Annotated in this window: 120 protein-coding genes (2 of these 120 running past the window's edge); 63 read left to right on the forward strand and 57 right to left on the reverse strand. The window is 64.7% G+C overall.

Annotated elements, in window-relative coordinates; translation table 11 throughout:
- The 4 genes in view from WA237_RS13165 to WA237_RS13180 are tightly spaced (at most 36 nt apart) and all read left to right on the forward strand, a layout consistent with a single transcriptional unit that may run on beyond the window.
- On the forward strand, positions 1–79 hold the 3' end of the coding sequence (locus WA237_RS13165) for a PTS sugar transporter subunit IIA (RefSeq protein ID WP_009814721.1). Its footprint begins 323 nt before the window's first position; 79 of the gene's 402 nt are visible here — the last part of the coding sequence; its start codon lies beyond the left edge, outside the window; the stop codon is at positions 77–79.
- Positions 79–363 (forward strand): HPr family phosphocarrier protein, encoded by a 285-nt coding sequence (locus WA237_RS13170; protein WP_009814722.1) that lies wholly within the window; start codon positions 79–81, stop codon positions 361–363. Before WA237_RS13165 ends, WA237_RS13170 begins: the two co-directional genes overlap by 1 nt.
- Before the next feature lie 36 nt (positions 364–399).
- Complete coding sequence (locus WA237_RS13175) at positions 400–1,302, forward strand: lysophospholipid acyltransferase family protein (RefSeq protein WP_083780931.1); 903 nt, start codon at positions 400–402, stop codon at positions 1,300–1,302.
- Between the two features lie 16 nt (positions 1,303–1,318).
- Positions 1,319–1,690 (forward strand): RidA family protein, encoded by a 372-nt coding sequence (locus WA237_RS13180; protein ID WP_336098185.1) that lies wholly within the window; start codon positions 1,319–1,321, stop codon positions 1,688–1,690.
- A 20-nt stretch (positions 1,691–1,710) separates the two neighbouring features.
- On the opposite strand, the gene WA237_RS13185 is transcribed toward WA237_RS13180, so the two are convergent.
- The 9 genes from WA237_RS13185 to WA237_RS13225 form a co-directional block, all read right to left on the reverse strand.
- A complete protein-coding gene (locus WA237_RS13185; RefSeq protein ID WP_336098188.1) occupies positions 1,711–2,157 on the reverse strand; it encodes an SH3 domain-containing protein in 447 nt (148 codons plus the stop codon).
- An 11-nt stretch (positions 2,158–2,168) separates the two neighbouring features.
- Positions 2,169–2,924 (reverse strand): hypothetical protein, encoded by a 756-nt coding sequence (locus tag WA237_RS13190; protein WP_336098191.1) that lies wholly within the window; start codon positions 2,922–2,924, stop codon positions 2,169–2,171.
- Between the two features lie 127 nt (positions 2,925–3,051).
- A complete protein-coding gene (locus WA237_RS13195) occupies positions 3,052–4,044 on the reverse strand; it encodes an ABC transporter substrate-binding protein (protein ID WP_336098194.1) in 993 nt (330 codons plus the stop codon).
- Positions 4,045–4,103: 59 nt separating this feature from the next.
- The gene (locus WA237_RS13200) at positions 4,104–4,946 is read right to left on the reverse strand and encodes an ABC transporter permease (RefSeq protein ID WP_009814728.1); all 843 of its coding nucleotides are present in this window, start codon (positions 4,944–4,946) and stop codon (positions 4,104–4,106) included.
- Complete coding sequence (locus tag WA237_RS13205; RefSeq protein WP_336098195.1) at positions 4,943–5,821, reverse strand: ABC transporter permease; 879 nt, start codon at positions 5,819–5,821, stop codon at positions 4,943–4,945. Before WA237_RS13205 ends, WA237_RS13200 begins: the two co-directional genes overlap by 4 nt.
- 48 nt (positions 5,822–5,869) lie before the next feature.
- Complete coding sequence (locus WA237_RS13210) at positions 5,870–6,649, reverse strand: ABC transporter ATP-binding protein (RefSeq protein WP_336098197.1); 780 nt, start codon at positions 6,647–6,649, stop codon at positions 5,870–5,872.
- Positions 6,646–7,068, reverse strand: coding sequence for a VOC family protein (locus WA237_RS13215; protein ID WP_336098198.1), 423 nt, complete (start codon positions 7,066–7,068; stop codon positions 6,646–6,648). The genes WA237_RS13210 and WA237_RS13215 overlap by 4 nt, the downstream gene beginning before the upstream one ends.
- A 4-nt stretch (positions 7,069–7,072) precedes the next feature.
- Positions 7,073–8,536, reverse strand: coding sequence for a dihydropyrimidinase (hydA, locus tag WA237_RS13220; protein WP_009814732.1), 1,464 nt, complete (start codon positions 8,534–8,536; stop codon positions 7,073–7,075).
- A gap of 119 nt (positions 8,537–8,655) precedes the next feature.
- Complete coding sequence (locus tag WA237_RS13225) at positions 8,656–9,906, reverse strand: Zn-dependent hydrolase (RefSeq protein WP_336098199.1); 1,251 nt, start codon at positions 9,904–9,906, stop codon at positions 8,656–8,658.
- 168 nt (positions 9,907–10,074) lie between these two features.
- Between WA237_RS13225 and WA237_RS13230 the strand changes: the two genes are divergently transcribed.
- Together WA237_RS13230 and WA237_RS13235 are read left to right on the forward strand one after the other, a co-directional pair.
- Entirely contained in the window at positions 10,075–10,710 is a 636-nt protein-coding gene (locus WA237_RS13230) for a TetR family transcriptional regulator C-terminal domain-containing protein (protein WP_336098200.1), read from the forward strand.
- Positions 10,711–10,832: 122 nt separating this feature from the next.
- The gene (locus WA237_RS13235; RefSeq protein WP_336098201.1) at positions 10,833–11,360 is read left to right on the forward strand and encodes a hypothetical protein; all 528 of its coding nucleotides are present in this window, start codon (positions 10,833–10,835) and stop codon (positions 11,358–11,360) included.
- 76 nt (positions 11,361–11,436) lie between these two features.
- Here the strand turns inward: WA237_RS13235 and preA are convergent, their stop codons facing one another.
- Positions 11,437–12,741 (reverse strand): NAD-dependent dihydropyrimidine dehydrogenase subunit PreA, encoded by a 1,305-nt coding sequence (gene preA / locus WA237_RS13240; RefSeq protein ID WP_216016460.1) that lies wholly within the window; start codon positions 12,739–12,741, stop codon positions 11,437–11,439.
- A gap of 1 nt (position 12,742) precedes the next feature.
- Positions 12,743–14,077 carry an NAD(P)-dependent oxidoreductase gene (locus WA237_RS13245; protein WP_336098202.1) on the reverse strand — a complete coding sequence of 445 codons (1,335 nt, stop codon included), beginning with the start codon at positions 14,075–14,077 and terminating at the stop codon, positions 12,743–12,745.
- 221 nt (positions 14,078–14,298) lie between these two features.
- On the opposite strand from WA237_RS13245, the gene WA237_RS13250 reads away from it, so the two are divergent.
- The gene (locus WA237_RS13250) at positions 14,299–14,763 is read left to right on the forward strand and encodes a translation initiation factor 2 (protein ID WP_336098204.1); all 465 of its coding nucleotides are present in this window, start codon (positions 14,299–14,301) and stop codon (positions 14,761–14,763) included.
- Positions 14,764–14,802: 39 nt separating this feature from the next.
- Here the strand turns inward: WA237_RS13250 and WA237_RS13255 are convergent, their stop codons facing one another.
- From WA237_RS13255 to WA237_RS13265, 3 genes are all read right to left on the reverse strand, one after another.
- Positions 14,803–15,567: a FadR/GntR family transcriptional regulator gene (locus WA237_RS13255; protein ID WP_336098205.1), complete on the reverse strand. Its 765-nt coding sequence runs from the start codon at positions 15,565–15,567 to the stop codon at positions 14,803–14,805.
- 65 nt (positions 15,568–15,632) lie between these two features.
- A complete protein-coding gene (locus WA237_RS13260; protein WP_336098206.1) occupies positions 15,633–16,001 on the reverse strand; it encodes a Lin0512 family protein in 369 nt (122 codons plus the stop codon).
- Positions 15,998–16,357: a Lin0512 family protein gene (locus WA237_RS13265; RefSeq protein WP_336098208.1), complete on the reverse strand. Its 360-nt coding sequence runs from the start codon at positions 16,355–16,357 to the stop codon at positions 15,998–16,000. Before WA237_RS13265 ends, WA237_RS13260 begins: the two co-directional genes overlap by 4 nt.
- 133 nt (positions 16,358–16,490) lie before the next feature.
- Between WA237_RS13265 and WA237_RS13270 the strand changes: the two genes are divergently transcribed.
- The gene (locus WA237_RS13270) at positions 16,491–16,862 is read left to right on the forward strand and encodes a hypothetical protein (RefSeq protein WP_336098209.1); all 372 of its coding nucleotides are present in this window, start codon (positions 16,491–16,493) and stop codon (positions 16,860–16,862) included.
- Here WA237_RS13270 and WA237_RS13275 read toward each other — a convergent pair.
- Both WA237_RS13275 and WA237_RS13280 read right to left on the reverse strand, forming a co-directional pair.
- Positions 16,847–17,284 (reverse strand): GFA family protein, encoded by a 438-nt coding sequence (locus tag WA237_RS13275; RefSeq protein WP_336098210.1) that lies wholly within the window; start codon positions 17,282–17,284, stop codon positions 16,847–16,849. The genes WA237_RS13270 and WA237_RS13275 overlap by 16 nt on opposite strands.
- Complete coding sequence (locus WA237_RS13280) at positions 17,281–17,760, reverse strand: GNAT family N-acetyltransferase (RefSeq protein ID WP_336098212.1); 480 nt, start codon at positions 17,758–17,760, stop codon at positions 17,281–17,283. The genes WA237_RS13275 and WA237_RS13280 overlap by 4 nt, the downstream gene beginning before the upstream one ends.
- Before the next feature lie 246 nt (positions 17,761–18,006).
- On the opposite strand from WA237_RS13280, the gene smc reads away from it, so the two are divergent.
- A complete protein-coding gene (gene smc, locus WA237_RS13285) occupies positions 18,007–21,462 on the forward strand; it encodes a chromosome segregation protein SMC (RefSeq protein ID WP_336098214.1) in 3,456 nt (1,151 codons plus the stop codon).
- 140 nt (positions 21,463–21,602) lie between these two features.
- Here smc and WA237_RS13290 read toward each other — a convergent pair whose 3' ends face one another.
- The 4 genes from WA237_RS13290 to WA237_RS13305 all read right to left on the reverse strand — a co-directional run bounded on the left by WA237_RS13290 (position 21,603) and on the right by WA237_RS13305 (position 26,395).
- The gene (locus tag WA237_RS13290; RefSeq protein WP_336098215.1) at positions 21,603–23,180 is read right to left on the reverse strand and encodes a THUMP domain-containing class I SAM-dependent RNA methyltransferase; all 1,578 of its coding nucleotides are present in this window, start codon (positions 23,178–23,180) and stop codon (positions 21,603–21,605) included.
- 4 nt (positions 23,181–23,184) lie between these two features.
- Entirely contained in the window at positions 23,185–24,357 is a 1,173-nt protein-coding gene (locus WA237_RS13295) for a lytic murein transglycosylase (RefSeq protein WP_336098217.1), read from the reverse strand.
- A 77-nt stretch (positions 24,358–24,434) separates the two neighbouring features.
- Positions 24,435–25,349 carry an adenosylcobinamide-phosphate synthase CbiB gene (gene cbiB, locus WA237_RS13300; RefSeq protein ID WP_336098218.1) on the reverse strand — a complete coding sequence of 305 codons (915 nt, stop codon included), beginning with the start codon at positions 25,347–25,349 and terminating at the stop codon, positions 24,435–24,437.
- On the reverse strand, positions 25,346–26,395 hold the full coding sequence (locus WA237_RS13305) for a threonine-phosphate decarboxylase (RefSeq protein WP_336098220.1): 1,050 nt from the start codon (positions 26,393–26,395) through the stop codon (positions 25,346–25,348). The genes cbiB and WA237_RS13305 overlap by 4 nt, the downstream gene beginning before the upstream one ends.
- A gap of 138 nt (positions 26,396–26,533) precedes the next feature.
- On the opposite strand from WA237_RS13305, the gene WA237_RS13310 reads away from it, so the two are divergent.
- Entirely contained in the window at positions 26,534–26,899 is a 366-nt protein-coding gene (locus tag WA237_RS13310) for a response regulator (protein WP_336098222.1), read from the forward strand.
- Between the two features lie 14 nt (positions 26,900–26,913).
- On the opposite strand, the gene WA237_RS13315 is transcribed toward WA237_RS13310, so the two are convergent.
- Positions 26,914–27,906 (reverse strand): glutathione S-transferase family protein, encoded by a 993-nt coding sequence (locus tag WA237_RS13315; protein WP_336098223.1) that lies wholly within the window; start codon positions 27,904–27,906, stop codon positions 26,914–26,916.
- Positions 27,907–28,133: 227 nt separating this feature from the next.
- Here WA237_RS13315 and WA237_RS13320 point away from each other — a divergent pair, with 227 nt between their 5' ends.
- Entirely contained in the window at positions 28,134–28,484 is a 351-nt protein-coding gene (locus WA237_RS13320; protein WP_009814751.1) for a hypothetical protein, read from the forward strand.
- Positions 28,485–28,688: 204 nt separating this feature from the next.
- Here the strand turns inward: WA237_RS13320 and WA237_RS13325 are convergent, their stop codons facing one another.
- Both WA237_RS13325 and WA237_RS13330 read right to left on the reverse strand, forming a co-directional pair.
- Positions 28,689–29,246, reverse strand: coding sequence for a L,D-transpeptidase family protein (locus WA237_RS13325; RefSeq protein WP_009814752.1), 558 nt, complete (start codon positions 29,244–29,246; stop codon positions 28,689–28,691).
- 4 nt (positions 29,247–29,250) lie between these two features.
- Positions 29,251–30,423, reverse strand: coding sequence for a MalY/PatB family protein (locus WA237_RS13330; protein WP_336098225.1), 1,173 nt, complete (start codon positions 30,421–30,423; stop codon positions 29,251–29,253).
- A 110-nt stretch (positions 30,424–30,533) separates the two neighbouring features.
- On the opposite strand from WA237_RS13330, the gene def (WA237_RS13335) reads away from it, so the two are divergent.
- Genes def (WA237_RS13335) through WA237_RS13350 form a run of 4 tightly spaced genes read left to right on the forward strand, consistent with a single transcriptional unit; the run spans position 30,534 to position 32,735 of the window.
- Positions 30,534–31,052 carry a peptide deformylase gene (gene def, locus WA237_RS13335; protein WP_216016477.1) on the forward strand — a complete coding sequence of 173 codons (519 nt, stop codon included), beginning with the start codon at positions 30,534–30,536 and terminating at the stop codon, positions 31,050–31,052.
- Positions 31,053–31,055: 3 nt separating this feature from the next.
- Positions 31,056–31,553, forward strand: a complete 498-nt coding sequence (gene def / locus WA237_RS13340) for a peptide deformylase (protein WP_336098229.1) — start codon at positions 31,056–31,058, stop codon at positions 31,551–31,553.
- Positions 31,553–32,461 (forward strand): methionyl-tRNA formyltransferase, encoded by a 909-nt coding sequence (fmt, locus tag WA237_RS13345; protein WP_336098230.1) that lies wholly within the window; start codon positions 31,553–31,555, stop codon positions 32,459–32,461. The genes def (WA237_RS13340) and fmt overlap by 1 nt, the downstream gene beginning before the upstream one ends.
- A gap of 25 nt (positions 32,462–32,486) precedes the next feature.
- Entirely contained in the window at positions 32,487–32,735 is a 249-nt protein-coding gene (locus WA237_RS13350) for a hypothetical protein (RefSeq protein ID WP_040618090.1), read from the forward strand.
- 45 nt (positions 32,736–32,780) lie between these two features.
- Here WA237_RS13350 and WA237_RS13355 read toward each other — a convergent pair whose 3' ends face one another.
- The 6 genes from WA237_RS13355 to WA237_RS13380 all read right to left on the reverse strand — a co-directional run bounded on the left by WA237_RS13355 (position 32,781) and on the right by WA237_RS13380 (position 36,772).
- Positions 32,781–33,404: a trimeric intracellular cation channel family protein gene (locus WA237_RS13355; RefSeq protein ID WP_216016480.1), complete on the reverse strand. Its 624-nt coding sequence runs from the start codon at positions 33,402–33,404 to the stop codon at positions 32,781–32,783.
- Positions 33,401–33,865: a ribonuclease HI gene (gene rnhA, locus WA237_RS13360; protein ID WP_336098232.1), complete on the reverse strand. Its 465-nt coding sequence runs from the start codon at positions 33,863–33,865 to the stop codon at positions 33,401–33,403. The genes WA237_RS13355 and rnhA overlap by 4 nt, the downstream gene beginning before the upstream one ends.
- Positions 33,858–34,457, reverse strand: a complete 600-nt coding sequence (locus WA237_RS13365) for a class I SAM-dependent methyltransferase (protein ID WP_336098235.1) — start codon at positions 34,455–34,457, stop codon at positions 33,858–33,860. Before WA237_RS13365 ends, rnhA begins: the two co-directional genes overlap by 8 nt.
- On the reverse strand, positions 34,450–35,064 hold the full coding sequence (locus WA237_RS13370; RefSeq protein ID WP_336098236.1) for a class I SAM-dependent DNA methyltransferase: 615 nt from the start codon (positions 35,062–35,064) through the stop codon (positions 34,450–34,452). The genes WA237_RS13365 and WA237_RS13370 overlap by 8 nt, the downstream gene beginning before the upstream one ends.
- On the reverse strand, positions 35,061–36,011 hold the full coding sequence (gene ispH / locus WA237_RS13375; RefSeq protein ID WP_009814762.1) for a 4-hydroxy-3-methylbut-2-enyl diphosphate reductase: 951 nt from the start codon (positions 36,009–36,011) through the stop codon (positions 35,061–35,063). Before ispH ends, WA237_RS13370 begins: the two co-directional genes overlap by 4 nt.
- Before the next feature lie 185 nt (positions 36,012–36,196).
- Positions 36,197–36,772: a LabA-like NYN domain-containing protein gene (locus WA237_RS13380; RefSeq protein WP_216016485.1), complete on the reverse strand. Its 576-nt coding sequence runs from the start codon at positions 36,770–36,772 to the stop codon at positions 36,197–36,199.
- A gap of 239 nt (positions 36,773–37,011) precedes the next feature.
- On the opposite strand from WA237_RS13380, the gene folK reads away from it, so the two are divergent.
- The 12 genes from folK (at position 37,012) to recO (ending at position 46,758) form a co-directional block, all read left to right on the forward strand.
- Entirely contained in the window at positions 37,012–37,554 is a 543-nt protein-coding gene (gene folK / locus WA237_RS13385; protein WP_442970266.1) for a 2-amino-4-hydroxy-6-hydroxymethyldihydropteridine diphosphokinase, read from the forward strand.
- A 73-nt stretch (positions 37,555–37,627) separates the two neighbouring features.
- Positions 37,628–37,981: a DNA-directed RNA polymerase subunit omega gene (rpoZ, locus tag WA237_RS13390; protein ID WP_009814765.1), complete on the forward strand. Its 354-nt coding sequence runs from the start codon at positions 37,628–37,630 to the stop codon at positions 37,979–37,981.
- Positions 37,982–38,014: 33 nt separating this feature from the next.
- A complete protein-coding gene (locus WA237_RS13395; protein WP_336098238.1) occupies positions 38,015–40,186 on the forward strand; it encodes a RelA/SpoT family protein in 2,172 nt (723 codons plus the stop codon).
- 10 nt (positions 40,187–40,196) lie between these two features.
- Complete coding sequence (locus tag WA237_RS13400) at positions 40,197–40,865, forward strand: DUF2062 domain-containing protein (RefSeq protein ID WP_336098239.1); 669 nt, start codon at positions 40,197–40,199, stop codon at positions 40,863–40,865.
- Positions 40,866–40,972: 107 nt separating this feature from the next.
- Complete coding sequence (locus tag WA237_RS13405; RefSeq protein ID WP_336098240.1) at positions 40,973–41,722, forward strand: pyridoxine 5'-phosphate synthase; 750 nt, start codon at positions 40,973–40,975, stop codon at positions 41,720–41,722.
- 4 nt (positions 41,723–41,726) lie between these two features.
- On the forward strand, positions 41,727–42,494 hold the full coding sequence (locus WA237_RS13410) for a hypothetical protein (protein WP_336098241.1): 768 nt from the start codon (positions 41,727–41,729) through the stop codon (positions 42,492–42,494).
- A complete protein-coding gene (acpS, locus tag WA237_RS13415) occupies positions 42,491–42,922 on the forward strand; it encodes a holo-ACP synthase (protein WP_009814769.1) in 432 nt (143 codons plus the stop codon). Before WA237_RS13410 ends, acpS begins: the two co-directional genes overlap by 4 nt.
- A gap of 55 nt (positions 42,923–42,977) precedes the next feature.
- Positions 42,978–43,826 (forward strand): signal peptidase I, encoded by an 849-nt coding sequence (gene lepB / locus WA237_RS13420; protein ID WP_009814770.1) that lies wholly within the window; start codon positions 42,978–42,980, stop codon positions 43,824–43,826.
- Entirely contained in the window at positions 43,823–44,506 is a 684-nt protein-coding gene (gene rnc / locus WA237_RS13425; protein WP_009814771.1) for a ribonuclease III, read from the forward strand. The genes lepB and rnc overlap by 4 nt, the downstream gene beginning before the upstream one ends.
- 105 nt (positions 44,507–44,611) lie before the next feature.
- On the forward strand, positions 44,612–45,517 hold the full coding sequence (gene era / locus WA237_RS13430; RefSeq protein WP_216016492.1) for a GTPase Era: 906 nt from the start codon (positions 44,612–44,614) through the stop codon (positions 45,515–45,517).
- Entirely contained in the window at positions 45,517–45,849 is a 333-nt protein-coding gene (locus WA237_RS13435) for a DUF1491 family protein (protein ID WP_009814773.1), read from the forward strand. The genes era and WA237_RS13435 overlap by 1 nt, the downstream gene beginning before the upstream one ends.
- A 138-nt stretch (positions 45,850–45,987) precedes the next feature.
- Positions 45,988–46,758 (forward strand): DNA repair protein RecO, encoded by a 771-nt coding sequence (gene recO, locus WA237_RS13440; RefSeq protein WP_336098438.1) that lies wholly within the window; start codon positions 45,988–45,990, stop codon positions 46,756–46,758.
- Here recO and WA237_RS13445 read toward each other — a convergent pair.
- Positions 46,721–47,251, reverse strand: coding sequence for a TetR family transcriptional regulator (locus WA237_RS13445; RefSeq protein WP_336098243.1), 531 nt, complete (start codon positions 47,249–47,251; stop codon positions 46,721–46,723). The two genes, recO and WA237_RS13445, sit on opposite strands and share 38 nt — an antisense overlap.
- A gap of 66 nt (positions 47,252–47,317) precedes the next feature.
- Complete coding sequence (locus WA237_RS13450) at positions 47,318–48,001, reverse strand: DUF1045 domain-containing protein (protein WP_336098244.1); 684 nt, start codon at positions 47,999–48,001, stop codon at positions 47,318–47,320.
- Positions 48,002–48,109: 108 nt separating this feature from the next.
- On the opposite strand from WA237_RS13450, the gene WA237_RS13455 reads away from it, so the two are divergent.
- The 3 genes from WA237_RS13455 to WA237_RS13465 all read left to right on the forward strand — a co-directional run bounded on the left by WA237_RS13455 (position 48,110) and on the right by WA237_RS13465 (position 50,492).
- The gene (locus WA237_RS13455; protein ID WP_336098245.1) at positions 48,110–48,805 is read left to right on the forward strand and encodes a fumarylacetoacetate hydrolase family protein; all 696 of its coding nucleotides are present in this window, start codon (positions 48,110–48,112) and stop codon (positions 48,803–48,805) included.
- Positions 48,806–49,021: 216 nt separating this feature from the next.
- Positions 49,022–49,471: a ribose 5-phosphate isomerase B gene (gene rpiB / locus WA237_RS13460; protein WP_216016497.1), complete on the forward strand. Its 450-nt coding sequence runs from the start codon at positions 49,022–49,024 to the stop codon at positions 49,469–49,471.
- Between the two features lie 289 nt (positions 49,472–49,760).
- Positions 49,761–50,492 (forward strand): class I SAM-dependent methyltransferase, encoded by a 732-nt coding sequence (locus tag WA237_RS13465; protein ID WP_336098246.1) that lies wholly within the window; start codon positions 49,761–49,763, stop codon positions 50,490–50,492.
- A gap of 369 nt (positions 50,493–50,861) precedes the next feature.
- Here the strand turns inward: WA237_RS13465 and WA237_RS13470 are convergent, their stop codons facing one another.
- Positions 50,862–52,550 (reverse strand): acyl-CoA dehydrogenase family protein, encoded by a 1,689-nt coding sequence (locus WA237_RS13470; protein ID WP_336098247.1) that lies wholly within the window; start codon positions 52,548–52,550, stop codon positions 50,862–50,864.
- A 156-nt stretch (positions 52,551–52,706) separates the two neighbouring features.
- Between WA237_RS13470 and WA237_RS13475 the strand changes: the two genes are divergently transcribed.
- A complete protein-coding gene (locus WA237_RS13475; protein ID WP_336098248.1) occupies positions 52,707–53,477 on the forward strand; it encodes a sulfite exporter TauE/SafE family protein in 771 nt (256 codons plus the stop codon).
- On the opposite strand, the gene WA237_RS13480 is transcribed toward WA237_RS13475, so the two are convergent.
- On the reverse strand, positions 53,470–53,601 hold the full coding sequence (locus WA237_RS13480) for a hypothetical protein (protein WP_336098250.1): 132 nt from the start codon (positions 53,599–53,601) through the stop codon (positions 53,470–53,472). The genes WA237_RS13475 and WA237_RS13480 overlap by 8 nt on opposite strands.
- Before the next feature lie 98 nt (positions 53,602–53,699).
- Here WA237_RS13480 and ihfB point away from each other — a divergent pair, with 98 nt between their 5' ends.
- From ihfB to WA237_RS13500, 4 genes are all read left to right on the forward strand, one after another.
- Positions 53,700–53,984 carry an integration host factor subunit beta gene (ihfB, locus tag WA237_RS13485; RefSeq protein WP_009814784.1) on the forward strand — a complete coding sequence of 95 codons (285 nt, stop codon included), beginning with the start codon at positions 53,700–53,702 and terminating at the stop codon, positions 53,982–53,984.
- Entirely contained in the window at positions 53,985–54,335 is a 351-nt protein-coding gene (locus WA237_RS13490; RefSeq protein ID WP_336098252.1) for a lipopolysaccharide assembly protein LapA domain-containing protein, read from the forward strand.
- 62 nt (positions 54,336–54,397) lie between these two features.
- Positions 54,398–55,042, forward strand: a complete 645-nt coding sequence (locus WA237_RS13495; protein ID WP_336098254.1) for a phosphoribosylanthranilate isomerase — start codon at positions 54,398–54,400, stop codon at positions 55,040–55,042.
- Positions 55,039–55,485: a GNAT family N-acetyltransferase gene (locus WA237_RS13500; protein ID WP_336098255.1), complete on the forward strand. Its 447-nt coding sequence runs from the start codon at positions 55,039–55,041 to the stop codon at positions 55,483–55,485. Before WA237_RS13495 ends, WA237_RS13500 begins: the two co-directional genes overlap by 4 nt.
- 15 nt (positions 55,486–55,500) lie before the next feature.
- On the opposite strand, the gene WA237_RS13505 is transcribed toward WA237_RS13500, so the two are convergent.
- On the reverse strand, positions 55,501–55,956 hold the full coding sequence (locus WA237_RS13505; protein WP_009814788.1) for an Lrp/AsnC family transcriptional regulator: 456 nt from the start codon (positions 55,954–55,956) through the stop codon (positions 55,501–55,503).
- 147 nt (positions 55,957–56,103) lie between these two features.
- Between WA237_RS13505 and WA237_RS13510 the strand changes: the two genes are divergently transcribed.
- From WA237_RS13510 to trpB, 3 genes are all read left to right on the forward strand, one after another.
- Positions 56,104–56,538 (forward strand): universal stress protein, encoded by a 435-nt coding sequence (locus WA237_RS13510; protein ID WP_040618091.1) that lies wholly within the window; start codon positions 56,104–56,106, stop codon positions 56,536–56,538.
- Positions 56,539–56,557: 19 nt separating this feature from the next.
- Entirely contained in the window at positions 56,558–58,096 is a 1,539-nt protein-coding gene (locus WA237_RS13515; protein WP_336098257.1) for an alanine/glycine:cation symporter family protein, read from the forward strand.
- Positions 58,097–58,408: 312 nt separating this feature from the next.
- On the forward strand, positions 58,409–59,638 hold the full coding sequence (gene trpB, locus WA237_RS13520; RefSeq protein ID WP_336098258.1) for a tryptophan synthase subunit beta: 1,230 nt from the start codon (positions 58,409–58,411) through the stop codon (positions 59,636–59,638).
- Between the two features lie 98 nt (positions 59,639–59,736).
- Here the strand turns inward: trpB and WA237_RS13525 are convergent, their stop codons facing one another.
- Complete coding sequence (locus tag WA237_RS13525) at positions 59,737–60,153, reverse strand: hypothetical protein (RefSeq protein WP_009814792.1); 417 nt, start codon at positions 60,151–60,153, stop codon at positions 59,737–59,739.
- Between the two features lie 190 nt (positions 60,154–60,343).
- Between WA237_RS13525 and WA237_RS13530 the strand changes: the two genes are divergently transcribed.
- Positions 60,344–61,000 carry a hypothetical protein gene (locus tag WA237_RS13530; protein ID WP_336098259.1) on the forward strand — a complete coding sequence of 219 codons (657 nt, stop codon included), beginning with the start codon at positions 60,344–60,346 and terminating at the stop codon, positions 60,998–61,000.
- An 87-nt stretch (positions 61,001–61,087) separates the two neighbouring features.
- Here the strand turns inward: WA237_RS13530 and WA237_RS13535 are convergent, their stop codons facing one another.
- Together WA237_RS13535 and WA237_RS13540 are read right to left on the reverse strand one after the other, a co-directional pair.
- Entirely contained in the window at positions 61,088–62,119 is a 1,032-nt protein-coding gene (locus WA237_RS13535) for a succinylglutamate desuccinylase/aspartoacylase family protein (protein WP_009814794.1), read from the reverse strand.
- Positions 62,120–62,213: 94 nt separating this feature from the next.
- Positions 62,214–63,257: a Glu/Leu/Phe/Val family dehydrogenase gene (locus tag WA237_RS13540; RefSeq protein WP_336098262.1), complete on the reverse strand. Its 1,044-nt coding sequence runs from the start codon at positions 63,255–63,257 to the stop codon at positions 62,214–62,216.
- Between the two features lie 129 nt (positions 63,258–63,386).
- Here WA237_RS13540 and WA237_RS13545 point away from each other — a divergent pair, with 129 nt between their 5' ends.
- The 3 genes from WA237_RS13545 (at position 63,387) to WA237_RS13555 (ending at position 66,465) form a co-directional block, all read left to right on the forward strand.
- Positions 63,387–63,842, forward strand: a complete 456-nt coding sequence (locus WA237_RS13545) for an Lrp/AsnC family transcriptional regulator (protein ID WP_216016614.1) — start codon at positions 63,387–63,389, stop codon at positions 63,840–63,842.
- 168 nt (positions 63,843–64,010) lie between these two features.
- A complete protein-coding gene (lepA, locus tag WA237_RS13550) occupies positions 64,011–65,810 on the forward strand; it encodes a translation elongation factor 4 (protein ID WP_009814797.1) in 1,800 nt (599 codons plus the stop codon).
- 22 nt (positions 65,811–65,832) lie between these two features.
- Positions 65,833–66,465, forward strand: coding sequence for a hypothetical protein (locus WA237_RS13555; protein ID WP_336098265.1), 633 nt, complete (start codon positions 65,833–65,835; stop codon positions 66,463–66,465).
- 235 nt (positions 66,466–66,700) lie between these two features.
- Here the strand turns inward: WA237_RS13555 and WA237_RS13560 are convergent, their stop codons facing one another.
- Positions 66,701–67,408 carry a lysozyme inhibitor LprI family protein gene (locus tag WA237_RS13560; RefSeq protein ID WP_336098266.1) on the reverse strand — a complete coding sequence of 236 codons (708 nt, stop codon included), beginning with the start codon at positions 67,406–67,408 and terminating at the stop codon, positions 66,701–66,703.
- A 211-nt stretch (positions 67,409–67,619) separates the two neighbouring features.
- On the opposite strand from WA237_RS13560, the gene WA237_RS13565 reads away from it, so the two are divergent.
- Positions 67,620–67,901, forward strand: a complete 282-nt coding sequence (locus WA237_RS13565) for a hypothetical protein (protein ID WP_246557782.1) — start codon at positions 67,620–67,622, stop codon at positions 67,899–67,901.
- A gap of 139 nt (positions 67,902–68,040) precedes the next feature.
- On the opposite strand, the gene WA237_RS13570 is transcribed toward WA237_RS13565, so the two are convergent.
- Positions 68,041–68,247 carry a cold-shock protein gene (locus tag WA237_RS13570; protein WP_009814800.1) on the reverse strand — a complete coding sequence of 69 codons (207 nt, stop codon included), beginning with the start codon at positions 68,245–68,247 and terminating at the stop codon, positions 68,041–68,043.
- A gap of 182 nt (positions 68,248–68,429) precedes the next feature.
- Here WA237_RS13570 and WA237_RS13575 point away from each other — a divergent pair, with 182 nt between their 5' ends.
- Positions 68,430–68,765, forward strand: coding sequence for an arsenate reductase family protein (locus tag WA237_RS13575; RefSeq protein WP_336098267.1), 336 nt, complete (start codon positions 68,430–68,432; stop codon positions 68,763–68,765).
- Between the two features lie 38 nt (positions 68,766–68,803).
- The gene (locus WA237_RS13580; protein WP_040618095.1) at positions 68,804–69,172 is read left to right on the forward strand and encodes a hypothetical protein; all 369 of its coding nucleotides are present in this window, start codon (positions 68,804–68,806) and stop codon (positions 69,170–69,172) included.
- A 20-nt stretch (positions 69,173–69,192) separates the two neighbouring features.
- Here the strand turns inward: WA237_RS13580 and WA237_RS13585 are convergent, their stop codons facing one another.
- The 5 genes from WA237_RS13585 to thrS all read right to left on the reverse strand — a co-directional run bounded on the left by WA237_RS13585 (position 69,193) and on the right by thrS (position 73,928).
- A complete protein-coding gene (locus WA237_RS13585) occupies positions 69,193–69,744 on the reverse strand; it encodes a DoxX family membrane protein (RefSeq protein ID WP_336098270.1) in 552 nt (183 codons plus the stop codon).
- Positions 69,741–70,514 (reverse strand): HvfC/BufC N-terminal domain-containing protein, encoded by a 774-nt coding sequence (locus tag WA237_RS13590; RefSeq protein WP_336098271.1) that lies wholly within the window; start codon positions 70,512–70,514, stop codon positions 69,741–69,743. Before WA237_RS13590 ends, WA237_RS13585 begins: the two co-directional genes overlap by 4 nt.
- Positions 70,511–71,368 carry an MNIO family bufferin maturase gene (gene bufB / locus WA237_RS13595; protein ID WP_336098273.1) on the reverse strand — a complete coding sequence of 286 codons (858 nt, stop codon included), beginning with the start codon at positions 71,366–71,368 and terminating at the stop codon, positions 70,511–70,513. Before bufB ends, WA237_RS13590 begins: the two co-directional genes overlap by 4 nt.
- Before the next feature lie 62 nt (positions 71,369–71,430).
- Positions 71,431–71,736 carry a BufA1 family periplasmic bufferin-type metallophore gene (locus WA237_RS13600; protein WP_040618096.1) on the reverse strand — a complete coding sequence of 102 codons (306 nt, stop codon included), beginning with the start codon at positions 71,734–71,736 and terminating at the stop codon, positions 71,431–71,433.
- 245 nt (positions 71,737–71,981) lie between these two features.
- On the reverse strand, positions 71,982–73,928 hold the full coding sequence (gene thrS, locus WA237_RS13605) for a threonine--tRNA ligase (protein WP_336098276.1): 1,947 nt from the start codon (positions 73,926–73,928) through the stop codon (positions 71,982–71,984).
- Between the two features lie 167 nt (positions 73,929–74,095).
- On the opposite strand from thrS, the gene WA237_RS13610 reads away from it, so the two are divergent.
- The 6 genes from WA237_RS13610 to WA237_RS13635 all read left to right on the forward strand — a co-directional run bounded on the left by WA237_RS13610 (position 74,096) and on the right by WA237_RS13635 (position 78,955).
- A complete protein-coding gene (locus WA237_RS13610) occupies positions 74,096–75,379 on the forward strand; it encodes an MFS transporter (RefSeq protein ID WP_336098279.1) in 1,284 nt (427 codons plus the stop codon).
- Positions 75,372–76,127, forward strand: a complete 756-nt coding sequence (locus tag WA237_RS13615; RefSeq protein ID WP_336098280.1) for an alpha/beta hydrolase — start codon at positions 75,372–75,374, stop codon at positions 76,125–76,127. The genes WA237_RS13610 and WA237_RS13615 overlap by 8 nt, the downstream gene beginning before the upstream one ends.
- Entirely contained in the window at positions 76,124–77,098 is a 975-nt protein-coding gene (locus WA237_RS13620; protein ID WP_336098281.1) for an alpha/beta hydrolase, read from the forward strand. Before WA237_RS13615 ends, WA237_RS13620 begins: the two co-directional genes overlap by 4 nt.
- Positions 77,098–77,526, forward strand: a complete 429-nt coding sequence (locus tag WA237_RS13625; RefSeq protein WP_336098439.1) for a VOC family protein — start codon at positions 77,098–77,100, stop codon at positions 77,524–77,526. The genes WA237_RS13620 and WA237_RS13625 overlap by 1 nt, the downstream gene beginning before the upstream one ends.
- Positions 77,527–77,540: 14 nt before the next feature.
- On the forward strand, positions 77,541–78,149 hold the full coding sequence (locus tag WA237_RS13630; protein WP_336098441.1) for a hypothetical protein: 609 nt from the start codon (positions 77,541–77,543) through the stop codon (positions 78,147–78,149).
- 74 nt (positions 78,150–78,223) lie between these two features.
- Complete coding sequence (locus WA237_RS13635; RefSeq protein WP_336098283.1) at positions 78,224–78,955, forward strand: alpha/beta fold hydrolase; 732 nt, start codon at positions 78,224–78,226, stop codon at positions 78,953–78,955.
- A gap of 39 nt (positions 78,956–78,994) precedes the next feature.
- Here the strand turns inward: WA237_RS13635 and phaZ are convergent, their stop codons facing one another.
- Entirely contained in the window at positions 78,995–80,290 is a 1,296-nt protein-coding gene (gene phaZ / locus WA237_RS13640; RefSeq protein ID WP_040618098.1) for a polyhydroxyalkanoate depolymerase, read from the reverse strand.
- A 103-nt stretch (positions 80,291–80,393) separates the two neighbouring features.
- Here phaZ and WA237_RS13645 point away from each other — a divergent pair, with 103 nt between their 5' ends.
- The 4 genes from WA237_RS13645 to WA237_RS13660 all read left to right on the forward strand — a co-directional run bounded on the left by WA237_RS13645 (position 80,394) and on the right by WA237_RS13660 (position 84,515).
- Positions 80,394–82,205 (forward strand): PHA/PHB synthase family protein, encoded by a 1,812-nt coding sequence (locus tag WA237_RS13645; protein ID WP_336098285.1) that lies wholly within the window; start codon positions 80,394–80,396, stop codon positions 82,203–82,205.
- A gap of 144 nt (positions 82,206–82,349) precedes the next feature.
- Complete coding sequence (locus WA237_RS13650; RefSeq protein ID WP_040618099.1) at positions 82,350–82,799, forward strand: phasin family protein; 450 nt, start codon at positions 82,350–82,352, stop codon at positions 82,797–82,799.
- Positions 82,800–82,931: 132 nt separating this feature from the next.
- Positions 82,932–83,543: a polyhydroxyalkanoate synthesis repressor PhaR gene (gene phaR, locus WA237_RS13655; protein WP_009814817.1), complete on the forward strand. Its 612-nt coding sequence runs from the start codon at positions 82,932–82,934 to the stop codon at positions 83,541–83,543.
- A 6-nt stretch (positions 83,544–83,549) separates the two neighbouring features.
- Positions 83,550–84,515, forward strand: coding sequence for a LysR family transcriptional regulator (locus WA237_RS13660; RefSeq protein WP_216016520.1), 966 nt, complete (start codon positions 83,550–83,552; stop codon positions 84,513–84,515).
- Here WA237_RS13660 and WA237_RS13665 read toward each other — a convergent pair whose 3' ends face one another.
- The 11 genes from WA237_RS13665 to WA237_RS13715 all read right to left on the reverse strand — a co-directional run bounded on the left by WA237_RS13665 (position 84,516) and on the right by WA237_RS13715 (position 96,851).
- Positions 84,516–85,724, reverse strand: coding sequence for a DegT/DnrJ/EryC1/StrS family aminotransferase (locus WA237_RS13665; RefSeq protein WP_336098289.1), 1,209 nt, complete (start codon positions 85,722–85,724; stop codon positions 84,516–84,518).
- Between the two features lie 169 nt (positions 85,725–85,893).
- Complete coding sequence (locus tag WA237_RS13670; protein ID WP_336098291.1) at positions 85,894–87,162, reverse strand: aspartate aminotransferase family protein; 1,269 nt, start codon at positions 87,160–87,162, stop codon at positions 85,894–85,896.
- Positions 87,163–87,173: 11 nt separating this feature from the next.
- A complete protein-coding gene (locus WA237_RS13675; RefSeq protein ID WP_336098293.1) occupies positions 87,174–88,277 on the reverse strand; it encodes a mandelate racemase/muconate lactonizing enzyme family protein in 1,104 nt (367 codons plus the stop codon).
- An 87-nt stretch (positions 88,278–88,364) separates the two neighbouring features.
- On the reverse strand, positions 88,365–89,471 hold the full coding sequence (locus WA237_RS13680; RefSeq protein WP_336098295.1) for a mandelate racemase/muconate lactonizing enzyme family protein: 1,107 nt from the start codon (positions 89,469–89,471) through the stop codon (positions 88,365–88,367).
- Positions 89,472–89,488: 17 nt separating this feature from the next.
- A complete protein-coding gene (locus WA237_RS13685; RefSeq protein WP_336098297.1) occupies positions 89,489–90,598 on the reverse strand; it encodes a mandelate racemase/muconate lactonizing enzyme family protein in 1,110 nt (369 codons plus the stop codon).
- A 42-nt stretch (positions 90,599–90,640) separates the two neighbouring features.
- The gene (locus WA237_RS13690) at positions 90,641–90,934 is read right to left on the reverse strand and encodes a cupin domain-containing protein (protein ID WP_336098299.1); all 294 of its coding nucleotides are present in this window, start codon (positions 90,932–90,934) and stop codon (positions 90,641–90,643) included.
- The gene (locus WA237_RS13695; protein WP_216016527.1) at positions 90,931–92,061 is read right to left on the reverse strand and encodes a mandelate racemase/muconate lactonizing enzyme family protein; all 1,131 of its coding nucleotides are present in this window, start codon (positions 92,059–92,061) and stop codon (positions 90,931–90,933) included. The genes WA237_RS13690 and WA237_RS13695 overlap by 4 nt, the downstream gene beginning before the upstream one ends.
- Positions 92,058–92,648: a dimethylsulfonioproprionate lyase family protein gene (locus WA237_RS13700; protein ID WP_336098302.1), complete on the reverse strand. Its 591-nt coding sequence runs from the start codon at positions 92,646–92,648 to the stop codon at positions 92,058–92,060. The genes WA237_RS13695 and WA237_RS13700 overlap by 4 nt, the downstream gene beginning before the upstream one ends.
- On the reverse strand, positions 92,645–93,253 hold the full coding sequence (locus tag WA237_RS13705; protein WP_336098304.1) for a dimethylsulfonioproprionate lyase family protein: 609 nt from the start codon (positions 93,251–93,253) through the stop codon (positions 92,645–92,647). The genes WA237_RS13700 and WA237_RS13705 overlap by 4 nt, the downstream gene beginning before the upstream one ends.
- Entirely contained in the window at positions 93,253–94,338 is a 1,086-nt protein-coding gene (locus WA237_RS13710; RefSeq protein WP_336098305.1) for an alcohol dehydrogenase family protein, read from the reverse strand. Before WA237_RS13710 ends, WA237_RS13705 begins: the two co-directional genes overlap by 1 nt.
- Positions 94,339–94,397: 59 nt before the next feature.
- Positions 94,398–96,851 (reverse strand): FAD-dependent oxidoreductase, encoded by a 2,454-nt coding sequence (locus WA237_RS13715; RefSeq protein ID WP_336098307.1) that lies wholly within the window; start codon positions 96,849–96,851, stop codon positions 94,398–94,400.
- A gap of 71 nt (positions 96,852–96,922) precedes the next feature.
- On the opposite strand from WA237_RS13715, the gene WA237_RS13720 reads away from it, so the two are divergent.
- Positions 96,923–97,810 (forward strand): MurR/RpiR family transcriptional regulator, encoded by an 888-nt coding sequence (locus WA237_RS13720; protein WP_336098308.1) that lies wholly within the window; start codon positions 96,923–96,925, stop codon positions 97,808–97,810.
- Positions 97,807–98,895 carry an aromatic ring-hydroxylating oxygenase subunit alpha gene (locus WA237_RS13725; protein WP_336098309.1) on the forward strand — a complete coding sequence of 363 codons (1,089 nt, stop codon included), beginning with the start codon at positions 97,807–97,809 and terminating at the stop codon, positions 98,893–98,895. The genes WA237_RS13720 and WA237_RS13725 overlap by 4 nt, the downstream gene beginning before the upstream one ends.
- A 75-nt stretch (positions 98,896–98,970) precedes the next feature.
- On the opposite strand, the gene WA237_RS13730 is transcribed toward WA237_RS13725, so the two are convergent.
- Positions 98,971–101,235 carry a DEAD/DEAH box helicase gene (locus tag WA237_RS13730; RefSeq protein WP_336098310.1) on the reverse strand — a complete coding sequence of 755 codons (2,265 nt, stop codon included), beginning with the start codon at positions 101,233–101,235 and terminating at the stop codon, positions 98,971–98,973.
- Positions 101,236–101,592: 357 nt separating this feature from the next.
- Here WA237_RS13730 and gmd point away from each other — a divergent pair, with 357 nt between their 5' ends.
- From gmd to WA237_RS13760, 6 genes are all read left to right on the forward strand, one after another.
- Complete coding sequence (gene gmd / locus WA237_RS13735) at positions 101,593–102,711, forward strand: GDP-mannose 4,6-dehydratase (protein WP_336098311.1); 1,119 nt, start codon at positions 101,593–101,595, stop codon at positions 102,709–102,711.
- 4 nt (positions 102,712–102,715) lie between these two features.
- A complete protein-coding gene (locus WA237_RS13740) occupies positions 102,716–103,645 on the forward strand; it encodes a GDP-L-fucose synthase family protein (RefSeq protein WP_336098313.1) in 930 nt (309 codons plus the stop codon).
- On the forward strand, positions 103,642–104,808 hold the full coding sequence (locus tag WA237_RS13745; RefSeq protein ID WP_336098315.1) for a DegT/DnrJ/EryC1/StrS family aminotransferase: 1,167 nt from the start codon (positions 103,642–103,644) through the stop codon (positions 104,806–104,808). Before WA237_RS13740 ends, WA237_RS13745 begins: the two co-directional genes overlap by 4 nt.
- A gap of 13 nt (positions 104,809–104,821) precedes the next feature.
- Positions 104,822–106,264, forward strand: coding sequence for a mannose-1-phosphate guanylyltransferase/mannose-6-phosphate isomerase (locus WA237_RS13750; RefSeq protein WP_336098317.1), 1,443 nt, complete (start codon positions 104,822–104,824; stop codon positions 106,262–106,264).
- A gap of 9 nt (positions 106,265–106,273) precedes the next feature.
- Complete coding sequence (locus tag WA237_RS13755; protein WP_009814837.1) at positions 106,274–106,933, forward strand: helix-turn-helix domain-containing protein; 660 nt, start codon at positions 106,274–106,276, stop codon at positions 106,931–106,933.
- Between the two features lie 81 nt (positions 106,934–107,014).
- Positions 107,015–108,023 carry the 5' portion of an aminotransferase class III-fold pyridoxal phosphate-dependent enzyme gene (locus WA237_RS13760; RefSeq protein WP_336098318.1) on the forward strand. The gene runs 293 nt beyond the window's last position, so only the first 1,009 of its 1,302 coding nucleotides appear in the window; its start codon is at positions 107,015–107,017; its stop codon lies off the right edge, out of view.

A 108,023-nucleotide genomic window follows, 5' to 3' on the forward strand; every position in this document is an offset into this window, starting at 1 on the left:
CGACGCGGTTGCCCATGCGCTGAATGCCGGGCGCAAGTATATCGACAGCCAAAATATTTCGGCAGAACAGGACCTTTGATGACAGACCAGCAGAGTGTGACGCGATCGCTCGAGATCGTGAATGAAAAGGGATTGCATGCGCGGGCTTCGGCGCGGCTGGTCGAGGTGGTCGAAGGGTTTGACGCCACGGCAGAAGTGTCCAAGGATGGCCAATCCGCCAGCGGCGACAGCATCATGGGTCTTTTGATGTTGGCAGCCTCGCGCGGAACCACTATTGACGTGCAAACCCGTGGCGCGGATGCCGAGGCGCTCGCCGATGCCATTGAAAAGCTTGTCGCTGAGCGCTTTGGCGAAGACATGTAAAGGATACGTCCGGGACCTGCGGGCGTAGAGGTGACGATGGGACAGAAACCGGTGACGGAAGACCCCAGTGACAGGGTGCAGGGCGATGCTGCCGCGCCGGTCAACTTTACCAAATATGACCGCCGTAGCCTTACCTATGCCAACAGTTTCGACAGCCCGCTGACGGCGACGGTGATCCGCACGCTCGAATGGTTCACCGGCAAGCTCAGCATCATCCGCATGATCCGCGCCTTTGAAAAGCGCGGCGCGCCCACCGGTCAGCCGTTCTGGCGGGCGGCCTTGGGCACGATGGGGATCGACCTTCTGACGCCGCAGGAAGAGATCGACAATATCCCGCTCGAAGGGCCTGTCGTGGTGGTGGCGAACCATCCGCATGGTCTGGTTGACGGGATGATCCTGGCCGATCTCATCGGGCGGCGGCGCACGGATTACAAGATCCTGACGCGGGCGCTTTTGACCGGGATCGACGAGGTGGCCGCCTCTTACATGATTTCCGTGCCCTTTCCGCATGAGCCCGACGCGCAGCGCAAATCGGTCGAGATGCGCGCCAAGGCGATGGCCCATCTCAAGGAGGGCGGCGTGATCAGCGTCTTTCCCTCGGGCGTGGTGGCCTCGTCCGACAGTCTCTTTGGGCCGGTGATCGAGCGCGAATGGAATGTCTTCACCGCGCAGATGATCCGCCGCTCGGGCGCCACGGTGGTGCCGATCTATTTCCCCGGTGAAAATTCGCGCTGGTATCAGATGGCGAACCGGATTTCCGCCACGCTGCGTCAGAGCCTCTTGCTCCACGAGGTGGTCAAAAGCTGCAACAAGCCGCAAAAGCCGGTGGTCGGTGCGCCGATCAGCGCCGAGAAGATGCAGCTTCTGGAGAAAGATCCGCGCGGGTTCATGACCTGGCTGCGCGCGCATACCCTGGCGCTGGGCGAAGCGTCTGACTAATCCTCTGGAGAGAGACATGGATATCAAACGGATTGAAACCGGCCCGCGCATGAGCCAGGCCGTGGTGCATGGCAACACGATTTACCTCGCAGGTCAGGTGGGCAAAGTGGGCGACAGCGTTGCCGATCAGACCCGCACCTGCCTGGAGCAGGTTGAGACGCTGCTGAAGGGGCTCAATTCCGACCCGACGCGCATCCTGCAGACCACGATCTGGCTCGCCGATATGGCTGATTTCGCCGAGATGAATGAAGTCTGGGACGCCTGGGTTCCGCAGGGCAATACCCCGGCCCGCGCCTGTGGTGAGGCCAAGCTCGCCCATCCCGGGCTGCTGGTGGAATTCATCGTGATTGCCGCCGTGAACTCCGACCGTCCCGGTCAGGACAAGTAAGCGTTTTCGCGACCGTTGGATCAGCAGGCGATCCAGCGGTCGCGATACCATGAGACCCAGCCGACAGAGCCATTGCTGACCCGCACGAGGTGCCAATTGCCCTCTTGTGGGCCGAGCATTTCAAGCCGCGTGCCCGAGGGCAGTTTATAGAGCCTGCGGCCGCGTTTCGTCGTGGGTTCGGTGCGCAGGGCAAGCCAGGCGTCGGGCGGGCGCACATCATAAACCACACAGACCTGCGCGGCGGGGGTTGGTTGGGGTTGCGTCTGCTCGGAGGCCTGAGGCAGCGGGCTGGGCGGTGCCTCTGGCGTGCCGATGTTGATCCGCGAGGGCAGGGGCGTTTTGGCGGTCACCGCATCTTCGCAAAGGCCGAGACCCGGATAGCAATCATCGGATTGGGCGAGGGCCGGGGTGGCGGTGAGGCCCAAGTTTAGGGTCAGGGCGAGCGCCGGGACCAGAAGAAATTTCATAATGCGCTCTTTCAATAGGCCGCGAAAACGCTGGTCACAAAGGCTTCGCCTTCGGCGAGGGCCGCGGCGACGTCGTGTTGCGGGTGTTGGAGATAATAGCGAAACCCGGCGCGGAGCGCGACGTGGCGCTCTTCTGGGGTGCCGTGGTGGCCGATGCTGGTGAAATTATTGTCGCCCAGTTCAAAGATCTTGCGGGCCAATGTTTCGAGGTCCTGCGGCTTGTCGGCGAATTTCGTGCCCATGTAATAGCCGGCCATGAAATCGGCGTGCAGTTCGAGGAATTTGACCGTGCCGTGATGGTCCAAGAGCCGGCTATAACGGGCGGGGTCGGAGAATTGCATGATATGGGCGAACTCATGCGCGATGACGCCCGCCACGATCGAGCCGCCCCAATGCGCCGAGGTCAGATGCTCGGAGAGCAGGTCCATCTGATAGAGGACGGTGCCATCGGTGCCCGGGGTCTGGGGGAAGATCTCGGGCGTGGCCATCGCGTTCTGAATGCCGTCCGAATAGAGATAGAAGGCGGGCCGCACGCCGAAAAACGCCGATTGCGCGTGGAGTTCCTGAATCAAGGCGCGGTCGAGCGCCGGGGTGCCTGTGCTCTGCTCGAGCGTGAGACTGTGCAGATCAAAGCCCGCGTCACTGCCGCAAAGGACGATGGGGCTCTGCCCGGTGTCCGCCGATGCGGCGCGAGGGGTGAGCGACAGCAGCGCGAGACCAAGAGCCACCCCGAGGTGCCGTGTGATCTGCGCCGGTGACTGTCGCATTCCGGTCCCTCCCGTGCCGATTGGGGACGGGATCAGTCTAGGCGCGGGGGCGCATATGGCAAGGCGGATGTGAAAAGGGCCGCGATCTGCATCGCGGCCCTCGGGAGCAGTTCCTGTCTGCGTCAGATCAGTTGAGCGCCTTGTCGGTGATCATATGGGTCCAGGCGGCCTCGCCCGGGTGTTGGGTGATCACCGGGTCCGAGCCGCCCGCGAGCAGCGATTCCACCGTGCGTTCGAAATCGGCCGGGTCGAGCGCGCCGTTCGAGCCTGCGGTGAGCTTCGCCACCTCGGCCATCATGCGTTTCTGGTGCTCTTCGGTCTGGGCGCCGGTGTTGTCATTGTCGAGCACGATCATCGCCGCCTCGTCAGGGTTTTCCTCGGCCCATTTCCAGCCCTTCATCGAGGCGCGGACGAAGCGCACCATCTTGTCGACGAATTCCGGGTCTTCGAGCTTGTCCTCGAGCACATAGATGCCGTCCTCGAGCGTGGCGACGCCCTGGTCCTCGTATTTGAAGACGACGAGTTCCTCGGGGGTGAGCCCGGCGTCGATGACCTGCCAATATTCATTATAGGTCATGGTCGAGACGCAGGCGGCCTGGTTCTGCAGGAGGGGATCGACGTTGAACCCCTGTTTGAGCACCGTTACCCCATCGTCGCCGCCATCGGTCGAGAGGCCGAGATGGCTCATCCAGCTCAGGAACGGGTATTCATTGCCGAAGAACCACACGCCGAGCGTCTTGCCGGGGAAGTCCTCGGGGCTGGTGATGCCGGCGTCCTTGCGGCAGGTCAGCATCATGCCCGAGCTCTTGAAGGGCTGGGCGATATTCACCAGCGGCAGGCCTTTTTCGCGGCTGGCCAGCGCCGAGGGCATCCAGTCGAGCACCACATCCGCGCCACCCCCTGCGAGCACCGAGGTGGGCGCGATGTCCGGCCCGCCGGGCTTGATCGTCACGTTGAGTTCTTCTTCCTCATAAAAGCCCTGATCTTGGGCCACGTAATAGCCGGCAAACTGGGCCTGGGTCACCCATTTGAGTTGCAGCGTCACATCATCGGCGGCCTGGGCCATTCCGGCCCAGAGCCCGGCGAGGCCGAGGCTGACGGTTTTGGCGAGCTTGGTCATCTGTGTCTCCTTGTTGGGTTTGGTATGGTTTTTATTGTTATCTTATCAGGTTTCGTGCCTCAGGCGCGGCGTCGTTGTGACGGGTGCCAGAAGGTGAGCATTTTCTCGAGCATGGCGACCCCGCCATAAAAGGCCGAGCCGACCACCGCCGCCACCAGAATTTCGGCCCAGACCATGTCGAGCGCGAGCTGGCCCACCGAGGTGGCGATGCGAAAGCCCATGCCGCGGGTGGGCGAGCCGAAGAACTCGGCCACGATCGCGCCGATGAGCGCCAGCGTGGTGGCGATCTTGAGCCCGTTGAAGATGAAGGGCAGGGCGGCGGGCAGCCGCAGCTTGAGCAAGGTTTGCGGATAGCTGGCGGCATAGGTGCGCATCAGGTCGCGCTGCATGCTGTCGGTGTCGCGCAGACCTGCCACCGTGTTCACCAGCACCGGAAAGAACACCATGACGACAACAACCGCCGCCTTGGACTGCCAGTCAAAGCCGAACCACATGACCAGAATGGGGGCCATGCCGACGATGGGCAGGGCGGCCACGAAATTGCCCACTGGCAACAGGCCGCGCTGCAAGAAGGGCGAGCGGTCGACGGCGATGCCGGTGAGGATCGCCGCGCCACAGCCCAGCACATAACCCGTGAGCGCGCCCTTGACGACGGTCTGGACCAGATCGCCCCAAAGCGTCGGCAAGTTGGCGGCAAAGGTCTGGGCGATGGCGCTCGGCGCCGGGAGCAGCACCGGGTTGATGCCAAGGCCGCGCACCATGCCCTCCCAGAGGATGAGCAGCGTCAGGCCAAAGAGCGCGGGCATCACCAGCCCGGCCCAGGGCGCACCGCTGCGGCCGATCTGGATGTTGATCCACCAGGCCATGAGCCAGAAACCGATTGCGAAGGTCACCCAGATCATGCGGCCATCCCCATACGTTTGAGCGTGATCCGCTGGATCAGCCCGATGATCGCCACGAGACCGGCGGCAAGGATCGCAGCGGCGATGAGCGCGCTCCAGATCTGGATGGTCTGGCCGTAATAGCTGCCGCCCAGCATCCGCGCGCCGAGACCGCCATCCTGGCTCAGCGACAGCTCTGCCACCACCGCGCCAATAAGGCTCGCCGCGATGCCGACCTTGAGCGAGGCAAAGAGATAGGGGGCCGAGGCGGGCAGGCGCAGCGCCCAGAAGGTCTGGGCCCGGCTGGCGTTCCAGGTCTTCATCTGATCCATCTGCATGGCCCCGGGGCTGCGCAGGCCCTTGACCATGCCGACCACCACCGGGAAGAAGGAGAGATACATCGAGATCACGCCTTTGGCGACCACATCATCGACCTGGAGCGAGGCGAGCACCACGACGATCATCGGCGCGATGGCAATGATCGGCACCGTCTGGCTGGCGATGACCCAGGGCATGACGGACATGTCCATGGTGCGGCTGTGGACGATGCCGATGGCCAGCAAAATGCCAAGCCCGGTGCCAAAGACAAACCCCAGTAGCGTCGAACTCAGCGTGATCCAGCCGTGCCAGATCAGCGAACGTTTCGACAGGGCGCGGCCCTGCTGCACCATGGCGCCGGTGGTGTTCCAGAGCTCCGCCACGACCTGATGCGGCGCGGGCAGGCGGGGCTTCTTCTGGCTCCAGGTGTCGAGGATGAGCTCGGATGTGCTGAGCTCGACCCCGGCGCGGCGCGCCTTGTCCTCGGCCCAGGGTTTGTTGAGCCCGATGGACGCGACATACCAGATGGCAAAGATCGCGGCGACCACAGTGAGAACCGGCAGGACAGAGCGCATCATGCCACCCCGCCGCGTGCAAGGGGCCCTTGCCCCGATGAGGTCCGCCGATCAGCCATCGCCATGCCCCGCGCGCAGCCCGTCGCGAACACGATGGGCGATTTCGATGAATTCCGGCGCGTCGCGAATGTCGAGAGGGCGCTGCCGGGGCAGCGGGCTCTCGATCACATCGGTGATCCGTCCGGGGCGCGGGCTCATCACCACGATCTTGGTCGAGAGATAGACCGCCTCGGGGATCGAATGGGTGACGAAACAGATGGTCTTGTTGGTCTTATCCCAAAGCTGCAAAAGCTGCTCGTTGAGGTGATCGCGGACGATCTCATCCAGCGCGCCAAAGGGTTCGTCCATCAGGAGAATATCGGCGTCAAAGGCGAGCGCCCGGGCGATGGAGGCCCGTTGCTGCATGCCGCCCGAGAGCTGCCACGGGAATTTCTTCTCGAACCCCGACAGCTCAACCAGATCGAGCACGCGTTGCACCCGCGCGTCCTGATCGCTGCGGCCATAGCCCATGATCTCGAGCGGCAGCCGGATATTGCCGCCGATGGTGCGCCAGGGATAGAGCCCTGCGGCCTGAAACACATAACCATAGGCGCGGGCGCGGCGGGCCTCTTCGGGGCTCACCCCGTTGACGGTGATTTCGCCGCCGGTGGGCTGTTCGAGATCGGCCATGCAGCGCAGAAAGGTCGTCTTGCCACAGCCCGAAGGCCCGATGAAAGAGACGAAATCGCCCTTTTCCACCGCGAGCGTCACATCCTTGAGCGCATGCACCGGGCCATCATTGGTCTCGAAGGTCAGGCTCAGATTCTGGGCCGATATTACTGGCGCTGTCACGTGTCAAAATCCCATAGTTTGGCTTCGGCGAACTCTACCGAGTTTTGCGCGGGGTCGCGCACATATAGCGAGCGGACGCCATTGGGCCAGTGGAAATCGGCCTCTACCGTCACGTCATGCGCCGCGAGATGGCGCGCCCAGGCCTCGGTCTCGCCCGGGCTGATGCGAAAGCAGACATGCCCTGGGCCGCGTGCGCCATGGGGCGGCACCGGAAACTTGCCCTCAGAGGGCTGCTCGGTGGCCTCGGCCACGAAGAGCATGAGCATCGCCGTCTCGGCCCGCATGAAGAGATGCCGGCCCGGCGCGCGCTGATGCTCGCGCAGGCCGACAATATCGCCGTAAAACCGCGCGGCGGCGTCGAGGTCATCAACATAGAGCGCGGTTTCCAGCACCGCGCCGGGCGGGGTGGGCGCGGCCATCGGCTCAGATCCCCGACGGAATGTTGAGCGGGTCGCGCTCGATCATCTTGGGCGCGGTGAGCGCCTTCCATTTCGACAGCGCCTGATGCGCCGAGGGGAAGGGCGGGCGCGGCACGAAACGGCCACGTCCCGGCTGGGGCTGGCTGTTCTGCCCCCAGCCCCAGATCACCTCGCCCCGGCTCAGGGTAAAGCGGCTGTTGGCGCTGACGGTGAAGCCCTCAAAGACGTTGTAATCGAGGATCGAGTGATGATTGCTGGCCGAGATCGTCTTGGTGATCTTGGGGTCCCAGACCACGATATCGGCATCCGCCCCTTCGACGATCGCGCCCTTCTTGGGATAGATGTTGAGGATCTTGGCGACATTGGTCGAGGTGGCGGCGACGAATTCATTGGGCGTGAGCCGCCCGGTTTCCACGCCGCGCGTCCAGAGCATCGGCATCCGCTCCTCGACCCCGTTCGAGCCATTGGGAATGATGCGGAAATCCGCCCGCCCGGCGCGCTTTTGCTCCGTGGAAAAGGCGGCGTGATCGGTGGCCACCACCTGCAGGGACCCGGCCTGCAACCCGGCCCAGAGACTGTCCTGGTGATCCTTGGAGCGGAAAGGCGGCGACATCACCCGCCGCGCCGCGTGATCCCAATCCTTGTTGAAATACTCGCTCTCATCGAGGGTCAGGAACTGGATCAGCGGCTCGCCATAGACCCGCATGCCCTTTTGCCGGGCGCGCCGGATCGCCTCATGCGCCTGCTCACAGCTCACATGCACGATATAGAGCGGCACGCCTGCGGCATCGGCGATACAGATGGCGCGGTTGGCGGCCTCGCCCTCGAACTCGGGCGGGCGCGAATAGGCATGGCCCTCGGGGCCAGTGATGCCCTGGCTGAAATATTTCTCCTGCATCTCGGCCACCAGATCGCCGTTCTCGGCATGAACCATGGGCAGCGCACCCAGCTCGGCACAGCGTTTGAACGAGGCGAACATCTCGTCATCCTCGATCATCAACGCGCCCTTGTAGGCCATGAAATGCTTGAAGGAATTGACGCCCATATCGACGGCATCCTTCATCTCGTTGAAGACGCTCTCGTTCCAGCCGGTGATCGCCATGTGATAGCCGATGTCGGAACAGATCTGCGGCGCCGATTTGCGGTGCCATTCATTGATCGCATTTTTGATCGAACCATCCGCGCCCGGAAGGCAGAAATCCACCAGCATCGTGGTGCCGCCACAGGCCGCGGCCCAGGTGCCGGTCTCGAAGGTTTCGGCGGCGGTGGTGCCCATGAAGGGCATTTCCAGATGGGTGTGCGGATCGATGCCGCCGGGGATCACATAGGCGCCTTCGGCGTCGATATACTCATCGCCCTTGAGGTCCTCGCCGATCTGCTTGATCACCTCGCCCTCGATGAGCACATCGGCCTTCCACGTGCGATCGGCGGTGCAGACCTGCCCGCCCTTGATGACCTTGGTCGTCATATCTCGTCTCCCTGTTCGTCCTCCGGCGCGCGGGCCGGTTGGGTCTTGGTTCCGGGGTAGGGCTTCTTCTGGCCGCAAATATCCCGGGGGTGCGGGGGCTGGCCCCCCCGCGATTTATCTCACTCCACCACCTCGGCGGTCTCGAGCACCGCGTGCAAGAGCACATCGGCCCCGGCCTTGGCCCAGTCTTTCGAAATCGCCTCGGCCTCGTTATGCGACAGCCCGTCGACACAGGGGCACATGACCATCGCGGTGGGCGCGACCTGGTTGATCCAGCAGGCGTCATGGCCCGCGCCCGAGATGATATCGCGGTGGCTATAGCCGAGCCGTTCGGCGGCGTTGCGCAGCGCGCTCACGCAGGTTGCATCAAAGGTGACCGGATCAAAGCCGCCCACTTCCTCCATCTCGAGCCCGAGCTCCATCTCGTCACAGATCGCCTGGGCCGCTTCTTTCATTTGCGCCACCATCTTGGTGAGCACCTCGAGATTGGGCGAGCGGAAATCGACGGTGAACACAGCCTTGCCGGGGATCACGTTGCGCGAATTCGGGAAAATCTCGATATGACCTGCCGCACCGACGGCGTCGGGACCATGGGCCAGGGCGATCTCTTCGACCTTTTCCAGCACCCGCGCCATGCCGAGACCGGCGTTGCGGCGCATCGGCATCGGGGTCGAGCCGGTGTGGCTGTCCTTGCCGGTGATGGTGAGCTGGGTCCAGCTCAGCCCCTGACCATGGGTGACGATGCCGATGTCCTTGCCCTCGGCCTCGAGGATCGGCCCCTGTTCGATATGCAGCTCGAAAAACGCGTGCATCTTGCGCTGGCCGACGGGCTCGTCGCCCTCCCAGCCGATGCGCTTGAGCTCATCGCCAAAGCGTTTGCCCTCGGCATCGACGCGGTCCTTGGCCCAATCTTCGGTGTGCAGCCCGGCAAAGACGCCCGAGGCCAGCATGGCGGGCGCGTAGCGGGTGCCTTCCTCATTGGTCCAGTTGGTGACCACGATCGGATGTTTTGTCTTGATGTCGAGATCATTCATCGTGCGGACAAGTTCGAGCCCGGCGAGAACGCCCAGCACCCCATCGTATTTGCCGCCGGTGGGCTGGGTGTCGAGATGGCTGCCGACATAGACGGGCAGGGCGTCGGGATCGCTGCCGGGGCGGGTGGCGAACATATTGCCCATGCTGTCCACGCCCATGCGGCAGCCGGCCTCCTCGCACCAGCGTTGAAACAGCGCGCGGCCCTCGGCATCCTCATCGGTGAGCGTCTGACGGTTGTTGCCGCCCGCCACGCCGGGGCCGACCTTGGCCATGTCTTCGAGGCTGTCCCAGAGCCTGTCGCCATTGATCTTGAGATTTTCTCCGGGCGCTGCCATTCTCACCTTCCCCTTGTCGCTATTTTACCATTTGGTAAAGTTACGATCACGGAGCCGGGCCAAGCTGTCAAGTTTCGTCTATGAAAATCCGGGGGGCGCGTGGTGCACTGCCGCTTGGGTGCTTAATCGCTGTGCGGTAACTGTAACGTCGAGGGAGGCCCTGTCGCAATGGCCGATTTGAACATGACGACGAAGGACGGCAAGCCAAGCCGCATTCAGCGCCGCAATCGCGGGCTGATCCTTGAGGCGGCGCTCGACGTGTTCTCGAGACATGGCTATCGCGGCGCGACGCTCGACCAGATTGCTGAACAGGCGGGGCTTTCGAAACCCAATATTCTCTATTATTTTGACGGCAAGGAAACCATTCACGTCACGCTGCTCAATCAGCTGATGGACAATTGGCTGGCCCCCATGCGCGAGATCGACCCCGAGGGCGCGCCGCTCGACGAGATCCTGTGCTATGTCCATCGCAAGCTTGAGATGAGCCGCGAATTTCCGCGCGAAAGCAGGCTTTTCGCCAATGAGATCATCCAGGGCGCACCGCGCATTGTCGGCCATCTCGAAGAGGTGCTAAAACCGCTGGTGGATGATACGGCCGAGGTGATTTCCGGCTGGATGCGGGCCGGGCGTCTGGCCCCCACCGATCCGCGTCATCTGATCTTTTCGATCTGGGCCACGACGCAGCATTACGCGGATTTCGAAGTGCAGGTCGAGGTGCTGATGCCTGGCAAAGCCGAACAGGACGAGGCGCGCGCCTTTCTCGACCGGATGTACCGGCGGCTCTTGACCCCCGATCCGGGGTGAGGGGTAGGGTTAACTGGGTTTAACCCTTTTCCTGCATTTCCCTCTCATTCAATCGCGGTAAATGATATGTTGCGGCATGGGTGTGGGCCCCGTGGACGTTGAGCCGTCAGGCTGGATAGATCATGCCGGAGTTTTCCATATCTGGCCCGCATAAGCTGGCCGCCCTGCGCCCCGTTTCGGCGGGGTCGAAGCATTTCGACCATGGTCAGGAAGAGCGTGGGGCGCTGCCACCGCGCCGGGGTGCGGCGGAGGCCGGGCAGGCGGGCGTCAGCGACAGCAAGCGCAAGGAGGCGGGCACGCGGGAGGCGCGGACGTGGCAGGCCGGCGAGGGGCGGAGCTGGGAACAGCACTTGCTGCGGTTTCTGGCACAGGAGGCCCCGCGCGGGCGCGGCTTTGCCGAGATGCCGGGAGAGCCCGCACCGCAGAGCCTCTTTGAGGCGCGGCAAGGGCCGCAGGCGGTGGTGACGCGGCGGATGGGCCTCGATCAACAGGCCGAAGCGGCGCTGGGCCGGTTGCGCCTGTCGCGGTTGATGGCGGCCATTCAGGAGATGGCGACGCTGTCGCGCTGGGCCCCGCCGGAGGCGCGGGCCGAGGCGCAGGGCGCGGCGAAATTCGTGCTGCGCCCGCTGGGCCTCGACAAGATCGTCTAGTGCCAAGACCTGCCGTCTGGGACGGCAAACGCCCGCAGGGATCAGCTGCGGGCGTGATGTTGTTCAAACCCCTTGGTTATTCTGCGGCGCAGCTGCCGGGGTTGTTGGGATGGGTCGTCCAATTGGCATAGTCCTTTTCCACCACCTTGCCGGTGCGCGGATCGACGGTGCCGGGGGCCATCTGTTCCATCGTGATGCAGCCCTCCACGGGGCAGACATTGACGCAGAGATTGCAGGCGACGCATTCGTCATCCTTCACCTCAAAGACCCGGTCGGGCGACATCGAGATCGCCTGATGCGAAGTGTCCTCGCAGGCGGCATAGCAGCGGCCGCATTTGATGCAGGCGTCCTGATCTATGCGCGCTTTGGCGATGTAGTTGAGGTTGAGATCCTGCCAGTTGACCACCTGCGGCACGGCGCGGCCGACCAGCTCGTCCACCGAGGCAAAGCCTTTCTCGTCCATATATTGGCTGAGGCCGCTGATCATCTCTTGCACGACCTTGAACCCATAGGTCATCGCAGCGGTACAGACCTGCACATTGCCCGCACCGAGCGCCATGAACTCGGCCGCGTCCCGCCAAGTGGTCACGCCGCCGATGCCCGAGATCGGCAGGCCTGCGGTGGCCGGATCGCGGGCAATCTCGGCCACCATGTTAAGCGCGATGGGCTTGACCGCCGGGCCGCAATAGCCGCCATGGGCGCCAAGCCCGTCGACCGAGGGTTCGGGCGAGAAACTGTCGAGATTGACCGAGGTGATCGAATTGATCGTGTTGATCAGGCTCACCGCGTCGGCCCCGCCCTGTTTCGCCGCCAGCGCCGGTTTGCGAATGTCGGTGATATTGGGGGTGAGTTTCACGATCACCGGCAGATCGGTATAGGTCTTGCACCATTCCGCGACCTGTCCGACATATTCCGGCACCTGGCCCACGGCGCTGCCCATGCCGCGTTCGCTCATCCCGTGGGGACAACCAAAGTTGAGTTCGACCCCGTCACAGCCGGTCCCGGCCACCGCCTCGAGAATGCGCTTCCAGCTTTCTTCGTTCACCGGCACCATCAGCGAGGCGATGAGCGCGCGGTCGGGATAGTCCTTCTTGACGCGGGTCATTTCCTCGAGATTGACCTCGAGCGGGCGGTCGGTGATCAGCTCGATATTGTTGAGGCCGAGCAGGCGGCGATCGGCGCCCCAGATCGCGCCATAGCGCGGCCCGTTGACATTGACCACTGGCGGGCCTGCCTCGCCCAGGGTTTTCCACACGACGCCGCCCCAGCCGGCCTCGAACGCGCGGCGCACGTTATATTCCTTGTCCGTTGGCGGCGCCGAGGCGAGCCAGAACGGGTTGGGGGATTTGATGCCGATGAAATTGGATGTGAGATCAGCCATTTTATGCCTCCTTCGCGCCGGTGAGCGCGGCATGGATGTCTTCGGCGGCGTCGCGGCCTTCGGCCACCGCCGTCACGGTGAGATCGTCGCCCCCCGAGGCGCAATCGCCGCCGGCCCAGACGCCCTTGACCGAGGTGCGGCCCGGCCCGGTGACGGCGATCTTGCGGCCCTCGAGCGTTGGGAGCCCGTCGCCGGTGAGCGTCTGGCCGATGGCCTTGAACACCTGATCGGCAGGCAGGCGGAGCGTGTCGCCTGTGGGGGTGAGCGCGTCGTCGGTATAGGCAAACTCGATCTCGCGCACCGCGCCATTGCCATGGATCGCCACGGGCTGGGCGTTGGTGACGATCCGCACGCCTTTGGAGGCGGCGAGATCCTGTTCATAGCGGCTGGCGTTCATCCGGTCGCGGCCCCGGCGATAGACGAGCGTGACGTTGAGCGCGCCTAGAAGCTTGGCCTGCACGGCGGCATCCACCGCCGTCATGCCGCCGCCGATCACCACCACGTCGCGGCCGATAGGGAGCCCGGTGAGGTCGCTGCTCTGGCGCAGTTCGGCGATGAAATCCACCGCGTCGCGCAGCCCGTCGCGGTCTTCGCCCTCAAGCCCGAGCGCGTTGACCCCGCCGAGCCCGATGCCGAGAAACACCGCGTCAAAACTGTCGCGCAAGCTGTCGAGCGAAAGCCCGTCGCCAAGCCGCTGCCCGGTTTCGAGCGTGATGCCACCGATCTGCAAGAGCCAATCGACCTCGCGGGCGGCGAAATTATCGGTGCTCTTATAGGCGGCAATGCCATATTCATTGAGCCCGCCGGGCTTGGGCCGCGCATCATAGAGCGTCACGTCATGGCCATGGAGCGCAAGCCTGTGGGCGCAGGCGAGCCCCGCAGGGCCAGCGCCCACCACGGCCACCCGGCGGCCGGTGGCTTCGGCCCGGGTGAAGGGGTGGATGTTGCGCGCCATCACCGTGTCGGTCGCATAGCGCTGCAGCCGTCCGATCTCGACCGGCTTGCCCTCGGCCACTTCGCGCACGCAGACCTCTTCGCAGAGCGTCTCGGTCGGGCAGACCCGGGCGCACATGCCGCCAAGGATGTTCTGATCGAGGATGGTCTCTGCCGCCGCCTCGGGCGTGCCGGTGGCGATCTGGCGTATGAAAAGCGGGATGTCGATGCTGGTGGGGCAGGCGGTCATGCAAGGGGCGTCATGGCAGAAATAACACCGGTCGGCGGCCACCACCGCCTCATGCGGATCAAGCGGCGCATGAAGGTCGGTGAAATTCTCGGCATACTCATCCGGGGCCAGACGCGCGGCGGTGATGCCGGGGGTCAGGGGGCTTGGGCTCATGGTCTTCCTCCACTGGCTGGCTATGTTTTTTCTTTTCAGTAAAGCACAGATTGAAATTTTATCAATTGGTAAAATTATTGCGAAATCCGGTGGATAGTTTCACGGCTGCGGGGTGCCCATCCGTGCGCGAGCGCGGAGGCTGCGCGAAGGCCCCGGCTTGAGCCAGCAGGTCATTCCCGTTAACCATTCAATGTATGTTCACGAGTTTAAAGGTTGAGAGAATGAAAAAAGCTTTTGTAATCGGTGGCTTGCTGGTTGCCGCGGTTTCGGTGTCGGGCTGTGCAACGGTCACGCGCGGCAAGACGGATACGGTGACTTTCACGTCGAGCCCCTCCGGTGCGGCGGTAAAAACCTCTATGGGAACCACCTGCCAAACCCCCTGTCATATGGAAATTTCGCGCAAGCAGGCCTTTTATGCCGCTTTCACCAAGGGCAAGAAAACACGTCAGGTCCGGGTGAACCCCACGACCTCGGCGGAAGGGGTGGCCACCGGAGCCGGCAATGTGATCGCGGGCGGCCTCATCGGTATCGCGGTTGACGCGTCCTCCGGCGCGACGCTCGACCATGTGCCGAACCCGGTTCACGTCGATTTCAGTCAGCCGCAGGCTAAGGCGCAGCAGGTTGCAATGGAGCATTACAAAAAGGTCAAAGCGGCCAAACAGAAGAAACCGGCCAAATCAGAGTAACCGAGGCAGAGTAACCGAGGCAGAGTTACTGGGGCAGCGCTATCGCCCGCCGTCGTGATCGAGACGCTGGCGCGCGATATGGGCGTTGCGGTCGGCCAGTTGCTGATCGCGCAGCGCCCGTTCGACAAAGCTCAGATGTGCCTCGACAGCGGCGCGGGCGGCCTCGGGGCGGCGGGCCTGCAGGGCGTCGTTGATGGCCCAGTGCTGATCGAGCAGCGAGGCGCGCGTCGTTTGCTGCTGGAAGATCTTCTGACGGTTGTAGAAGACACCTTCGCGCAGCATGTCGAACATCGAGCGCATCATATGCAGCAGCACGACATTATGGCTCGCCTCGAGGATCGAGAGGTGAAAGGCGGCGTCGCGCCGGGCCTCTTCAGCGGCATCGCGCCCGTCCTGCGTGGCCATCCGGTCAAACGCGCCCTGGATCACCGCGAGATCGGCATCAGAGGCCAGCCGTGCGGCGCGTTCGGCGGCCATCCCTTCGAGATCGCGGCGAAAGCTCACGTAGTCGAACACCGCCTCGTCATGGTCGGAAAAGAGCCGGATGAGCGCGGGCGAAAACGCATTGCCCAGCACATCGGCCACGAAGACGCCCGCGCCGGGGCGGGTCTGCAACAGCCCCTTGCCCTGCAATTCGGCGAGCGCCTCGCGCAGCGACGGGCGCGACACGCCGAGCCGCTCGGCCAGGTCACGCTCCGAGGGCAGGCGTTCGCCGGGGCGCAGGATCCCGCGCAGGATCAAGAGCTCGATCTGACGGGTCACCGCCGAGGAGAGCTTTTCCGGTGTGATCTTTTCGAATGGCACAGGGCCGCCCCCGATGGACGCTAGAATTGGTCAGATCATATGACCGGTGGAGCGGCGCGACAAGCCTAGCCCGCGCTGGCGCGCCAATGGGCCGATTGATCGGGCAGGAAGGCCTCGACCGCGGCGGTGGCGATCACCAGCGTTTCGCCGGTCTCGGGATTGGTCACATTCTGCCCGCCGCGCACGGCCGTGACCGTGGCGCGGCCGCGCGGCAGCCCTTCGGCCAGTGCGGCGCAGTCGAGCGCCTCGGGCTCTTGCACGCCGATGGTGACGGCAACGCGCATCTCGCTAAAATCGATGCCGGTGCTGTGAAAGATCGGCAGGGTGGAGTGGCGGATCGCATCCTCGATCGCGCGGCGGGCGGCTTTTTGGTAATCCATCCCGTGCAGATCATTGCCCATGCCCATTTCGATGATGAAACGCTGATCGCTCATGCCGAGGCCTCCGTGACTTTTTCCATGTCGAAGCTCACCGAGATGGCGGCGTTGGCGATGACCGTGGGCAGCCCGACAGGGCGCGGCACATCGAGCCCGCCTTGCACCGCGGTGACCGAAATCTGACCATAGGGAAAGACCGATTTGAGCGCCTCGCAATCGACCGCCTCGGGGTCTTGGACGGCAATCTCGACCTCGATGATCATCGCCTCTTTGGGAAAGCCGAAGAGCTCTGCCATGTTGATCGAATTGTGCCACAGCGCGTCTTTGAGCGCGCGGCGGGCGGCCTCGGTGTAATCCTGACGGCGCAGGGAGGATCCCATGCCGAATTCGGTAAGGACGCGATGTCTTGGCATGTGGGGCTCCCTGTGGGCTGGCGTGCGGTCACGGTGTTTTAGCAAGAGGAAACGGGGGGAGCGCAAGGGGGGATCGAACGAATTCTTAAGAGATGCGCGCTTAACTGGCATGATGATGCGATGGCTTGTGATCATGTTGGGATTGGTCGGCTGCGGCGGCACCGGTGACGGGCTGACGCAGGGGCCCGCGCAACGGGTGTTTGTGGCGGGCGACACGTTCGACATACGCCAGCAAGGGGTGCGGGCCGTGGCGATCCGCGTCAACAGCCGCTGGGTGCCCAATCGCGCAGCGATAGAGGGATCGGCGGCGCGGGCGATCCGGGTGGCAACGCGCTGTGACGTGCTAGCTATGACCGGGGATCAGGCGCTCATCCATGCGCTGCTCGATTGCGGCGCGGATCAGGCGCGGCCCTTGGTGATCGGCGTGCCAGAGCCGTATTTCGATTGCGAGGCCGACTGGATCGAGGAGGAGATAGCGGATTTGACCTGCTACCCCTCGGGCTGACAGAGGCTGCGGCGGGCGGGCGTGTCGGGATCGCCAAAGCCGTCGATCCGGGGCAGATCGTCGCGAATGTCGAACCAGGGCAGCCGTTCCTCGGCATGGACATGGTTTTGCGGCAGCACGGCGTCGGGCCTGTCGAGTGTCGCGATATAGAGATGGATATCGCCGGGATACCATTCGGCGGTAAAGGCCATGGGCGTGCCGCAGCGGCCACAGAAATGGCGGGTGGCGCCGGGGGTCTTTTGATAGGTGGCGGGGGTGGCACCGGTCCAGCGCATCCGATCCAGCTTGACCTCAAAGAAGGCGGCGACAGGCGCCGCGCAATTGCGCCGGCAGCTGTCGCAATGGCAATACCCAGCCCAGCCGACGGGGCCATCTATGGCAAAGCGCACATCGCCGCAGAAGCAGCGTCCGGTCAGGCTCATGTCCGGGTCTCCAAAGTTTTCAGCGGCTCCAGAGATTTCTCCATGAAAACGCTTGTTTCATTCGGGGCATAGTCGCCAAACCGTGCGCAGCGGCGAAAGCCGTGACGTTCATAGAGCCGGATCGCGGCGTCCAAAGCCTCGCCCGTCTCGAGCCGCAGGAGGGGCAGGGCTTCGGCGCGGGCGGTGTCCTCGATCTGACGCAGGAGCGCGGCGGCGACACCCCGGCCACGGGCCGCGGGAGAGGTGAACATCGATTTGACCTCGCCATAGCCGTCGCGCAGCGCCAGCGCCCCGGTGCCGAGCACCTCCGCCCCGTCACGGGCGGCGAAAAAGCGGATGTCGGCGCCTTGGAGATCGGCAATGTCGAGCGCATAGATATCGTCGGCGGGGAAAGTGTCGATCATCAAGCGATGGCTCGCCTCGAGCAGGGCGCGCGGACCATGGGCGGCGGGATCGGCGGGCTCTATGATCAGCATGACGGGGCTCCTTGCAGGCAATATGGGCGGCAGATTAGTGCGCGATTTGCCGCCGGTCCATGACGAAAACGCATGAGAAACGCCCCGGATTTCGCAATGTCTTGTGGATAACTCCGCCGATTTCGCCATATGCAGGGGTTTGCCGTTGACAGACGCCAATCGCGGTCGTCAGATTGCAGGTCAGGCGGGACGCATGGGGACAGCGTCGGGCCAAAAGGCGCAACAGGGACAGGGCAGCAGGCGAAATTGCATTTTTCCAAGCTCAGACTCACCGGCTTTAAAAGCTTTGTCGATCCGACGGATCTGATCATCAATGATGGTCTCACCGGGGTCGTGGGGCCGAATGGCTGTGGCAAGTCGAACCTGCTCGAGGCGCTGCGTTGGGTGATGGGCGAGAACCGTCCGACGGCGATGCGCGGCGGCGGCATGGAAGATGTGATCTTTGCGGGGGCCAAATCGCGCCCGGCGCGCAATTTCGCCGAAGTGGCGCTCAGCATCGACAATTCCGAGCGGCTGGCGCCTGCGGCCTTTAACGATTCCGACACGCTCGACGTGATCCGGCGCATCACCCGTGATGTGGGCAGCGCCTATCAGGTCAATGGCAAGGATGTGCGGGCGCGCGATGTGCAGATGCTCTTTGCCGATGCCTCGACCGGGGCACATTCCCCGGCGCTTGTGCGGCAGGGGCAGATTTCCGAGCTGATCAACGCCAAGCCCAAGGCGCGGCGGCGTATCCTCGAAGAAGCGGCAGGGATTTCAGGGCTTTACCAGCGGCGGCACGAGGCCGAGCTCAAGCTCAAATCGGCCGAGACCAACCTGACGCGGGTTGATGACGTGGTCGAACAGCTCGCCGGGCAATTGGCACAGCTGGCGCGGCAGGCCCGGCAGGCGGCGCGCTATCGCAGCATCGGCGAAGAGCTGCGCCGGGCCGAAGGGATGTTGCTCTATCGGCGTTGGAAGGATGCCGATGAGGCGGTGGCACGGGCGGCGGCAGAGCTGCGCGAGCGGGTGACGGCGGCGGCACGGGCCGAGACGGGCGCGCGCGAGGCCACCAAGGCGCGTGAAGCGGCCGAGGCGGCGCTGCCGCCGCTGCGCGAAGAAGAGGCGATTGCCGCGGCCGTTCTGCAGCGGCTGCAGGTGCAGCAGGACACGCTCAGCGATCAGGAAGCGGCGGCGCGGGACCGGATCGCCACGTTGGCGGGGCGGATCGATCAGCTGGCGCGCGATATCGAGCGCGAGACGGCGCTCAACCGGGATGCGGGCGAGACGATCGAGCGGCTCGAATGGGAGGCGCGTGAGCTCTCCAAGGCGGGCGAGGGGCATGAGGCGCGGCTCGAGGCGGCGTCGGATGGGGCGCATGAGGCGGCCTCGGTGCTGCAAGAGCGCGAAGCGGCGCTGAGCGAGATGACCGAGGATGTGGCGCGGCTCGCGGCGCGGCACCAGTCGGCTCAGCGGTTCTTGCAAGATAGCCGCAAGACGCTTGAGAAGAGCGAAACAGAGGCAGATCGGGCGCGAGATGCCGTGAAGGTTTCGCGCCAAGCCCTTGAAACTGCGAGCGAAGGTTTCGACGCGGCGACCATGGCCGAGGCCCAGGCGCAAGAGGCTGCGCGGGCGGCGGAGGCGGCGCTGGCGGCGGCGGATGAGGCACGGGCCGAGGCGCAGGCGCGCGAGGCGGATGCGCGGGCGGAACGGTCGGAGGCCGAAGGCGAGGTCAATGCGCTCTCGGCGGAGGTCTCGGCGCTGGCGCGGCTGGTGGATCGCGACACCGGCGAGCGTGGCCAGATCATGGACCGGCTGCAGGTCGAACAGGGGTTTGAAAAGGCGCTGGGCGCGGCGCTGGCGGATGATCTGCGGGCGCCCGAGGTCGAGGCCGATGGCGGCTCGGGCTGGTCGCTTCTGCCGGATTATCCCGAGCATCAGAGCCTGCCGGGCGGGGTGCAGCCGATCACCCATCACGTCTCGGTGCCCGATGTGCTGGCGCGGCGGCTGAGCCAGGTGGGCGTGGTCGAGGCGGTGGATGCGCCGCATCTGCAGGCCGATTTGAAACCCGGTCAGCGGCTGGTCAGCCCACAGGGCGATCTGTGGCGCTGGGACGGTTATCGGACCTTTGCGGAAGAGCAACCCTCGGCGGCGGCGCTGCGGCTCGAACAGCTCAACCGGTTGGAAGAATTGAAACAAATGCTGGCCCATGCCAGTGCCAAGGCGGATGGGGCGCGGCAGGCGCATGAGACGCTCAAGACCCGTCTGGCCGATCTGACCCGGCAGGATGCCGAGGCGCGCGAGGCGCGTAAGGCGGCGGATCAGGCGCTCAATGAAGCGAACCGGGCGCTGAGCCGGACCGAGGCGGATCGCAACCTCGCGCAGTCGCGGCTCGAGGCGCTGGGGCTTGCGGTGACGCGCCATGAGGAAGAGGCGATGGCGGCGCGCAAGCAGCTGGCCGAGGCGGAAGGGGCGCTGCGCGAGCTTGGGGATCTCGACGCGGCGCGGGCCGAGGTCGAGGACGTCAAGATGACGGTCGAGGCGGCGCGGATCACGATGATCTCGCGGCGGTCGGAGCATGACGAGGTGCGGCGCGAGGGTGAGGCGCGCAAGAAACGCAGTCAGGAAGTCACCAAGGAGCTGAGCGGCTGGCGGCATCGGTTGGAGACGGCGGAGAAGCGCAGCGCCGAGCTCAACGAGCGTAAATCGGCCACCGAGGAAGAGCTCGAAGAGGCGGCGGCGACACCGGCGAGCCTTGCGGAAATGCGCGAGGAACTGTCTGAAAAGATTGACCAATCCGAGGCGCGCAAGGCGGCGGCGGCGGATGCGCTGAGCGCCGGTGAAGGGGCGCTGCGCAAGGCGTCGGAGGCCGAGCGCGAGGCCGAGCGGGCGGCGGGTGAGGCGCGCGAGGCACGGGCGGCGGGGCAGGCCCGTCAGGAGGCCGCCGAAGAGGCGCGGGGGCAGGCGGCGCATCGGATCGAGGAAGAGCTCGAGACCACGCCGGAGCGCCTGTTGGAGACGCTGGACGCGACCCCGGATGACATGCCCAAGGCCGAGACGCTGGAGGCGGATGTGAATCGGCTCAAGCGACAGCGCGATGCGCTCGGCTCGGTCAATTTGCGGGCCGAAGAGGACGCGCGGGAAGTGCAGGAAGAGCATGACACGCTGGTCCGCGAAAAGACCGATCTGGAGGAGGCGATCAAGGCGCTGCGCAGCGGAATTTCGAGCCTCAACCGCGAAGGGCGCGAGCGTCTGCTCACCGCTTTCGAGCAGGTGAATTCCAATTTCGCGCTTCTTTTCAAGCATTTGTTCGGCGGTGGTGAAGCGAACCTCGTGATGGTCGAGAGCGATGACCCGCTTGATGCCGGGCTCGAGATCATGTGCATGCCGCCGGGCAAGAAACTCGCCACGTTGAGCCTCATGTCGGGGGGGGAGCAGACGCTGACGGCGCTGGCGCTGATCTTTGCGGTGTTCCTCGCGAACCCGGCGCCGATCTGTGTGCTGGACGAGGTGGATGCGCCGCTCGATGATGCCAATGTCGGGCGGTTCTGCGACCTGCTGGACGAGATGTGCCGCCGCACCGCGACGCGGTTCCTGATCATCACCCATAACGCGGTGACGATGAGCCGGATGGACCGGTTGTTCGGCGTCACCATGGCCGAACAGGGGGTCAGCCAGCTGGTGTCGGTGGATCTCAAGAAGGCCGAGGCGATGGTCGCCTGATTTCGGCGTTAACCCATTGAAATCGCTAAAAATGCCATATCGGTATCACGTCGGTATTACGACGGTAACACGACAGTGCGCATTTTGAGGCAGGGCGGCCCAGAAGGGCCGCCGTTAACCTTTCCTCAGAGCAACTGAAATCAGAGCTGCGCCTGCCAGAGCCGGACTTTTAGACCGCCATGGGCGACGGGCGGGCCGGGGGGCGGGAATTTGATCCCCATCGGCCGGATCAGCGAGACATCGGTGGTGACGATGCCGACGCGCCAGCCCGAAAAATCTTCGGTCAATTTGCGGCCAAGGGCGGCATAGAGCGCGTAGAGCATCTTCTTGTTGCCGATGCGGCCGCCATAGGGCGGGTTGATCATCACCAGACCCGGCGGGCCTTCGGGGCGTTGCAGGTCGCTCACCGAATGCTGGGTGAACTGGCATAGGTGAGAGAGACCGGCGCGCTCGGCATTGGCGCTGGCGCCGCGAATGGCGCCGGCGTCGCGGTCGCTGCCATAGGCGCGAAAGCCGGGGTCGGGGTCCGTTGCCTCGGGGGTGATGCGGCGGCGGAAGGCGGCATAGGCCTCGGCGTCGAAGCCTGCCAGATCCTCGAAGGCAAAGCGGCGGGTCGCGCCGGGCAGGAGACCGGCGGCGATGGAGGCCGCTTCGAGCGGGAAGGTGCCCGAGCCGCACATCGGGTCGAGCAGCGGTTCGCGCCCGTAAAAGCCGCAGTCGCGCAGGAAGAGCGCCGCCATGCTTTCGCGCATCGCAGCCTTGCCGACGAATTCCTTGTAGCCGCGCTTGTGCAGCGGCTCGCCCGAGCTGTCGAGCGAGACGGTGCAGAGATCATCCTCGATGCGGATCATCAGGCGCAGCGTCGCCTCGGCGTCGATCGGCACACCAAGGGTTTCGGTGATGGCGGTTTCGACCCGTTGGACGGCGGCCCCGGCGTGGTAGATCTTGGAGCGTTTGCAGGTGGCCTCGACCTTGATCGGCACGTCGGGGCGCAGGTAGAGATCCCACGGGAAGCGGCGGGCGCGTTTGTCGAGCTGGGCCACATGCATGGCGCGGAAGGAGCCGAGGCGGACCAGCACCCGGCCCGCGCCGCGCAGCATGAGATTGGCGCGCCAGACCTCGGACCAATCGCCATTGGCCGCGACGCCGCCCGGTTCGGCGATGACATCGGCAAAGCCCAAGGCGCGGGCCTCGGCCTCGAGCGTGGGTTCAAGGCCGGGAGGGGCGGCGAAGAAGAGCCCCTGCGGCGTGCCATCGGCCATGGGGGCGACGGGCGCGGGTTCAGTGGGGGCGGGCTGGGCCGGTTTCGGCTGTTTCGCCGGTTTGGGTTTGGATTTCGCCTGCGAGGCCGGGTATTTGCTGCCGCGCGCTTTGGGGGCGGGCTTGGCGTGGTTTTGGTCCGGTTTCTGGTCAGGCTTGCGGTCAGGTTTGCCGGTCGGCTTGGCGTCCGCCTTGGGCTTGGCCGCAGGGCTGTCGGAGCGCTCGGTACTCTGCGCCGGGCGCGGCGGTTTGCTCACCCGCCGCCCGGGGTTGGCGAGCGGGTTGGCTTTGCGCTTGGGGCTGTCGGGGGTACCAGTTGGGCCAGTGCCAGTGGGGCCAGAGCCGGTGGGGCCAGCGCCCGCCGGGCCGCGCCGTTTCTGGCGCGGTTTGCGGGGCGTGTCGCCAGCGCGGGTTTGGTCGCGGCGGTTTTGATCGGGGCGGCCGGGCCGGTCGGGCATCGGATCAGAGCCGGTTCAGGAGCGCGCGGGTCGGCCAGGCATCGGCGGGCAGGCCCAGCTTTTGCTGCACGTCCTGCACGGCGGCGCGGGTGCCTGCGCCCAAGATGCCGTCGATCTTGCCCACGTCATAGCCGCGCTGGGCGAGCTTGGATTGCAGCTCTTTCATCTGCGCGCTCGAGAGGCCGGGATCGGGGTTTCCGGCGTCAAAGACCGGCGCGCCTTGCAGCCGGTTGGCGAAATAGGCGGCGGTGAGCACATAGGTAAAGCTCTGATTCCACTCGAAGAACACGCGGAAATTCGGGTAGGCGATGAAGGCCGGGCCGCCGCGCCCTTGCGGCAGCAGGATCGAGGCGGGCAGGTTTGTGGCGAGCTGACCATGGCGCGGGCGCACGCCCTGCGCGGCCCAGGCGGAGGCGGGTTTCGTGGTGCGCAGCCCGGTCTCAGCCCAGTTCATATTGGCGGGCAGCGTCACCTCTTGCAGCCAGGGCTCGCCCTTGCGCCAGCCGAGATGGGCGAGCATCTTGCCGCCCGACATGAGCGCATCGGCGGCGGAGGTCTTGAGCGAGACATGGCCGTCGCCATCGCCATCGACGCCATTGTCGATGATGTCCTGCGGCAGCATCTGCACCATGCCGATTTCTCCCGCCCAGGCGCCGGTGGTCTTGGTCGGGCTGAAATCGCCGCGTTCATAGAGTTTCAGCGCGGCAAAGACCTGGGGCCGGAAGAGCTCGGGCCGGCGGCAATCATGCGAGAGGGTCACCAGCGCGTTGAGCGTGTTGATATTGCCTTGGAAGCCGCCGAAATCCGTCTCGAAGGCCCAGAAGGCCAGAAGCACGCCGCGATCGACCCCATAGGTCGCCTCGATCCGGTCAAAGAGCCGGTCATAGGATTGTGCCTTGGCGCGCCCGGTGTTGAGCCTATTGGCCGAGATCAGGTGGCGGGCAAATTCGGTGAAATCCTTCTGAAACACGCCTTGTTGGCGGTCCGCCTTGAGCACCGCCTGATCCTGACGGGCGGAGGCAAAGAAGCTGTTGACCGTGGCCGCGGCATGGCCGCGAGCGATGGCCTCGGATTTGAGGCCTTGGACGAAACTTGCAAAGCTGCCGCCGCATTGTTGGGCCGAGGCCATCGAGCCGAGCGTCAGCCCGGCGGCGGTGAGAAGAGAGAGAAAACGCATGGGATCACCTTGTCTAGCACAGGGGGGTCTGAAACCGGGGCTCGGGTCGTCTGTTAGCGGGCAACCTAGTGCGCGGGTCACCCCAAGACAACCGCGGCCAGCGCCAGAGCGCCGGTGAGCACCGCCCAGACCCGCCACAGGGCGCGGGCGCAATCGCTGATGCTCTGGGCCTCGGGGGTGCGATTGCCGTCCGGGTGGACGAAGGGATAGTCCTGCATTTTGCCGCCATAGCTGCGCGGGCCGGAGAGGGCGATGCCGATGGCGCGGGCCATGGCGGCCTCGGGCCAGCCGGCGTTGGGCGAGCGGTGGCGGCGGGCCTCGTCGCGGATCGCGGCCCATTGGCCGAGCTGGCCATGGGTGAGTGCGATGAGCAGCGCGGTGAGCCGGGCGGGCGCGAGGTTGAGCAGATCGTCAAAGCGGGCGGCGGCCCAGCCGAACGCCTCGTGGCGCGGGGTGCGGTGGCCGATCATGCTGTCGGCGGTGTTGGTGATCTTGTAGACCAGAAGCCCCGGCAGGCCGGCGATGAGGAACCAGAAGGCGGGGGCGATGAGCCCGTCGGAGAAATTCTCGGCCCCGGATTCCACCGCGGCGCGGATGATCGCTGGGTCGTCCATCGCGGCGGTGTCGCGGCCGACGATCATCGCCACGGCGCGGCGGCCGTCCCCGGTCGAGGTGCGCAGACCTTGGACCACCGCCATCAGGTGATCGATGAGCGAGCGATGGGCGAGCAGGATCGCGGCGAGGATCAGCTCGACCAGCGGGCCAAGGAGGCTCAGGAGCCAGCCGAGGAGCCAGGCGCCCAAGACCATGAGCGCCAAGGCGAGCAGGCCCTTGAGGCGTCTCGCTGTGCCATGGTTGAGCCGGGTGTCGAGTGTGCTCACCACCCGCCCCATGAGCACCGCCGGATGTGGCACCCGCGACCAGAGCGCGCGCGGCTCGCCGAGGAGCGCATCGAGAATGAGCGCGAGGGGCAGCAGGCAGATCGTGCTCATGACAGGACCCCGGCGGGGGCGTCAGCGGGCAGCTCGGCAGGCAGATCGGCAAGGGCTGTGGCGATCCGGTCCCAGCCGTCCTCTGGCGGCAGGCCCAGCCGCAGCCAGCGCGGCGCATAGGGAAAGGCACGGCTCCAGATATGGTGGCGGGCCAGATGCTCTTGCCAATGCCCGGCCTCCGAGACCTCGTAGAGCCGGAAGAGATCGGTGCCGCCAAGCCCCACGGCGCCCGCGCCCTGCATCAGCCCATCGAGCCGCGCCGCATCGCGGGCGAGCCGGGTGCGCGTCGCCTCGGCCCAAGCCTGATCCGAGAGCGCCGCAGTGGCAATCGCCAGCCCCGGACCGGAGACCGGCCAAGGGCCAATGAGTTCTGCCAAACGCTCGGTGAGATGGCGCGGCCCGATGGCAAAGCCGAGCCGCAGCCCGGCCAGCCCCCAGAACTTGCCAAAGCTCTTGAGCACGAGGTGATCGCCCTCGGGCAGATGCGGCAAGAGCGAGCGCTCGGGCGCGATGTCGCAGAAACTTTCATCCACCACCATACGCGGCGCGTCGAGCATCTCGACTCCATGCCAAGTGCCGGTGGGGTTGTTGGGATGGACGATGACCCGCAGATCGGGCCGGTCCTCGGTCAGGGTGTCTTCGGTCAGGGTCCAGCCATGGGCCGCGAGGCTCGCGCCATGTTCATTATAGGTGGGGGCGGGCACATGGGCGCGGCCGCCCGTCTGCCCGGACCCGAGCCCGGGCCAGAGCGCCGGAATACGGGCGATGAGCGCCGAAGCGCCGGGGGCCGCGACGATGCCCAGCCTGTCGGGTACCTGCCAGAGCGCGCGCGCCGCCGCCAAGAGCCCCTCCATCGCGCCGGCATCGGGCAGCGCGGTCCAGGCGTCATAGGGCAGCGGGCCGACGGGGTAGGGCGTCGGGTTGATCCCGGTCGAAAGATCGAGCCAGCCGCGCCGGTCGCCACCATGGCGGGCGATGGCGGCATCGAGCCCGCCGCCGTGATCGCGCGGGGTCTGAACGGGCAGGGGCGTGGTGGCATCGGGCATGGCGGCTCTCCTTGCCGCTATTGAGCCGATTCTCGGTGCATAAACAAGTCGCGGATGCGGCATCGGCCCTCGCGTCAGCAGGGCGGATTAGGGATTTGCGCAAATTTGATCTATCGTCGCGCGCAAGGGAACGAGTGAATGAATGTTTTGTTAGTGCAATCGGATCCGCAGCTGGCCAGCCTATGGGCCGGGCATCTGGCGGAAGAAGGGATCAACGCCGCGATGGCGCGGGGCCAGCGCGAGGCGGTTCGGCTCTTGCAGACGCAGGGCTTTGCGGCGGTGGTGCTCGATCTTGATCTCGAAGAGGGCTGTGCCCTCGCGGTGGCCGATCTCATCGCCTATCGCTGGCCGAGCCTGCCCATCCTTTTCGTGACGGGCAGGGCGATGTTTGCCGATGGCTCGATCTTTGCGGTGAACGCCAATGCCCGCGCCTATCTGCAGCGCGATGTGGCGCCCTCGGACCTCACCACCTTGGTGATGTATTTCGGCGGCTACTGGGCCTGAGGGCGGGTCTCACCCTAACTTGCGGCAGTCAGGCGCTCGCGGCCATGCGGGGCGGAGAAATCCGGATCGGGGTTGATCGGGATGATCCGATGCGGGTTCACCGTGTCATGGCTGTAGTGGTAGTGGCGCACGATATGGTCGAAATTCACCGTCTCGGCCACGCCCGGCCATTGGTAGAGCTCGCGCAGATAGGCCCAGAGCGCCGGATAGTCGGTGATCCGCCCCCGGTTGCATTTGAAATGGGTGTGATAGACCAGATCAAAGCGGATGAGCGTGGTGAAGAGCCGCCAGTCGGCCTCGGTGATCCGTGTCCCCATCAAATAGCGCCTGTGGCTCAGCCGCTCTTCGAGCCAGTCGAGCGTGTCGAAAAGCGGATGCACGGCGGCATCATAGGCCTCTTGGCTGGTGGCGAACCCGGCCTTGTAGACGCCATTGTTGAGCGTGTCATAGATCCGGTCATTCACCGGCGCGATCTCGGCGCGCAGATCCTCGGGCCAGTAATCGTCGCGATTGCCGGTGAGTGCGTCAAAGGCCCCGTTGAACATGCGGATGATCTCGGCGCTCTCGTTTGACACGATGGTGTCGCGCTCGCGGTCCCAAAGCAGCGGCACGGTGACCCGGCCGGAAATGCCGGGATCGGCCCGGGTGTAGAGATCGCGCAGATAGGGCAGGCCATAGAGTGTGTCGCCGGTGGCGCCGGGATAATCCGCGCGCAATTCCCAGCCCTCGCCCAGCATGTCGGGATGCACCACCGAGACGGTGATATGATCCTCGAGGCCCTTGAGGGTGCGAAAGATCAGCGCCCGATGCGCCCAGGGGCAGGCAAGCGAGACATAGAGATGATAGCGCCCGGATTGCGCGGCAAAGCCACCCTCGCCCGAGGGCCCCGGCGCGCCATCCGGGGTGATCCAGTTGCGAAACCGCGCGCTGTCGCGCTTGAACGCGCCGCCGGTGGCGGAGGTGTCATACCAGCTGTCGCGCCAGATGCCGTCAACGAGTTTGCCCATGGGATCGGTCCTTTGGTTCTGTGGTCAGGCTGTCTTTGTCTGCCCCAAGACCTAACGCACCAGCGGGCACAGACCAGTGCCGCGCCCGCGCAGCGAGGGTGCAGAGATGCACAGGCCCCACGGTCACAAGAATTGTCCCATCGGTTAACTTGACTTTCACATCAGGCTGTTATGTCCTTGAGTGTAACACACCGCGATTGGGGAAACGCGCGGGAGGGGAGACTGCCATGACCGATTATCTGACGCCCGAAATCAAGGCTGGGCTGGACCGCGCGCGCGAGCTTGCTGAACGCAAATCCTCGCGGCTGCGGCTGCATTCCGGCGAAGAGATCTACCGCGTGCTGCGCGCCTGGGACGGCGGTTTTGCGCTCGACCGCGAGAGCACACCGCGGCTGCGCGGCCTTGTCGATCTCTATGATGGCAGTCGCCACCTGTCGCATTGTCTGATCGTCGCCTCCTCGGAAGAGGGCGGCGAGCTGCATGTGGAATATAAGCGGATGACCGAGGCGCGTTCCACGCCGCCGCTCGATTTCGCCCGTCCCGACGATGCGCCGGCGGGGCTCTTGCCGCGCCACTGATCGCCATTTGCGCTGAAAGTCCGGCTCTCTGACAGACCGGCCCGCGTCAGGCGGGGCGGTTGCTCGCCTGCGGGGCGAGTGCCTCTTTCTGGTTCCCAAATACCCAAATCCCGCCAGACGCCCGAGGCGCAAACCCCGAGACCTGTCGCAATCATTGGGGTGCAATCAGTCAGGCGCAATCATCCGGGCGCTATCCCCGGCAGCTCAGGGCCGGATCACCACGCGGGTGCCGATCGGGGTGACGCGCCACAATTCCTCGATCTCCGCATTGGTCAGCGCGATACAGCCCGCCGTCCAGTCGCCCTTGCGGCGCAGGATGTCGGGCAGCTTGTTGGGCTGGCCGTGAAAGAAGATATCGCCGCCCGGTGACACACCCTGGGCAGCGGCGCGGGCGCGATCTTCGGCCCGGGGGTAATTGATGCCGAGCGACAGGTGGAACTGGCTCTGATCATTGCGCCGATCGATGCGGAACTCGCCCTCGGGCGTCTTGCCATCGCCTTCGATCTGCTTGTCGCCCTCCGGCGCGAAGCCCAGCGCCACCTCATAGCTGCGCAGCGCTTCGCCCTCGCGGTAGACGGTCATCCGACGCTCGGATTTGTCGAGCTCGATCAGATCAATCGTGCCGGTGAGCGGCGGCAGTGGCGCGGGCGGCGGCGGTGGCGCGATGCTCACGCTGCGCCACAGCGCCACGCCGATCAGCACGACCAGCATCAGCGCCGTCAGGCGGATGAGCCGCCGCCGCCAGGGATGCCGCGCCGCCATCCGCCTATTGCAGATCGCCAAAGGCCGCCTGCATCCGGCGCACCGCCGTTTCGACCCGCACCCGCGGCGTGGCGATGTTGAACCGCAGGAAGCTCTCACCGCCCTTGCCGAAGGTAGCGCCATGGTTGGGGGCGATCTGGGCGTCTTGCTGCACGCGGCGGATCACCTCGGCGGGGGCCATGCCGGTGTCGGCGAAATCGATCCATGTCAGATAGGTGGCCTCGAGCGACATCGGCTTGACCCCGGGGATCTGCGCCAGACCCTCCTCAAAGATCCGCCGGTTGCCATCGAGATAGGGCACCAGCGCATCGACCCATTCGGCCCCCTCGGGCGAATAGGCGGCCTCGGCCATCACCAGCCCGAAGGAATTGGGCGATTTGCCCATCGCCGCCAGATGCGCGGTCAGCCGCGCGCGCAGGGTCTCGTCGGGGACGATGACATTGCCGGTATGGCTGCCCGCGATGTTGAAGGTCTTGGTGGTCGCGGTCATCATGATGAGCCGGTCGAGGATCGTCTCATCGGCGAGCGGCATCGGGATATGGCTGTGACCCGGCATCACCAGATCGTGGTGGATCTCGTCCGAGATCAGCAAGAGATCGTGACGGCGGGCAAATTCCGCCACGCCGCGCAGCTCGTCGCGGGTCCAGACCCGGCCGCCGGGATTGTGCGGCGAGCACAGGATGAGCATCTTTTCGCGGCCCGTCATCTGCGCGTCCCAGGCGTCGAAATCCATCTCATAGCGCCCGTCGCGCCGCGCCAATTCGCATTCCACCACCTCGCGCCCGCCGGCCCGGATGACCCGCGCAAAGGCGTGATAGACCGGCGTCATCAGCACCACCCCATCGCCCGGCTCGGTCAGCGCGTCGAGACAGAAGGCCACGCCATTGACCAGCCCATGGGTGGTCAGGATCGCCTTGGGATCGACCGTCCAGCCATGGCGCGTCTGCATCCACCAGCAGATCGCCTCGCGATAGCTCTGATCCTCGCCGTAATAGCCGTAGACCCCGTGATCGAGCATGTTTTGCAGCGCGTCCTGCACCACCGAAGGCGGCCGGAAATCCATATCGGCCACCCACATTGCCAGACCGCTATCGGGGGACACACCATAGATCTTTTCCATACTGTCCCATTTGCTCGAATGGGTGTTGCGGCGGTCGATCAACTCGTCAAAATTCATGCGCTGGCTCCGTGTAACAGGCGGGGGGATTTGCGGCTGTGAAGCTAACGCTTTGCGGGGGAGGTGCAAGGGCGTTGCGAAGCCATGCATGATCGCTTAAGTGAAGCGCCATGAAACGCCCTATTCTGATCCATCCCGACCCGCGCCTGAAAAAGGTCTGTGCCCCGCTCGACGACATCAGCGACGCGGTGCGCGCGCTGGCCGAAGACATGCTCGAAACCATGTATGACGCGCCGGGCATTGGGTTGGCCGGGCCGCAGATCGGCGTCATGGACCGGATCATCGTGATGGATTGCGAGAAAGACGAAGGCGTCGATCCCGCGCCCCTCGTCATGGTGAACCCCGAGGTGATCGCCAGTTCAGACACGCTCAACACCTATGAGGAAGGCTGTCTCTCGATCCCCGATCAATTCGCCGAGGTGACGCGACCGAAAGAGGTCGAAGTGCGCTGGCTCGGGCTTGATGGCGAAGAGCATAGCCGCGGCTTTGACGGGCTCTGGGCCACCTGCGTGCAGCATGAGATCGACCATCTCGATGGCAAGCTTTTCATCGATTATCTCGGCACGATGAAGCGACAGCTCATCACCCGCAAGATGGTCAAGCTCAAGCGCGAATTGGCGCGGGCCTGAGCCATGCCGCGCCCCTGTATCCCCTGGCCCGACAAACGCCTGCGGACGCCGGCCGAGGATGTGGCCGCGATCACCGATGAGACCCGCGCCATTTGGGACGAGATGATCGCGGTGATGGAGGCGATGCCCGGGGTCGGGCTCGCCGCCGTGCAACTGGGCGAGATGCAGCGCCTCGCGGTGGTCGATGCCAGCTCTGAGCGCGGCCAGGCGGTGCGCATGGCCAATCCCGAGATCCTCCATGCCAGCACCCAGCTGCGCGAACATGAAGAGGCGAGCCCCAACCTGGCCGGCGTCTCGGCCAAGATCTCGCGCCCGCGGGCCGTCACTGTGCGGTTCCTGAACCAAGAGGGCGAGATCGAAGAGCGCGATTTCGTCGGGCTCTGGGCCACCTCGGTGCAGCACCAGATCGACCATCTCGCGGGGCGGATGTATTTCGACCGGCTGAGCAAGGTCAAACGCGATATGCTCTTGCGCCGGGCCCGCAAGCTGGGGGCCGGCTGATGCGGGTGGTGTTCATGGGCACGCCGGACTTCTCGGTACCGGTGCTGCAGGCGCTGCAGGACGCGCGCCACGAGATCGCCGCCGTCTATTGCCAGCCGCCGCGCCCGGCGGGCCGGGGCAAGAAGCTCCGCCCGAGCCCGGTGCAGGCCCGCGCCGAAGAGCTAGGCCTTTTGGTGCGCCATCCCGAGAGCCTCAAGAGCCCCGAGGCGCAGGACGAGTTTGCCGCGCTGGGGGCGGATGTGGCGGTGGTCGTGGCCTATGGGCTTCTCTTGCCGCGGGCCATTCTCGACGCGCCGGCCAAGGGCTGTCTCAACATCCATGCCTCGCTCTTGCCGCGCTGGCGCGGGGCCGCGCCCATCCACCGGGCGATTATGGCGGGCGACGCGGAAACCGGTATTTGCATCATGCAGATGGAAGAGGGGCTCGACACCGGGCCGGTCCTTCTGCGCCGCGCGACGCCGATCGGGCCGCGCGAGACCACCGGGCAATTGCATGACCGGCTGAGCGTCATGGGGGCCGATCTGATCATCGAGGCGCTGGGGCAGCTGGATGAGCTCACCCCCGAGCCACAACCCGAGGCAGGCGTCACCTATGCCGCCAAGATCGACAAGGCCGAGGCGCGGATCGACTGGGGCTGGCGCGCCGCCGAGGTGGACCGGACCATTCGCGGGCTGAGCCCCTTTCCGGGCGCCTGGGTCGAGGTCGCGGGCGAGCGGATCAAGCTTCTGGCCTCGGAACAGGCCGAGGGCTGTGGCGCGCCGGGCGAGGTGCTCGACGACGGGCTACGCGTGGCCTGCGGTCAGGGGGCGGTGCGGCTTTTGCGCTTGCAACGGGCCGGGCGCGGGGCGCAGGATGCGCCGGAATTCCTGCGCGGCCTAGCCTTGCCGCGCGGCAGCCGTCTGGGCTGATCCAGACCTAGAAAAGGACAGGCCCATGTTTCCCATGTTGATCGGAACGGTGGTGATTGCGGGCATTGTCGGCTATCTCAGCGAGAAATCCGGCTTTACTCGCAATGGCATCGTGCAGAGCATCATCATCTGCGTGGGCGGGGCGTTTCTGTTTTACTTCGTGCGGATCATGTTCGGCATCCGCTTTGGCGCGCCGGGGGTGGATGCGATCCTGTCCTCAGTGGGCGCGCTGATCATCGTGCCGACCCATTGGCGGGGCCGCGGCAAACGCTGATCCGGCGCTCTTTCTGGTTTCAAATACCCAAAATCCCCGGCCTGCCTACTGGCGTGGCGGGCGCGAGCGATAGACCGGGATGCGCCAGCCAAAGACCATCGACCCCGCGCGCAGCGCCAGCGTGGTGAGCGCGGCCGCGCCCAACGCCAAAAGCCCATCGGCCATATGCTCGGTCAAGAGCGCCGCCACCAGCGCCCCGGCAAAGGCCGCGGTCACATAGAGCTCGCCCTGTTTGAGCACCAGGGGCACTTCGCCCACCACCACATCGCGCATCAGACCGCCGAGACAGCCGGTGGCCATGCCCATCAGCACCACCACCACGGTCGACTGCCCCAGTTCGAGCGCGAGACCCGCCCCGGCCGGGACCGCCACGGCAAGCGCGAAGGCGTCGAGCCACAACAGCCAGCGATAGCGGCTTTCCACCAGATGCGCGGTGAAGAAGATCAGCACCGCCGCCGCGCAGGCGATGAGGATATAGGTCGGGTTGGCGATCCAGAAGATCGGGTTGCGGTCCAGAAGCAGGTCGCGCAGCGTGCCGCCGCCAACCCCGGTGAGCGCCGCGAGAAAGGCAAAGCCCACGATGTCGAGCTGGGCGCGGCTCGCCACCAGCGCGCCGGTCAGGGCAAAGATCGCCACCGAGCCGTAATCCAGAAGCGCCAGCGCCGTCATTTGGCGGCTTTCGGTTTGTAGGGCGCCATGCCCTCGCGGGCGAGCTCATCCGCGCGTTCGTTCTCGGGGTGGCCGGCATGGCCCTTGACCCATTCCCAGGTGACCCTGTGCCGGGCCTGCGCCGCGTCGAGACGCTGCCAGAGCTCGACGTTCTTCACGGGTTTCTTGGCCGAGGTTTTCCAGCCGTTCTTCTTCCAGCCGAAGATCCAGCCGGTGACCCCGTTCTTGACGTATTGGCTGTCGGTGACGATGGTGATGGTGCTCGGCTTTTCCAGCGTCTCAAGCGCGGTGATGGCGGCCATGAGCTCCATCTGGTTGTTGGTGGTCAGCGCCTCGCCGCCGCTCAGCTCGCGCTGTTTGATCACCTCTGTGCCGCGCTTGGCCTGCATCAGCACGCCCCAGCCGCCCGGGCCGGGATTGCCGGAACAGGCGCCATCGGTATAGGCCACGAGATCAACCATGGGCGGTCACGATCACGAATGTGTCGGCGGCGCCGGGCCGGTCGTGGCGGTTGCCCCGGCGGCTGCGGAGGGCGGTAAAGCCTGCGGCTTGGGTCAGGTCGGTCAAATCGGCCTCGCTGTAGTAAGTGACATAGCGCCCGAGGGCGTCGCGGCCTGCGTCATGGCCCAGTTTCATGCCGAGATGCAACATGCCTTTGGGGCGAAGCGCGCGGTGAATGCGCCGGAGCGCCTCGGGCAGGGCGGGGCGGGGCAAGTGCAGCAAGCTGAAATTGGCCCAGATCCCGTCATAGGCGGCCCGCGCCTCGAGCTCTTCTGCGCCCATCTCCATCACGGCAATTCCGGTGCGGGCGCGGGTCAGCGCGGCCATCTCGGGGCAGGGGTCACAGGCGCTGACCTCATGGCCCATCTGCGCGAAATGCGCGGCCCAAGTGCCGGGGCCACAGCCGAGATCAAGCAGCCGCGCACGCGGCGGCAGCGGCGCGAGAAAGGCCGCGATGTCGGGGCTGTAATCGGGCTCTGGGGCCAGGGGCGTGCCCTGCGCATAGTCGCGAGCGGCGCGGGCATAGACGGCCAGTGTCGCCGCGTCAGCCATGGGCCGCGATGGTGACCCAAGGTGCGACGGTTCCGTCGAGCCCGGTGTCCTTGCCCCGGCGCGAGGCGGTGGGGGTAAGGCCCGCTGCGCGCAAAAGGCCAGAGAGCTCGTCCTCGGTGTAATAGGTATAGCGCCGGCCCAGCGCGTCGCGGGCCTCACCCTGGCCAGTCTTCATGCCGATATGAAAGAGCCCGCCGGGGCGCAGGGCGCGGCGCAGCGCCGCCAGATGGCGCGGCATCTCGGCTCGCGGCGCGTGGAGCAGCGAGAAATTGGCCCAGATCGCGTCATAGGCCGCGACCTCGTCGATGTCGTCAAAGGTGGCGAGCCGGGCGGTGACGCCGGGATGTGCGCCGGCCAGCTTGACCATCTCGGGCGAGGCGTCGGTGGCGGTGACGCGGTGGCCGGCGGCGGCCATATGGGCGGCGGCGGCGCCCGGGCCGCAGCCCAGATCGAGCACATCAGAGCCTGCGGGCAGCGCCTTGAGGAACCGGGCGAGATCGGGGTCGATTTTGCTGCGGGCGGTCAGGTCGCGGTATTCGGCGGCCTTGCGGTCATAGACCGAGAGGGTTTCGGCATCGGGGCCGGTGCTCTGGTCCGGGTCGCTCATGCCGGTTCGCGCAGCACGCGGGGCACTTTGAAATGCACGCTTTCCTTGGCGGTCTCCACCTGTTCGATGGTCACGTCATAGCGGGCCTGAAGGGCGGCGATCACCTCATCCACCAGCACCTCGGGGGCCGAGGCCCCGGCAGTCACGCCGATGGAGGCGATGCCGTCCAGCGCCCGCCAGTCGATGTCATCGGCGCGTTGCACGAGCTGCGAATAGGCGCAGCCGGATTTTGCACCGACCTCGACCAGACGCCGCGAGTTCGAGGAATTGGGCGCGCCCACCACGAGCATCGCCTGCGCATGGGCGGCGATGGCCTTGACCGCCTCTTGGCGGTTGGTGGTGGCGTAGCAGATGTCTTCTTTATGGGGGCCTTGGATCGCCGGGAAACGCGCCTGCAGCGCGGCGACGATACCGGCGGTGTCATCGACCGAGAGCGTGGTCTGGGTGACATAGGCAAGTTTCTCGGGGTCGGTGACCGGCACTTTGGCCACGTCATCGACCGTCTCGACCAAAAGCACCGCGCCCTCGGGGAGCTGACCCATGGTGCCGATGGTTTCGGGGTGGCCGGCATGGCCGATCATGATGATCTGCAGCCCGTTCTCATGATGGCGCTCGGCCTCGATATGGACCTTGGAGACCAGCGGGCAGGTGGCGTCGACATAGATCATTTCGCGCCGCGCCGCCTCGGCGGGGACGGATTTCGGCACGCCATGCGCCGAGAAGATCACCGGACGGTCGTCGGGGCAATCCTCGAGCTCTTCGACAAAGACCGCGCCCTTGGCCCGCAGATCGTCCACCACATATTTATTGTGCACGATCTCGTGGCGCACATAGACCGGTGCCCCCCATTTCTCGAGCGCGATCTCGACGATCTTGATGGCGCGGTCGACACCGGCGCAAAAGCCGCGCGGCGCGGCGAGATAGAGGGTAAGGGGCGGTTTGGTCATGGTCTCTCCTGCTTGGGCAGAGAGGTAAGGGCTTGGCGCCAGTCTGTCCAGAGGGGGCGGTCTGTCCAGAGGGGCCGGGCCTAAGGCGGTCCCGCGCGCAGTGCCTCGCCGGAGCGGGGGGACGGGGCAGGAGAGGCAGAGACGGCAGATGTGAAACGGGGCGCTGGATGCGCCCCGTTCAGATCTTATTCGCTGCGGTCGGCGGGGCCGCGCGGGCCGTCGCCATCAGTGTCGCGCGGCGGGCGCCCGATCACGTCCTTGAGATCGTCGAGCTCGATGAAATTATCGGCCTGACGACGCAGCTCGTCGGAGATCATCGGGGGCTGGCTACGGATCGTGGACACGACCGAGACGCGCACGCCTTGACGTTGCAGGCTCTCGACGAGAGGGCGGAAATCGCCATCGCCAGAGAACAGAACGATATGGTCCACATGCGGGGCCAGCTCCATGGCGTCGACGGCAAGTTCGATATCCATGTTGCCCTTGACCTTACGTCGACCCTGGCTGTCGGTGTATTCCTTGGCCGGTTTGGTGACCATGGAAAACCCGTTGTAATGCAGCCAGTCGACCAGCGGTCGAATTGGCGAATACTCGTCATTTTCCAGCAGGGCGGTGTAGTAAAACGCGCGCAACAGCTTGCCACGGCGCATAAACTCGGAACGCAGTAGTTTGTAATCGATGTCGAAACCCAACGCCTTGCCTGCGGCGTATAGGTTGGACCCATCGATGAACAGCGCGAGCCGTTCGTCCTTGTAAAACATCAAAAATTCCTTTCGAATGGTCGAAAACCGGTGTTGATGCCCCTTGGTTTGAGAGTGGATTTCAGGGCTCCGGTTTAGCGCACCAACTTAACTATAGGCCATGGCGCGGTAAAGAGTAGCATTGGGTTTCCTAAAGAAAGTACAGGATATTGGATAAAAAACTACAATCCTCTACAGGAGCCACTTCGGCAGCCCTTTCTGGGGCCTCTTCGGTCGCCTCTTCTGCGGCCTCTTGCCTGGTGGCTTTGGGGGGTAATCTCTCGTCGTCGGTCGGACCCCCGCAAGAGACCCTGTCGGCGGCGCTTGAGCAGCTCGAGGCGCTGGGCCTGCGGGTGGCGGCGGTGAGCCGGTTCTATCGCACGCCGTGTTTTCCGGCCGGGGCGGGGCCCGATTACGTCAATGCGGCCGCCGCGCTCGAGACCGGTCTGGGGGCCGAGGAGATCTTGGCCAAGCTGCATCAGGTCGAGGCAGAGTTTGGCCGTGAGCGCGAGACGCGGTGGGGGCGGCGGACGCTCGATCTCGATCTCGTGGCGCGCGGCAATGAGGTGCTGCCCAATCGCGAGCGGTATCTACATTGGCAGGCTCTGTCGCCCGATCTGCAGGCGCAGGCGGCGCCCGATGAGCTCATCCTGCCGCATCCGCGCATTCAGGATCGGGGCTTTGTTCTGGTGCCGCTTTTGGACGTGGCGCCGGGCTGGGTGCATCCGGTCCTTGGGCTCAGCGTGCGGGAGATGGTAGAACGCCTGCCGCAGGCGGCGCGCGACGAGGTGGTGCCGCTATGATTCGGTGCTTGTAAATCCCCCGGCGAGGGCGTAAATAGCACGTTCCGATAGCCCCTTTGACTTTGGAGGTCGTATGGCCCGCGTTACGACAGAAGATTGCGTTGACAAGGTTCCGAACCGGTTTGACCTGGTGATGCTCGCCGCCCATCGGGCGCGCGAAATCTCGGCCGGCTCGCCGCTGACCGTGGACCGTGACAACGACAAGAACCCGGTCGTGGCCCTGCGCGAGATCGCCGATGAGACGCAAAGCGCCGAAGAGCTGCGCGAGCGTCTGATCGAATCGAACCAGACCGAGATCGAGGTTGACGAGCCGGAAGAAGATTCCATGGCTCTGCTGATGGGCGGTGAGGCAGACAAGCCGCAAGAGGATGACATGTCCGAAGAGAAACTGCTTCGGGCTCTGATGGAAGCTCAAGGCCAAGGCTGATCCAGCCTTGGGGCTGTGCAGGGTGACAGGTAGATGATTCCCGTTGAAGACCTGATCACCCTGATTCACGCCTACAACCCAAAATCCGACGAAAAGCTTATCCGCGCGGCCTATGAATACGGCCGCGCGATGCATGAGGGCCAGTTCCGCCATTCCGGCGAGCCCTATTTCAGCCACCCGGTCGCGGTGGCGGCGATCCTGGCGAGCCAGCGGCTCGATGATGCGACGATCATCACCGCGCTGTTGCATGACACGATCGAGGACACCCGCGCCTCTTACAGCTCTATCGAGGAACAGTTCGGCCGCCATATCGCCGATCTGGTGGATGGGGTGACCAAGCTCACCAATCTGCAACTCGCCAGTTCCGAGACCAAACAGGCCGAGAATTTCCGCAAGCTGTTCATGGCGATGTCCAAGGACATGCGGGTGATCCTCGTCAAGCTCGCCGACCGGCTGCACAATATGCGCACGATCAAGGCGATGCGGGCCGAGAAGCAGCTGCAAAAAGCGCGCGAGACGATGGATATCTTTGCGCCGCTGGCCGGGCGCATGGGGATGCAATGGATGCGCGAAGAGCTGGAGGATCTGGCCTTTCGCGTGATCAACCCCGAGGCGCGGGCGTCGATCATGCGGCGGTTCATCACGCTGCAGAAGGAATCGGGCGATGTGATCGAGCGGATCACCGGCGACATGCGCCATGAGCTCGACACCGCGGGGATCGAGGCCGAGGTCTTTGGGCGCGCCAAGAAACCCTATTCGATCTGGCGCAAGATGCGCGAGAAGGAGATCGGGTTTTCGCGGCTGAGCGACATCTATGGCTTTCGCGTGATCACCACGAACGAGCCGGATTGCTACGGTGTGCTGGGCGCGATCCATCAGCGTTGGCGGGCGGTGCCGGGGCGGTTCAAGGATTACATCAGCCAGCCCAAGTCGAACGGCTATCGCTCGATCCACACCACGGTGTCGGGGCGCGACGGCAAGCGGGTCGAGGTGCAGATCCGCACCCGGCAGATGCATGACGTGGCCGAAAGCGGCGTGGCGGCGCATTGGTCCTATCGCGACGGGGTGCGCAGCGAGAACCCCTTTGCCGTCGATCCGGCGAAATGGATCAGCTCGCTCACTGAACAGTTCGATGCCGAGGAAGATCACGAGGATTTCCTCGAGGCGGTCAAGCTCGAGATGTATGCGGACAAGGTGTTCTGCTTTACCCCCAAGGGCGATGTGGTGAAGCTGCCGCGGGGCGCGACGCCCATTGATTTCGCCTATGCGATCCACACAAGGATCGGCAATGCCTGTGTCGGCGCCAAGATCGACGGGATGCGGGTGCCGCTCTGGACCCGGATCAAGAACGGGCAATCGGTCGATGTTATCACCGCCGATGGCCAGATGCCGCAGGCCACATGGCTCGACATTGCGAGCACCGGCAAGGCGAAATCCGCCATTCGCCGGGCGCTGCGGGCGCAGGACCGGGACCGGTTCATCAAGCTCGGGCGCGAGCTTGCCCGGGCGGCGTTCGAACATGTCGGCAAGAAGGCCACCGACAAGGCGCTCGAAACCGCGGCGCGGCGGCTGCGGCTTGGCGATGTGGACACGCTTTTGGCGCGGTTGGGCAGTGCCGAGCTTTCGGCGCGGGCGGTGCTCAACACGGTCTACCCAGAGCTGGTGCAGCGCGATGGCGATGAGATTGGCCGCGATCTGGCGGTGATCGGGCTCAGCGCCGGGCAGCAGTTCGAGCGCGCCCGCTGTTGCCAGCCGCTGCCCGGTGAACGGATCATCGGCATCACCTATCGCGGCAAGGGCGTGGTGGTGCATACGATCGACTGCGAGGCGCTGGTCGCCTTCGAAGAACAGCCCGACCGCTGGCTCGACCTGCATTGGCAGGAGGGCACGCACCCGGCGATCTATGACGTGGCCATTGATGTGACCATCGGCAATGACGCGGGCGTGTTGGGCCATGTTTGCACCTTGATCGGCGAGCTGAAGGCCAATATCTCGAACCTGACGATCTTTGACCGCAAACCGGATTTCTATCGGATGCTCGTCGATGTGGAAATGCGCGACGCCGAGCATTTGCATAGTTTGATCAGTGCACTAGAAGCCGAAAGTGATGTGGCGGCGGTGGAACGTCATCGGGATGTGACGCAGGCAGGCGGCCTGGGTCTGGAACGCCAGGAGCCTTCGGTTGGTCTTCAAACGGAGAAATAAGCAGAGCCTCTTGCAAAAGCTCGGCGGGCTGGTCTGGCCGCGCGGGGGCTGGGGCCGCGCGATCCGTTACATCAACCACCGCCTGCGCCGTCTGCCCGACCCGCCGCATCGCATCGCGCGTGGCATTTTCGCGGGCGTTCTGGTGACATTCACGCCGTTTTTCGGGCTGCATTTCTTTCTCGCGGCGATTGTTGCCTGGCTGATCCGCGGCAATCTCATCGCGGCGCTGCTGGCGACCTTTGTGGGCAACCCGCCGACCTTTATCATCATTGCCGCCGTGTCGCTCGAGACCGGGCATTTCATCCTCGGCCGTCCGCCCCCCGGCGAGGTCGACGAGGGCATGTTTCAGCTTTTCTGGCATGCGACGCGAAGCCTTTTTCACAATATCTACGTGCTCTTTGCCGGGGGCGAGGTCTATTGGGCGCCCTTGCTGCATTTCTATCATGAGGTGTTTCTGCCCTATCTGGTGGGCGGCATCATCCCCGGTACCGTCTGCGCCTTGGCGGCCTATTATTTCTCGCTGCCGGTGATCCAGGCCTATCAGAACCGCCGCAAGGGGCGGATCAAGGCCAAGCTCGCCGAGCTCAAGGAAAAGGCGGCCGCGAAGAAGGCCGAGAAGGCGGCGCGGCCCGAGGCCAGCGCGGCCCGGATGGACCGCCCGGCCGACAAGCGCGATTGAGCGGGCAGAGCGGTCTGTAACATCCTGCGAGGGGTACAATTTCGCGATTCAGTATGCCGGGGAAACCCGTTAGGCTGCGCCCGACTCGTTGCTGCCGGAGGGATGACATGCAAGCCGACAACCATCTGCGCCTGGGCGTGAATATCGACCATGTGGCCACCATCCGCAACGCGCGCGGCGGCGCCTATCCCGATCCGGTGCGGGCGGCGAAACTGGCCGAAGAGGCCGGGGCCGATGGCATCACGGCGCATCTGCGCGAGGACCGGCGGCATATTCTCGACGCCGATATCGATGGGCTGATGGAGGCGCTGACCGTGCCGCTCAATTTCGAGATGGCGGCGACGGATGAGATGCAGGCGATTGCCTTGCGCCACAAACCCCATGCGGTCTGCATCGTGCCGGAAAAGCGCGAGGAACGGACCACTGAAGGCGGGCTCGAAGTGGCGCGTGAGGAAAACAAGCTCGCCCATTTCATCGCGCCGCTGCGCGAGGCGGGCTGTCGGGTGTCGATTTTCATCGCCGCCGACCGGGCCCAGATCGAGGCCGCGCATCGTATCGGCGCCGAGGTGATCGAGCTGCACACCGGGGCCTATTGCGACTATCACGCCGAGGGCGATTTTGCCGCCCGCGACCGCGAATTGGTGGCGCTGACCGAGATGGCGACATTCGCCCATTCTCTCGGTCTCGAAGTGCATGCGGGCCATGGCATCACCTATGACACGGTGGCGCCGATTGCCGCGCTGCCGGAGGTGCGCGAGCTCAACATCGGGCATTTCCTCATCGGCGAGGCGATCTTTCGCGGGCTGACCCCGGCGATTGCCGAAATGCGCGCCGCGATGGATGCGGCGCGGGGCTGAACTCATGTCGCGCCTTAGGTCTATTCTGGGGGCCTTCTTTGCCTTGATGCGTTTATTGATGAAGCCAGTACTCTCGTTGGTATTGGTCGCGTCGCTCGCGCTGAACATTCTAATCTTCACCGTCTCTGGTGCTTTCTCGACTGTGACAGCGACGCTTTCTAGCATCGGTATTTCGACTGCAGCGGTAAGGGATACATCCAACGAAATGAAGCGGCGGGAAGCACGCAAGAAGATTGGGCGTGAAACTGCCAAGAAGGTTAAACGGCGGGTGCAAAAGGGGGCTGTAAGGAGTGTGTCCTCGGTCGCAGGAGAAGCTATACCTGTCGTCGGTGTTGCAGTGATAGCTGGCGCCTTATCGTTGGAAATCAAAGACGCGTGCGAGACAGCCGCCGATATGGCGGGGCTGGAGGCGGCCTACACTTCGGAGACTGATCCAGAGACGGCGCGAACGACGGCGGTTGATGCGTTTGATTGCCGGTCTATGCTGCGTGAAGAGATGCCCGATTTCCAGAGCCTGCCCAGCGCGAATGAAATCTGGGATATGGTCAAGCGTAGCCCGGGAGCGGCCTATGAGACAGCTATGGTTAGTGGCACGATTACTGGTGTTGCGGCATGGGCTGGTGATTTAGATCAGCACGGTGACGCGATTCTGGAGATCGCCACGAGCACGGCCAATTGGATGCGCGAAACGTCCTCGGAAGCTAATGACTGGGGAGCACAAACATTGGAAAGTTTGCTAGGGAACACCAGCCCAGAGGCTGAGGGCCGATGATCCTCGGCATCGGCACTGATCTGGCCAATATCGACCGTATCGCGGGCACGCTCGAGCGGTTCGGCGACCGGTTTCGCAATCGCGTCTTTACCGAGACCGAGCAGCGCAAGGCCGAGGCGCGGGCCGATACGGCGGGGACCTATGCGAAACGCTGGGCCGCCAAGGAGGCCTGTTCCAAGGCGCTTGGCACCGGGCTGCGCATGGGGATCGCGTGGAAGGACATGGCGGTCAGCAACCTGCGCACCGGCCAGCCGGTGATGGAGGTGACGGGCTGGGCCGCGGAGCGTCTGCGCGACATGACGCCGCCGGGCCATGAGGCGATCATTCACGTCACCCTGACCGATGATCACCCTTGGGCGCAGGCCTTTGTCGTCATCGAGGCGCGGCCCGTTGCCCCGGACGCCGCAGGGGCGGTTCCCACCGCTTGACTTAGCCCGCCTTGGCCCGCATGTAGCGCACAGGCAAGCAGGATCGGAGAGCAGCATGGCCGAAGATGCCAAGAAGGACGCCAAGAAAAAGGGCGGTATCTGGGAAACTGTCAAAACGGTGTTCTGGGCGCTGTTCATCGCGGGGATTTTCCGCACCGTGTTCTTTCAGCCCTTCTGGATCCCGTCGGGGTCGATGAAGGACACGCTGCTCGTCGGCGATTTTCTCTTCGTCAACAAGATGGCCTATGGCTATTCCTACGCCTCCTGTCCGACCATTCGCATCGGCGCGATCGGGCTCAATGTCGATGCCAAGGATATCTGTGGCTGGCTGGGCGATGATGACAGCCGTCTTCTCGGCTCCGAGCCGGAGCGCGGCGATATCGTGGTGTTCCGCCATCCTGTCACCGGCCTCGATTTCATCAAGCGGGTGATCGGCCTGCCGGGGGATACGGTGCAGGTCAAGGGCGGCGTGCTCTACCTCAATGGCGAGGAAGTGCCGCAGGAACCGGCCGGGACCTTTGTCGAAGAATACGAGCCGCAAGGGCCGCTCGGCTCGCGTCCGCGCTGTGAAAACGGCGCCGTGGGGCAGGGCGCCGATTGCCTCAAATCGCGCTTCCGCGAGACCCTGCCCGAGGGCCGCAGCTACAACATTCTCAACATCGCGACGCAGCGGTCGGACAACACCAATGTCTTTACCGTGCCGGAGGGGCATTTCTTCTTCCTCGGTGACAACCGCGACAACTCGACCGACTCGCGCTTTCCGCAGGCGGTGGGTGGCGTTGGCTTTGTCCCCTATGGCAATCTGATCGGCCGCGCCGGCTCTGTGACCTTCTCTTCCGGGGGGAGCTCGATGCTGCAGTTCTGGACCTGGCGCAAGGATCGGTTCTTCAAGGGGCTCGAGTGAAGCTATCGGCCGAGATAAAGGCCTTTGCCGCACGGCTGGGGCATGAGTTTCAGACGCCTGCGCTTCTGGTGCAGGCGCTGACCCATTCGTCGATGTCGACGCCCAATCGCGACGACAATCAGCGGCTCGAGTTTCTGGGCGACCGGGTGCTGGGGCTGGTGATGTCCGAGGCGCTGCTTGAGCATGACCGCAAGGCTGCCGAAGGCACGCTCGCGCCGCGGTTCAACGCGCTGGTGCGCAAGGAAACCTGTGCCGATGTGGCGCGGCAGATCGATCTGGGGGCGGTGCTCAAGCTGGGGCGGTCCGAGATGCTCTCGGGCGGGCGGCGCAAGCAGGCGCTTTTGGGCGATGCGATGGAGGCGGTGATCGCCGCCGTCTATCTCGATGCCGGGTTCGAGACGGCGCGCACCGTGGTGCTTGCCCTCTGGGGCGACCGGATCACCCGGGTCGAGGCGGATGCGCGCGACGCCAAGACCGCCTTGCAGGAATGGGCGCAGGCGCGGGGGCTCGCGCCGCCACGCTATGAGGAAGTGGCCCGTAGCGGCCCCGATCATGCGCCCGAGTTCACTATCGTGGCGCGGCTTGAGACCGGCGAAGAGGCGGCATCGAAGGCCGGATCGAAACGGCAGGCCGAACAGGCCGCGGCCAAGGCGCTCTTGTCCGAGGTCGATAAGGGCTGAGCCAGCCCGCCGCCTGTTGCGCGCAAAATCCCCCCGTAGCGTCGCGTCTGGTCATGGCGCGTCAATTGGAGTAGGGGAAGCCATCGCAACAGGAAACACGAGACCATGAGCACACGCGCCGGATTCATTGCCCTCATCGGAGAGCCCAACGCGGGCAAGTCGACCCTGCTCAACCGCATGGTGGGCGCCAAGGTGTCGATCGTGACCCATAAGGTGCAGACGACCCGGGCGCGCATCCGTGGCGTGGCGCTCGAAGGCGAGGCGCAGCTGGTGTTCGTCGACACGCCGGGTCTCTTCAAACCGCGCCGCCGGCTTGATCGCGCCATGGTCGCGGCGGCCTGGGGCGGGGCCTCGGATGCCGATGTCGTGGTGCTTTTGATCGAAGCGCATCGCGGGCTCACCGAAGGGGTGGAGCGCATCCTCGAAGGGCTTGGCGATGTGACGCGGGGCCGTCCCGTGGCGCTCGCGATCAACAAGATCGACCGGGTGAAATCCGAAGAACTCCTGGCGCTGACCGAGAAGATGAACGAGCGCCATGAGTTCGTGGAAACCTTCATGATTTCCGCCGAGCGTGGCCATGGCGTCGACGATCTGCGCAAATGGCTCGCAGAGCAGCTGCCCGAGGGGCCGTGGCTCTATCCCGAGGATCAGATCGCCGATCTGCCGATGCGGATGATTGCCGCCGAGATCACCCGCGAAAAGCTCACCCTGCGGCTGCATCAGGAATTGCCCTATCAGCTCACCGTCGAGACCGAGAGCTGGGAAGAGCGCAAGGATGGCACGGCGCGGATCGACCAGGTCATCTATGTGAGCCGTGATGGCCACAAGGGGATCGTTCTTGGCCATAAGGGCGAGACGATGAAGGCGATCAGCAAGGCGGCGCGCGAGGAGCTCGAAGAGTTTCTGGGCCGCCGCGTGCATCTCTTTACCCAGGTGAAAGTGCGGCCCAACTGGCTCGACGAGGCCGAGCGCTATTCCGAGATGGGGCTGGAGTTCAAGGACGGCAATTGATGGCGCGCCTGACCACGAGGTTCTGGGTCGACGCCTATCTGGCGCGGTTGCGGTTTCAGGATATTCCGGCCTTTGTGACGCGCCATGGCGATGATCTGGCTGGCGCAGTTCTGGTCAAGCTCAACACGCTCGACGGGCAGGCGCGGGCTTGGCACCGGATGTTCGACCCGCTGGCCGATACCCGCCGCTGGGAGGTCTTGGCCGAGGGCGAAGAGGCCACGGTCGACGCGGCGATCGGACGTCAGAGCGGGTTTGATCCCGATATCTGGGTGATCGAGCTCGAAGACCGCGCCGGGCGGCATCTGCTCGATGAGCCGGGGCTCGACAGCTAGGCGCGGCGGGCGCATGGACAGGGCCGCGCTGGCATCCTATTCAGGTGCGGTGACACGGATATTTCCCCCTTTGCGCGCCACGCGCCAGATGCCCTGTGACACCGGGCGCGCGACCTGTTGCCGAGGGGCGCGGGCATGATCGAATGGCGCGATCGCGGGCTGTTGCTGGCGGTGCGGCCGCATGGCGAGACGTCGGTGATCATCGATGTGCTGACCCAAGATCATGGGCGCTATGCCGGGGTGGTGCGGGGCGGCACGTCGCGCAAGCTGCGCCCGGTGCTGCAGCCGGGGGCCGAGCTCGACCTCGTGTGGCGGGCGCGGCTCGACAGCCATATGGGGGCCTTTACCGTCGAGCCGATCCGCGCGAGCCTGGCGGTGGGGCTGGGCGCGCGGCAGGCGCTGGCGGGGCTCAATGCGGTGACCGCGATGCTGCGCTTTGCGCTGGCCGAGCGCGAGGCGCATGGGCCGCTCTTTGAGCGCAGTCTCGGGCTTTTGGAGATGATCGGCGAGGCCGAGCTTTGGCCGCTGGCCTATCTGCATTGGGAAATGGCGCTCTTGGACGAGCTGGGGTTTGGCCTCGATCTGAGCACCTGTGCGGTGCTGGGGCGCGAGGCCAATGACCTCAGCTATGTCTCGCCGCGCACCGGACGGGCCGTGTCGCGCAAGGGGGCGGGGGACTGGGCCGACCGGCTCTTGCCGCTGCCCAATTGCCTTTTGGAAATTGCGCCCGCGCCGGCCGAGGATCTGGTGCAAGGCTTTGCCGTCACAGGACATTTCCTGAGCCAGCATCTGGCGGGAGAGATGCAGGGCAAGCCCTTGCCCGACGCGCGGCAGCGGCTGATTGATCTGGTGGCGAGGCAGGCGGCGGACCCTAGCGCAGGGCGAGGATCAGATCCACAAGCGAGCTGATCGCGCTGTCGGCGCGCTCGGGCGTGTCGAGCGCCGCCAGCCCCTGCATCGCGGCGCGCAGCACATGGGCCATGTCGGGATTGGTGACGCCGATGGCATGGAGATGCGCGGTGATCCGGCCGAGCCGGGCCGCGTCGATGCGGCCGGTGGCCTCGGCGGCGGGCGGATAGCTCAGCGCCCAGGCGCGCATCGCGCCTTCCATCAGCCGACCGGCGTTGATCCCCTGCGCCAGATGCAGGAGGGCTGCGGCGGGTGTCGGGCGGGTTTCGGCCTCGAGCAGGGCCTGCAGCGCGGTCTCTTCCCAGCCGGCGATGAGCGCCTGTTGGAACTGCGGCAGGTCGCGGAAATGCCAGTAGAACGAGCCCTTGGTGGTGCCGATCTGACGCGCCAGCGCCTCGGCGCGGAGCGCGGCGGGGCCGGTGGTGGCCAAGGCCTCGCGCCCGGCCAAGAGCCAGTCATTTCGGGTCAGACGAGTGGCGCGGGCGGTGGTCATGGCACTGGCTTAGCCGGGGCGGGGACCCCGATCAAGAGGGCGAATTGGCGCAGTCTTGGTGATGGCCTATTGACCGGCCAATCTGCGCCGTTCGATCAGGTGGAACCGGCCCATGTCATCCTCGCCCGCGAGGCTCAGCGCGTCGAGCGTGAGCCTCTCTGGCAGCAGCGGCAGGAGATGGGCGGTGAGGATTTCTTCGGCCTTTTCAATGTCCTGACGCGAGAGTTTCTCAGTCAGGGTGATGTGAAAGCGAAATCCCTCCATCACATAAGGATAGCCCCAGCGGGTGAGATTGGCCTCTTGGTCAGGGCTGAGCCCGGCCGCGCGGCGGCGGGCGAGCTCGTCATCCGAGGCGGGGGCGCGGAACGGATCAAAGGCGCGGACGATGCCTGCGGCGGCGTCGGTGAGGGCGGCGGGCTGTGGCGCGGGCATGAGGGCGAGGAAACGGCCCAGACGGGTGAGCGTGGGCGCGCCGATCTCGACCGGGGGGGTCGTGTCGCAATAGTGCTGAAACGCCTCTGTCAGCTGCGCAAAACCTTCTCCCTGCGCCAGCCTGAACGGCGGTTTGAGCGTCGCGTGCAGCCCGTAGCGGCGCGGCGTGTCGGTCCAGCCGTGGGGGTCGATGTCGAGCCCCTCGGGCGGCGCGACGGGGGCGCCTTGGGTCATGTCCCAGCCCAGCCAGCGGGTCGCCCAATGCGACCAGCCAGCCTCGGCGGGGGTGTAGTAGAGAGCGTAACGGCGATAGGTCATGGGGAGGTTTTGGCATGTTTCGCGGCCCGCGCCAATCCATGCTTTGACCCGCGCCGCGACACGGTCCATAAACAGGGAAAGCGAGACCCGTCCCAGAGGAGAAAACCCATGTCCGACAAGTATTTATTCGCCCCCGAGCCGCAGGCCAGCGTGGCTGTCAAAGGCCGGGAAGAGCGGTTCCCGGTGCGGCGGATTTTCTGTGTCGGGCGCAACTATGCGGCCCATGCGGCGGAGATGGGCAATGAGGTCGATCGCGAGGCGCCGTTCTATTTCACCAAGAGCCCGCATGGTCTCTGTCCGTCGGGGGCGGAGATCGCCTATCCCTCGGGCACCGAGGATTGCCATCACGAGATGGAGTTCGTGGTGGCCCTGGGCGGCGATGTGGCCCCTGGAGAGGGCGCGGCGGGCATGGCGCAGATCGTCGGTTATGGCTGTGGCATCGACCTCACGCGGCGTGACTTGCAAGGCCAGGCCAAGGACAAGCGGCGGCCCTGGGATCTTGGCAAAGACTTTGAAAACGCAGCGATAATGGGCGTTTTGACCGAGGCGGCAGAGTTTGGCGAGATCGGCGATCAGGCGATCACGCTCGATCTCGACGGGGTGCGGGTGCAGGAGGCGACGCTGGCCGAGATGGTCCATAGCGTGCCCGAGGTGCTGAGCCATCTGTCACGGTTTTACCGGCTGGGCGCGGGCGATCTCATCTATACCGGCACGCCGGCGGGGGTCGGTCCGGTCAAGCCGGGATCGCATCTGCTGGGGCGGATTGACGGGCTGGAGCCGGTCGAGCTGCGCATCAAGGCCTGAGCCGTTAACCTCTTGGGAATCAGGGCGTTTTGGGCCGAAATGGCCTGTCGGCAGCACGTCGGTATTGCGTCGGTAAAGCGACGGTGCTGAGGAGCGCCTGTTTTGCCGCGCGCAAAATGTTAACGGGACGTGCGTCCGCCGCCGGGCTCTGCTATGGCAGCGGCGACAAGAGCACCCATAAGAACATCGATTAGATCAGCACAGAGGATCACCGTCATGAGCACCGAAAAACGTATCGTCCTATCGAGCGATCACGCGGCCATCGAGCTGCGTCAGGCCGTGGCGGAGCATGCCAAGAGCCTCGGCTGGGAGGTCGAGGATATCGGCCCCACCAGCCCCGAGAGCACCCATTACCCGAAGCACGGCGAAGCGGCGGCACGCAAGGTTGCGTCGGGCGACTGTGCGCTCGGCATCATTCTGTGCGGCACCGGGCAGGGCATCATGATGGCCGCGAACAAGGTCAAGGGCATTCGCTGTGGCGTGGCGAGCGACACGTTCTCGGCCAAGATGATCCGTCAGCATAATGACGCCAACATGCTCTCCATCGGGGCGCGGGTCGTGGGCGAGGGGCTGGCGCTCGAGATCGTCGAGGCGTTCCTCGGGGCCGAGTTCGAAGGCGGCCGCCATGGCACGCGGGTCGACATGATCAAGGCGATCGAAGGGTAAGAGGGTGCGCGCCGGCCCATGTGGCGTGTTCCGAGCTGGGATGAGCCGCGTGGCGGCGTGCCGGGGTACGGCGTTCCAACGGTGCAGGAGGCCACTTTATTGCGGCCTGAGCCGGAGGCCCTCGACATGTCGCGCCGGGCCGGGCCAGATCGCCGTGCCCTGGGACGGCACGGCGATGCGCGGCGGGCGTGCCGCCCTTGTCCCGCGCGGGGGGCGGCGGTCCTTGGCTAGACGAGGCTGTGAGGCGTGGAAATACGGGCCTCGTCCTCCTTTATCTCTGGAGACACAGATGGCACAGAATATCTACGACAATCCCGAATTCTTTGCTGGCTATAGCCAGCTTCCCCGTCAGGTTGGTGGCTTGGATCATGCGCCGGAATGGCCCGCCATTCGGGCGATGTTGCCCGGGCTGAGCGGCGCGCGCGTGGCGGACCTTGGCTGCGGCTTTGGCTGGGCGTCACGTTGGTTTCGCGCGCAGGGGGCGGCCTCGGTGCTTGGCCTCGATCTGTCGCAGAACATGATCGACCGGGCGCGGGCCGACACCCAAGATGGGGCGATCACCTATCGCATTGCGGATCTCGACGCGCTGGACTTGCCGTCAGAGGCGTTCGATCTGGTCTATAGCGCGCTGGCTTTTCATTATGTGCCGGATTTCGCGCGGCTGATTCGGGTGATCCATGCGGCTTTGGTGCCGGGGGGTGATCTGGTCTTTACCATCGAGCATCCGATCTTCATGGCGGCCAGACATCCGCAGTGGATAGAGGATGAGGACGGCACCAAGACCTGGCCGGTCAATGGCTATTCCCGCGAGGGCGAGCGCCGCACTGATTGGTTTGCCAAGGGCGTGCTCAAGCATCACCGGACCTTGGCGACGACGATCAACACGCTGATCGGCGCCGGGTTTGCGCTGCGCCGGTTGGAGGAATTCGCGCCCACGGCGGCGCAGATCGCGGCGATGCCGGCGCTGGAGGAAGAGCTGGAGCGGCCGATGATGGCGTTGATCGCAGCGCAGAAGGTCTGATGGCTGCGTGCGGGCGCGCGCCGGACCGGGGGGCGGCGCGGCTTTGCTTTGTGCAGGGCAGTTTATGTCTGCCACAGGTTCTGAGGTCTGGTTGGTGTGGTGATCGTTGCCAAAGCGCCGGCCCATGGGGCCGGTCCGGCGCGCGCCCGGCGGCGACCATGGGCCGCCTTGTTCCGGGCGGGGCGGTGTCGACCTGAGCCAAATCGCCGTGCCTTGGGACGGCACGGCGATGCGCGGCGGGCGTGCCGCCTTTGTCCCGCGCGGGGGGGCGGCAGCGGGAACTCTCTCTCAAAATGAAAGCGGGCGGTGCGCCTCCACTCGCACCGCCCGCGTCCTCCCTACCTCGTGGGCCCCAAGGGCCGTGCGCCGCTAGCCGAGCAGGCGGCGGGCGATGACCTGGGCCTGAATTTCGGCGGCACCTTCGAAAATGTTGAGGATGCGCGCATCGCAGAGGATGCGGCTGATCTTGTATTCCATGGCAAAGCCGTTGCCGCCGTGGATCTGCAAGCCATTGTCGGCGCAGGCCCAGGCGACGCGGGCGCCGAGGAGTTTCGCCATGCCGGCCTCGAGATCGCAGCGCTTGTCATGGTCTTTCTGCCAGGCGCTGTAATAGGTGAGCTGCCGCGCGACCATGATCTCGACCGCCATCATCGCGAGCTTGCCCGAGACGCGGGGGAACTCGATCAGGGATTTGCCGAATTGCTTGCGGTCCTGGGCATATTGCATCGCCACATCGAGCGCGGCCTGGGCCACGCCGACGGCGCGGGCGGCGGTCTGAATGCGGGCGGCCTCAAACGTTTGCATGAGCTGTTTGAAGCCCTTGCCCTCTTCGCCGCCGAGCAGGTTGTCGCCCTTGACGTGGAAATTGTCGAAGCTGAGCTCGTATTCCTTCATGCCGCGATAGCCCAGCACTTCGATCTCGGTGCCACTCATGCCCGGGGTCGGGAAGGGGGCCTCGTCGGTGCCGGGGGTTTTCTCGGCGAGGAACATCGACAGGCCACGATGATCGGTGGTCTCGGGATCGGTGCGCGCCAGCAGGGTCATGACTTGGGTGCGGGCGGCATGGGTGATCCAGGTCTTATTGCCGGTGATCTTCCAGTCGCCGTTCTCGTCGCGGCTGGCGCGGGTGCGCAGCGAGCCGAGATCGGAGCCGGTGTTCGGTTCGGTAAAGACGGCCGTGGGCAGGATTTCGGCGCTGGCGAGTTTCGGCAGCCAGTGCTCCTTTTGCGCGTCGGTGCCGCCGCAGAGGATGAGCTCGGCGGCGATCTCGGAGCGGGTGCCGAGGCTGCCGACGCCGATATAGCCGCGGCTCAGTTCTTCGGAGACCACGACCATCGACGCCTTGGAGAGGCCAAAGCCGCCGTATTCCTCGGGGATGGTGAGGCCGAAGACGCCCATTTCGGCCAGCTCCTCGATGATTTCCATCGGGATGAGCTCGTCCTTGAGGTGCCAGTCATGGGCGTGGGGTTCGACTTTTTCCACGGCAAAGCGGCGGAACTGTTCGCGGATCATCTCGAGCTCGTCATCGAGCCCGGTGCGGCCGACGGTGATCTCGGCGCTGCGTTCCTGCATGAGCGCGACAAGGCGGGTGCGAGCGGATTGGCTGTTGCCGCGCGCCATGAGGGTCTGCACCGCGTCGGATTGAAAGCCCGAGAGCACGTCCCAGCCGAGGCCGAGATCGGCGAGCCGGGTGACTTCGGCCTGGTTCATCGGGATGCCGCCGGCGATCTGGTGGAGATATTCGCCAAAGGCGATCTGGTGGATCAGCGCCTCGACCTCGCCGAAATTGCCGGCCTCGGTCAGCCGGTCGGCCCAGGCCTGCATCTGGCGCAGCGCCTCGACATAGGTGGCGAGCCAAGCCAGCCCATGGGCCGCGGTCTGATTGGCCTCGATGGCGGAGTTGGAGACGCGGCCATCCACACTCACCAGGCCGCGCAGCGCCTCGGTGGCGGCGTCGAGCACCTGTTCGGCGGCGGGCACGGCCTGCCGGGTGAGATCGCAGAGCTTGTCCAGAAGCGGGGCGTTTCCAGTCATAACGTCTTGTCCATCATGCGCCATTTGATCCATCCTCCAGCCAGCGATCGCAATTGTCGGGGCAGACATAGCTATTTCGCAAGTGCAGCGCAACTATTTTGCAGATGCGAGATGGTTTTTTGATCGAAAATTACGCGACGGATTTTGAGGGGCGGCGAAAAACGGAAGGCAGGCAGGCAGATGGAAGAGATGACGGGGCTTGCGCCGGGGCTGGTCGCCTTGGCGCTGGGCGTGGGGTTTCTGGCGGGGCTGCTCAAGGGCTGTATTGGCTTTGGCCTGCCGACGGTGATGATCGCCGGGCTGAGCCTGATCGTGGCGCCGGATGTGGCGCTGGCGGCGCTGGCGCTGCCGGCGTTGGTTTCCAACGGCTGGCAGGCGCTGCGTGGCGGCACGGCGGCGGCCTGGGCGAGCCTGCGGCGGTTTCGGGTCTTTCTGCTGGCGGGGTTCGTGATGATGGTGATCTCGGCGCAGTTCGTGCCCTATCTGCCGCCGCGGCTCATGCTGTTGTTGATCGGGGTGCCGATCTTTCTCTTTGCAGGGTTTGCCCTCATGGGGCGGCATCTGCCGATCCCGGCGGACCCGAGCCAGCGGGTGCAGGGCACGGTGGGCGCGGTGTCAGGCGTCATCGGCGGGGTGACGGGGATGTGGGGGCCGCCGACGGTGGCGCTGCTGACGGCGATGGGGACGGAAAAGGGCGATCAGCTCCGCATCCAAGGGGTGATCTATGGGCTGGGGGCGGTGACGCTTGTCGGCTCGCATCTGGTCTCGGGCGTGCTCAACGCGCAGACGGTGCCCTTGTCGCTGGCGATGATCCTGCCGGCGCTGGCCGGGATGTGGGCCGGGTTTCGCATTCACGACCGGCTCGACCAGCGGCAGTTTCAGCGGCTGACCCATGTTGCGCTGTTGATCGCCGGGGGGCTCTTGCTGGGCCGGGGGATTGGCCTCATTTGAGCCGGTCGGCGACCGAATCAAGCGCCACGTGCAAGGGGCGTGCCGCACAGCGGCGGAGCCAAAATTCCGTGCCGCTGCGCAGCAATTCGGCAAAGAGCCGCCATGAGAGCGCGGAATCCGCCATTTCTGCTGCTGGATAAAGATTTTGTTTTACCAAGGAACTAGCTATAGTTTCGGATAAGCCAATGAGAGCTAAACATTTATGTGACCGGGGGGAAACCGATGATCCGATCGGAACTGATTCAAAAAATCGCCGATGAGAACCCACATCTTTTCCAAAGGGACGTCGAGAAAATCGTCAACACGATCTTTAATGAAATCACCGATGCGATGGCCAAGGGCAACCGGGTCGAGCTGCGCGGTTTCGGGGCCTTTTCTGTCAAGAAACGGGATGCCCGCAAGGGACGGAACCCGCGCACCGGCGAGACGGTTGAGGTCGAGGAAAAGCACGTGCCGTTCTTCAAGACCGGCAAGCTGCTGCGTGATCGGCTCAACGGGAACGGGTAAATGCGCTATATTCGCTACGCTTGTATCGCCATTTTCGGGGTGGCGCTGATCGTCATCGCCCTTGCCAACCGGCAGATGGTGACGGTCAAGATGCTGCCGTCGGAGCTCAACAGCGTGTCGGCGCTCAACCCCGGCTATGAGGTGCCGCTCTTCGTGGTGATGTTCGGCGGCATTCTGGCGGGGCTCGTTCTCGGGTTCCTGTGGGAATATATCCGCGAGCACAAGGAACGGGCCGCCGCTGCACGTCAGGCGCGCGAGCTCGACCAGCTGCGGGCCGAGCTGCGGCGTCTCAAGACCGAGCCGCGCAAGCAGGGCGATGAGGTTCTGGCACTGCTCGACAAGGCCAGCTAAGGGCGGCCAGCTAAAGACGGCAAGTTGAGGATGGCCAGCGAAGGAAGGCCAGTTAGGGCACCATGGCACAGGATATTCGCGTCAAGATTTGCGGGCTGACACGGCCCGGCGATGTCGATGCGGCCGTGGCCGCTGGCGCGGGCTATGTGGGCTTTGTCTTTTTCCAGAAATCACCGCGCAATGTGGATGTTGCCACCGCCCGGGCGCTGGCGCTGCGGGTGCCGCCGGGGGTGGCCAAGGTGGCGCTCGTGGTGGATGCGGAGGATCAGCGCCTGCGCGAGATCGTGGAGGCCGTGCCGCTCGACATGCTGCAGCTCCATGGGGCGGAGAGCCCGGAGCGAGTGCGTGAGGTCAAGGCGCGGTTCGGCCTGCCGGTGATGAAGGCGCTGGGCATCTCGGAGGCGGAGGATCTCGACCGGGCGGCGCGCTATGCCGGGGCGGCGGATCAGCTCTTGCTCGATGCGAAACCGCCCAAGGGCGCGACCCGGCCCGGCGGCAATGCGGTGAGTTTCGACTGGGATCTGTTGCGCGGGCGCGACCTGCCGCTGCCCTGGATGCTGGCCGGGGGGCTGACGCCCGACAATGTGGCGCGGGCGGTGTCGCGCAGTGGCGCGCGGCAGATTGATCTGTCGTCAGGGGTCGAGAGCAGCCCGGGCAAGAAGGACGCGGCCAAGATCGCGGCGCTGTTCAAGGCGCTGCGGGCATGATCCGCTTTCGCGCCGCCAGCCGCGAGGATGTGCCCGCGGTGGTGGCGATGCTGCGCGACGATATTCTGGGGCAGGGGCGCGAGCGCCGCGATCTCGACCATTACCTCGCCGCGTTCGACCGGATGCAGGCCGAGGGCAACAACCATGTGATCGTGGGCGAGGATGCGGCGGGCGCGATCATTGCGACCTATCAGATCACCTTTATCAGCGGCCTGTCCCTGTCGGCCGCAAGACGCGCCCAGGTTGAATCGGTGCGCGTCGCGAGCCATCTGCGCGGACAGGGCGTGGGACAGGAGATGTTCCGCGATGTCGAGGCGCGGGCACGGGCCGAAGACTGCAGCCTCATTCAGCTGACGATGAATGCGAGCCGCACCGACTCGGCCCGGTTTTACGAAGCGCTCGGGTTCGAGCCGTCGCACACCGGGTTCAAGAAATACCTCTGATCCGGGCCTGTGCCGTCAGCCGAGGTGATAGCCTTCGAACTCTTTCACCGCCGAGAGGCTCAGCAAGGTTTTCATCTGCGACACCGAGGGCAGCTGTGACAGCCGGCCCCGGTAGAGCCGTTCGTAATCCGAGGTGCTGCGCGCCGCGACCCGCATCAGGTAATCCGCCTCGCCCGAGATGAAATGGCATTCGAGCACCTCGGGCATCCGCTTGATCGCGCTCTCGAAGGCGTCGATCTCTTCCTGCCGCTGGCTGGTCAGTTTCACCTCGATGAAGACCTGGATTTCGAGCCCCACCGCCTTGGCGTCGAGCCGCGCGGCATAGGAGGCAATCTTGCCCTCGCTTTCGAGAATTTTGACCCGCCGGTGACAGGCCGAGAGCGACAGGCCGACCATCTCGGAGAGCTTGGACATCGAGGTCTGACCATTCTTTTGCAGGATGGAAAGAATCGACACATCAATGCGGTCCATCGGAAAAATTCCTGAAATTTTGGAGTAACAGGGGCAGTTTTTCAGAAATTTTCCAGCATGACAACAGAATCCAAGGATTTTTCTCGCGTTTGTCATGCTAATGTCGGGGGGTGCCAAAGCGCACAACCACAAAACGGGGAGGCAAATATGCCTGATAAAATAGTCGTCGGTTATGATGGCAGTGAGGGATCGAAGAGGGCCGTGGATTTCGCGGTGGAACGGGCGTCTGCCCTGGGGGCGACATTGGTCGTGGCCCATGTGCTGGAATGGTCGCCCTATTCCTTCCTGACGCCGAATGAGCTCGAAGAGCGGCACAAGCGCCGCAACGAAGAGCTCAAGCGCGCGGAAGAGGCGGTTCTTGCACCGCTGGTCGCGTCGCTGGACACGAGCGGGCTCACCATCGAGACCTCGCTCAAATACGGCAACATCGCCGACACGCTGGCCAAGCTGAGCCGGGACACGGGCGCGGTGCAGATCGTCATCGGGCGTCAGGGCGAGAGCGGGCTGGCCTCGCGGCTGTTTGGCTCGGTCGCAGGATCGCTGGCGCAGAGCTCGACCGTGCCGGTCACGATCGTGCCTTAAGAGCAGGAGGGACAGAAAAATGAAAAACCATTATAAAATTCCCATGATGGCCGGCGCGCTGAGCGTGATGGCCAGCGCCGCCATGGCGCAATCTCTGGATGAAAAGGTCAATGCGATCTTCGCCAGCTCGACCGGCTGGTTCGTCAATCTCATCTTTAGCCCGTTCCCGGGCACGAGCTTTCCCTGGATTGTGGGCTGGCTGGTGGTCGCGGCGACGATTTTCACCGTCTATTTCGGCCTGATCCAGTTCCGCGCCTTTCCGCATTCCATCGCGCTGGTGCGGGGCGATTATTCCGATCCCGATGACGCGGGCGAGGTCAGCCATTTCCAGGCGCTGGCCACCGCGCTGTCGGGCACCGTGGGCCTCGGCAATATCGCCGGTGTGGCGGTGGCCGTGGGTATCGGCGGACCGGGGGCCACGTTCTGGATGATCCTTGCGGGTCTGATGGGCATGGCGTCGAAATTCACCGAATGTACGCTCGGTGTGAAATACCGCAATGAATACCCCGATGGCACGGTGTCGGGTGGTCCGATGTACTATATGGTCAAGGGCTTTGAAGAGCGCGGGCTGCCGATGGGCCGGGTGCTCGCGGTGATGTTCGCGATCTTCTGTATCCTGGGCGCCTTTGGTGGCGGCAACATGTTCCAGGCCAACCAGGCCCATGCGCAGATTGCCAATGTGGTCGGTGACTATCCCGGCTGGATCACCGGTATCATCTTTGCGGGCATCGTCTTTGCGGTGATCGTCGGCGGTCTCAAATCCATCGCGAGCGTCACCGAAAAAGTCGTGCCCTTCATGGGCGTGCTCTATGTGGTGACAGCGGTGATCATCCTGCTGATGAACTTCGACAAGATCGGCTGGGCCTTCGGTCAGATCTTCGAGGGGGCCTTTACCGGGCTTGGCGTCGCAGGCGGCATGGTCGGCGCGCTGATCCAGGGCTTTAAGCGGGCGGCGTTCTCGAACGAAGCGGGCGTCGGCTCTGCGGCCATCGCCCACTCGGCAGTGCGCACCAAGGAGCCGATCACCGAAGGCTTTGTCTCGCTTCTCGAGCCCTTCATCGACACGGTTGTGATCTGTACCATGACGGCGCTGGTGATCATCATCACCGGTCAGCTGATGACCGACCCGACCACCGGCCTCTATATGGTGGGCGAGGGTGGCATGATCCAGACCGTCGATGGCAACAGCGGCGTGGCTCTGACCTCGGCGGCCTTCTCGGCCTCGTTCGGCTGGTTCAAATACATCCTGGCCATCGCGGTGATCCTCTTTGCCTTCTCGACCATGATCAGCTGGTCCTACTACGGGCTCAAGGCCTGGACCTTCCTCTTTGGCGAGGGCAAGGGCAAGGAAGTGACCTTCAAGGTGATCTTCTGCATCTTCGTGGTGATCGGTGCCGCGGCCAATCTCGGCCCTGTCATCGACTTCTCGGACGCGGCGATCTTTGCCATGGCGGTGGTCAACATCATCGCGCTCTACTTCCTGATGCCGATCGTCAAACGCGAGCTGAACTCCTATCTCAGCCGCCTGAAGACGGGCGAGATCAAGAAATTCAACTGATCCGACGGATCGGATGAAAAGGACGCCGGGCGGGAGACTGCCCGGCGTTTTGCTGTCCGCCGCAGCCCCAATGCGGGCGTACCGCGTGGGGCAGGCCGGGCGCTTTGGGTATTTGACACCAGAAAGAGAGACGACGCCCGCGCCTCTTTCTGGTTGCAAATACCCCTGCAAGAGGGGCCGGCAAAAGGAATGTGCTGGAAATCCGCGGCGGCCTCACCTATTCACGCCGAGACAACAGCGTTTGGTGGGTGTTAGCCGCGTCCCCGGCGCGCAGGAGCGCCCAGGCGGCGTTTGAGGAAGGATGCGCAGAGAATGAACGACCTATTCAACTCTTTCATGACCGGGCCCAACGAGAAGGGCCGGTTCGGCGATTTCGGCGGGCGGTTCGTGAGCGAAACCCTGATGCCGCTCATCCTCGAGCTGGAAGAGCAATATGAATATGCCAAGACCGACCAGAGCTTCTGGGACGAGATGCATGATCTGTGGACCCATTACGTCGGTCGTCCGAGCCCGCTCTATTTCGCCGAAGGGCTGACCGAGCATCTGGGCGGCGCGAAGATCTATCTCAAGCGCGACGAGCTCAACCATACCGGGGCGCATAAGATCAACAATGTGCTGGGCCAGATCCTGTTGGCGCGGCGCATGGGCAAGACCCGGATCATCGCCGAGACCGGCGCCGGGCAGCACGGGGTGGCGACCGCCACGGTCTGTGCGAAATTCGGGCTCAAATGCGTGGTCTATATGGGCGCGCATGATGTCGAGCGGCAAAAGCCCAACGTGTTCCGGATGCGTCTCTTGGGCGCTGAGGTCATTCCGGTGACCTCGGGGCGGGGCACGCTCAAGGATGCGATGAATGATGCGCTGCGCGATTGGGTGACCAATGTGCGCGACACGTTCTACTGCATCGGCACGGTGGCGGGGCCGCATCCCTATCCGGCCATGGTGCGCGATTTCCAGTCGATCATCGGCAAGGAAGCGAAAGAGCAGATGCAGGTGGCCGAGGGCCGTCTTCCCGACACGCTGGTCGCGGCGATTGGCGGCGGCTCGAACGCAATGGGGCTGTTCTACCCGTTCCTCGACGACAAGAGCGTGCGGATCATCGGGGTTGAGGCCGGGGGCAAGGGCGTCAATGCCAAGATGGAGCATTGCGCGAGCCTCACCGGCGGGCGTCCCGGGGTGCTGCATGGCAACCGGACGTATCTGTTGCAGGATGACGACGGGCAGATCCTCGAAGGCTATTCGATCTCGGCCGGTCTCGACTATCCGGGGATCGGGCCGGAGCATAGCTGGCTGCATGACACGGGGCGCGCCGAATATGTGGCGATCACCGACAAGGAGGCGCTTGTCGCTTTCCAGCTCAGCTGTGAGAAAGAGGGGATCATCCCGGCGCTCGAACCCTGTCACGCGCTGGCCCATGTGATGAAGATCGCGCCCGAACTGCCCAAGGATCACCTGATCTGCATGAATATGTGCGGACGCGGCGACAAGGACATCTTTACCGTGGCGCGGCATCTGGGCTTTGACATGGCCGAGGCGGATTGATCCGCCTCAGCTTTGTCCGCTAAGCCATTGTGGGACATAAAAAACGCCGCCCCGAGGGGCGGCGTTTTGCGTTTGATCCGAAGGCCTGCGGGGGTCGCTTAGCTGCAGGTGCGCTTGGCGGTTTCCGCGTAGCTCGCGTAGGTGTTCCAGAACTGTTCGTCGGTGCTGCGCTTGGAGGTGCGGACCTCTTGGGCGCTGTGCGGGTCACGGTAGAAGCCGACGGCGCGGGCCTGTTGCGACGAGCTCAGCGTGCGGTTGGCGACGGCCTGGATGCAGCCGCAGAGCTCGGAGGAGCGGGCCTTGCGATCCGAGGCGATGCAGGCCTGTTGCAGCGGGCCGGTGGCGAAGGGTTTCGAGGCGGGCGCGCTATAGACCGTGGTGCTGGCATTGGGGGTGATGGCGATCGGGCCGGACAGGCTGCGCGGGGCGGAGCCGCCGCTGTCGCGCTTGGCCTTGTGATATCCGCCACAGCCCGCGAGGGTCAGGGCCAGCCCAAGGATAAGAAGGTTCTTCATTGCTCTTGCCTCTTTGATGTTGGCGTGTGGCCGGTGGACCCGACCGTTGACGATGCGCCTGTATTTGCGCGGTAATATGCCTGATTTCGGCACCAGTTTCAATTCGCATTCCTGCGAGGCGGTCTGGGGACTTGTGCGGCGGCGGCGATCGGCCTAGGTCACTGCAGGACAACAATGAAAGGGGCATGGGATGCGCAAGAACCTGGACATGGCGGCGATGGCGCTGATTGTGGCGACCTTGGTGATGACGGTGATCGTCTATCTCGTCAGCACGGATTACTTTACCTTGGTCTATGCCCGCGAAGACGGTGTGGTCGAATATGGGACGGCCATTTTCCTGCTCGTCTCGAGCGCGATTTTGCTGTGGAATGCCAAAGGCTTGGCCGGGAAGGGCCGGGGCGGGGCGGCGGCGTTGGTGTGTTTCTATGCGCTGATGTTCTTTCTGGCGGCGGGCGAGGAAGTGTCCTGGGGCCAGCGGATCTTTGGCTGGGAATCCACTGAATTCTTTATGGAAAACAACAAGCAGTATGAGATCAATTTCCACAATCTCATGGTCGGCGAGTTCCATCTTGCCAAGACGCTGTTTGGCAGTGTGCTGACCACGGTGATCTTGCTCTATCTCGTTGTTTTGCCTTTGCTTTACCCCAAGGGCGGCTGGGTCGCCCGGATGGCGGACCGCTTTGCCCTGCCGGTGCCATGGCTCAAACATGCGGCGATTGCGCTGGTGGCGAGCGTGATCATTGCGGTGATCGATGTGAACCGCAAATGGGAGGTCTATGAGCTGATCTTCTCGCTGCTGACCCTGTCGATTTTCCTGCTGCCGCAGAACCGCGACAAGGCGAGCTGAGCGCGAAAACGCGGTATCGGCAGCACGTCGGTATCGCGTCGGTAAAGCGACAGTGGCGGTTTTGACCCCAAATGGGGCCGAAAACCCTCAGATGATCTCGTCTTCGTCAAAGAGCGGGTCGGCGTCGAGATGGGCGCTCACCCCCTCGACGGCGGTGTCGGCGCGCGGCGTGCGGGCGATGTGAAACAGCGCGTCGCCCTCATAGACCACCGGCATATGGGTGCGGCCGATGACGATGCCCGCCTCGTCGCTCAGCACTTCGGTTTCGACCTTGCCAAAGGGATCGGTGATCGCGCCCAAGAGCGTGCCCGGCTCGACCGCGTCGCCGATGGTGAGATAGCCGCGAAAGAGCCCGCCCGCCGGGGCGCGCCGCCAGCTCGACCCGGTGGAGAGCACCGGGGTCACATCGGGCAGCGGCGCGAAATCGGCGGAGATCATGCCGAGATGGTGCATGACCCGCAGGATGCCCGCGACGCCGGCGCGCACGCCGAGCTCGTCAAAGCGCAGACCTTCGCCGCCCTCGTAGAGCAGCACATCGACGCCCGCCTCTTCGGCGGCCATGCGCAGCGAGCCTTCGCGCAGTTTCGAATTCATCATCACCGGCGCGCCGAACACCTCACCCAGCTCGCGCAGGCGCGCGTTGCCCGGCGACAGGCGGATTTGCGGCAGGTTGATGCGGTGGATGGCGGCGGAATGCAGGTCAATGCCGAGATCGGCGCGTTTGACCACCTCGGAGAGGAAGACATCGGCGAGCCGCGCCGCCATCGAGCCTTCGGCGCTGCCCGGAAAGGCGCGGTTGAGGTCGCGGCGGTCGGGCAGGTAGCGCGAATGGTTGAGAAAGCCGTAGGTGTTGACGATGGGCACCGCCAGAAGCGTGCCCGCCAAGGCGTCGATGCCCTCGGCGGCGAGCAGGCGGCGGACGATCTCGACGCCGATCACCTCGTCGCCATGGATGGCGGCGGAGACAAAGATCACCGGGCCGGGGCGGGCGCCATGGATCACCTCGACCGAGAGATTGACCGGCGTGTGATCCGAGAGGGTGGAGACGGGAATATCGACGGTGCGGCGGGTGCCCGCCGGGATGCTCTCTGAGCCGATGGTGAATGCGTCCCGCGCCATGTCCTGCCCTCTGGTCAATCGTCTTAACTCAAAGGTTTAGGATGTGGCGCGGGCGCTGTCCATGGGGGAGCGTCGGGGGAATTTTGCCGCCGATTTAACCCGCGCGGGGCAAGAGCCTTTCGCCGATGATCGTGTCGGCGAGATGGGCGGGGCTCGCGTCCTGGGCGGCGGCATGGGCGAGGATGCGGGTCATCGTGGTGCCGAGCGCGTCGAGACGGGCGGCAACCCAGGGCGCGCGGGTCTCGATCCGCAGGATTTCGGCGGCCACGTTGATGATGCCGCCGCCATTGGCCACGTAATCGGGCAGGTAGAGAATGCCGCGCGCGGCGAGCCGGTCGGCATCCTCGGGCGTGGCGAGCTGATTGTTGGCGGCCCCGGCGATAAGACCGGCGCGCAGCTCGGGAATGGTGGTGGCGTTGAGCGTGCCGCCGATGGCGCAGGGGGCGAAGACCTCGGCCTCGGTGGCGTGGATGCGGGTCACATCCGCCGCGGTGGCGTTGAAATCGGCGCAGCTCTGGGCGAGCTTGGCGGCGTCGGTGTCGGCGAGGATGAGCCGCGCGCCCGCCTCGTGCAAGAGACGGCAGAGATGCCAGCCGACATGGCCGAGCCCTTGGACGGCGACGGTGGTGCCGCTGAGGTCGTCGCGGCCATAGCGCTGTTTCAGCCCGATCTTGAGCGCGTTGAACACGCCCTGGGCGGTGACGGGCGAGGGGTCGCCGCTGGCAAACGGTCCGCTGTCGAGCCCGGCCACATAGCGGGTTTCGCGGGCTATCTCGGCCATGTCGGCGGGCGACATGCCCATGTCTTCGGCGGTCCAGTAGCGGCCTTGAAGCGTCTCGATGGCGCGGCCCATGGCGCGCAGCATCGCCGGGGTCTTGGTGCTGGGATCGCCCATGATCACCGCCTTGCCGCCGCCCAGCGGCAGATCGGCCGCGGCGTTCTTGAAGCTCATCCCGCGCGACAGGTTGAGCACATCGGCAATCCCCGCCTCGTCGCTGTCATAGGCGCGCATGCGTAGCCCGCCCGCCGCCGGGCCAAGCCGGGTCGAATGCAGCGCGATATAGCCCCTCAGCCCGCTGGCGTCATCGGTGACGCGCCAGAGCTCTTCGTGGTGGGGGGCGGACAGGCGGGTGATCATCGCGGGTCTCCTCAAATGCGTGATGGGCGGAATCATACAGCAGTGGGGTTGCGATTTATCTGCTATTTCAGGTAGTCCTTACGGAGAATTTGGAGATTACGCGCGTCAAGAGGGGTGTTCTTGGTGGAAATCGACAAAACCGACCGAAAGATTCTCGCAGAGTTGCTGCGCGATGGGCGTCAGAAACTCGCCGATCTCTCTGAGAGTGTGGGCCTGTCGCCGACGCCTCTGGCGCGGCGGATCACCCGGCTTGAGCGGATGGGGGTGATCGAAGGCTATACGACGCGGGTCAACCAGGACAAGCTTGGCCTGCCGCTCAATGCTTTCATCTTTGTCGAGCTGGAGAAACAGTCGCGCCCGGCGCTGGAGCGGTTCGAGAGCGCGCTGCGCCGGTTCGATGAGGTGATGGAATGCTATCTCATGACCGGGTCGCGGGATATTCTCATCCGGGTGGTGGCGGCGGATCTGCGGGCCTTTGACCGGTTCATCGAAGAGGGGCTGATGCAGACGGAAAACATCCGGTCCATGCGGTCGAGCTTTGCCCTGCGCACGATGATCCGGCGCGATCTCTTGCCGCTCGGCTAGGGGCAAGGATGGGGGCAAGGATGGGGGCCGGGATGGGCCTTGAACCCTGCGCTTTGGCGAAACCGTGCCCAAGCCGGGGGCGGGGGCGGTGAAAATGCGCAAAACAGGGGTCTGGCCACGTTCATGCCACCTTGACCGCGCCTCTATTCCCCGACATATCCCATCGCTATGACACCGCTTTCTCATATCCGAAATTTCTCGATCGTGGCCCATATCGACCACGGTAAATCGACCTTGGCCGACCGCCTGATCCAGCAGACCAACACGGTCGCGGAACGGGACATGAAGGCGCAGCTTCTCGACAGTATGGATATCGAGCGCGAGCGCGGCATCACGATCAAGGCCAACACCGTGCGCATCGATTACCTGGCACAGGATGGCGAGACCTATGTTCTCAACCTGATCGACACGCCGGGCCATGTCGACTTTGCCTATGAGGTGAGCCGGTCGATGCGGGCGGTCGAGGGCAGCCTGTTGGTGGTCGACAGCACCCAGGGCGTCGAGGCGCAGACCCTGGCCAATGTCTATCATGCCATCGAGGCCGATCACGATCTCATCCCGGTGCTCAACAAGATCGACCTGCCGGCCAGCGATTGCGACCGGGTGGCCGAGCAGATCGAGGATGTCATCGGCATCGACGCGAGCGGCGCCATCGCCGTCAGCGCCAAGACCGGGCAGGGCATCACCGAGACGCTCGAGGCGATTGTCAAACATCTGCCCGCCCCGAAGGGCGACCGCGATGCGCCGCTGAAGGCGATGCTCGTCGACAGCTGGTATGACAGCTATCTCGGGGTGGTGGTTCTGGTGCGGATCATGGATGGCGTCCTCAAGAAGGGCGACCAGATCCGCATGATGCAGACCGGCGCGCGCTATGGTGTGGACCGGATCGGCGTGTTCCGCCCTGCGATGCAGGTGGTGGACGAGCTGGGCCCCGGCGAGATCGGGTTTATCAACGCCTCGATCAAGCAGGTGCGCGACACCAAGGTGGGCGACACGATCACCCATGACAAGAAGCCCGCCGACAAGCCGCTGCCGGGGTTCAAACCGTCGCAGCCGGTGGTGTTCTGTGGGCTCTTCCCGGTGGACAGCGCCGAGTTCGAAGACCTGCGCGACGCGATCGAGAAGCTGGCGCTCAACGATGCGAGCTTCAGCTATGAGATGGAAACCTCTGCGGCGCTGGGCTTTGGCTTTCGCTGCGGGTTCCTGGGGCTCTTGCATCTCGAGGTGATCCGCGACCGGATCGAGCGCGAATATGACATCGAGCTCATCACCACGGCGCCGTCGGTGATCTATCACGTCTTCATGAAGGACGGGACGCAGCAGGATCTGCACAACCCCGCCGACATGCCCGACCTCACCTATGTCGATCATATCGAGGAGCCGCGCATCAAGGCGACGATCCTCGTGCCGGATGAATATCTCGGCGATGTGCTCAAGCTCTGCCAGGACCGGCGCGGCATTCAGCTCGACCTGACCTATGCCGGGGCGCGGGCGATGGTGGTCTATGACCTGCCGCTCAACGAGGTGGTGTTCGATTTCTACGACCGTCTGAAATCGGTGACCAAGGGCTATGCGAGCTTTGATTACCAGATGGAAGGCTATCGTCAGGACAATCTCGTCAAGATGTCGATCCTGGTGAATGACGAGCCGGTGGATGCGCTGTCGATGATGGTGCACCGCGACCGCGCCGAGATGCGCGGCCGGGCGATGTGCGAGAAGCTCAAGGATCTGATCCCGCGCCACATGTTCAAGATCCCGATTCAGGCGGCCATCGGCGGCAAGGTGATCGCGCGCGAGACGCTCTCGGCGCTGCGCAAGGACGTGACGGCGAAATGCTATGGCGGCGACGCCACCCGGAAGCGCAAGCTCTTGGAAAAGCAGAAGGCCGGTAAGAAGAAGATGCGCCAATTCGGCAAGGTGGAGATCCCGCAGGAAGCGTTTATCTCGGCCTTGAAGATGGATGAATAGGGTTAGGCAGACTCTAACACGATTGGGGGCTGGCCTCACAGCGTTTGGCTCGCTTATCTGGCTATTTTGGCCAGAGAATTTTCTCGAATCATTAGATCCAGAACCACTGTTTGTTTTTTTGGTATCGGCCGTGGTTTGGGTTTTTACCGAATTTAAGTTCAACGATGATATCGAGAATGCTAGAGCATCACCAAACGACGTCCGTAATGCTAGAGATCTCTTGCGTTTACATGCTGAAGAATTCCGTACACTTCTAAAACACCATGATACTTTTCAGTTTCTCGACGTCGCATACTATAATCTGGTTAGCCAGTTGCTGCGGCGGAGTCAGAACGGAAGTTTTATTTTTCAGAACAAAGAACTTGCAAACAAGTTTCGTTCTTTCTGCACAGCATTAGAGCGGTTCGACCAATTTGTAGGAAGCCATACTGCTCCAGAATTGATTGCCGGAGCCTTGCGAACTGGCTTCAAGCCATATCAGCGTGTTTCTCAAGAACAGTACAATCAATGTTTAAACTTGGCTCGAGAAGCAAATGACTTAGCATCGGAAGCTTGGGATAAACTTACATTATTCTGCGAGGCGGTGAAGGAACTTGTCCCGGAAGCTTTCGATGAACCACTTTCGGAAGTTTCCTGGCGGAGTGTTTCGAGTTAGCCGGTGGCCAACGACGATAACGGGCCTGCAAAGCTAGTCACGCCCGGTCGCAGACCGGGCAGCGCCCGTCCCGCCCCCCACGGGGCGGGCGCTTCGCTTCCACCCCGTCGGGACGGGCGCCGCCCTTGGTGAGATGCGGTGGGCTTTGCTTTCCACCCCGTCGGGACGGGCGCTGCCCTTCGTGGGATGCGGTTATCCACTTGGACCGGGCGCGGCGCTTGGTGTGGCCTAACCCTCACCTAGAGAAGACATAGATCCCGCAGGGGCTGGTCTGGCCGTTTGGGACCGTGGCGGCGGTCATGGAGACCGGGTCGGCGGGGTCGGTGGCGCTGCGGTAGTCATGTTGCTGGAGCAGGCCCCGGTCCAGCACGAAGGCGATATGGGTCAGCGGGCCGCCGGGGCAGGAACCGGGGTCGCGGCCAGCGATGTGGCGGACGCGGTAGACAGTGCTGCCGGGGCGGATCTGCTGCAGCTCGTAGGTCAGCCCATTGTCATAGCTGAGCCGCGTCGACGACAGGGTCATCGCGCTGTAAAAGGCGGCGGCGGTGCGGCTATAGGGATGCCAGCGCCCGGCGTTGAGGCTGGCGGGGTGGTTGCTGGCCATGCCGGAGGGGACGCCCAACTGACCCTGCCGGTGCTGCATCTGGGCCGAGATACAGGCGACCACATCGCCGCAGAGATCGCGGGTCTTGAGCCAGCTGCGCTGCTCGGCGAGAAGGGCGGCGCGGGCCTCGTTGCCCAGCGTCGCGCGCTTGGCCTTGTAGGCCTCGGCGATCTCGTGGTCGAGCGCCGAGAGAAGGGGCGAGGCGCAGATCGCGTGTTCGGTGGGCGTGCTGGCCTTGGCGCAGTTGAAGCTTGGCTGTTGCGCCCAGAGCGGCGCGGGCAGGAGCAGGGCGGCGGCGGTCAGAAACCCCTGCACGCGCAGGCGAAACGGGCGGGTCATGGCAATCACCTTTGGTTTAAAATCCGCCTGATCATAGCCGAATTTGGCGGCAAAATCACCCGTGGGGCGGGGCCAAGCGCGCGGGGCCCAGAGGTGGCGCGCGGCGAAAATCCCACATCATGTTGTTTTCGATCAAAGAAATTGACAGGCACGCCCCCGTGGCTACGATATCCGCCAAGTAACGGTGGAACCATATCAAGAGGGATTTTTCATGAAACGTTCAGCAATCTTGGGGGCCTGCTTGGGTCTTGGCATGCTCACAGCCGGGGCGGCGCAGGCCGAACTTTACCCCTATCCGACCAATGAAAACTATTGCCCGGCCGGGTTTCAGCCGGTCGTCATGGGCGGCGTGATCTGCTGTGGCAAGCCCACCAGCAACGTCACCTACAGCCAGATGATGACCCATCCGGCGCCCAAGAAGAAGGTCTATGCCAAGCGCAAGACCTACAGCGCCCGCGCCCATTGTGCGGAAGGCGTGAAGGGCTGTTCCTAAGCCCCGGTCACGATGAAAGTCCAACACGCGGGCCGGCCTGTCGGCGGGCCCGTGGTCAGGATTTCAGCCGCCCCGGTGCAACAGCATCTGCCACAGCATCGCGGGCGGTTTTGCACTATCAGATCAGATTAAAATCGGATCACAGCAAGGTCAGGTCGGAGGCCATCTGGCGGCCATCGCGGCCGTCTTGCAATTCATAGCCAACCTTCTGCTCGTCAGCGAGACCGGTGAGGCCGGAGCGCTCGACTGCCGAGATATGTACGAAAACGTCTTTTCCGCCGTCATCGGGCGCAATAAAGCCGTAGCCTTTGGTGGTGTTAAACCATTTCACGGTGCCGGTGGGCATTCCGCTTCTCCTTCTACTTCAGTCCCCGGACGGACATGCCGGGCCATGGCGACTGCCAAGCGCGGCGCGAAGCCTAACTAGGAGGTCACGATCTCTAAGATTACACGGGACCGTAAAAAAGCAAGCATTACCGGGTGACGATTTGATGACAGGCGGGTAATCAGGATGAAAACGGAGGCAAAATGGACGTATTTGGGCTGAAAACTTGCGATAGCTGTCGCAAGGCGATGAAGGAGTTGCAGGCCATGGGGCATGCGCCGGTGCTGCGCGATGTGCGGGCCGAGCCGGTGCCAGAGGCGATTCTGAGCGCGGCGGAGGCGCGGTTTGGCAGCGATCTTCTCAACACGCGGTCGACCACCTGGCGGGGGCTTTCCGAGGCCGAACGCGCGGGCGAGGCGGGGGCGCTGTTGCGGGCGCATCCGGCGCTGATGAAGCGGCCCTTGGTGGTGCAGGGCGAGGTGATGAGCCTCGGCTGGAAGGCGGATGCGAAGGAGATTTGGCTTGGATCGACGGGCTGAATGCCTATCTCTTCGGGGTAGTAAGTGCAGGAGAGAGCATGCGTAACGCAGCAGCGGTATTGGGGATCATCGGTGGCGTTCTGGCCCTGATCGTCGGATTTTTCGGCTTTGGCTATACCGAGTTCATTGACCGCCATGGCGAGATCGAAGGGCTGGCGCGGCAGGTGGATAATGTCGGGCTGATCCGGGCGGCGAGCTTTGCCGCGCCGATCCTCGCGATTGCCGGGGGCGCGATGGCGCGTTACCGGGCGCTCTGGGCGGGCGGGCTGTTGCTGGGCTCGGGGGCGCTGTTCTATGCGGCCTTTGGCTTTGGCGTCTTTACCATGTTCCCGCTGGGCATGATGGCGCTGGGCGGGATCATGGCGCTGGCCGCCGGGCGTCCCGACGAGCCTAAGGCGCATTTCTAAGGCGCATATCTCGGACGGGATCAGGCGCGGCGGCGGGTCAGCAGCGCGTCGAGTGACAGCGCGCCCGCGCCTTTGACCACCAAGACCAGCAGCAGAAAGACCCAGAGCGCGCGCTGATCGAGGATCACCGCGTCGGGGGCCTTGTCGAACCAGGCGCCGAGCGTGGCCGGTTCCGAGATTGCGCCATGGCCGTAGAGATCGGTGAGGCTCTGCATCACCACAAAGCCAATCATGCCCAGCGCCGCGAGCCGGGTGAAAAGCCCCAGCACGATCAAGAGCGGCAGCAGAAACTCGGCCCATGTGCCGGCCAGCACCACGGCCCAGTGGAAGAGGCCGAGTTGGCTCACATCATAGCCGGCGGTCTCCATGGCGCGGGGGAAGATCTGGGCATAGGCGCCGACGGAAGGCTGAAAAATGCCCATGATCCCGTCGCCGAGCTTGGTCAGGCCAGAGACCCAGTAATAGCCGAGAAAGAGCGCCGCGAAGAGAAACCGTGCGAGCAGCGGCAGCAGGGGCTCGGCCCGGGACAGCGGGCGGGTGAGGCGGTCGTAGAGGGAGAAAATCAGGGTCATTGGGTCGTTCCGGAGTGGATGTCTGTGATCGCCTTGGCAGAGAGCAGCAGGGAGAGGCATTGGGTGAGGTCAAACTCGGCCTGCGCCTCTGCTGCGGCCTCGGATGCGGCGTCATGGGCGGGGCCGAGGGGCTGGCCCTCCCTCAGGGCCGCGATGAAAGGGGCGGCGCCGGGGGGCAGCAGCACCGGTTCGGGATCGAAATCGGGACGGATGATGAGCACATCCTGCGCGCCGGGGCTGGGCTTGGGCGCGGCCTCTTCGCTGTTGAAGCGCCAGATCGCGTGGATGGGCCAGGGCGAGCGCAAAAGCGCGAGCGCCGGGGCGAGGGTGAAGCGGGTCTGGAGGAGCGCGTCGGGGGAGAGGCTTTGCAGGATGCTCGCGTCGGCGGGGTGGCTGTCGGCGGCGTGATAGGCGCGGATCAGCGCCAGTTCGAGCCGGGCGACATCGGCCAGATAGGGCAGGTGGGAGAGCGGCGGGAAGGTTTCGAGAAAGCCGGGCAGATCCGCACCATAGCGGGCCAGAACCGGCGATTTGGGCGGGTGGGCGCGCAGAAAGACACCCATGATCGCGCGAAAGTTTTCCTCGCCGAGAAGTTTCAGGATCACCGGGAAACTGTCTTCGAGCGCCTCGGTGAGGCTGACGGCGACATTGTTGCGATAGACCGAGAACCGGCCACCGGCGGGGCGGCCTGCGCCATCGCTCAGCCCGGCCGGGACGGCGGCGGCGCTGTCGAGAAGCGCCGTGCGAAAATGGGTTTGATCGACGCTCATGCCGGGGCCTGGGCCAGATGATGACGGGCGCGCGTGGCCTCGGCGGCGAGGGCGGGCCATTCGGGCACATCGGCGTCCCATTCGATGAGCAAGGGCCGCGCGCCGGAGCGGGCGAGCGTATAGTCGAGCAGCGCCCAGACCGGATCGGCCACCTCGCGCCCGTGGCTGTCGATGAGCAGCGGCGCGCCGTGGTCGTCTTCGTCCTCGTCATGGCCGCCGAGATGGATTTCGCCCACCGCCATCAGCGGGAAATCGTCGATATAGCTCTGGGGTGAATAGCCGAGATTGGTGGCCGAGATGAAGACATTGTTGACGTCGAGCAGCAGCCCACAGCCGGTGCGGCGGCTGATCTCGGCGAGAAAGCCGGTCTCGGACCAGGTGCTTTCGTCAAAGGCGAGATAGGAGGAGGGGTTTTCCAGCAGCATCCGGCGGCCCAGCACCTCTTGCAGCTGATCGACATGATCGGCGACGCGGGTCAGCGTGGCATCGGTATAGGGCAGCGGCAGCAGATCGTTGAGATAGGCGCTGTCATGGGTGGACCAGGCGAGATGTTCGGAAAAGCTCGCCGGGTTGAGCCAGTCGCAGAGATGTTTCAGCCGGGCGAGATGGTCGGGGTCGAGCGCGGCTTCGCCGCCGATCGAGAGGCCGACGCCATGCACGGAAATCGGGAAATGGTTGGAAAGGTGACGGAGCTGGGCCAGCGGGCGGCCACCGTCGCCCATATAGTTTTCGGCATGAATTTCGAGCCAGCCAACAGGCCCCGCATTGGCGAGGATCGCGCTGAAATGCTGGGGTTTATAGCCAACGCCCGGCAGGGGCGGCAGGCGGTTGTGGGGCTGGTCGGCGTCGAACATGGAGTGGCTCCTGGCGGATGTCCCGCGCGGCGGAGGGGCCGCACGGGACGTTTCGATCCGGATTAGCCCTGGGGCAGGTCGCGGTCGAGCTCTTCCATCGAGCCCATGCGCGCTGAGCCATCCGCCTGGGCCGGAAGTTCGATCTCGGTGCAGGTGCCTTTGTCGACGAGGGTCCAGGCGTTGCCCTGGTAATCCACGGTCGATGTGCCTGCGCAGGTGGTGCCAGCGCCAGCCTTGCAGTCGTTCTGACCGGCGAGCGACACGCCGAAGCATTTCTCTTTTTCCATCGCCGCGGCGGGGATGGTTTGGGCGGTGATGGCAGCGGTCACGGCACCGGCGAGGGCCACGGATTTAGCGATAGTCGACATGATTGGTCTCCCTAAGGACTTGGTTACATCTCGCCGCCGGGAACCTCCCGATACGTCGGCGATGAGTAAAGCTTAGGCGGGAAGTATATCACAAGGCTATTCACGAGCCTGTCAGACACGCGCCCGTCAGATGATGTCATCGAACGGGCGCGGGGTAAGTCATTGATTTTGCACGAATGGTGCAAGTTATGGGCGGGTTTTTCCGGCGCTGTTCAACCGGGAAAATCCGCCCATGGGCCGAAATGTTACAGCCGATCGGGGGGTGTGGCCTCGGTGGCGAGCGCCTTTGTTACATCGGCAAGCGCCTGAACGGACGTCTGTTTTTCCCCCAGACGGCGCACCGAGACGGTCTTTTCCTCGACCTCGCGCAAGCCGCAGGCGAGAATCACCGGCACTTTGCCCACCGAATGTTCGCGGACCTTGTAGTTGATCTTTTCGTTGCGGATGTCGGCCTCGGCCCGGACGCCTTGGGCGCGGAGCCCGGCGACCACCTCATGCACATAGTCATCGGCCTCCGACACGATGGAGGCCACCACCACCTGACGCGGCGCGAGCCAGAACGGCAGCTTGCCCGCGTGCTCCTCGATCAGGATGCCGATGAAGCGCTCGAACGAGCCGAGCGTCGCACGGTGCAGCATGACGGGGCGGTGTTTCGCGCCGTCTTCGCCGATATAGGTCGCGTCGAGCCGCTCGGGCAGGACGAAATCCACCTGCAGCGTGCCGCATTGCCAATCGCGCCCGATGGCGTCGGTCAGCACGAACTCGAGCTTGGGACCATAGAAGGCGCCTTCGCCGGGGTTGAGCGTGAAGCTGCAATTGGCGGCCTCGGTCGCGGATTTGAGCGCGGTTTCCGCCTTGTCCCAGACCTCGTCCGAGCCAGAGCGTTTTTCCGGCCGGTCGGAGAATTTGACCGAGAAGTTTTCAAAGCCGAGATCGCGGTAGACGCGCGACAGGAAGTCGATGAAGCGTTTGGTTTCGCTCTCGATCTGATCCTCGCGGCAGAAGATGTGACCATCATCTTGGGTAAAGCCACGCACCCGCATGACCCCGTGCAGCGCGCCCGAGGGCTCGTACCGGTTGCAGGATCCGAACTCGGCCATGCGCAGGGGCAGGTCGCGGTAGGATTTGAGGCCCTGGTTGAAAATCTGCACATGGCAGGGGCAGTTCATCGGCTTGAGCGCGTTCACCGCCTTTTCGCGGGCGTGCTCTTCGTCGACTTCGACGATGAACATATGTTCCTGGTATTTCTCCCAATGCCCGGATTTTTCCCAGAGCTTGCGGTCCACCACCTGCGGTGTGTTGACCTCGACATAGCCGCCGGCGCGCTGGGCGCGGCGCATGTAATCCTGCAGCTCGGTGTAGATGGTCCAGCCGTTCGGATGCCAGAAGACCTGACCGGGGGCCTCTTCTTGCATGTGGAAGAGGTCCATTTCGCGGCCCAGCTTGCGGTGGTCGCGCTTGGCCGCCTCTTCGAGCATGTGAAGATGCGCCTTGAGCTTTTCCTTGCCGGTGAAGGCCACGCCATAGATCCGTTGCAGCATCTGGCGGCTGCTGTCACCGCGCCAATAGGCGCCGGCCACGCTCATCAGTTTGAAGGCGTCGGCGGGGACCTGACCGGTGTGCTGGAGATGCGGGCCACGGCAGAGATCCTGCCAGTCGCCATGCCAATACATGCGCAGCGGCTCGTCACCGGGGATGGCCTCGATCAGCTCGACCTTGAAGGGTTCGCCATTGTCCTCATAATGCTTGACCGCGCGGGCGCGATCCCAGATCTCGGTACGCACTTCGTCACGCTTGTTGATGATCTCGCGCATCTTCTTTTCGATCTCGCCGAGGTCTTCGGGGGTGAAGGGCTCGGCCCGGTCGAAATCATAATACCAGCCGTTTTCGATCACCGGGCCGATGGTCACTTTGACATCGGGCCAGAGCTCTTGCACGGCGCGGGCCATGATATGGGCGAGGTCGTGGCGGATCAGCTCGTTGGCTTGGGGTTCGTCCGCCATGGTGTGAATGGCGATGCGCGCGTCCTCTTGGATCGGCCATTGCAGGTCCCAATGGGCGTCGTTGACTGTCGCCGAGATGGCCTTTTTGCCAAGCGATTTCGAGATATCGGCGGCCACTTCGCCGGGGGTGACCCCAGCCTCGTAGCTGCGTGCATTGCCATCGGGGAAAGTCAGGGAAATCTGGGCCATAGGCCGAAGCTCCTCGTCAGTTTGGCGCCCACGGAACGCCCGGTTGCGGGTTGATATGTGTGGGGCTGGGTTTCGCGCGATGCGCCTCCCATGTCAAGCGGCGGGGGCGGTGGATTTCGCGCTTTGTGGCGCTAGTTGCTGGCGGGTGGCGCAAGAGGAGTGTGAGGATGCGGGCCGGGGTGAGCGACGAGCTCTTTGAGACATTGGTGGAGGACCCCGAAGAGGACGGCGGTCTCGAGCCCGAGGCGCGCGAGGTCGAGCCCGAGAATTTCCTGCGCCATATCATGGCGTTGAGCGCCAGCAAGGTGGCCGATGGGTTGCTCAACCCGAAGCTGGTGCTGAGTTGGTTGCTGGCGCATCTCGGGGCCGGGCCGCTCTGGGCGGGGCTGTTGGTGCCGGTCCGTGAGGCGGGGGCGCTTTTGCCGCAGCTCTTCACCGCCGGGCGCATTCACGGCATGGCGCGGCGCAAATGGGCCTGGGCCGCAGGGGCGGCGGGGCAGGGGATTGCGGCGCTTGGCATCGTGGCGGCGGGGCTCCTGCTGCAGGGGCCGGTGGCGGGGGCGGTGATCGTGGCGCTGTTGGGTCTGCTGGCGGTGAGCCGGTCGGTCTGTTCGGTGTCTTACAAGGATGTGCTCGGCAAGACGGTGGGCAAATCGCGGCGCGGGACGGCGACGGGGGCGGCGGCGAGCATGGCCTCCGGCGCGGTCATTCTCTTTGCGCTTCTCCTCGTGTTCGGGGCGGCGGAGCGGTTTCTCTTGGTCATTGGCGCGCTGGTTCTGGCGGGGGTGGCCTGGCTCGGCGCGGCGCTGGTGATGAGCGCGATGGAGGAGGCGGCGCAGGAGGGCGAGGCGATGGGGGCGCGGGCCTCGATCCGGCAGCTACGGCTCTTGCGCGAGCGGCCCCAGCTGCGGCGGTTCGTGATGGCGCGGGGGGCGCTGGTCGGCACGGCGCTGGCGCCGCCCTATCTGGTCTTGCTGGCCTCCGAGGGCAATGCGGCGCGGCAATTGGGGGCCTTGGTGCTCGCCTCGGCGCTGGCGTCGCTCTTGTCCTCCTATGTCTGGGGGCGGCTCAGCGATCGGTCGTCGCGGCGGGTGCTGATCTATGCCGGGATCGCGGGGGCGGTGGCGATGGGGCTGGCGCTGGGCGTGGCGGCATTGGGCCTCAGTGGCACGGTCTGGGCCATTCCCGGCGTGCTCTTCGTGCTGATGGTGGCCTATCACGGGGTGCGCAGCGCGCGCTCGACCTATCTGGTGGATATGGCGCCTGTGGATGAGCGGGCGAGCTATACGGCGGTGTCGAACACCGGCGTCGGCGTGATCCTTTTGGCGATGGGCGCGGTGGGTGCGGGCGTCGCGTCCCTGTCACTTCCCCTTGCGCTTGGGCTCTATCTCGTGATGTCTCTTGCAGGCGCGTTCTGGGCGCGCGGACTGCAAGAGGTAGAGGATGGCTGAGTTTCTGAAGACGGCATCGGGGCGGCGGATCGCCTATGAGAAGACCCCAGGCACGGGGCCGGGGGTGGTGTTTCTCGGCGGGTTCAAATCGGACATGCAGGGCACCAAGGCGGTGCACCTGGAGGCATGGGCCAAGGCGACGGGGCGGGCGTTCTTGCGCTTTGATTACTCCGGCCATGGCGACAGTTCCGAGGCCTTCACCGATGGCGCGATCAGCGATTGGGCCGAGGATGCGCGCGCGGCGATCAGCCAGTTGACCGAGGGGCCGCAGATCTTGGTGGGCTCGTCGATGGGCGGCTGGATCTCTCTCCTGATGGCGCGGGCGATGCCCGAGCGGCTGGCGGGGCTGGTGACGATTGCCGCCGCGCCGGATTTCACCGAGGACAGCATGTGGGAAGGGTTTGACGCGGGTCTGCGGCAGAAACTGCTCGACGAGGGGCAGGTGGCGCTGCCCAGCGACTATGGCGAGCCCTATATCATCACCCGGCGTTTGATCGAGGATGGGCGGCAAAACCTCGTTTTGCGCGACCCGTTGACAATCGACGCGCCTGTTCGATTTTTGCAAGGAACCGCCGATGAAGACGTGGATATGTCGGTGGCTTTGCGGCTTTTGGAACATTGTCAGTCGCCCGATATGCGGCTTACCCTCGTCGATGGGGCCGATCACCGCTTCTCTGATCCCGACTGTCTCGCGCTGATCGTGGCGGCGGTGGAAGAGGTGAGTGCCCGGGCGGGACGGGCGGCATGAGACGGGCCTTGCGCTGGGCCGGGATCGCCCTCGGGCTTGGCGTTCTGGCGCTGGTGACGCTGGCCCCGCGCGAGCCGGTGGAGATGGGCGCCACCTTCGAGCCGCGCAAGTTCGGCGAGGGGGTGGGCGTCTATCTCGAGGCGATGGAGAGCCGGTTCGACGACATTCGCGACGGCGCGCAAAAGCGCATCGTCTGGGCCGGGCCGCGCGAGACGCGCACGCCGCTCAGCATCGTCTATGTGCACGGGTTTTCCGCCAGTTCCGAGGAAATCCGTCCGGTGCCGGACCGTGTCGCAGAGGCGCTGGGCGCCAACCTCTTTTTCACCCGGCTGAGCGGCCATGGCCGGGGCGCGGAGGCGATGGGCGAACCGCGCGTTGGCGACTGGATGCAGGATATGGCCGAGGCGCTGGCGGTGGGGCGGGCGATTGGCGAGGAGGTGATAGTGATCGGCACCTCGACCGGCGCGACCCTGGCCCATGCGGCGCTGTTTGATGCGGCGATGGCGGAGAAGATCCGCGGTGTCGTGCTGATCTCGCCCAATTACGGGATCAACAACCCGATGGCGCCGTTGCTCACCTGGCCGGGGGCGCGGCAGTGGCTGCCGCTGGTGGCGGGCGCGCGGCGCAGTTTCGAGCCGCAGAACGCGGGGCATGCCAAATACTGGACGACGGAATATCCCAGCACGGCGGTGTTTCCGATGGCGGCGCTCGTCGCGCATGTGCGCGGCATGGATCATGCGAGCCTCAGCGTGCCGGCGCTTTTCTACTATGATGATGGCGATCAGGTGGTGCGGCCCGATCTCACCGATGGGGTGGTGGCACAATGGGGCGGGGCGGCGACGCGCGGGCAGCCCGTGCTGACAGAAACTGACGACCGGTTCGCGCATGTTGTGGCGGGCGATATTCTATCGCCGGGCAACACGGGCCGTACCGTGGAGGAGATCGTTGCATGGGTGAACAAGCTGGAGTGATGGAGCCGCGCGTCTCGCTGATCACGCTCGGCGTTGAGGATGTGACGCGGGCGGCGGCGTTTTACGCGGCGATGGGCTGGCGTCGCGTCGATAGCCCGGAGGGGATCGTGGTGTTTGATCTCTTGGGTCAGGCGCTTGGCCTATATCCGCGGGCCGATCTGGCGCGGGATATGGGGGTCGCGCCCGAGACGCTGGGCACCGGGGCGATGACGCTGGCCTATAATGTGCGCGAAAAGGCCGAGGTGGCGGAGGTTCTCGATGCCGCCCGCGCCGCCGGGGCGCATGTCCTGCGCGAGGCGCATGATGTGTTCTGGGGCGGGCATATCGGCTATTTCGCCGATCCCGAGGGCCATGTCTGGGAGGTGGCGCATAACCCGTTTTCGCCGCTGAGCAAAGAGGGTGCCTTTCGCTGGGAGGGCTATGGGTGAGACGCCCGCGCAGCATGTGGAGCCTCGAGACGCTGGGGCGGGTGCGGCTCAGCCGGCATTTCTACATGCGCGATTTCCTCTATTCGGAGATCGGCAATTTTCACCAGATCCAGAACATTCCCGACGATCCCGAACGGGCCATAGAGATGGGGCAAAGGCTCTGTCAGGAGCTGCTCGACCCGCTGGAAGAGACCTTTGGGCGGATTGCCATCCGTTCGGGCTATCGCGCGGCGGCGCTCAACCGGTTTGGCAATGAGCAAGGCCTCAACTGTGCGCGCAACGCGGCCAATGCGGGGCAGCATATCTGGGATTATCCGGGCGGGGCGGGGGCCTGTACCTCACTGGTGATCCCGTGGTTCGCCGACCGCTATGAGGCGGGGCGGGATTGGCGTGATCTGGCGTGGTGGCTGCATGATCACCTGCCTTATTCCGACATCTATTTCTTTCCCAAGCTCTGCGCCCTGAACCTGAGTTGGTCCGAGCGGCCAGAGCGGGCGATCCGCAGCTATATCGCGCCGCGCGGCACGTTGCTCGCCTCCGGGGCCGAGCCGGGGGAGAGCCGGGCCGAGAGGCAGGCGCGCTATGACGATTTTCCGCCTTTCCGGGCAATTGCCTATCCCTGACCCTTGATTGTCCTGTGGAGATTGGCACAGTAGGGGAAAGGCGCGAGAGCACGCCTGAGAGCAGGAGAATTTTCATGCAAGAGCCCTTGGTGCTGTTGCCGGGTTTATTATGTGATGCCCGGGTGTTCGGGCCGCAACTGACCGCGCTGAGCCGCGATATGGCGGTGACCGTCGCCCCGATCACGCGCGGCGAGCGGGTCGAGGAAATCGCCTCGGAATTGCTCGATGTGCTGCCGCGTAAATCGGCCATCGCGGGACTTGGCCTTGGCGGGGTGGTGGCGATGGAAATCCTGCGCCGTGCGCCCGAGCGGGTGACGCGGATTGCCCTGATGGACACCAGCGCGCTGTCGGAGACGCCGCAGAGCTCGGCCGATCTCGAGCCGCTCTTGACCAAGGCGCGGGCCGGGCGGCTGCGCGAGGTGGTGGCGGGGCTGGTGCATCCCAACACGCTCGCCCCCGGGCCGGACCGGGCCGAGGTGATGGCGCTGATCGAGGATATGGCGGATCATCTGGGGCCGGAAATCCTGTTCCGGCAGATGCGGGCGCGGCAACGGCGGCGCGATTATCAACCGACGCTGCGGCGCTGCAAGGTGCCAGCGCTGGTGCTCTGCGGGGCGCATGACGGGACCGCGCCGATCAAGCATCACACGTTTCTGGCGGGGCTCATCCCCTATGGCAAGCTTGAGGTGATCGAGGGCGCGGGGCAGTTTCCGGTGCTGGAACAGCCCGAGGCGACCAATGCCGCGCTCAAGGCCTGGATGAAACAGCCGCTGGTGCTGCAGACGCAGGTCGCGCCCGAAGTCTGAATGGATCGGAAAATCGCCGAAGGGCAGGGACGCCGCGGATCAGGCCGCGGCGTTTTTATTGGCGTGTTTGGCGCGCGGCTTGGTGCGCTTGCGCTCGGCCGGGGCCTCGGAATTGGCGTCGATGAAATCGAGCACCAAGGGCCGGATGTTTTCGCGCCAGGAGCGGCCTGCGAAAATGCCGTAATGCCCGGCGTTGGGTTCGACATAGCTCGCCTTTTTGTCAGCGGGCAGGCCGGTCAGAAGATCGAGCGCCGCGACGCATTGGCCGGGGGCCGAGATGTCATCCTTGCCGCCTTCGACGGTTTTGACGGCGATCTTGGTGATCTTGCCGATGTCGATCTTGCGGCCTTCGACGCTAAAGTCGTTCCGGGCAATCTCGCAATCCTTGAAGATGCGTTTCACGGTCGAGAGATAGAATTCGGCGGGCATGTCCATCACGGCGAGATATTCGTCGTAGAACTTGTTATGCGGGTCGCGGTCGCTGGCTTCGCCACGGGCGACGCGGCCGATCTGATCGCTGAAGGCGGTGGCGTGGCGTTCGGCATTCATTGACATGAAGGAGGTGAGCTGCAGCAGGCCGGGATAGACCTTGCGCCCGACGCCGGGATATTTGAAGCCGACCTGTTGGATCATCGTCTCTTCGAGCTGTCCCATGGTGACGCGGCGGCCAAAATCGGTGACATCGGTGGCGTTGGCCTCGGGATCGATCGGGCCGCCGATGAGCGTCAGCGAGCGGGGCTGGGCGTCGGGGTCCTGTTCAGCGAGATAGGCGGCGGCGGCGAGGGTCAGCGGCGCGGGCTGACAGACGGCGATGACATGGGTGTCAGGGCCGAGCGCGCGCATGAAATCGGCGAGATAGAGCGTGTAATCCTCAACGTCGAACTTGCCCTCGCTCACCGGAATATCGCGGGCATTGTGCCAGTCCGTCACATAGACGTCGCAATCGGGCAATAGCGATTTGACGGTAGACCGCAGCAAGGTGGCGTAATGGCCCGACATCGGCGCAACGAGAAGCACCCGGCGATCCATCGGATCCCGCCCGGCCACGTCGAAATGAATGAGATCGCCAAAGGGGCGCGAGACGATGGGTTCGACGGTGATCAAGTGATCGCGCCCGTCTTCGCCGGTGATCGATTCGATGCCCCAATCGGGTTTGACAACCATCCGCTGAAAGCTGCGTTCGGTGACTTCGCCCCAAGCGGCCATCCAGCTCAAAGCAGGGTTTGGTACCATGCTGAAAATGGGATAGGATGCCAGAGAAAGGGCCGTTGCACCAAGCCATTGGTTGGTATTCCGCATGGTCTCCATGAGGTCATATGTCGCCATGTACCGCATGCATTCGTCCTTTCCCGGCATCAGCCGGAGTAATGGTCACAAGGTGCAGCTTTGGTTGCAAGCAAATGCTGCATAGCAGCGAGAGTACGAGGAAATTATTAAGATGGCAACGCAAGAGGATGTGGCAGCTGCGAATTTGGACAGGCTTAATGTTAATCTGCAACGGGTTGAGGCGCTCACCGAGCGGCTGATCGCGGCCTTTGCGCGGCGCAATCCGGCCAATCCGACGCTCAACGGTCCGTCCCACGACCTGTTTGCACGCGCAGCGCTTTCAGCCTGGGCCGAGGCGGTGGAGAACCCCGGCAAGATCTATGAGCAGCAGCTCGAATATTGGGGGAAGTCCGTGCGCCATTTCATGGAGGCGCAGCAGGCCCTATTGCAGGGCAAACCTGCGGAGCCCATGGAAGAGGACGAAGATCCGCTCGCGGGCGACAAGCGCTTTGCCAATCCGCTTTGGAAGAGCAATCCCTATTTCCGCTATATCAAGCAGCAATATGCGCTCAACCGCGAGGCGCTGGCCCGGACCGTGTCGGAGATGGATGATCTCTGCCCGACCGAGCAGCGCCGGCTGAACTATTTCGCGCGCCAGATCGCCGATCTCATGTCACCGACCAATTTCCTCGGCACCAATCCCGATGCTCTTGAACGGGCGGTCGAGACCGAGGGCGAGAGCCTGGTGCGGGGGCTGGAAAACCTCGTGGCCGATATCGAGGCCAATAATGGCGAGCTGGTGGTGCGGCTGGCCGATGAGGCGGCGTTCGAGCTTGGCGGCAATATCGCCACCGCGCCGGGCGAGGTGATCTATCGCAACGAGATGATGGAGCTCATCCAATATGCGCCGAGCACCGAAGAGGTGCATGCGACGCCGATCGTGCTCTTTCCGCCGTGGATCAACAAATTCTATATTCTCGACCTGAAAGAGCAAAACAGCCTGATCCGCTGGATCGTCGATCAGGGCTATACGCTCTTTGTGATTTCCTGGATGAACCCGGATGCCAGCCATTCCGAGATCGGCATGGAGGATTATGTCGAGAAGGGCTATCTCAAGGCCATCGAGATCGCCAAGCAGGTCACCGGGCAGAAGAAGGTCAACGCGGTGGGCTATTGCATCGCCGGGACGACGCTGGCGCTGACCCTGTCGCTGTTGAAAAAGCGCGGCGACAAGTCGATCAAATCCGCCACCTTCTTTACTGCGCTCACGGATTTTTCGGAGCAGGGCGAGTTTACCCCCTTCCTGCAGAATGATTTCATCGACGGGATCGAGGCCGAAGTGGCCGCGCAGGGGATCATGCGGGCCTTTATCCTTGGGCGCACGATGAGTTTCCTGCGCTCGAACGACCTGATCTACACGCCCGCTATCCGGTCCTACATGATGGGCGAGGCGCCGCCCGCCTTTGATCTGCTCTATTGGAATGGCGATGGGGCCAACCTGCCGGGGCGCATGGCGATGCAATATCTGCGCGGCCTTTGCCAGCGCAATGAGTTCGCCGAGGGTGGGTTTGATCTCATGGGCGAAACGCTCAGCGTGGCGGATGTGGATGTGCCCCTGATGGCGATCACCTGTGAGACGGATCACATTGCCGCCTGGCGCGATTGCTATCGCGGGGTGCAGAAGATGGGATCCAAGGAGAAAACCTTTGTCGTCTCCGAATCCGGTCATATTGCGGGGATCGTCAATCCGCCCTCCAAGAAGAAATACGGCCATTACACCAATGAGGATCTGAGCGGATCCTCGGAGGAATGGTTCCAGGGGGCGACGCGCAATGACGGGTCGTGGTGGCCGCTGTGGGAGGCATGGATTCGCAAACGCTCGGGTAAGAAAACAACGGCGAGAACGCCCGGATCCGAGGAATATCCGCCGATTTGCCCGGCCCCGGGAGAGTATGTGCGCCGCAAAGCCACGGAAGTTTCCTAAGCAAATCATCCCCTTGATCGCTGCATGCGAAAAAACTTTTGCTGCACTGCAGAAAAACCTTGATTTGCTGCAGTGCAGCACTCATATTGTTTGCAATCGCAGAAACGCGGGCAGACCCCGCAGAACGATCTAAGGAGAAGACCAATGGCTAAAGCACAAGACTTCAGCACCATGATGCAGGACTTCCTGGGTGCGTTCCCGGTGGACACCAAAGCCCTGGAAGACGCGTTCAAGAATCAAGCCGCTCTGAACGAGAAATTCTCGCAAGTGGCCCTCAAAGCCGCAGAGCAATCGGCCGAGATTTCCAGCAAATGGACCAAAGAAACCCTGGCCCGCGCCACTGACGTGACCAAAGCCAAGGAAGAGCCCGCCGATTACGCCAAGGCGATGACCGATTTCGCATCGGCCAATGCCGAAGTGGCCGCCGAGAACATGGCAGCCTTCGCAGAAGTCGCGAAAAAAGTTCAGATGGAAACCGTTGAGCTGATGATGGCGACCGGCAAATCCATGCAGGAAGACGCCACCAAGGCCGTCAAGAAAGCCACCGATGAGGTGACTGCTGCTGCCAAGAAAGCCGGCGCTGCTGCCAAGTAAGCGATACGGATTTTCGCACCGTCCTCCTCCTCCCAATCAAGGCGGTGCATCCTGTAAAGGGCGAGCTTCATGCTCGCCCTTTCTTTTTCCCGCGCATCGGTTAAGCTGTGCTGTGGCGCCGCATATTGCGGCATGAACCGGGAGGCCAGCCGCGTGGGTGAAACCGACAAACCACTCTTGATCAAACGATATGCCAGCCGCAGGCTCTACAACACCGAGACCTCGGATTATGTCACGCTGGAAGACATCGCGCAGTTCATCCGCGATGGCCGCGAAGTGCAGATCGTCGATCTCAAATCGGGTGACAACCTGACCCGGCAATATCTGCTTCAGATCATTGCCGAGCATGAGAGCCGCGGCGAGAATGTTCTGCCGATCAATGTGCTGACTGACCTCGTGCGCAGCTATACCACGCAAGCCAGTTCCATGGTGCCGGAGTTCCTGGCGCAGAGCTTTGAGATGCTGCGCGAGGGTCAGACGACCATGATGGAGAATATGCAGCGTGCCAACCCGCTGGCAGGGATGCCGGGGATGGAGGCGCTGCGCGCCCAGCAAGAGGCGTTTCTCAAGGCGATGGGCGGGTTCAAGACCTTCGGCAGCACCATGCCCGGTGGCGCGGCGGAGGAGGCGGGTGACGAGACCGCCACCAAGCCCAAGCCAGCCGAGAGCGAGGACAAGAACCTCGACGAGATCAAGCAGCAACTGGCGGAACTGCAGCAGAAGCTGTCCAAGCTGAGCAAGTAAGGTCACATGGTCGACAGTCCGGGGCGGATCACCCTTTGGGGGATTGAAGTGTTCATGGCCGCCGCCGATGAGCGGTCGATCTCGGCTGCGGCGCGGCGACTGGGGGCGAGCCCCTCGACCGTGAGCCAGCAGCTCACCAATCTTGAGAGCGCGGTGGGGGCGACCTTGCTCGACCGCAATGCGCGGCCGGTGCGCCTAACCAAGGCGGGCGAGATCATGCAGCGCCGGGCGCAGGCGATCCTCAACGAGGCGGCGCAGGCGCGGGCCGAATTGGCGATGTCGGACCTGTCGATGCTGACGCGGTTCCGGCTTGGCATGATCGAGGATTTCGAAGCCGATGTGACGCCCCGGCTGCTCACCCATATGGCGGGCGAGCTGAAGGGCTGTCAGTTCCTGCTGGAGACCGGGGCGAGCCATCACCTGCATGATCTGCTCGATGCGCGCACGCTCGACGTGATCGTGGCGGCGGAGATCGGCGGCGAGGCGGATTGGGTCGAGCTGCACCCGCTTTTGCGCGAACCTTTCGTGGTGGCGGCGCCCAAGGGCGCGGTGCGCGATCCTGACAATGTGCTGCGACAGCTCAAGCGGCTGCCGCTCATCCAATACACGCCGCGCCATTACATGGGGCGGTTGATCAATTCGCATCTGGCCCGGCAGAATATCGCGCTGCCGCATCGCTTCGAGCTCGACAGCTATCACGCCATTCTGGCGATGGTCGGGCAGGGGCAGGGCTGGACCATCCTGACACCGCTGGCGCTGCAGAGGGCGCAGCGGTTCGCGTCGCAGATCGACGTGTTCGACCTGCCGTTCGAGCCGCTGAGCCGGACGATCAGCCTGACCGCGCGCAAGGGGATCTTGCAGGATATGCCGACGAATGTGGCGGCGACGCTCAAGCCGATCCTGCAGGAGGTGATTGTCGGGCCAGCGCTGGCCCAACATGCGTTTCTCAAGGGTAAGCTGACGCTGCTCTGATCAGGTGCCGTAGACGCGCAGCGGGCCTTGCACCTCTGCCGCTGCGGCCAGAAGCGCATTGGCGATCAGGTCAAGTTCATCCCGTGTGAGGCGCACCGGCAGGCGCACGTCACAGGCCCGCATCAGCATGTCGCGGGTGCGCGGCAGCTCGGGCGCGCCGCCGGGCAGGAATTGCCAGTTCCAGAAGGCGCGGGCATTGTCGGCGCTCTTGCCGAAAATCTGCACCTTGATGCCGCGCGCGGCGGCGGCTTCGGCAAAGCGGGTGACCTCGTCATCGCTGAGACCGACGAGATTGAACTGGATCGAATCCGGGGCGCGGGTTTCGGCCACCAGCGGCGCGGGCACCGATAGGACCGGCGAGCTGTTGAGCTTGTCCGCGACGTAATCGTGGTTCTCAAGGCCGCGGCGGACCCGCTCGGCCAGCAGCGGCAGCTGCGGGCGGATGACGGCGGCGGAGAGGTTGCTGAGCCGTAGGTTGTAGAGCGGCAGCTTGTTTTGCCAGCGCGCGAACGCCGCCGAGAGCGCCGGATCGTCGCCATCGACATGTTTGGCCCAGTTATGTTCATAAGCGCCCGACATAATCACCGCGCGCGCCACCAGATCGGCATCATCGGTGACCAGAATGCCGCCTTCGCCCGCGTTCACCATCTTGTAGGATTGGAAGGAAAAACAGCCGACCCGGCCCAGCGTGCCGATTTTGTCGCCATGCCAGAGCGTGCCGAGCGAATGCGCCGCGTCCTCGATCACCGGGATGTCACGGGCCGCGCAGAGCGACAGGATCGCATCCATATCCGAGGTGTGGCCGCGCATATGGCTGACGATCACCGCCTGCACATCGTCGAGCCGGGCTTTGAAATCGGCCATGTCGATGCGGTAGTTTTCCCCCACTTCGCAGAGCACCGGCACGCAATCGGCATGGACCACCGACGAGGGCACGGCGGCGAAGGTAAAGCCGGGGATGAGCACGCGGGCGTCGCGGGGCAGGTCGAGCGCCTTGAGCGACAGAAAGAGCGCGGCAGAGCAGCTCGACACCGCGAGCGCGTATTTCATGCCCAGAAGTGCGGCGAATTCGCGTTCCAAGAGCGCGACCGGCGCGTCTTGCGGCGCGGTGTAGCGAAAGAGATCACCCGACAGCAGCAAACGGTCGATTTCGGCGCGGGCGGCTTCGGGGATCGGCTCGGCATCATGGACGTTGGGCATTTGGGTCATTTCAGTATATCCGAATGTTAGTTTCGGATTTTTTAAACACACTGAGACCGCGCTGCCAAGGGCGCAAAAGGGTAACGCCTTGCTGTTCGGTGAATTTTCGCCACCTGTCGTCGGGGAGCAACGGCCCGCGCTTTACGCGCGCGGGCCGTCGAAGGTCGGTAGAGGCCGATCAGCGTTCGCTGAGCGCCTGAGCTGCGCGGGTGATGGCAGCCTCGGTGCGGGCGAAATCCTCTTCGGTGAGCGCCAGGCTCGGGTAGGTCTTGCCGCCCGATTTGAAAATGCCTTCGGCGCGCAGCACCGCGTTGAACCGGGCCGAGGCGGCGGCATCTGCCGATTGCACATCGCGGTAATCGCGGGGATCTGTGGCGGTAAACACCGGCTCGAACAGGGTCTCGTCGCCGACGATGCGGTGGGCAATGCCCTCGGCGTCGAGCGCGCGGGTCATCATCTCCATCACCCGGCGGCCATTGGTGCGTAGCTGCTCATATTGGCCGTCGCGGCGCAGGATTTCGAGCGTCTTGAGCCCGGCCACCGCCGCCACCGGATTGCCCGAAAGCGTGCCGAGCTGCATGAGCCAGCGCTCCGCCCCAACCGCCGATTTGTCGAAATGCGCCATGATGTCGGCGCGCCCGGCAAGGGCGGCGAGGGGAAAGCCGCCGCCGATCACCTTGCCCAGCGTGCACAGATCGGGCGTCACGCCATAGAGGTCCTGCGCGCCGCCATAGGCAAAGCGGAACCCGGTCACCACCTCGTCGAAGATCAGCACGATGCCATAGCGGTCGCATTCCTCGCGCAGGAGCTGCAAAAAGCCGGGGGCGGGCGGGATGATCCGCTGCAGCGGCTCGACGATGAGCCCGGCCACGGTGTCCCCATGTTCGGCGAGCAGCGAGCGGATGAACTCGGCATCGTTGAATGGCGCGATGAGCATCTCGTCGGCGACGCTTTGCGGGATGCCGGCGCTGTCGGGATGGGCCTGCGGAAAATTGAGCCGGTTGGTGGGGGCAAGCGACATTTGTGCCTCGGCGGACATACCGTGATAGCCGCCCTCGAATTTCACGATCTTGTCGCGCCCGGTAAAGGCGCGGGCGGCGCGGATCGCATACATATCGGCCTCACCGCCCGAGGAAACATAGCGCAGCTGTTCGGCGCAGGGCACGGCGGCGCAGATCACCTCGGCGAGCTCGATCCCGGCGGCGTTGTTGGCAAAGAAGGTCTGGCCCTTGGGGAGCTGTTCGATCACCGCCTCGAGCACTTCGGGATGGCCATGGCCGAGCAGCATCGGGCCGGAGCCGATGAGGTAATCCACATAGTCGCGGCCCTCTTCGTCCCAGACGCGCGATCCGCGCCCCTCGCGGATGGTGACGGAAGGGTCGAAATTGCCAAAGCCGCCGCCGGGCAGGACGGCGCGGGCACGGGCGGGCCAATCGGTCTGGGTCATGTTTTTGGTCCTTAGTCGAGAATGAGCTGGGGCGTGCCGAGCACGTCCATATCCGGGGTGATGCCGAGGCCGGGGCCTTCGGACGGGGCGATGCGGCCCCTGTGGCGGGTCGGTCCATCGGGGGCGAGGCGCGGGCCCACGTAATGCGAGAGATCGCAGGTGTTCATCAGCCCGCGCGCCGGGGTGGCGGCGGCCAGATGCAACAGCGCGGCGGTGGTCACGTCGCTGCCCCAGGTGTCTTCGATACACATGCGGGTGCCGAGAGCGAGGCAGAGATCGCGGGCCCGTCGGGTGGCCGAGAGCCCGCCGAATTTCGACAGTTTCAGCGCCACCGCATCCATGCAGCCGCGCTTGTGCCCGTCGAGCAGGCTGGCGATGTCATGGGCGTTTTCGTCGAGCTTCATCGGCAGGCCGGTGGCAGCGCGCACGGCGGCGCATTCCTGGATGGTGCGGCAGGGCTGTTCGAGCATCACGTCGAGATGGGCCACGGCGCGGCCAACGCGGCTGGCGGTGAGACTGTCCGAGCCGCAATTCCAGTCGCCATAGACCAGCGGGCCGGGGCCGACCGCCTCGCGCACGTGGCTGAGCCGGGCCACATCAGCCTGCCAATCGCCATCGGCGCCGAGCTTGACCTGGAATTGCGTCATGCCCTGGGCCTGGGCGTCGCGGGCGATGCGCGCCATCTCGTCGGGGGCGACGCAGGTGATCGAATGGTAGAGCGGCATATCCGCCATCGCCCGCCCACCGAGCAGCGCATGGAGCGGCAGGCCTGCGGCGCGGGCGGTGATGTCCCACAGCGCGATGTCGAGGGCGGATTTGGCGTAATCATGCCCCAAGAGATAGGCGTTGCAACGCTCCATCAGCGCCTCGGTCCCGAGCGGGTCAGCGCCAAGGAGGATCGGCGCGAGCTCGGTCAGCGCCGGGGCCACGCCATCCGCATAGGCGGGCAGGTAATGCGGGATCGGGCAGACCTCGCCCCAGCCCGACAGGCCGCTGTCCGTGTCGAGCCGGATCAGCGTCGTGATGGTGGTGTCGCAGGTCTTGCCGCCCGCCATGTAATAGGTCTCGTGGCTGGTGAGCGGGATGTGCCAGAGGCTGAGCCGGGTGAGTTTCATGAATGTGGGTCCTTGGGCAATGGGGGGCGAGGGGGCGTTGCCCCCGGCCTGCGGCCTCCCCCAGGATATTTCGAGCCAGAAGAAGTCTTAGTCATAGCAGGCCACCGGTCGGCCCAGCGCCTCGGGGTCGGGGATCACGCCGAGCCCGGGGGCGGAGGGCGGCGTGGCGAGCCCGTCGCGGTTGCGCGCACCTTGGCCCGGGATCGGATCATCGGCGAGATGGGCATGGCCCAGCCAGGAGGCGAGGCGGTTGGCCTCGGGCGTGCTCGCGGCGAGATGTAGCGCGGCGGTGTCGGCCAGCGCCGTGCCGCCCACATCCTCGATATGCATCTGCCAGCCGACCGAGACACCGAAATCGCGGATCTGCCGGGCGCGGGTCAGCCCGCCGACGCGGTTGGGCTTGACCTTGACGCCTTCGCAGGCGCCGCGCGACCAGGCGGATAAGTGATCGGAGAACTCGTGCAGGCATTCGTCGAGCATGATCGGGTTGGCGACGCGCCCGGCCACATGGGCGCATTGGTCGAGGGTTTGGCAGGGCTGTTCGATCCAGTCGCGGGCGCGGACGGAGTTGAGCACCTCGACCGCGATGGCGGGGGTCCAGGCGCGGTTCACGTCAAAGGTCACCCGGTGGCCGTCCGGCAGACCGCTGGAAATCGCCTCGATCCGCGCGATGTCCTGTGCCGGGTCGCTGCCGCCGATCTTGGCGGAATGGGTGCGATAGCCCTGCGCCGCGGCCTCGGCGATCAGGCCGAGCATCTGATCCGGGGTGCCGGTGGATATGGAGGAGTTGATCGGCACCGGCGTCGCGGCCTCGCCCCCCAAGAGCTGCCAGAGCGGCAGGCCCGCGACCTGGCCCAGAATGTCCCAGCAGGCCATGTCGATGGGGGATTTGACATAAGGATGGCCCGGCAATTGCAGATCCATCACCCGATTGAGATGATCGAGGCTGCGCGGGTCGAGCCCCAGAAGATGCGGCGCCAGCGTGGCAATCCCGGCGCGCAGCCCGGGGCCATGGGCGGGCAGGTAGCTGTGCCCCCAGGGGCAGCCCTCGCCCCAGCCGGTGACGCCCTCATCGGTGTCGATGCGCAGATAGGTGCTGTCGAGCCGGTCGAATTTGAGCCGGCCGCCCGACAGCCAATAGGGCTTGGCCAGAGGCAGATCGAGGTGAAAGACGGTGAGCCGTGTGATGCGCATGCTGCAGGTCCTTGGGATCAGGGCAGGGCCCAGTCGGCGACGGGGGCGCCGAGGCTGTTGAAATCGGGGGTGACGCCGAGACCGGGGGTGTCGCTGGCATAGAGGCGGCCTTGGTGGACCGTGGGGCCGCCGCGCCCGGTCGAGCGCGTGTTGTAATTCATCAGGTCCGTGGAGTTGATCAGAAACTCCTCGGGTGTGGAGGCGGCGAAATGGGCCACGGCGGCGCTGGCGATCTCGCCGCCCCAGCTGTCTTCGGCCACCACGGGCATGCGGTTGTCGATGAGAAAATCGCGGGTGCGGCGTGCCTTGCTGAGCCCGCCGAGATTGGAGATCTTGAGACAGCAGATTTCGGCGCCCCGGTCGGCCACGATGCGCTGGGCCATCTGCAGCCCGGTCACGCATTCGTCGAGCTTCATCGGCTGGTCGGCCACGCGGCGCACCTGTTGGCATTCCTCATAACTGCGGCAGGGTTGTTCGAGGATATAGTCGAGATCGCGTGTGGCACGGGCGAGGCGGATGGCATTGTCGACGCGCCAGCCCTGATTGGCGTCGGCCATGGCCTTTTCGCCCGGTTCGAGCAGCGGCAGGCAGGCGCGGATGCGGTCGATATCGCTCTGCCAGTCGGCGCCGACCTTGATCTGGAACTGGCGGTAACCGGCGGCGCGGTGGCGGGCGAGCTCGGCCCGGGTTTCGGCCGCGCTGCGCTGTGGGGCGACGCGGTACATCGGCGCGCCATCGCAGAGCTTGCCGCCCAGAAGCATCCAGACCGGTTGGCCGGTGGCCTGGCCGAGGATGTCCCAGAAGGCCGCGTCAAACGGGGCCTTGGCATAGCCATGCCCCTGCACGAGGTGATCCATCAGCCGCTCCATCCGCCCCACCTGTCGCGGGTCCTGCCCGAGAAGATGCGGCGCGGCGAGCCGGGCAAAGGCGTCGACCCCTTCGGAATGGGCGATCATGTAATTCTCGCCGCAGGGGGTGAATTCGCCACAACCCTGCAGCCCGGCATCGGTGTCGATCACCACGACAGAGGCACGGGCGACCGTGATCGCATTGCCTGCGCCCCAGCCATAGCTGCCGTCCACATAGGGAAGATCGGTCTTGTAGAGGCGGATGCGGGTGATGCGCATGGGCGTGGGTCCTGAGGCGGTGGGTCGCTGGGGCGTCTGTGGTCAGTCGGCGCGGGGTTTGAGCTCGATCTCGACAAAGCTCATGGCGGTGTCGCCCGCGTTGATCACGTCATGTTCGCCGCCCGCGTCCCGGGCATAGGCGGTGCCGGCGGGCACGGTGACTTCGGTCACGCTGTCGTCGGGATGAACGAGCCGCATGTGGCAGTCGGTGATCGTGGTGATGACGTAATCCATCTCGTGCCGGTGCCAGCCGGTGTTTTGGCCCGGCTCAAAGTCAAACCGTGTGACGCGGGTGCGGGCGTCGTCGATGAGGGTGGTGGCGGTGCAATGGCTCATGTCGGGTCTCCATAGGTCTTGACCGGGGTGCCGAGCGCGTCGCGGTTGACCCGCAGCCCGAGGCCGGGATCGGAGGGCGCAGAGGCGCCGCCGTCGCGCAAGGGCGCGTCGATCTCGGCCAGCTCGGCGGTGGTCATGGCGCGGGTGTCGAGGGCGCAGCGCAGCAGATGCCGGGGCGTCGATTGCGCGAGATGCAGGATCGCGGCAAAGCTGATCTGGCTGCCCACGGTGTCCTGCACCGACATCACCATGCCCGCCGCCGCCGCGATGGCACGCTGCCGTAGCATGGGCGTGATGCCGCCCTGTTTGCTCACCTTGAGCCCGACGCCGTCGCAGAGATCGTCGCGGATGGCGGCGATGAGATCGGCTTCGGTCTGGATGAGCTCGTCGAGCAGCAGGGGCAGGGCACAGCGGGCGCGGAGCGATTTGGTCTCGGCCCAGCTCGCGCAGGGGGCCTCGAGCACGATGTCGAGACCGGGCGGCAGGAGCGACAGCATGCGAAGCGCATGTTCCACCGTGAGGCCATTATTGGCGTCGGCGAGATACCATTCACCGGGCTGGCGGTCGGCGAGGCAGGCGGTGATGCGCTCGGCATCGAGCGCGGGGCCGCCCTCGGCCTCGGAGGCGCCGATCTTGATGGAATGGCCCTTGAAGCCCTGCGCCCGGTGACGCGCGACCTTGGCGCGCATCGCCTCGGGCGTGTCGCCGCCGATGGACGAGATCACCGGCACCGGTCCGGCCACACGGCCGCCGGTCATGTCGCAGAGCGGCAGGCGGGCCGCCTGGGCCGCGATGTCCCAGCAGGCGATGTCGAGCGCGGCCCGCGCGTCGCGATGGCCCTTGAGCGTGTCGCGCATCCGGTCCCAGATCCGGTCATGCTGTCGCGGGTCCATGCCGAGGATCGCGGGCGCCAGAAGCTCCAGCGCGGCGCGGGTGCCGCCGGCATGGGCGGCGATATAGGTGCTGCCGAAGGGTGTGCTTTCGCCCCAGCCGGTGAGGCCGGTGTCGGTCTCAATCGAGACGATCGTGGCGTCATAGCTGTGGTATTCGCGGCCCCCGGAGAGGCGGTAGACGCCGCCGCGCACGGGCAGGTCGGTTTGATGGATGTCGATGCGGGTGATCTTCATTGGCTCATTCTCGGATCATCGCCGAGCCCCGCGCCGCGCCAGAGCACGAGCGTCAGGATCGGGTCGGTCAGGGTGGTCATGGCATGCGGCGCGTTGGCGGGATGAAACCGGGTTTGTCCGGGTTCGAGCATCAGATCGGGGGCGTTGCGCAGGTGAAAGAGCGCCCGGCCCGAGACCACAGAGTAGAGCTCCTCTGGCAGGTGTTCATGCCAGCCATAATCGAGCCCCGGCCCCCAATAGCCGACGGTGACCCGCAGGCTCTGGGTCAGGAAATGCCCCGAGGGCCCGGCCAGTTCGAACCAGCCGAACCGGTTGAGGAAATCGCGGCCGACCTCGGCCTCGGTATAACTGTGCCGCCATTCCACATGCGGGGCGGCGGCGACGAGCGCATCGCGCAGGGGCAGGCTCTGATCGCTGGCATGGCCCGGATCGCGGGTCAGGTGGTCGATCACCGGCAGCGCATGGGCGGGCCTGTCGGCCCAGCGCAGATCGTCGGGCCAAGTCGCGAAGGCGCGGAACTCGGGCAGGGCCTCGTGCCAGTCGCGCGCGGCCTCGAGCAGATGGGTCAGGGCAGCGCGGGCGCTCATGCCTGTGCCTCGCCTTGCAGGGCGGGATCGGAGAAGACCGGCCTTGTGTCCATCTCGCCGCGCCAGAGCACCCAGGCGAGCACGGGGCTGTCATGGGTGGTGAGCGCATGGGCCACGCCTGAGGGGTGAAAGACCGTGCCGCCGGGGCCAAGTCTGCGCGGGGCGTGACCGTCGAGATGAAACTCGGCCTCGCCCGCCACGACGAGATAGATCTCTTCGGCCGGGTGGTGATGCGGGGGGTAGTGATAGCCGGGGCGTTGATAGACGAGAAAGCCGCGCATTTCGTCTGTGCCATAGGGGGCGTCCTGACCGAGCAGTTCGTAACAGCCGAAATGCCGGTGCAGATCGGCGCCAATGGCCGTGTGCCGATAGGTGTCACGCCAGCGGGCGATGGGGCCCACGGCGCAGGCGGCGTCGCGAAGCCCTTGCCAGCGCGCGGAGGTGTCGCCCGGTGCATCCTGTAGCGTGGTGGCCAGCGGGTCAGGGCGTGGATCGCCGGGCTGATCACGCAGGGCGTCGGGGAAGGCGCAGAAGTCGCGCAGTTCAGGGGTCGCCCCATGCGCCGCGCGGGCCTCTTGCAGAAGGGTGGTCCAGCGTGGGTCCATCACGGCACCACGACGATATTGCCGGCATGGGCCTTGTCGATGAAGGCCGCCTGCGCCTTGGGCAGATCGCGCAAGGGATAAGTGGCGGCCAGCATTGGCCGCAGCTCGCCGCGTTCGATATAGGTGACCACGTCGGGGAAGATATGTGGCGGGATCACGGTCGAGCCGGTAAAGGTCAGATCTCGCAGGTAAAATGTGCGCAGGTCGAGCTCGACCATGGGGCCGGCGATGGCACCGGAACAGGTGTAGCGGCCGCCGCGTTCGAGGACATCGATGAGCTGGGGCCAGAGCGGCCCGCCGACCACATCGGCGACCACGGTGATCTTTTCATCGCCAAGGGCCGCGCGCAGATTGTCGGGGCTGCGGGGCAGGATGAGATCGGGGCCGAGGGCGGCGACTTCGGCATGTTTGGCCTCGGAAGCCAGCGCGATGGTGCGAGCCCCGCGGCGCTTGGCGAGCTGAATGAGCGCGCCGCCGACACCGCCCGAGGCACCGGGGATCAGCACCGTGTCGCCCGCCGCGACATTGGCGCGCGACAACATGCCCTCGGCGGTGGTGTAGGAGCATTGGAATGTCGCCAGTTCGGCATCCGAGAGATCGCTGTTGACCACCATGATGCCGCGCGTGTCGGCCTTGGTGTATTCGGCATAGCCGCCATCGCATTCCGAGCCGTAATAGCCTGTTTTATCTTTGTTATCCGGATCAGACCAATCGCGGAGCCAGCCGTCCACCATGACCCGTTTGCCAATGAAGCTCGGGTCGGTATCGGGGCCGACGGCGACCACGCGGCCCACCACATCGGCGCCCTGGATGCGCGGGAAGGTGATGGGCCGACCGCCCCATGTGGGGTCTTCGTCATCGACCGTTTCATAGGCGCCGCCGGTGGTCGCCTGATCCACCGCCTTGGAGTACCAGCCGGTGCGTGTGTTGACGTCGGTGTTGTTGAGACCGCAGGCGCCGACCTTGATCAGGACCTCATGTTGCGAGAGCTCTGGCACCGGCCAGTCTTCGTGCCATTCATAGGCGTCGAGGTCGCCATGGCCCTTGAGAACCATGGCTTTCATCGTCTTGGGGAGGTCGGTCATCACATCAAATTCCTTGGGTCGGTTTTGCGTCGGTATTACGGCGGTAAGACGACTGTGCGTCATGCGGGGATCTGGGCCGCATCAGTGCGGGGCAAAAGCCCCTCGGGATCATAGGCCGGCGCGCCGAGAATGCGGGCCGGGCGGGGGGTGCCTGCGATCACCACCTCGACCTCGGTCCCGGCAACGTTGGCCTCGGGCCTGACATAAGCAAAGGCCAGAATTTTGCCGCAGCTATGCCCGTAGGCGACAGAGGCTGTAGAGCCCACGACCTTGCCCTGCAAAAGCACCGCCTCGCCGCCATGACCGTCATGCGCGCCATCGGGGGCGATCTCGAGATAGGCGCAGACAAAGCGGCGGGCGGGGGCGAGCGTCGCCTCGCGGCCGATATACGCCTTGTCGGTGCGGGCAAAGCGCAGCACATCGGCCTCGGCCAGTGTCACCTCATTGGTGAGCTCGCCCGCGCCCTTGAAGCCCTTTTCCATCCGCATCGCGTTCATGGCGAAACTGCCATAGTCGGCGAGACCCAAAGGCGCGCCCGCGGCCCAGAGCGCGTCATAGACGGCAAGCGCCGCGTCGCGGGGCATGTGGAACTCCCAGCCCAGCTCTCCGGCATAGGACATGCGGAAGGCCCAGAGCCTGTGACCCGCCACGGTGATCTCCTGCGCGGTGAGCCAGGGGAAGGCGGCATTGTCGAGCGGCGCATCGGTACAGGCGGCAAGGATGTCGCGGGACCGGGGGCCGTTCAAGGTGAGCGCGGCCCAGTCGTTGGAGCGCAGGGTCACGGTCACATCGGCCGTGCCGCGATGGCGGTCGAGATGATCCAGAAGCCGCTGTTCAAAGAAGGCGGCACAGACCAGATAGAAGCGATCAGAGGCGAGGCGCACCACGGTGGTCTCCAGCTCGATCCGCCCGGCCGCGTTCAGCATATGGGTGAGGGCGATGCCGCCCGTCTTGCGCGGCAGGCGGTTGGCAACGAGCCGGTCGAGCAGGCTCTCGGCCTCGGGGCCCGACAGCTCGACCTTGGTGAAGGCCGAGATGTCCATGATCCCCGCCGCCTCGCGCACCGCCCGGCATTCATCGCCCACGACGTCATGCACCGGGGTGCGGCCAAAGCCATAGTGATCGTGCTGGGCGATGCCCTCCTTGGCGAACCAGCGGGGGCGCTCATGGCCATAGACCTCCTCAAACACTGCGCCCTTGGACTTGAGCCGGTCATAGAGCGGCGAAGGTTTCACCGGACGGCCCGCCAGACGGTTGAAATGCGGGAAGGGGATTTCATGGCGGAGGCAGTAATCCTCCTTGGCCTTGATCACCTGCCAGTCCTTGGTGGCATAGCTGCCAAAGCGGCGCGGGTCGTAATCGCGCATCGAGATATCCGCCGCGCCATGCACCATCCAGCGCGCCAGCTCGCGGGTGAGGCCGGGGCCCCAGCCGATGCCGATCTGGGTGCCACAGCAGCACCAGTAGTTGCGCACGCCCGGCGCGGGGCCGATGAGAGGGTTGCCATCGGGCGGGTGGCTGATCGCGCCATGGACCTCGCGGGTGATGCCGCGCTCGGCCAGAACGGGCATGCGGTTGAGGCTTTCTTCGAGCCAGGGCATGACCCGGTCGTAATCCGCGTCAAACAGCCAGTTCTCGTAATCCCATGGGCATTCATCGAGCCAGACCGCATTGGGGTTGGCCTTTTCATAGATGCCGATGAGCCCGCGCTTTTGCTCCATCCGGATATAGCCCGAGACCTTCTTGTCATCGCGGACCACCGGCAATTCGCGGTCGAGCGCCTCGAACTCCGGCACATTCTCGGTCACGAAATAATGGTGGGTCATCGAAGTCATCGGCAATTGCAGCCCCGACCATTCGCCCATCTGCCGGGCATAGGTGCCACCCGCGTTGACCACATGTTCACAGGTGATGGTGCCTTGATCGGTCTCGACCTGCCATTCGCCCGAGGCGAGCTGGGTGATGTTGCTGGCACGGCAGCGGCGGATAATGCGCACGCCCTTGGCCCGCGCCCCGGCGGCGAGCGCCATGGTCACATTGGTCGGATCGACATGGCCGTCATCGGGGGTGTGGAGCGCGCCCAGTACTCCGTCGAGATTGTAGAAGGGATGCAGCTCGGCCACGCGCTGGGGTGAGACGAGATCGATGTTGAAGCCAAGGCTGCGCCCGACGCTGAGCGTGTGGCGGAGCCAGTCCATTTCATCCTCGGTATAGGCGAGGCGGAACGAGCCGCAGCCATGCCAAGTCACCGCCTGTCCGGTCTCGGCCTCGAGCCCGCCGGAATAGAGCCCGATATTGTAATCGACGCATTTGCCCAAGCCATAGGAGGAGGTGGAATGGGTGATCTGTCCCGCCGCGTGCCAGGTCGAGCCGGAGGTGAGCTCGGCCTTTTCCAGGAGCACGGTGTCATGCCCCCAGCCTTCGTGGGCGAGGTGATAGGCAAGGCCCACCCCCATGACGCCACCGCCAACGATCACCACGCGGGCATGGGAGGGAAAGGTTTTCTCGGACATGATCATTTCCTGGCTGACAGAGTCGCAATTTTCCTCGACAGGCTAGGAGAACATATGTACCATCGTCAATCATGAATGACACAAATGTATCAAATCAAGTTCTGGAACGGCTCTCCGAGGAATGGGAGGCCCTGACCCCCGAGGCCCAGAAGGCAGCGCGCTATGTGCTCGAAAACCCGCAGGATGTGGGGATTTCGACCGTGCGCGAGATTGCCGAGGCGGCCAAAGTGAAACCCAACACCTTTGTGCGCATGGCGCGGCAGGTGGGCTTTGACGGCTATGATGACTTCCGCGAACCGTTCCGCGAGGCCATCCGGCGCGGCGCGGTGAGCTTTCCGGACCGGGCGCGGTGGCTGCAGGGGATCCGGAAATCGGGCGCGCTGGGGGGGCTTTATGCCGATCTGGTGGATGCGGCGATGCGCAATGTCGAAGAGACATTCGCGGGGATTTCCTGCGAGAGCCTGACGGCGGCGGCCGAGGCGATCTGGGCGTCGCGGGATGTCTATACGCTCGGCGTCGGTGTCAACAATTCCAACGCGCGCAATTTCACCTATCTCGCCTCGACCGGGATGAAACAGTTTCACGCCATCCCGCAGCCCGGATCGGTGGCGGTGGATGATCTGGCCTGGGCGGGGGAGCGCGATGTTCTCATCGCGATCACCTGTCGGCCCTATCGGCGCGAGGTGGTGGAGGCGGTGAAACAGGCGCGCCAGCAAGGCGTGACGGTGGTGGGCATTTCCGACAGCCCGGCCAGCCCGATCATTCGCGGCTCGGAGCATGGGTTCGTGGTGGCCGCCGACACGCCGCAGTTTTTCCCATCATCGGTGTCGACCATCGCCCTTCTGGAGACGCTGTTGAGCTTTGTCATCGCGGTGGCCAGCGACGAGGTCGTGGGCCGCGTCGAGACATTCCACAAACGCAGGCATCATCTTGGCATGTATGAGGAGGACCCTGAATGACGGCAGAGCTGCTGCACTCTCTGGAGGCGCATTACTATACCGACCCCGCAATTTTCGAGAGCGAACGCAAGGGGTTGCTGGCGCGGAGCTGGCAATATGCCGGCCATGCGAGCCAGGTGCCGAATGTCGGCGATTACTTTGCCTTCGAGCTGGCGGGGGAGAATCTGTTCTGTATCCGGGGCCGCGATGAGGTGGTGCGGGCCTTCTATAACGTCTGCCAGCACCGGGCGCATGAGCTGCTCCGCGAGACCGGCAATGCACGGGTGGTGGTCTGTCCCTATCACGCCTGGACCTATGAGCTGACGGGCGAATTGCGGGCGGGGCCGAATATCAAATCGGTGCCGGGGTTTGACCGGAGCAAGGTCTGTCTCACCGAGGTAAAATGCGAGGATTTCAACGGGTTCCTCTTTGTGAACCTCGATCCGGACGCGGCGCCGATGGATGAGTGGTATCCCGGTGTGCGCGAGGAAATCCGGGCCTATGTGCCGCATGTTCAGGCGCTCGAGCCGCTGGAATGGGTGGAGATCCCGGAGGCCTGCAACTGGAAGGTCTCGGTCGAGAATTACTCGGAATGCTACCATTGCCCGATCAACCACAAGACCTTTGCCGAAGGCGTGGTGAAGCCCGAGACCTATGACATCCAGCCGCTCGAGACGGGCTATGTGCTGCGCCATACGACGGAATGTCAGAACCTTGAGAAGATGACCTATCCCATTGATATGTCGGTGGAACATGCGGGGGAATACCGGAGCTGGTTCCTCTGGCCGATGTTCTCCTTCCAATGCTACCCGGGCAATATCCTCAACACCTATCACTGGCGGGCGGGGGCGGTGGATCGCTGTACCGTCTGGCGCGGCTGGTACACGCCGGGCGGGGCCGAGAGCGATGTGATCCGGGGGCTGGCGAAACAGGATCGCGAGACCACGGTGGAGGAGGATATTCACCTCGTCGAGAGTGTCTTTCGCGGGCTGAAATCGCGGGGCTATACGCCGGGGCCCTTGGTGATCGATCCCAAATGCGGGGTCAATTCCGAGCATTCGGTGGCGACGCTTCAGGGCTGGATGCGCGAGGCGGTGGCGGGCTGAAATGCCCTGTCGGTAACACGTCGGTAAAGCGACGGTAACGCGGCGGTTGCGAAAACCGCCGCGTTTTTGCGTGGATTAGCCCTTGCGGCGGGGCGGTTCGCCGCCGCCGGGACGGGGGCCGGGTTTGCGCGGCTGACGCGCGCCGGGCTTGAGACCGCCGGGCGGGGTGAAGCGTTTCGACGTGTCGCGCCCGTCGCGGGCGGGCTTGGCCGCCGGTTTCGCGCCGGGTTTGCCAGCCGGTTTACCGGCAGGTTTACCGGCAGGCTTGCCAGCCGGTTTGCCCTCGGCTTTGCCAAAGCTCTTGCCGGAAGGCTTGCCGCCCGGCTTGTCGCCGAACTTGCCAGAGGGTTTGCCACCGGGCTTGCCCGAAGGTTTACCGGAGGGCTTGCCGCCCGGCTTGTCACCGAATTTGCCAGCGGGCTTGTCGCCAAATTTGCCCGAAGGTTTACCAGCAGGTTTTCCGACGGGTTTGCCGGCCGGTTTCGGGCTCTTGTGTTCGACGGCATGGGTTTCGGTCAGCGGCCGGGGTTTGCTGCGCGGTTTGTCGGCGCGGGGCTTGTCGCTGCGCGGTTTGTCGCCCCAGGGCTTGTCGCCGCGGGGTTTATCACCGCGGGGTTTGTCACCCCAGGATTTCTCACCACGGGGTTTGTCACCACGGGGCTTGTCGCCCCAGGATTTCTCGCCACGCGGCGGGCCGTCATGGCGCGGTTTGCCGCCTGCGGGGCGCGCACCGCGATGGGGTTTCGGCGCGGGGCGGCCAAGGTCGGGCATCTCGTCGAGCTGGCGCACAGTGATGCCATCCTCGAGCGTGTTGTTGTCGAGCGCGTCGAAAAAGCCCGAGACCGCCGGGGTCGACAGTTCGACATAGGTCTCGCCATCCTGCACGCGGATTGCGCCGATATTGGCCTTGTCGAGATTGCCGGAGCGCAGCAGGAGCGGCAGCAGCCAGCGCGCCTCGGCCCGGTCCTTGCGGCCGACCGAGAGCGAAATCCACGTGGCGGGGCCGAACTCGGCATGATCGCGGCGCGGTGCGGCTTTGCCCGCCTCCGGGGCGCTCAGCTCTTCGGGGGCGGCGTGACGGGTGCGGAAGAGACGCAGATAGGCGCCGACCACGGCCTCGGGGCTTTGCTCGGCCAGCAGGCGCGCGGCAAAGGCGGTTTCGGCCTCGGTCAGCGGCGTCTCCCAGGCGGGATCGGCGAGCAGGCGGTTTTCATCCTGTTCGAGGATCGCATCGGCAGAGGGCGGCAGCGTCCATTCGGCAGTGATCTTGGCGAATTTCAGGATGCGTTCGGCCTTTTTCAGATCGCGCGGCGCGACGATCAGCGCCGAGACGCCCTTGCGCCCGGCGCGGCCGGTGCGGCCCGAGCGGTGCATCAGGCTCTCGGTGTTTTTCGGCAGATCGGCATGGATCACCAGATTGAGATTGGGCAGGTCGATGCCGCGCGCCGCCACATCGGTGGCGACACAGATCCGGGCGCGCCCGTCGCGCATGGCCTGCAGCGCGTGGCTGCGTTCCGATTGGCTCAGCTCGCCCGAGAGGCTCACCACGGCAAAGCCGCGATTGGCGAGCCGGGTGGTCAGGTGGTTGACCGCCGCGCGGGTGTTGGCAAAGACGATCGCCGCCTCGGCATCATGAAAGCGCAGCAGGTTGAAGATCGCCGCTTCGCCTTCGCCATGGGCGACGCGCAGCGCCTGATAGGCGATGTCGGCATGTTGCTCGGTGCTGCTGACGGTGTTGATGCGGCGGGCGTCGCGCTGAAACTGGCCGGCGAGCCGGGCGATGGCGGGCGGCACGGTGGCCGAGAAGAGCAGGGTGCGGCGGTTCTCAGGCGCGGCTTCGAGCATGAACTCGAGATCTTCGCGAAAGCCGAGATCGAGCATCTCATCCGCCTCGTCGAGCACCACGACGCGCAGGTCGTCCATGTCGAGCGAGCCGCGCGAGATATGGTCGCGTAGCCGCCCCGGTGTGCCAACGACGATATGCGCGCCACGTTCCAGCGTGCGCCGTTCGTCGCGCATATCCATGCCGCCGACGCAGGACGCGATGCGCGCGCCGGTCTCGGCATAGAGCCAGCGCAGCTCGTTCATCACCTGAAAGGCCAGCTCGCGCGTCGGGGCCACCACCAGCGCCAGCGGCGCGGCGGCGGGGCCGAACACCTCGGCCTCGTCAAGCAGGGTGGGCGCCATGGCGAGGCCGAAGGCCACCGTCTTACCCGAGCCGGTCTGGGCCGAGACCAGCAGATCGGAGCCGATGAGATCGGGATCGGCCATGGCCTCTTGCACGGGGGTGAGGCTGTCATAGCCACGGGCGGCGAGCGCGTTGGAAAGGGGGGGTATCATGGGAAGGGTATCCTGGGGGTTGCGGCGGGGAGGGCCGGAGGCAGGCGGCCGGGCCGCGAAACCCCGGCTCATACGCCGCTTTGCAAGGATTGTATATGGGCAATCCGCATCGCGCAAATCGGGGCGGGTTTCGGCGCATGGGGGTGTGGGCGGGTGTTTGGGTGTTGGGGGGAGTGGGGGGGCGCTGCCCCCAAGGCCTGCGGCCTTTCCCCCGGGATATTTGGGGCCAGAAGAAGCGGGGGGCTGTGGGCTGCGGTCGAGTGGCGGCGGCTGGCCGTTGGGGGCAGTTGCCAGTTGCCCCGCGCAGGCAGAGGCTTTAGGTGTCGGGAAAAGGCATGAATTCGAGGCGAAGACCATATGAAGCGCGCATTGATCACCGGGATCACCGGGCAGGACGGATCCTATCTGGCGGAATTTCTTCTGGAGAAAGGCTATGAGGTGCATGGGATCAAGCGCCGCGCCTCGCTGTTCAACACTGACCGGATCGATCATATCTTTGAGGACCCGCATGCGCCGGACCCCAAGCTCAAGCTGCATTATGGCGATCTGTCGGACACCTCGAACCTGACCCGGCTCATTGCCGAGATCAAGCCGGATGAGGTCTATAACCTCGGGGCGCAGAGCCATGTGGCGGTGAGTTTCGAGAGCCCGGAATATACCGCGGATGTGGATGGGATGGGCACGCTGCGGCTGTTGGAGGCGATCCGCTTTCTCGGGATGGAGAAGACCTGTCGGTTCTATCAGGCCTCGACCTCGGAGCTCTATGGGCTGGTGCAGGAGACGCCGCAGCGCGAGACGACGCCGTTTTATCCGCGGTCGCCCTATGCGGTGGCCAAGCTCTATTCCTACTGGATCACGGTCAATTACCGCGAAAGCTATGGCATGTATGCCTGCAACGGCATTCTCTTCAACCATGAGAGCCCGCGCCGGGGCGAGACCTTTGTGACCCGCAAGATCACCCGGGGCCTCGCCAATATCGCGCAGGGGCTCGAGCCTTGTCTTTACATGGGCAATATCGATGCGCTGCGCGATTGGGGCCATGCCAAGGATTATGTGCGGATGCAGTGGATGATGCTGCAGCAAGATGCGCCCGAGGATTTCGTCATCGCCACCGGTAAGCAATATAGCGTCCGCGATTTCATCCGCTGGTCGGCGGCGGAGCTGGGGATCGAGCTCGCATTTTCGGGGGAGGGCGTGGAAGAGGTCGCGACCGTGGCGGCGGTCACTTCGGACAAGGCGCCGGCGGTCAAGGTGGGCGATGTGATCCTGCGCATCGATCCGCGCTATTTCCGGCCTGCCGAGGTCGAGACGCTGCTTGGCGATCCGACGAAGGCCAAGGAGAAGCTTGGCTGGGTGCCGCAGATCACCGCGCAGGAGATGTGCGCCGAGATGGTCGAGGCCGATCTTGTGGCGGCGCGGCGGGCGCGGCTGTTGCGGGATCATGGCTATGAGACCTCTGTGACGCGCGAGGGCTGAGGCGATGCAGGGCAAGCTGTTGCTGACCGGGGGCTCGGGCATGGTGGGGCGCAATATCCGCGCCCATGGCCGTGCTGCCAACTGGGAGATCCTCGCGCCGTCGAGCCGGACGCTCGATCTGACGGATGCGGGCGCGGTGCGCGACTATATCGCCGAGACCAAGCCCGATCTGGTGATCCATGCGGCGGGGCGGGTCGGCGGTATTCAGGCGAACATGGCCAACCCGGTGAGTTTCCTTGAGGAAAACACCGCCATGGGGCGCAATATCGTCATGGCGGCCTGGCAGGGCGGGGTGCGGCGGCTCATCAACCTGGCCTCGACCTGCATGTATCCGCGCGAGGCCCAGAACCCGCTGCGCGAGGAGATGATCCTCAGCGGGCCTTTGGAGCCGACCAATGAGGGCTATGCGCTGGCCAAGATCATGACCATGCGGCTCTGCGAATATATCCGGCGCGAAGATCCGCGGGCGCAGTACAAGACGCTCATCCCCTGCAATCTCTACGGTCTGCATGACACGTTCGATCCCAAGGCTTCGCATCTCTTGCCGGCGGTGATCCACAAGCTGCATGTGGCGCGCGAGACCGGGCAGGCGGAGGTCGAGATCTGGGGCGATGGCACGGCGCGGCGCGAGTTCATGTTCGCGGGCGATCTGGCCGATGCGGTGCTGCGCGCCGCCGAGGATATCGAGGCGCTGCCCGATGCGATGAACGTGGGGCTCGGCCATGACCATTCGATCAACGACTATTACCGCGTGGCCGCCGAGGTGATCGGCTGGCAGGGGCGGTTCACCCATGATCTCAGCAAGCCGGTGGGGATGAAGCAGAAGCTCTGCGCCACCGACCGGCAGGAGGCCTGGGGCTGGCAGGCCCAAACCTCTCTCGAAGAAGGGCTTGCCCAGACCTATCAGCATTATCTCGAAAGGACGTCTTCATGAGCGTCAGATTCCCTCTCGCCACCTCGTCCTGGGATCAGGCGGAGCAGGATGCGCTGCAACGGGTGATTGCCTCGGACATGTTTTCCATGGGGCCGGAAGTGCGCGCCTTTGAAGAGCAGTTCGCCCGCCAGTTCGGCAGCACCCACGCCATCATGTGCAATTCGGGATCCTCCGCCAACCTGCTGATGACGGCGGCGCTGTTTTACCATTCCGACCCCAAGCTGCGGCTCGCGCGCGGCGATGAGATCATCGTGCCGGCGGTGAGCTGGTCCACCACCTATTACCCGCTCGGGCAATATGGGCTGCGGCTCAAATTCGTGGATATCGACCTCGAGACGCTGAACTATGATCTCGACGCGCTGGCCGAGGCGGTGAGCGACAAGACCCGCGCCATCATGGTGGTGAACCTGCTTGGCAATCCCAATGATTTCGCCCGCATCCGCGAGATCACCGATGGCCGCGACATCGTGATGATCGAGGACAATTGCGAAAGCATGGGCGCGACATTCGAGGGCAAAGAGGCCGGGACCTTTGGCGTCATGGGCAGCTATTCGGCGTTTTTCTCGCATCATATCTCGACCATGGAAGGCGGGATCGTGGTGACGGATGATGAAGAGCTCTATCACATCATGCTCAGCCTGCGGGCCCATGGCTGGACCCGCAACCTGCCGAAGTTCAACCATGTCACCGGCGAGAAGAGCGACGATCCCTTTGAAGAGAGCTTTCGCTTTGTGCTGCCGGGCTACAACCTGCGGCCGCTCGAGATGTCGGGCGCTCTGGGGCAGGAGCAGCTCAAGAAGCTGCCCGGTCTGGTCGAGGGGCGGCGGGCCAATGGGGCGCTGGTGCAGGCGCGGCTTGGCAATCACCCGAAGTTCATGATCCAGCGCGAGATCGGCAAGAGCAGCTGGTTCGGGTTTTCGCTGGTGCTGCGGCCCGATGCGGGAATGGCGCGGGCCGAGCTTGTGCAGCGGCTGAGTGCGGCCGGGTTTGAATGCCGGCCCATCGTGGCGGGGAATTTCGCCAAGAACGAGGTCATGAAATATTTCGATTACGAGATCCACGGCAGCCTGACCAACGCGGATTACATTGACGCGCAGGGGCTTTTTGTGGGCAATCACCATTACCCGATCCCCGAGGCGGTGGACGCCCTGGCGGATATCTGAGGAGGCACGGGCGATGACAGAGACGGCGCATCCCACCATTCACCCGGTGATCCTTTGTGGCGGGTCGGGCACGCGGCTCTGGCCTTTGTCGCGCAAGAGCTATCCCAAGCAGTTCACCGCGCTGGTGGGCAATGAGAGCCTGTTTCAGGCCTCGGCGCGGCGGCTCAGCGGTGAGGGGTTTGGCGCGCCTGTGGTTCTCACCGGCGAGCCGTTTCGGTTCATTGTGATGGAGCAGCTGGCGGCGATCGAGAGCGCGCCGCGCGGCGTCCTGATCGAGCCGGAGGGGCGCAACACGGCGCCGGCGGTTCTGGCGGCGGCGCTGTGGCTGGCGGAGGTGGACCCCGAGGGGCTCATGCTGGTGGCGCCCTCGGATCACGTGATCCCCGACGGCGCGGCGTTCCGTGCGGCGGTGCGGGCGGCGGCGCCCCGGGCGGCGGCGGGCGATCTGGTGACTTTTGGCATTCGGCCGACGCGGGCCGAGACCGGCTATGGCTGGCTCGAGCTGCAGGAGCCGGGCCATGCCGAGGCCGACACGCCGCAGCCCTTGGTGCGCTTTGTCGAGAAACCCGATGCCGAGACCGCCGAGGCGCTGTTGGCGGCGGGGCATTACCTGTGGAATGGCGGGCTGTTCCTGTTCTCGGTGCAGGGCATCATCGCGGCCTTTGAGGCCCATGCGCCCGAGATGATCGCGCCGGTGCGGGCGGCTGTGGCACAGGGCGAGGCCGATCTGGGCTTTACCCGGCTCGCGGCCGAGCCTTGGGGGCAGGTGGCCGAGGACAGCATCGACTATGCCATCATGGAGAAGGCCCGCAACCTCGCGGTGATGCCCTTTGCCGCGGGCTGGTCCGATCTCGGCGATTGGCAGGCGGTCTGGCAGGAGAGCGGCCCGGATGGGGCGGGCAATGTGGTGACGGATCATGCCACCGCGCTCGATTGCGAGGGCAGCCTCTTGCGGTCGGAGAACGCGGCGCAGGAGCTGGTGGGCATCGGGCTGCGCGACATGATCGCGGTGGCCATGCCGGATGCGGTGGTGGTGGCGCCGCGTGGCGAGAGCCAGCGCGTCAAGGAGGCGGTGGCGGCGCTCAAATCCCGCAAGGCGCGGCAGGCGACGGAGTTTCCGGTCGATCACCGGCCCTGGGGCTGGTTCGAGAGCCTGGTCATCGGCGAGCGGTTTCAGGTCAAGCGGATCGTGGTCAAGCCCGGCGCGGCGCTCAGCCTGCAGAGCCATCATCACCGGTCGGAACATTGGATCGTGGTGCAGGGCACGGCGCGGGTGACGGTGGATGACGATGTCCGTCTCGTCGGCGAAAACGAGAGCGTTTATATCCCGCTTGGCGCGGTGCACCGGATGGAAAACCCCGGCAAGGTCGAGATGGTTCTCATCGAGGTGCAGACCGGCAGCTATCTGGGCGAAGACGATATTATCCGCTATGAAGATGTGTATGCCCGTAAATGAAAGTTGCCCATGACGACGGATAAGACGCCTTCGCCTGCCAGCCTGCCGAAGCAAGACCCGCACAAGATCACGCCCAACAAGGAGCGGGTTCTCGAGGTGGCCATTGGCCGCGAGGTGCGCAGCCTGCGTCAGTCGCAGCGCATGACGGTGACCGATCTGAGCGAGGCGACCGGGCTCAGCCCCGGGATGCTGTCGAAGATCGAGAACGGCGGCACCTCGGCCTCGCTCACCACGTTGGTGACGCTGGCGCGGGCGCTGAGCGTGCCGATCACCGATTTCTTCAAGACCTATGAGGTCGAGCGGGGCGCGGTCCATGTCAAGGCGGGCGAGGGCGTCGAGACGGTGCGCGAAGGCACCCGGGCCGGGCATCAGTATCAGCTTCTCGGCGCGCTTGGGGCCAATGCCAGCGGGCTGCAGGTCGAACCCTATCTGATCACGCTCAGCGAGACCTCGGACCGGTTCCCGACCTTTCAACATGACGGGATCGAGTTTCTCTATATCCTCGAGGGCGAGGTGGGCTATCGCCACGGCACCAAGATGTACCATCTCAAGCCCGGTGATTCCCTGTTTTTCGATGCCGATGCGCCGCATGGGCCGGAGGAGCTTTTCAAGCTGCCGGTGCGGTTTCTGTCGGTGATTTCCTATCGGAATCCGGGGGCTGGAACCTAGCCGATTTGCGGGCTTGCAACTGGGCGCGGCTTTGCCCAGTGTGGCGGAATATGATCAAATTTTCCGGGAGGCCCGTGGACCATGAATGACGCAAGTCCCATACCAAATGATCTCGACAGTTTCTGGATGCCGTTCACGTCGTCGCGGGCCTTTAAGGCGGCGCCGCGGTTGGTGAGCGGGGCCAAGGGGCTCTATTATACCACGGTGGATGGCCGCGAGGTGTTCGACGGCACCGGCGGGCTGTGGTGTTCCAATGCGGGCCATGGGCATCCGCGCATCATCGAGGCCATTCAGAAACAGGCGGCGGAGATGGATTTCGCCCATTGCTTCGGGCAGGGCCATCCGATCGCCTTTCAGGCGGCGAGCCGTATGGTGGCGCTGGCGCCCGGGTTCGACCATGTGTTCTTCACCAACTCCGGGTCGGAATCGGTGGACACCGCTCTCAAGATCGCGCTGGGCTATCATTCGGCGCGGGGCGAGGGGCAGCGGCGCATTCTGGTGGGGCGGCAGAAGGCCTATCACGGGATCAATTTCGGCGGTCTGTCGGTGGGCGGCATCGGCCTCAACAAGGGCCAGTTTGGCACGCTCTATCCCAGTGCCCAGCATCTGCGTCACACCAACCTGGCCGAGAACCGCATGTCGAAGGGCCAGCCCGAGACCGGCGCGCATCTCGCCGAAGATCTGGCGATGATCTGCGAGACCCATGGCGGGCATAATGTCGCCGCGGTAATCGTCGAGCCGGTGGCCGGTGCGGGCGGGGTGTTCCCGCCGCCCAAGGGCTATCTCGAGCGGCTGCGCGAAATCTGTGATCAGCACGGTATCCTGCTCATTTTTGACGAGGTGATCACCGGGTTTGGCCGCATGGGCACGCCCTTTGCCAGCCAGCATTTCGGGGTGAAGCCGGATATTTTCACCGCCGCCAAGGGCATGACCAATGCCACCGTGCCGATGGGCGGCGTGTTCACCACCGCCAAGGTGCGCGAGGCGTTTCGCAGCGGGCCCGAGGCGCTGCCGGATCTTTTCCACGGCTATACCTATTCGGGGCATCCGCTGGCCTCGGCGGCGGCGATTGCGACGCTCGACGTCTATC

This window comes from Roseovarius sp. CH_XMU1461, from assembly GCF_037027165.1.
In the GTDB taxonomy this organism is placed as follows: domain Bacteria; phylum Pseudomonadota; class Alphaproteobacteria; order Rhodobacterales; family Rhodobacteraceae; genus Roseovarius; species Roseovarius nubinhibens.

Bases quoted from the DNA above. Each gene is read 5' to 3' on its own strand.
- WA237_RS13490 (WP_336098252.1), top strand. From the start codon at position 53,985: ATGCGCTATATTCGCTACGCTTGTATCGCCATTTTCGGGGTGGCGCTG.
- WA237_RS13515 (WP_336098257.1), top strand. From the start codon at position 56,558: ATGAAAAACCATTATAAAATTCCCATGATGGCCGGCGCGCTGAGCGTG.
- def (WP_216016477.1), top strand. From the start codon at position 30,534: ATGAAACGCCCTATTCTGATCCATCCCGACCCGCGCCTGAAAAAGGTC.
- WA237_RS13245 (WP_336098202.1), bottom strand. From the start codon at position 14,077: ATGAGCCCAAGCCCCCTGACCCCCGGCATCACCGCCGCGCGTCTGGCC.
- WA237_RS13410 (WP_336098241.1), top strand. From the start codon at position 41,727: ATGTCGCGCCTTAGGTCTATTCTGGGGGCCTTCTTTGCCTTGATGCGT.
- WA237_RS13695 (WP_216016527.1), bottom strand. From the start codon at position 92,061: ATGAAGATCACCCGCATCGACATCCATCAAACCGACCTGCCCGTGCGC.
- WA237_RS13295 (WP_336098217.1), bottom strand. From the start codon at position 24,357: ATGCGTTTTCTCTCTCTTCTCACCGCCGCCGGGCTGACGCTCGGCTCG.
- WA237_RS13305 (WP_336098220.1), bottom strand. From the start codon at position 26,395: ATGCCCGATGCCACCACGCCCCTGCCCGTTCAGACCCCGCGCGATCAC.
- WA237_RS13630 (WP_336098441.1), top strand. From the start codon at position 77,541: ATGTGGAGCCTCGAGACGCTGGGGCGGGTGCGGCTCAGCCGGCATTTC.
- WA237_RS13500 (WP_336098255.1), top strand. From the start codon at position 55,039: ATGATCCGCTTTCGCGCCGCCAGCCGCGAGGATGTGCCCGCGGTGGTG.
- rpoZ (WP_009814765.1), top strand. From the start codon at position 37,628: ATGGCCCGCGTTACGACAGAAGATTGCGTTGACAAGGTTCCGAACCGG.
- WA237_RS13250 (WP_336098204.1), top strand. From the start codon at position 14,299: ATGAAAAAAGCTTTTGTAATCGGTGGCTTGCTGGTTGCCGCGGTTTCG.
- WA237_RS13225 (WP_336098199.1), bottom strand. From the start codon at position 9,906: ATGGCAGCGCCCGGAGAAAATCTCAAGATCAATGGCGACAGGCTCTGG.
- WA237_RS13200 (WP_009814728.1), bottom strand. From the start codon at position 4,946: ATGATCTGGGTGACCTTCGCAATCGGTTTCTGGCTCATGGCCTGGTGG.
- WA237_RS13750 (WP_336098317.1), top strand. From the start codon at position 104,822: ATGACAGAGACGGCGCATCCCACCATTCACCCGGTGATCCTTTGTGGC.
- WA237_RS13540 (WP_336098262.1), bottom strand. From the start codon at position 63,257: ATGATCACCCGCCTGTCCGCCCCCCACCACGAAGAGCTCTGGCGCGTC.
- WA237_RS13575 (WP_336098267.1), top strand. From the start codon at position 68,430: ATGGACGTATTTGGGCTGAAAACTTGCGATAGCTGTCGCAAGGCGATG.
- WA237_RS13635 (WP_336098283.1), top strand. From the start codon at position 78,224: ATGCAAGAGCCCTTGGTGCTGTTGCCGGGTTTATTATGTGATGCCCGG.
- bufB (WP_336098273.1), bottom strand. From the start codon at position 71,368: ATGTTCGACGCCGACCAGCCCCACAACCGCCTGCCGCCCCTGCCGGGC.
- WA237_RS13325 (WP_009814752.1), bottom strand. From the start codon at position 29,246: ATGGCGGCGCGGCATCCCTGGCGGCGGCGGCTCATCCGCCTGACGGCG.
- WA237_RS13230 (WP_336098200.1), top strand. From the start codon at position 10,075: ATGGCCGATTTGAACATGACGACGAAGGACGGCAAGCCAAGCCGCATT.
- WA237_RS13580 (WP_040618095.1), top strand. From the start codon at position 68,804: ATGCGTAACGCAGCAGCGGTATTGGGGATCATCGGTGGCGTTCTGGCC.
- WA237_RS13205 (WP_336098195.1), bottom strand. From the start codon at position 5,821: ATGATGCGCTCTGTCCTGCCGGTTCTCACTGTGGTCGCCGCGATCTTT.
- WA237_RS13445 (WP_336098243.1), bottom strand. From the start codon at position 47,251: ATGACCACCGCCCGCGCCACTCGTCTGACCCGAAATGACTGGCTCTTG.
- WA237_RS13525 (WP_009814792.1), bottom strand. From the start codon at position 60,153: ATGAAGAACCTTCTTATCCTTGGGCTGGCCCTGACCCTCGCGGGCTGT.
- WA237_RS13355 (WP_216016480.1), bottom strand. From the start codon at position 33,404: ATGACGGCGCTGGCGCTTCTGGATTACGGCTCGGTGGCGATCTTTGCC.
- WA237_RS13190 (WP_336098191.1), bottom strand. From the start codon at position 2,924: ATGCGACAGTCACCGGCGCAGATCACACGGCACCTCGGGGTGGCTCTT.
- WA237_RS13350 (WP_040618090.1), top strand. From the start codon at position 32,487: ATGTTTCCCATGTTGATCGGAACGGTGGTGATTGCGGGCATTGTCGGC.
- thrS (WP_336098276.1), bottom strand. From the start codon at position 73,928: ATGGCCCAGATTTCCCTGACTTTCCCCGATGGCAATGCACGCAGCTAC.
- WA237_RS13650 (WP_040618099.1), top strand. From the start codon at position 82,350: ATGGCTAAAGCACAAGACTTCAGCACCATGATGCAGGACTTCCTGGGT.
- preA (WP_216016460.1), bottom strand. From the start codon at position 12,741: ATGGCTGATCTCACATCCAATTTCATCGGCATCAAATCCCCCAACCCG.
- WA237_RS13700 (WP_336098302.1), bottom strand. From the start codon at position 92,648: ATGAGCGCCCGCGCTGCCCTGACCCATCTGCTCGAGGCCGCGCGCGAC.
- WA237_RS13720 (WP_336098308.1), top strand. From the start codon at position 96,923: ATGAATGACACAAATGTATCAAATCAAGTTCTGGAACGGCTCTCCGAG.
- WA237_RS13370 (WP_336098236.1), bottom strand. From the start codon at position 35,064: ATGAGCGACCCGGACCAGAGCACCGGCCCCGATGCCGAAACCCTCTCG.
- WA237_RS13275 (WP_336098210.1), bottom strand. From the start codon at position 17,284: ATGAGCCTGACCGGACGCTGCTTCTGCGGCGATGTGCGCTTTGCCATA.
- WA237_RS13755 (WP_009814837.1), top strand. From the start codon at position 106,274: ATGACGACGGATAAGACGCCTTCGCCTGCCAGCCTGCCGAAGCAAGAC.
- WA237_RS13715 (WP_336098307.1), bottom strand. From the start codon at position 96,851: ATGTCCGAGAAAACCTTTCCCTCCCATGCCCGCGTGGTGATCGTTGGC.
- WA237_RS13690 (WP_336098299.1), bottom strand. From the start codon at position 90,934: ATGAGCCATTGCACCGCCACCACCCTCATCGACGACGCCCGCACCCGC.
- WA237_RS13395 (WP_336098238.1), top strand. From the start codon at position 38,015: ATGATTCCCGTTGAAGACCTGATCACCCTGATTCACGCCTACAACCCA.
- WA237_RS13380 (WP_216016485.1), bottom strand. From the start codon at position 36,772: ATGTTTTACAAGGACGAACGGCTCGCGCTGTTCATCGATGGGTCCAAC.
- WA237_RS13505 (WP_009814788.1), bottom strand. From the start codon at position 55,956: ATGGACCGCATTGATGTGTCGATTCTTTCCATCCTGCAAAAGAATGGT.
- WA237_RS13625 (WP_336098439.1), top strand. From the start codon at position 77,098: ATGGAGCCGCGCGTCTCGCTGATCACGCTCGGCGTTGAGGATGTGACG.
- WA237_RS13455 (WP_336098245.1), top strand. From the start codon at position 48,110: ATGTCCGACAAGTATTTATTCGCCCCCGAGCCGCAGGCCAGCGTGGCT.
- fmt (WP_336098230.1), top strand. From the start codon at position 31,553: ATGCGGGTGGTGTTCATGGGCACGCCGGACTTCTCGGTACCGGTGCTG.
- WA237_RS13680 (WP_336098295.1), bottom strand. From the start codon at position 89,471: ATGCGCATCACACGGCTCACCGTCTTTCACCTCGATCTGCCTCTGGCC.
- WA237_RS13265 (WP_336098208.1), bottom strand. From the start codon at position 16,357: ATGCCAAGACATCGCGTCCTTACCGAATTCGGCATGGGATCCTCCCTG.
- WA237_RS13365 (WP_336098235.1), bottom strand. From the start codon at position 34,457: ATGGCTGACGCGGCGACACTGGCCGTCTATGCCCGCGCCGCTCGCGAC.
- ihfB (WP_009814784.1), top strand. From the start codon at position 53,700: ATGATCCGATCGGAACTGATTCAAAAAATCGCCGATGAGAACCCACAT.
- WA237_RS13590 (WP_336098271.1), bottom strand. From the start codon at position 70,514: ATGAGCGTCGATCAAACCCATTTTCGCACGGCGCTTCTCGACAGCGCC.
- WA237_RS13620 (WP_336098281.1), top strand. From the start codon at position 76,124: ATGAGACGGGCCTTGCGCTGGGCCGGGATCGCCCTCGGGCTTGGCGTT.
- WA237_RS13610 (WP_336098279.1), top strand. From the start codon at position 74,096: ATGCGGGCCGGGGTGAGCGACGAGCTCTTTGAGACATTGGTGGAGGAC.
- WA237_RS13560 (WP_336098266.1), bottom strand. From the start codon at position 67,408: ATGACCCGCCCGTTTCGCCTGCGCGTGCAGGGGTTTCTGACCGCCGCC.
- acpS (WP_009814769.1), top strand. From the start codon at position 42,491: ATGATCCTCGGCATCGGCACTGATCTGGCCAATATCGACCGTATCGCG.
- WA237_RS13405 (WP_336098240.1), top strand. From the start codon at position 40,973: ATGCAAGCCGACAACCATCTGCGCCTGGGCGTGAATATCGACCATGTG.
- WA237_RS13195 (WP_336098194.1), bottom strand. From the start codon at position 4,044: ATGACCAAGCTCGCCAAAACCGTCAGCCTCGGCCTCGCCGGGCTCTGG.
- gmd (WP_336098311.1), top strand. From the start codon at position 101,593: ATGAAGCGCGCATTGATCACCGGGATCACCGGGCAGGACGGATCCTAT.
- WA237_RS13465 (WP_336098246.1), top strand. From the start codon at position 49,761: ATGGCACAGAATATCTACGACAATCCCGAATTCTTTGCTGGCTATAGC.
- WA237_RS13315 (WP_336098223.1), bottom strand. From the start codon at position 27,906: ATGGGCAAACTCGTTGACGGCATCTGGCGCGACAGCTGGTATGACACC.
- lepB (WP_009814770.1), top strand. From the start codon at position 42,978: ATGGCCGAAGATGCCAAGAAGGACGCCAAGAAAAAGGGCGGTATCTGG.
- WA237_RS13175 (WP_083780931.1), top strand. From the start codon at position 400: ATGGGACAGAAACCGGTGACGGAAGACCCCAGTGACAGGGTGCAGGGC.
- WA237_RS13310 (WP_336098222.1), top strand. From the start codon at position 26,534: ATGAATGTTTTGTTAGTGCAATCGGATCCGCAGCTGGCCAGCCTATGG.
- WA237_RS13615 (WP_336098280.1), top strand. From the start codon at position 75,372: ATGGCTGAGTTTCTGAAGACGGCATCGGGGCGGCGGATCGCCTATGAG.
- WA237_RS13235 (WP_336098201.1), top strand. From the start codon at position 10,833: ATGCCGGAGTTTTCCATATCTGGCCCGCATAAGCTGGCCGCCCTGCGC.
- WA237_RS13270 (WP_336098209.1), top strand. From the start codon at position 16,491: ATGTTGGGATTGGTCGGCTGCGGCGGCACCGGTGACGGGCTGACGCAG.
- WA237_RS13725 (WP_336098309.1), top strand. From the start codon at position 97,807: ATGACGGCAGAGCTGCTGCACTCTCTGGAGGCGCATTACTATACCGAC.
- WA237_RS13565 (WP_246557782.1), top strand. From the start codon at position 67,620: ATGAAACGTTCAGCAATCTTGGGGGCCTGCTTGGGTCTTGGCATGCTC.
- WA237_RS13320 (WP_009814751.1), top strand. From the start codon at position 28,134: ATGACCGATTATCTGACGCCCGAAATCAAGGCTGGGCTGGACCGCGCG.
- ispH (WP_009814762.1), bottom strand. From the start codon at position 36,011: ATGACCAAACCGCCCCTTACCCTCTATCTCGCCGCGCCGCGCGGCTTT.
- hydA (WP_009814732.1), bottom strand. From the start codon at position 8,536: ATGACGACCAAGGTCATCAAGGGCGGGCAGGTCTGCACCGCCGATCGC.
- WA237_RS13660 (WP_216016520.1), top strand. From the start codon at position 83,550: ATGGTCGACAGTCCGGGGCGGATCACCCTTTGGGGGATTGAAGTGTTC.
- era (WP_216016492.1), top strand. From the start codon at position 44,612: ATGAGCACACGCGCCGGATTCATTGCCCTCATCGGAGAGCCCAACGCG.
- WA237_RS13570 (WP_009814800.1), bottom strand. From the start codon at position 68,247: ATGCCCACCGGCACCGTGAAATGGTTTAACACCACCAAAGGCTACGGC.
- WA237_RS13280 (WP_336098212.1), bottom strand. From the start codon at position 17,760: ATGCTGATCATAGAGCCCGCCGATCCCGCCGCCCATGGTCCGCGCGCC.
- WA237_RS13585 (WP_336098270.1), bottom strand. From the start codon at position 69,744: ATGACCCTGATTTTCTCCCTCTACGACCGCCTCACCCGCCCGCTGTCC.
- WA237_RS13705 (WP_336098304.1), bottom strand. From the start codon at position 93,253: ATGGACCCACGCTGGACCACCCTTCTGCAAGAGGCCCGCGCGGCGCAT.
- WA237_RS13495 (WP_336098254.1), top strand. From the start codon at position 54,398: ATGGCACAGGATATTCGCGTCAAGATTTGCGGGCTGACACGGCCCGGC.
- phaZ (WP_040618098.1), bottom strand. From the start codon at position 80,290: ATGCGGTACATGGCGACATATGACCTCATGGAGACCATGCGGAATACC.
- WA237_RS13435 (WP_009814773.1), top strand. From the start codon at position 45,517: ATGGCGCGCCTGACCACGAGGTTCTGGGTCGACGCCTATCTGGCGCGG.
- WA237_RS13730 (WP_336098310.1), bottom strand. From the start codon at position 101,235: ATGATACCCCCCCTTTCCAACGCGCTCGCCGCCCGTGGCTATGACAGC.
- rnhA (WP_336098232.1), bottom strand. From the start codon at position 33,865: ATGGTTGATCTCGTGGCCTATACCGATGGCGCCTGTTCCGGCAATCCC.
- phaR (WP_009814817.1), top strand. From the start codon at position 82,932: ATGAACCGGGAGGCCAGCCGCGTGGGTGAAACCGACAAACCACTCTTG.
- WA237_RS13710 (WP_336098305.1), bottom strand. From the start codon at position 94,338: ATGACCGACCTCCCCAAGACGATGAAAGCCATGGTTCTCAAGGGCCAT.
- WA237_RS13740 (WP_336098313.1), top strand. From the start codon at position 102,716: ATGCAGGGCAAGCTGTTGCTGACCGGGGGCTCGGGCATGGTGGGGCGC.
- WA237_RS13685 (WP_336098297.1), bottom strand. From the start codon at position 90,598: ATGCGCATCACCCGCATCCGCCTCTACAAGACCGATCTTCCCTATGTG.
- WA237_RS13290 (WP_336098215.1), bottom strand. From the start codon at position 23,180: ATGCCCGACCGGCCCGGCCGCCCCGATCAAAACCGCCGCGACCAAACC.
- WA237_RS13330 (WP_336098225.1), bottom strand. From the start codon at position 30,423: ATGAATTTTGACGAGTTGATCGACCGCCGCAACACCCATTCGAGCAAA.
- WA237_RS13535 (WP_009814794.1), bottom strand. From the start codon at position 62,119: ATGGCGCGGGACGCATTCACCATCGGCTCAGAGAGCATCCCGGCGGGC.
- WA237_RS13475 (WP_336098248.1), top strand. From the start codon at position 52,707: ATGGAAGAGATGACGGGGCTTGCGCCGGGGCTGGTCGCCTTGGCGCTG.
- rpiB (WP_216016497.1), top strand. From the start codon at position 49,022: ATGAGCACCGAAAAACGTATCGTCCTATCGAGCGATCACGCGGCCATC.
- cbiB (WP_336098218.1), bottom strand. From the start codon at position 25,349: ATGAGCACGATCTGCCTGCTGCCCCTCGCGCTCATTCTCGATGCGCTC.
- WA237_RS13670 (WP_336098291.1), bottom strand. From the start codon at position 87,162: ATGACCCAGACCGATTGGCCCGCCCGTGCCCGCGCCGTCCTGCCCGGC.
- WA237_RS13530 (WP_336098259.1), top strand. From the start codon at position 60,344: ATGCGCAAGAACCTGGACATGGCGGCGATGGCGCTGATTGTGGCGACC.
- WA237_RS13645 (WP_336098285.1), top strand. From the start codon at position 80,394: ATGGCAACGCAAGAGGATGTGGCAGCTGCGAATTTGGACAGGCTTAAT.
- WA237_RS13470 (WP_336098247.1), bottom strand. From the start codon at position 52,550: ATGGCGCATGATGGACAAGACGTTATGACTGGAAACGCCCCGCTTCTG.
- WA237_RS13450 (WP_336098244.1), bottom strand. From the start codon at position 48,001: ATGACCTATCGCCGTTACGCTCTCTACTACACCCCCGCCGAGGCTGGC.
- WA237_RS13260 (WP_336098206.1), bottom strand. From the start codon at position 16,001: ATGAGCGATCAGCGTTTCATCATCGAAATGGGCATGGGCAATGATCTG.
- trpB (WP_336098258.1), top strand. From the start codon at position 58,409: ATGAACGACCTATTCAACTCTTTCATGACCGGGCCCAACGAGAAGGGC.
- WA237_RS13510 (WP_040618091.1), top strand. From the start codon at position 56,104: ATGCCTGATAAAATAGTCGTCGGTTATGATGGCAGTGAGGGATCGAAG.
- WA237_RS13480 (WP_336098250.1), bottom strand. From the start codon at position 53,601: ATGGCGGATTCCGCGCTCTCATGGCGGCTCTTTGCCGAATTGCTGCGC.
- WA237_RS13180 (WP_336098185.1), top strand. From the start codon at position 1,319: ATGGATATCAAACGGATTGAAACCGGCCCGCGCATGAGCCAGGCCGTG.
- WA237_RS13185 (WP_336098188.1), bottom strand. From the start codon at position 2,157: ATGAAATTTCTTCTGGTCCCGGCGCTCGCCCTGACCCTAAACTTGGGC.
- WA237_RS13215 (WP_336098198.1), bottom strand. From the start codon at position 7,068: ATGGCCGCGCCCACCCCGCCCGGCGCGGTGCTGGAAACCGCGCTCTAT.
- WA237_RS13600 (WP_040618096.1), bottom strand. From the start codon at position 71,736: ATGTCGACTATCGCTAAATCCGTGGCCCTCGCCGGTGCCGTGACCGCT.
- WA237_RS13745 (WP_336098315.1), top strand. From the start codon at position 103,642: ATGAGCGTCAGATTCCCTCTCGCCACCTCGTCCTGGGATCAGGCGGAG.
- lepA (WP_009814797.1), top strand. From the start codon at position 64,011: ATGACACCGCTTTCTCATATCCGAAATTTCTCGATCGTGGCCCATATC.
- WA237_RS13665 (WP_336098289.1), bottom strand. From the start codon at position 85,724: ATGACCCAAATGCCCAACGTCCATGATGCCGAGCCGATCCCCGAAGCC.
- WA237_RS13675 (WP_336098293.1), bottom strand. From the start codon at position 88,277: ATGAAACTCACCCGGCTCAGCCTCTGGCACATCCCGCTCACCAGCCAC.
- def (WP_336098229.1), top strand. From the start codon at position 31,056: ATGCCGCGCCCCTGTATCCCCTGGCCCGACAAACGCCTGCGGACGCCG.
- WA237_RS13170 (WP_009814722.1), top strand. From the start codon at position 79: ATGACAGACCAGCAGAGTGTGACGCGATCGCTCGAGATCGTGAATGAA.